122 protein-coding genes (1 of these 122 running past the window's edge) are annotated in these 110380 nt (G+C 63.2%); 63 read left to right on the top strand and 59 right to left on the bottom strand.

The window, feature by feature from the left end; genetic code table 11:
* Together glmU and C437_RS18105 are read right to left on the bottom strand one after the other, a co-directional pair.
* Positions 1-1099: the 5' portion of a bifunctional sugar-1-phosphate nucleotidylyltransferase/acetyltransferase gene (gene glmU, locus C437_RS18110; RefSeq protein WP_004518460.1), read on the bottom strand. The gene continues 92 nt to the left of window position 1, outside the view; only the first 1099 of its 1191 coding nucleotides appear in the window; the start codon lies at positions 1097-1099; its stop codon lies beyond the left edge, outside the window.
* Positions 1100-1254: 155 nt separating this feature from the next.
* The gene (locus C437_RS18105) at positions 1255-2115 is read right to left on the bottom strand and encodes a CheF family chemotaxis protein (RefSeq protein WP_004518459.1); all 861 of its coding nucleotides are present in this window, start codon (positions 2113-2115) and stop codon (positions 1255-1257) included.
* A 165-nt stretch (positions 2116-2280) separates the two neighbouring features.
* Here C437_RS18105 and acs (C437_RS18100) point away from each other — a divergent pair, with 165 nt between their 5' ends.
* The 8 genes from acs (C437_RS18100) (at position 2281) to C437_RS18065 (ending at position 11449) form a co-directional block, all read left to right on the top strand.
* Positions 2281-4224 carry an acetate--CoA ligase gene (acs, locus tag C437_RS18100; protein WP_004518458.1) on the top strand — a complete coding sequence of 648 codons (1944 nt, stop codon included), beginning with the start codon at positions 2281-2283 and terminating at the stop codon, positions 4222-4224.
* A gap of 140 nt (positions 4225-4364) precedes the next feature.
* The gene (locus C437_RS18095) at positions 4365-6056 is read left to right on the top strand and encodes a bacterio-opsin activator domain-containing protein (protein ID WP_004518457.1); all 1692 of its coding nucleotides are present in this window, start codon (positions 4365-4367) and stop codon (positions 6054-6056) included.
* Between the two features lie 70 nt (positions 6057-6126).
* On the top strand, positions 6127-8121 hold the full coding sequence (acs, locus tag C437_RS18090; RefSeq protein WP_004518456.1) for an acetate--CoA ligase: 1995 nt from the start codon (positions 6127-6129) through the stop codon (positions 8119-8121).
* Positions 8122-8166: 45 nt separating this feature from the next.
* Positions 8167-8601: a DUF4212 domain-containing protein gene (locus C437_RS18085; RefSeq protein ID WP_004518455.1), complete on the top strand. Its 435-nt coding sequence runs from the start codon at positions 8167-8169 to the stop codon at positions 8599-8601.
* The gene (locus tag C437_RS18080; protein ID WP_004518454.1) at positions 8598-10268 is read left to right on the top strand and encodes a sodium:solute symporter family transporter; all 1671 of its coding nucleotides are present in this window, start codon (positions 8598-8600) and stop codon (positions 10266-10268) included. The genes C437_RS18085 and C437_RS18080 overlap by 4 nt, the downstream gene beginning before the upstream one ends.
* Positions 10269-10272: 4 nt before the next feature.
* Positions 10273-10746, top strand: a complete 474-nt coding sequence (locus tag C437_RS18075) for a universal stress protein (RefSeq protein WP_004518453.1) — start codon at positions 10273-10275, stop codon at positions 10744-10746.
* A gap of 52 nt (positions 10747-10798) precedes the next feature.
* Positions 10799-11014 carry a hypothetical protein gene (locus tag C437_RS18070; RefSeq protein WP_004518452.1) on the top strand — a complete coding sequence of 72 codons (216 nt, stop codon included), beginning with the start codon at positions 10799-10801 and terminating at the stop codon, positions 11012-11014.
* 210 nt (positions 11015-11224) lie between these two features.
* Positions 11225-11449 carry a hypothetical protein gene (locus C437_RS18065; protein ID WP_170832115.1) on the top strand — a complete coding sequence of 75 codons (225 nt, stop codon included), beginning with the start codon at positions 11225-11227 and terminating at the stop codon, positions 11447-11449.
* Positions 11450-11748: 299 nt separating this feature from the next.
* Here the strand turns inward: C437_RS18065 and C437_RS18060 are convergent, their stop codons facing one another.
* A complete protein-coding gene (locus C437_RS18060) occupies positions 11749-12615 on the bottom strand; it encodes a CheF family chemotaxis protein (RefSeq protein WP_004518450.1) in 867 nt (288 codons plus the stop codon).
* Positions 12616-12805: 190 nt separating this feature from the next.
* Here C437_RS18060 and C437_RS18055 point away from each other — a divergent pair, with 190 nt between their 5' ends.
* Positions 12806-13411 (top strand): DUF4382 domain-containing protein, encoded by a 606-nt coding sequence (locus tag C437_RS18055; protein ID WP_004518449.1) that lies wholly within the window; start codon positions 12806-12808, stop codon positions 13409-13411.
* 15 nt (positions 13412-13426) lie between these two features.
* Here C437_RS18055 and C437_RS18050 read toward each other — a convergent pair whose 3' ends face one another.
* Positions 13427-14239 carry an undecaprenyl-diphosphate phosphatase gene (locus C437_RS18050; protein WP_004518448.1) on the bottom strand — a complete coding sequence of 271 codons (813 nt, stop codon included), beginning with the start codon at positions 14237-14239 and terminating at the stop codon, positions 13427-13429.
* Positions 14240-14328: 89 nt separating this feature from the next.
* Here C437_RS18050 and C437_RS18045 point away from each other — a divergent pair, with 89 nt between their 5' ends.
* The 3 genes from C437_RS18045 to rnhB all read left to right on the top strand — a co-directional run bounded on the left by C437_RS18045 (position 14329) and on the right by rnhB (position 17494).
* On the top strand, positions 14329-15438 hold the full coding sequence (locus C437_RS18045; protein WP_049919885.1) for a mechanosensitive ion channel family protein: 1110 nt from the start codon (positions 14329-14331) through the stop codon (positions 15436-15438).
* A gap of 86 nt (positions 15439-15524) precedes the next feature.
* Positions 15525-16802, top strand: a complete 1278-nt coding sequence (locus tag C437_RS18040) for a tRNA pseudouridine(54/55) synthase Pus10 (protein WP_004518446.1) — start codon at positions 15525-15527, stop codon at positions 16800-16802.
* 56 nt (positions 16803-16858) lie between these two features.
* Complete coding sequence (gene rnhB / locus C437_RS18035) at positions 16859-17494, top strand: ribonuclease HII (protein ID WP_004518445.1); 636 nt, start codon at positions 16859-16861, stop codon at positions 17492-17494.
* A gap of 76 nt (positions 17495-17570) precedes the next feature.
* Here rnhB and C437_RS18030 read toward each other — a convergent pair whose 3' ends face one another.
* Entirely contained in the window at positions 17571-19124 is a 1554-nt protein-coding gene (locus tag C437_RS18030) for a preprotein translocase subunit SecD (protein ID WP_004518444.1), read from the bottom strand.
* Complete coding sequence (secF, locus tag C437_RS18025; RefSeq protein WP_004518443.1) at positions 19121-19984, bottom strand: protein translocase subunit SecF; 864 nt, start codon at positions 19982-19984, stop codon at positions 19121-19123. The genes C437_RS18030 and secF overlap by 4 nt, the downstream gene beginning before the upstream one ends.
* A 101-nt stretch (positions 19985-20085) precedes the next feature.
* On the opposite strand from secF, the gene C437_RS18020 reads away from it, so the two are divergent.
* Positions 20086-20400 carry a hypothetical protein gene (locus C437_RS18020; protein ID WP_004518442.1) on the top strand — a complete coding sequence of 105 codons (315 nt, stop codon included), beginning with the start codon at positions 20086-20088 and terminating at the stop codon, positions 20398-20400.
* A 22-nt stretch (positions 20401-20422) separates the two neighbouring features.
* Here C437_RS18020 and C437_RS18015 read toward each other — a convergent pair whose 3' ends face one another.
* The gene (locus tag C437_RS18015) at positions 20423-20890 is read right to left on the bottom strand and encodes a DUF5812 family protein (protein ID WP_004518441.1); all 468 of its coding nucleotides are present in this window, start codon (positions 20888-20890) and stop codon (positions 20423-20425) included.
* 86 nt (positions 20891-20976) lie between these two features.
* Positions 20977-21543 (bottom strand): hypothetical protein, encoded by a 567-nt coding sequence (locus tag C437_RS18010; RefSeq protein WP_004518440.1) that lies wholly within the window; start codon positions 21541-21543, stop codon positions 20977-20979.
* A 125-nt stretch (positions 21544-21668) separates the two neighbouring features.
* Between C437_RS18010 and C437_RS18005 the strand changes: the two genes are divergently transcribed.
* Genes C437_RS18005 through C437_RS17995 form a run of 3 tightly spaced genes read left to right on the top strand, consistent with a single transcriptional unit; the run spans position 21669 to position 24348 of the window.
* The gene (locus tag C437_RS18005; RefSeq protein WP_004518439.1) at positions 21669-22979 is read left to right on the top strand and encodes a hypothetical protein; all 1311 of its coding nucleotides are present in this window, start codon (positions 21669-21671) and stop codon (positions 22977-22979) included.
* Positions 22980-23002: 23 nt separating this feature from the next.
* On the top strand, positions 23003-24145 hold the full coding sequence (locus tag C437_RS18000; protein ID WP_004518438.1) for a CPBP family intramembrane glutamic endopeptidase: 1143 nt from the start codon (positions 23003-23005) through the stop codon (positions 24143-24145).
* Positions 24146-24201: 56 nt separating this feature from the next.
* On the top strand, positions 24202-24348 hold the full coding sequence (locus C437_RS17995; protein ID WP_004518437.1) for a hypothetical protein: 147 nt from the start codon (positions 24202-24204) through the stop codon (positions 24346-24348).
* On the opposite strand, the gene C437_RS17990 is transcribed toward C437_RS17995, so the two are convergent.
* Both C437_RS17990 and C437_RS17985 read right to left on the bottom strand, forming a co-directional pair.
* Positions 24345-24803, bottom strand: a complete 459-nt coding sequence (locus C437_RS17990; RefSeq protein ID WP_004518436.1) for an NOB1 family endonuclease — start codon at positions 24801-24803, stop codon at positions 24345-24347. The genes C437_RS17995 and C437_RS17990 overlap by 4 nt on opposite strands.
* On the bottom strand, positions 24804-25043 hold the full coding sequence (locus C437_RS17985; RefSeq protein WP_004518435.1) for a PRC-barrel domain-containing protein: 240 nt from the start codon (positions 25041-25043) through the stop codon (positions 24804-24806).
* A 272-nt stretch (positions 25044-25315) separates the two neighbouring features.
* On the opposite strand from C437_RS17985, the gene C437_RS17980 reads away from it, so the two are divergent.
* The 6 genes from C437_RS17980 to C437_RS17960 all read left to right on the top strand — a co-directional run bounded on the left by C437_RS17980 (position 25316) and on the right by C437_RS17960 (position 31060).
* Positions 25316-25873: a plastocyanin/azurin family copper-binding protein gene (locus tag C437_RS17980; RefSeq protein ID WP_004518434.1), complete on the top strand. Its 558-nt coding sequence runs from the start codon at positions 25316-25318 to the stop codon at positions 25871-25873.
* A 94-nt stretch (positions 25874-25967) separates the two neighbouring features.
* On the top strand, positions 25968-27773 hold the full coding sequence (gene infB, locus C437_RS17975; RefSeq protein WP_004518433.1) for a translation initiation factor IF-2: 1806 nt from the start codon (positions 25968-25970) through the stop codon (positions 27771-27773).
* Positions 27774-27855: 82 nt separating this feature from the next.
* On the top strand, positions 27856-29724 hold the full coding sequence (locus C437_RS20260) for a hypothetical protein (RefSeq protein ID WP_139175259.1): 1869 nt from the start codon (positions 27856-27858) through the stop codon (positions 29722-29724).
* A gap of 174 nt (positions 29725-29898) precedes the next feature.
* Entirely contained in the window at positions 29899-30168 is a 270-nt protein-coding gene (locus C437_RS17970) for an AbrB/MazE/SpoVT family DNA-binding domain-containing protein (RefSeq protein ID WP_004518430.1), read from the top strand.
* An 11-nt stretch (positions 30169-30179) separates the two neighbouring features.
* The gene (locus tag C437_RS17965) at positions 30180-30659 is read left to right on the top strand and encodes a type II toxin-antitoxin system VapC family toxin (protein ID WP_049919901.1); all 480 of its coding nucleotides are present in this window, start codon (positions 30180-30182) and stop codon (positions 30657-30659) included.
* Between the two features lie 209 nt (positions 30660-30868).
* On the top strand, positions 30869-31060 hold the full coding sequence (locus tag C437_RS17960; RefSeq protein WP_004518428.1) for a hypothetical protein: 192 nt from the start codon (positions 30869-30871) through the stop codon (positions 31058-31060).
* A gap of 55 nt (positions 31061-31115) precedes the next feature.
* On the opposite strand, the gene C437_RS17955 is transcribed toward C437_RS17960, so the two are convergent.
* The 3 genes from C437_RS17955 to C437_RS17945 all read right to left on the bottom strand — a co-directional run bounded on the left by C437_RS17955 (position 31116) and on the right by C437_RS17945 (position 33280).
* Entirely contained in the window at positions 31116-31469 is a 354-nt protein-coding gene (locus C437_RS17955) for a DUF5811 family protein (RefSeq protein WP_004518427.1), read from the bottom strand.
* Between the two features lie 83 nt (positions 31470-31552).
* Positions 31553-32023 carry a pyruvoyl-dependent arginine decarboxylase gene (locus tag C437_RS17950; protein WP_004518426.1) on the bottom strand — a complete coding sequence of 157 codons (471 nt, stop codon included), beginning with the start codon at positions 32021-32023 and terminating at the stop codon, positions 31553-31555.
* A 42-nt stretch (positions 32024-32065) separates the two neighbouring features.
* Positions 32066-33280 (bottom strand): outer membrane protein assembly factor BamB family protein, encoded by a 1215-nt coding sequence (locus tag C437_RS17945; protein WP_004518425.1) that lies wholly within the window; start codon positions 33278-33280, stop codon positions 32066-32068.
* A 363-nt stretch (positions 33281-33643) separates the two neighbouring features.
* Here C437_RS17945 and C437_RS17940 point away from each other — a divergent pair, with 363 nt between their 5' ends.
* The 6 genes from C437_RS17940 (at position 33644) to glpR (ending at position 39154) form a co-directional block, all read left to right on the top strand.
* Positions 33644-34984, top strand: coding sequence for a sugar ABC transporter substrate-binding protein (locus C437_RS17940; RefSeq protein WP_004518424.1), 1341 nt, complete (start codon positions 33644-33646; stop codon positions 34982-34984).
* A gap of 26 nt (positions 34985-35010) precedes the next feature.
* On the top strand, positions 35011-35949 hold the full coding sequence (locus C437_RS17935; RefSeq protein WP_004518423.1) for a carbohydrate ABC transporter permease: 939 nt from the start codon (positions 35011-35013) through the stop codon (positions 35947-35949).
* Positions 35946-36866, top strand: a complete 921-nt coding sequence (locus tag C437_RS17930) for a carbohydrate ABC transporter permease (protein ID WP_004518422.1) — start codon at positions 35946-35948, stop codon at positions 36864-36866. Before C437_RS17935 ends, C437_RS17930 begins: the two co-directional genes overlap by 4 nt.
* Before the next feature lie 6 nt (positions 36867-36872).
* On the top strand, positions 36873-38003 hold the full coding sequence (locus C437_RS17925) for an ABC transporter ATP-binding protein (RefSeq protein ID WP_004518421.1): 1131 nt from the start codon (positions 36873-36875) through the stop codon (positions 38001-38003).
* Positions 38004-38005: 2 nt separating this feature from the next.
* Entirely contained in the window at positions 38006-38179 is a 174-nt protein-coding gene (locus C437_RS20750; protein WP_169331094.1) for a hypothetical protein, read from the top strand.
* A gap of 201 nt (positions 38180-38380) precedes the next feature.
* Complete coding sequence (gene glpR / locus C437_RS17920; RefSeq protein ID WP_004518419.1) at positions 38381-39154, top strand: HTH-type transcriptional regulator GlpR; 774 nt, start codon at positions 38381-38383, stop codon at positions 39152-39154.
* Between the two features lie 31 nt (positions 39155-39185).
* Here glpR and pan2 read toward each other — a convergent pair whose 3' ends face one another.
* From pan2 to truA, 3 genes are all read right to left on the bottom strand, one after another.
* The gene (gene pan2 / locus C437_RS17915; RefSeq protein ID WP_004518418.1) at positions 39186-40406 is read right to left on the bottom strand and encodes a proteasome-activating nucleotidase Pan2; all 1221 of its coding nucleotides are present in this window, start codon (positions 40404-40406) and stop codon (positions 39186-39188) included.
* Between the two features lie 146 nt (positions 40407-40552).
* The gene (pepF, locus tag C437_RS17910) at positions 40553-42343 is read right to left on the bottom strand and encodes an oligoendopeptidase F (RefSeq protein ID WP_004518417.1); all 1791 of its coding nucleotides are present in this window, start codon (positions 42341-42343) and stop codon (positions 40553-40555) included.
* A gap of 52 nt (positions 42344-42395) precedes the next feature.
* On the bottom strand, positions 42396-43235 hold the full coding sequence (gene truA / locus C437_RS17905) for a tRNA pseudouridine(38-40) synthase TruA (protein ID WP_004518416.1): 840 nt from the start codon (positions 43233-43235) through the stop codon (positions 42396-42398).
* Between the two features lie 95 nt (positions 43236-43330).
* Between truA and C437_RS17900 the strand changes: the two genes are divergently transcribed.
* Positions 43331-43837, top strand: a complete 507-nt coding sequence (locus tag C437_RS17900; RefSeq protein ID WP_004518415.1) for a GNAT family N-acetyltransferase — start codon at positions 43331-43333, stop codon at positions 43835-43837.
* A 58-nt stretch (positions 43838-43895) separates the two neighbouring features.
* Positions 43896-44165, top strand: a complete 270-nt coding sequence (locus C437_RS17895; RefSeq protein ID WP_004518414.1) for a hypothetical protein — start codon at positions 43896-43898, stop codon at positions 44163-44165.
* Between the two features lie 24 nt (positions 44166-44189).
* Here C437_RS17895 and C437_RS17890 read toward each other — a convergent pair whose 3' ends face one another.
* Positions 44190-44612: an SHOCT domain-containing protein gene (locus tag C437_RS17890; protein WP_004518413.1), complete on the bottom strand. Its 423-nt coding sequence runs from the start codon at positions 44610-44612 to the stop codon at positions 44190-44192.
* Between the two features lie 49 nt (positions 44613-44661).
* Positions 44662-45969 (bottom strand): histidine--tRNA ligase, encoded by a 1308-nt coding sequence (hisS, locus tag C437_RS17885; protein ID WP_004518412.1) that lies wholly within the window; start codon positions 45967-45969, stop codon positions 44662-44664.
* 263 nt (positions 45970-46232) lie between these two features.
* Between hisS and C437_RS17880 the strand changes: the two genes are divergently transcribed.
* Positions 46233-46883 (top strand): RAD55 family ATPase, encoded by a 651-nt coding sequence (locus C437_RS17880; protein ID WP_004518411.1) that lies wholly within the window; start codon positions 46233-46235, stop codon positions 46881-46883.
* A gap of 33 nt (positions 46884-46916) precedes the next feature.
* Here the strand turns inward: C437_RS17880 and C437_RS17875 are convergent, their stop codons facing one another.
* From C437_RS17875 to C437_RS17860, 4 genes are all read right to left on the bottom strand, one after another.
* Positions 46917-47534 (bottom strand): DUF7411 family protein, encoded by a 618-nt coding sequence (locus C437_RS17875; protein WP_004518410.1) that lies wholly within the window; start codon positions 47532-47534, stop codon positions 46917-46919.
* Positions 47535-47879, bottom strand: a complete 345-nt coding sequence (locus tag C437_RS17870) for a DNA-binding protein (protein ID WP_004518409.1) — start codon at positions 47877-47879, stop codon at positions 47535-47537.
* An 85-nt stretch (positions 47880-47964) separates the two neighbouring features.
* On the bottom strand, positions 47965-48426 hold the full coding sequence (locus C437_RS17865) for a 30S ribosomal protein S19e (protein WP_004518408.1): 462 nt from the start codon (positions 48424-48426) through the stop codon (positions 47965-47967).
* Between the two features lie 115 nt (positions 48427-48541).
* Positions 48542-49576, bottom strand: coding sequence for a lysylphosphatidylglycerol synthase transmembrane domain-containing protein (locus C437_RS17860; protein WP_004518407.1), 1035 nt, complete (start codon positions 49574-49576; stop codon positions 48542-48544).
* A gap of 95 nt (positions 49577-49671) precedes the next feature.
* Here C437_RS17860 and thiL point away from each other — a divergent pair, with 95 nt between their 5' ends.
* Positions 49672-50538 (top strand): thiamine-phosphate kinase, encoded by an 867-nt coding sequence (gene thiL, locus C437_RS17855; protein ID WP_004518406.1) that lies wholly within the window; start codon positions 49672-49674, stop codon positions 50536-50538.
* 29 nt (positions 50539-50567) lie between these two features.
* Here the strand turns inward: thiL and C437_RS17850 are convergent, their stop codons facing one another.
* Together C437_RS17850 and C437_RS17845 are read right to left on the bottom strand one after the other, a co-directional pair.
* Positions 50568-51791: a site-2 protease family protein gene (locus tag C437_RS17850; RefSeq protein ID WP_004518405.1), complete on the bottom strand. Its 1224-nt coding sequence runs from the start codon at positions 51789-51791 to the stop codon at positions 50568-50570.
* Between the two features lie 93 nt (positions 51792-51884).
* Entirely contained in the window at positions 51885-52133 is a 249-nt protein-coding gene (locus tag C437_RS17845) for a DUF7123 family protein (protein ID WP_004518404.1), read from the bottom strand.
* A gap of 419 nt (positions 52134-52552) precedes the next feature.
* On the opposite strand from C437_RS17845, the gene pyrH reads away from it, so the two are divergent.
* Positions 52553-53239 carry a UMP kinase gene (gene pyrH, locus C437_RS17840; protein WP_004518403.1) on the top strand — a complete coding sequence of 229 codons (687 nt, stop codon included), beginning with the start codon at positions 52553-52555 and terminating at the stop codon, positions 53237-53239.
* Positions 53240-54877, top strand: a complete 1638-nt coding sequence (lysS, locus tag C437_RS17835) for a lysine--tRNA ligase (RefSeq protein ID WP_004518402.1) — start codon at positions 53240-53242, stop codon at positions 54875-54877. It begins immediately after the preceding gene.
* Positions 54878-54926: 49 nt separating this feature from the next.
* On the opposite strand, the gene C437_RS20745 is transcribed toward lysS, so the two are convergent.
* Positions 54927-55103, bottom strand: coding sequence for a hypothetical protein (locus tag C437_RS20745; protein ID WP_004518401.1), 177 nt, complete (start codon positions 55101-55103; stop codon positions 54927-54929).
* 62 nt (positions 55104-55165) lie between these two features.
* The gene (locus tag C437_RS17830) at positions 55166-56062 is read right to left on the bottom strand and encodes a universal stress protein (RefSeq protein WP_004518400.1); all 897 of its coding nucleotides are present in this window, start codon (positions 56060-56062) and stop codon (positions 55166-55168) included.
* Positions 56063-56162: 100 nt separating this feature from the next.
* On the opposite strand from C437_RS17830, the gene C437_RS17825 reads away from it, so the two are divergent.
* Both C437_RS17825 and argS read left to right on the top strand, forming a co-directional pair.
* A complete protein-coding gene (locus C437_RS17825; RefSeq protein WP_004518399.1) occupies positions 56163-57929 on the top strand; it encodes a site-2 protease family protein in 1767 nt (588 codons plus the stop codon).
* Between the two features lie 133 nt (positions 57930-58062).
* On the top strand, positions 58063-59802 hold the full coding sequence (gene argS / locus C437_RS17820; RefSeq protein WP_004518398.1) for an arginine--tRNA ligase: 1740 nt from the start codon (positions 58063-58065) through the stop codon (positions 59800-59802).
* A 63-nt stretch (positions 59803-59865) separates the two neighbouring features.
* Here argS and C437_RS17815 read toward each other — a convergent pair whose 3' ends face one another.
* On the bottom strand, positions 59866-60657 hold the full coding sequence (locus C437_RS17815) for an alpha/beta fold hydrolase (protein ID WP_004518397.1): 792 nt from the start codon (positions 60655-60657) through the stop codon (positions 59866-59868).
* 143 nt (positions 60658-60800) lie between these two features.
* On the opposite strand from C437_RS17815, the gene C437_RS17810 reads away from it, so the two are divergent.
* The gene (locus C437_RS17810; protein ID WP_004518396.1) at positions 60801-61487 is read left to right on the top strand and encodes a helix-turn-helix domain-containing protein; all 687 of its coding nucleotides are present in this window, start codon (positions 60801-60803) and stop codon (positions 61485-61487) included.
* Positions 61488-61539: 52 nt separating this feature from the next.
* Here C437_RS17810 and C437_RS17805 read toward each other — a convergent pair whose 3' ends face one another.
* Positions 61540-62358 carry a MinD/ParA family ATP-binding protein gene (locus tag C437_RS17805; RefSeq protein ID WP_004518395.1) on the bottom strand — a complete coding sequence of 273 codons (819 nt, stop codon included), beginning with the start codon at positions 62356-62358 and terminating at the stop codon, positions 61540-61542.
* A 337-nt stretch (positions 62359-62695) separates the two neighbouring features.
* Between C437_RS17805 and prf1 the strand changes: the two genes are divergently transcribed.
* The gene (prf1, locus tag C437_RS17800; protein WP_004518394.1) at positions 62696-63952 is read left to right on the top strand and encodes a peptide chain release factor aRF-1; all 1257 of its coding nucleotides are present in this window, start codon (positions 62696-62698) and stop codon (positions 63950-63952) included.
* Positions 63953-63979: 27 nt separating this feature from the next.
* Here the strand turns inward: prf1 and C437_RS17795 are convergent, their stop codons facing one another.
* The 11 genes from C437_RS17795 to ahaH form a co-directional block, all read right to left on the bottom strand.
* Positions 63980-64372, bottom strand: coding sequence for a DUF6276 family protein (locus C437_RS17795; RefSeq protein ID WP_004518393.1), 393 nt, complete (start codon positions 64370-64372; stop codon positions 63980-63982).
* A gap of 56 nt (positions 64373-64428) precedes the next feature.
* Positions 64429-65121 (bottom strand): V-type ATP synthase subunit D, encoded by a 693-nt coding sequence (locus C437_RS17790; RefSeq protein WP_049919884.1) that lies wholly within the window; start codon positions 65119-65121, stop codon positions 64429-64431.
* A gap of 112 nt (positions 65122-65233) precedes the next feature.
* Positions 65234-65986: a cruxrhodopsin Cop3 gene (cop3, locus tag C437_RS17785; RefSeq protein WP_074654814.1), complete on the bottom strand. Its 753-nt coding sequence runs from the start codon at positions 65984-65986 to the stop codon at positions 65234-65236.
* 93 nt (positions 65987-66079) lie between these two features.
* Positions 66080-67495: an ATP synthase subunit B gene (locus C437_RS17780; RefSeq protein ID WP_004518390.1), complete on the bottom strand. Its 1416-nt coding sequence runs from the start codon at positions 67493-67495 to the stop codon at positions 66080-66082.
* Between the two features lie 2 nt (positions 67496-67497).
* Positions 67498-69258 carry an ATP synthase subunit A gene (locus C437_RS17775; protein WP_004518389.1) on the bottom strand — a complete coding sequence of 587 codons (1761 nt, stop codon included), beginning with the start codon at positions 69256-69258 and terminating at the stop codon, positions 67498-67500.
* A 2-nt stretch (positions 69259-69260) separates the two neighbouring features.
* Positions 69261-69584: a V-type ATP synthase subunit F gene (locus tag C437_RS17770; protein WP_004518388.1), complete on the bottom strand. Its 324-nt coding sequence runs from the start codon at positions 69582-69584 to the stop codon at positions 69261-69263.
* On the bottom strand, positions 69581-70654 hold the full coding sequence (locus C437_RS17765) for a V-type ATP synthase subunit C (protein ID WP_004518387.1): 1074 nt from the start codon (positions 70652-70654) through the stop codon (positions 69581-69583). Before C437_RS17765 ends, C437_RS17770 begins: the two co-directional genes overlap by 4 nt.
* Positions 70651-71235: a V-type ATP synthase subunit E gene (locus tag C437_RS17760; protein ID WP_004518386.1), complete on the bottom strand. Its 585-nt coding sequence runs from the start codon at positions 71233-71235 to the stop codon at positions 70651-70653. Before C437_RS17760 ends, C437_RS17765 begins: the two co-directional genes overlap by 4 nt.
* A gap of 22 nt (positions 71236-71257) precedes the next feature.
* The gene (locus C437_RS17755) at positions 71258-71518 is read right to left on the bottom strand and encodes a F0F1 ATP synthase subunit C (RefSeq protein WP_004518385.1); all 261 of its coding nucleotides are present in this window, start codon (positions 71516-71518) and stop codon (positions 71258-71260) included.
* A gap of 218 nt (positions 71519-71736) precedes the next feature.
* Positions 71737-73965 (bottom strand): V-type ATP synthase subunit I, encoded by a 2229-nt coding sequence (locus C437_RS17750; RefSeq protein WP_004518384.1) that lies wholly within the window; start codon positions 73963-73965, stop codon positions 71737-71739.
* On the bottom strand, positions 73952-74284 hold the full coding sequence (gene ahaH / locus C437_RS17745) for an ATP synthase archaeal subunit H (RefSeq protein ID WP_004518383.1): 333 nt from the start codon (positions 74282-74284) through the stop codon (positions 73952-73954). The genes C437_RS17750 and ahaH overlap by 14 nt, the downstream gene beginning before the upstream one ends.
* A 115-nt stretch (positions 74285-74399) precedes the next feature.
* Here ahaH and C437_RS17740 point away from each other — a divergent pair, with 115 nt between their 5' ends.
* Complete coding sequence (locus C437_RS17740; RefSeq protein WP_004518382.1) at positions 74400-75020, top strand: methyltransferase domain-containing protein; 621 nt, start codon at positions 74400-74402, stop codon at positions 75018-75020.
* Between the two features lie 166 nt (positions 75021-75186).
* Here C437_RS17740 and C437_RS17735 read toward each other — a convergent pair whose 3' ends face one another.
* Positions 75187-76419 carry a DUF7096 domain-containing protein gene (locus tag C437_RS17735; protein WP_004518381.1) on the bottom strand — a complete coding sequence of 411 codons (1233 nt, stop codon included), beginning with the start codon at positions 76417-76419 and terminating at the stop codon, positions 75187-75189.
* 154 nt (positions 76420-76573) lie between these two features.
* Here C437_RS17735 and C437_RS17730 point away from each other — a divergent pair, with 154 nt between their 5' ends.
* The 7 genes from C437_RS17730 (at position 76574) to C437_RS17700 (ending at position 82049) form a co-directional block, all read left to right on the top strand.
* Entirely contained in the window at positions 76574-77671 is a 1098-nt protein-coding gene (locus C437_RS17730) for a helix-turn-helix transcriptional regulator (protein ID WP_004518380.1), read from the top strand.
* An 84-nt stretch (positions 77672-77755) separates the two neighbouring features.
* A complete protein-coding gene (locus C437_RS17725; protein ID WP_004518379.1) occupies positions 77756-78547 on the top strand; it encodes an electron transfer flavoprotein subunit beta/FixA family protein in 792 nt (263 codons plus the stop codon).
* Positions 78547-79497: an electron transfer flavoprotein subunit alpha/FixB family protein gene (locus C437_RS17720; protein ID WP_004518378.1), complete on the top strand. Its 951-nt coding sequence runs from the start codon at positions 78547-78549 to the stop codon at positions 79495-79497. Before C437_RS17725 ends, C437_RS17720 begins: the two co-directional genes overlap by 1 nt.
* A gap of 61 nt (positions 79498-79558) precedes the next feature.
* Positions 79559-80401, top strand: a complete 843-nt coding sequence (locus tag C437_RS17715; protein ID WP_004518377.1) for a polyprenyl synthetase family protein — start codon at positions 79559-79561, stop codon at positions 80399-80401.
* 45 nt (positions 80402-80446) lie between these two features.
* A complete protein-coding gene (locus C437_RS17710) occupies positions 80447-81010 on the top strand; it encodes an AAA family ATPase (RefSeq protein ID WP_004518376.1) in 564 nt (187 codons plus the stop codon).
* Positions 81007-81429, top strand: a complete 423-nt coding sequence (locus C437_RS17705) for an RNA-binding domain-containing protein (protein WP_004518375.1) — start codon at positions 81007-81009, stop codon at positions 81427-81429. The genes C437_RS17710 and C437_RS17705 overlap by 4 nt, the downstream gene beginning before the upstream one ends.
* Complete coding sequence (locus tag C437_RS17700) at positions 81426-82049, top strand: HAD family hydrolase (RefSeq protein ID WP_004518374.1); 624 nt, start codon at positions 81426-81428, stop codon at positions 82047-82049. The genes C437_RS17705 and C437_RS17700 overlap by 4 nt, the downstream gene beginning before the upstream one ends.
* A gap of 54 nt (positions 82050-82103) precedes the next feature.
* On the opposite strand, the gene C437_RS17695 is transcribed toward C437_RS17700, so the two are convergent.
* The 3 genes from C437_RS17695 to C437_RS17685 form a co-directional block, all read right to left on the bottom strand.
* A complete protein-coding gene (locus C437_RS17695) occupies positions 82104-82448 on the bottom strand; it encodes a hypothetical protein (protein ID WP_004518373.1) in 345 nt (114 codons plus the stop codon).
* 243 nt (positions 82449-82691) lie between these two features.
* Positions 82692-83747: a molybdopterin-dependent oxidoreductase gene (locus C437_RS17690; protein WP_004518372.1), complete on the bottom strand. Its 1056-nt coding sequence runs from the start codon at positions 83745-83747 to the stop codon at positions 82692-82694.
* A 51-nt stretch (positions 83748-83798) separates the two neighbouring features.
* On the bottom strand, positions 83799-84758 hold the full coding sequence (locus C437_RS17685) for a lamin tail domain-containing protein (RefSeq protein ID WP_049919900.1): 960 nt from the start codon (positions 84756-84758) through the stop codon (positions 83799-83801).
* An 87-nt stretch (positions 84759-84845) separates the two neighbouring features.
* Here C437_RS17685 and C437_RS17680 point away from each other — a divergent pair, with 87 nt between their 5' ends.
* Complete coding sequence (locus C437_RS17680) at positions 84846-85739, top strand: CBS domain-containing protein (RefSeq protein ID WP_004518370.1); 894 nt, start codon at positions 84846-84848, stop codon at positions 85737-85739.
* A gap of 124 nt (positions 85740-85863) precedes the next feature.
* Positions 85864-86598, top strand: a complete 735-nt coding sequence (locus C437_RS17675) for a GNAT family N-acetyltransferase (protein ID WP_004518369.1) — start codon at positions 85864-85866, stop codon at positions 86596-86598.
* Between the two features lie 6 nt (positions 86599-86604).
* Here the strand turns inward: C437_RS17675 and C437_RS17670 are convergent, their stop codons facing one another.
* The 4 genes from C437_RS17670 to C437_RS17655 form a co-directional block, all read right to left on the bottom strand.
* Positions 86605-87651 carry a hypothetical protein gene (locus C437_RS17670; RefSeq protein ID WP_004518368.1) on the bottom strand — a complete coding sequence of 349 codons (1047 nt, stop codon included), beginning with the start codon at positions 87649-87651 and terminating at the stop codon, positions 86605-86607.
* A 93-nt stretch (positions 87652-87744) separates the two neighbouring features.
* Positions 87745-88311 carry a magnesium transporter gene (locus tag C437_RS17665; protein WP_004518367.1) on the bottom strand — a complete coding sequence of 189 codons (567 nt, stop codon included), beginning with the start codon at positions 88309-88311 and terminating at the stop codon, positions 87745-87747.
* Complete coding sequence (locus C437_RS17660) at positions 88304-88891, bottom strand: magnesium transporter (RefSeq protein ID WP_004518366.1); 588 nt, start codon at positions 88889-88891, stop codon at positions 88304-88306. Before C437_RS17660 ends, C437_RS17665 begins: the two co-directional genes overlap by 8 nt.
* Positions 88892-88946: 55 nt before the next feature.
* Complete coding sequence (locus C437_RS17655) at positions 88947-89798, bottom strand: DUF7537 family lipoprotein (protein ID WP_004518365.1); 852 nt, start codon at positions 89796-89798, stop codon at positions 88947-88949.
* 131 nt (positions 89799-89929) lie between these two features.
* On the opposite strand from C437_RS17655, the gene C437_RS17650 reads away from it, so the two are divergent.
* The 6 genes from C437_RS17650 (at position 89930) to C437_RS17625 (ending at position 95667) form a co-directional block, all read left to right on the top strand.
* A complete protein-coding gene (locus C437_RS17650; protein WP_004518364.1) occupies positions 89930-91330 on the top strand; it encodes a substrate-binding protein in 1401 nt (466 codons plus the stop codon).
* 131 nt (positions 91331-91461) lie between these two features.
* Positions 91462-92400 (top strand): branched-chain amino acid ABC transporter permease, encoded by a 939-nt coding sequence (locus C437_RS17645; RefSeq protein ID WP_049919883.1) that lies wholly within the window; start codon positions 91462-91464, stop codon positions 92398-92400.
* Positions 92397-93488 carry a branched-chain amino acid ABC transporter permease gene (locus C437_RS17640; RefSeq protein ID WP_004518362.1) on the top strand — a complete coding sequence of 364 codons (1092 nt, stop codon included), beginning with the start codon at positions 92397-92399 and terminating at the stop codon, positions 93486-93488. Before C437_RS17645 ends, C437_RS17640 begins: the two co-directional genes overlap by 4 nt.
* Positions 93485-94243, top strand: coding sequence for an ABC transporter ATP-binding protein (locus tag C437_RS17635; protein ID WP_004518361.1), 759 nt, complete (start codon positions 93485-93487; stop codon positions 94241-94243). Before C437_RS17640 ends, C437_RS17635 begins: the two co-directional genes overlap by 4 nt.
* Positions 94240-94983, top strand: coding sequence for an ABC transporter ATP-binding protein (locus tag C437_RS17630; RefSeq protein ID WP_004518360.1), 744 nt, complete (start codon positions 94240-94242; stop codon positions 94981-94983). The genes C437_RS17635 and C437_RS17630 overlap by 4 nt, the downstream gene beginning before the upstream one ends.
* Positions 94984-95667: a thioredoxin family protein gene (locus tag C437_RS17625; protein WP_004518359.1), complete on the top strand. Its 684-nt coding sequence runs from the start codon at positions 94984-94986 to the stop codon at positions 95665-95667.
* Positions 95668-95673: 6 nt separating this feature from the next.
* Here C437_RS17625 and C437_RS17620 read toward each other — a convergent pair whose 3' ends face one another.
* Both C437_RS17620 and C437_RS17615 read right to left on the bottom strand, forming a co-directional pair.
* Complete coding sequence (locus tag C437_RS17620) at positions 95674-96072, bottom strand: universal stress protein (protein ID WP_004518358.1); 399 nt, start codon at positions 96070-96072, stop codon at positions 95674-95676.
* 108 nt (positions 96073-96180) lie between these two features.
* Positions 96181-97590, bottom strand: a complete 1410-nt coding sequence (locus C437_RS17615) for a signal recognition particle protein Srp54 (protein ID WP_004518357.1) — start codon at positions 97588-97590, stop codon at positions 96181-96183.
* A gap of 262 nt (positions 97591-97852) precedes the next feature.
* On the opposite strand from C437_RS17615, the gene C437_RS17610 reads away from it, so the two are divergent.
* From C437_RS17610 to C437_RS17600, 3 genes are read left to right on the top strand one after another with little or no spacing between them, the layout of a single operon-like run.
* Positions 97853-98761: an AEC family transporter gene (locus C437_RS17610; RefSeq protein ID WP_004518356.1), complete on the top strand. Its 909-nt coding sequence runs from the start codon at positions 97853-97855 to the stop codon at positions 98759-98761.
* Between the two features lie 48 nt (positions 98762-98809).
* On the top strand, positions 98810-99184 hold the full coding sequence (locus tag C437_RS17605) for a cupin domain-containing protein (RefSeq protein WP_004518355.1): 375 nt from the start codon (positions 98810-98812) through the stop codon (positions 99182-99184).
* 55 nt (positions 99185-99239) lie between these two features.
* Positions 99240-99890 carry a bifunctional 4-hydroxy-2-oxoglutarate aldolase/2-dehydro-3-deoxy-phosphogluconate aldolase gene (locus C437_RS17600; protein WP_004518354.1) on the top strand — a complete coding sequence of 217 codons (651 nt, stop codon included), beginning with the start codon at positions 99240-99242 and terminating at the stop codon, positions 99888-99890.
* 51 nt (positions 99891-99941) lie between these two features.
* On the opposite strand, the gene C437_RS17595 is transcribed toward C437_RS17600, so the two are convergent.
* From C437_RS17595 to C437_RS20740, 5 genes are all read right to left on the bottom strand, one after another.
* Complete coding sequence (locus tag C437_RS17595) at positions 99942-100448, bottom strand: hypothetical protein (protein WP_004518353.1); 507 nt, start codon at positions 100446-100448, stop codon at positions 99942-99944.
* A gap of 872 nt (positions 100449-101320) precedes the next feature.
* Complete coding sequence (gene ftsY / locus C437_RS17590; protein ID WP_004518352.1) at positions 101321-102610, bottom strand: signal recognition particle-docking protein FtsY; 1290 nt, start codon at positions 102608-102610, stop codon at positions 101321-101323.
* Positions 102611-102617: 7 nt separating this feature from the next.
* Positions 102618-103079, bottom strand: a complete 462-nt coding sequence (gene pfdA, locus C437_RS17585; protein WP_170832114.1) for a prefoldin subunit alpha — start codon at positions 103077-103079, stop codon at positions 102618-102620.
* The gene (gene rpl18a, locus C437_RS17580) at positions 103076-103249 is read right to left on the bottom strand and encodes a 50S ribosomal protein L18Ae (protein WP_004518350.1); all 174 of its coding nucleotides are present in this window, start codon (positions 103247-103249) and stop codon (positions 103076-103078) included. Before rpl18a ends, pfdA begins: the two co-directional genes overlap by 4 nt.
* A gap of 148 nt (positions 103250-103397) precedes the next feature.
* Positions 103398-103535, bottom strand: coding sequence for a hypothetical protein (locus C437_RS20740; RefSeq protein WP_004518349.1), 138 nt, complete (start codon positions 103533-103535; stop codon positions 103398-103400).
* Positions 103536-103631: 96 nt separating this feature from the next.
* Here C437_RS20740 and C437_RS20735 point away from each other — a divergent pair, with 96 nt between their 5' ends.
* The gene (locus C437_RS20735; RefSeq protein ID WP_169331093.1) at positions 103632-103796 is read left to right on the top strand and encodes a hypothetical protein; all 165 of its coding nucleotides are present in this window, start codon (positions 103632-103634) and stop codon (positions 103794-103796) included.
* Positions 103797-103816: 20 nt separating this feature from the next.
* Here C437_RS20735 and C437_RS17575 read toward each other — a convergent pair whose 3' ends face one another.
* From C437_RS17575 to C437_RS17565, 3 genes are read right to left on the bottom strand one after another with little or no spacing between them, the layout of a single operon-like run.
* Positions 103817-104482, bottom strand: a complete 666-nt coding sequence (locus C437_RS17575) for a translation initiation factor IF-6 (RefSeq protein ID WP_004518348.1) — start codon at positions 104480-104482, stop codon at positions 103817-103819.
* A gap of 2 nt (positions 104483-104484) precedes the next feature.
* Positions 104485-104763, bottom strand: coding sequence for a 50S ribosomal protein L31e (locus C437_RS17570; RefSeq protein ID WP_004518347.1), 279 nt, complete (start codon positions 104761-104763; stop codon positions 104485-104487).
* Positions 104763-104915 (bottom strand): 50S ribosomal protein L39e, encoded by a 153-nt coding sequence (locus C437_RS17565; protein ID WP_004518346.1) that lies wholly within the window; start codon positions 104913-104915, stop codon positions 104763-104765. Before C437_RS17565 ends, C437_RS17570 begins: the two co-directional genes overlap by 1 nt.
* A gap of 186 nt (positions 104916-105101) precedes the next feature.
* Here C437_RS17565 and C437_RS17560 point away from each other — a divergent pair, with 186 nt between their 5' ends.
* Positions 105102-105554 (top strand): hypothetical protein, encoded by a 453-nt coding sequence (locus C437_RS17560; RefSeq protein WP_004518345.1) that lies wholly within the window; start codon positions 105102-105104, stop codon positions 105552-105554.
* Here the strand turns inward: C437_RS17560 and C437_RS17555 are convergent.
* Positions 105551-106363 (bottom strand): ZIP family metal transporter, encoded by an 813-nt coding sequence (locus C437_RS17555; protein WP_004518344.1) that lies wholly within the window; start codon positions 106361-106363, stop codon positions 105551-105553. The genes C437_RS17560 and C437_RS17555 overlap by 4 nt on opposite strands.
* A 256-nt stretch (positions 106364-106619) precedes the next feature.
* Positions 106620-107183 carry an RNA 2',3'-cyclic phosphodiesterase gene (gene thpR / locus C437_RS17550; RefSeq protein WP_004518343.1) on the bottom strand — a complete coding sequence of 188 codons (564 nt, stop codon included), beginning with the start codon at positions 107181-107183 and terminating at the stop codon, positions 106620-106622.
* A 205-nt stretch (positions 107184-107388) separates the two neighbouring features.
* On the opposite strand from thpR, the gene C437_RS17545 reads away from it, so the two are divergent.
* From C437_RS17545 to C437_RS17530, 4 genes are all read left to right on the top strand, one after another.
* On the top strand, positions 107389-108117 hold the full coding sequence (locus tag C437_RS17545) for a tetratricopeptide repeat protein (RefSeq protein WP_004518342.1): 729 nt from the start codon (positions 107389-107391) through the stop codon (positions 108115-108117).
* Positions 108114-108404 (top strand): DUF424 domain-containing protein, encoded by a 291-nt coding sequence (locus tag C437_RS17540; RefSeq protein ID WP_004518341.1) that lies wholly within the window; start codon positions 108114-108116, stop codon positions 108402-108404. Before C437_RS17545 ends, C437_RS17540 begins: the two co-directional genes overlap by 4 nt.
* Before the next feature lie 65 nt (positions 108405-108469).
* The gene (locus C437_RS17535) at positions 108470-108928 is read left to right on the top strand and encodes a hypothetical protein (RefSeq protein ID WP_004518340.1); all 459 of its coding nucleotides are present in this window, start codon (positions 108470-108472) and stop codon (positions 108926-108928) included.
* A gap of 79 nt (positions 108929-109007) precedes the next feature.
* A complete protein-coding gene (locus C437_RS17530) occupies positions 109008-110255 on the top strand; it encodes an aminotransferase class V-fold PLP-dependent enzyme (protein WP_004518339.1) in 1248 nt (415 codons plus the stop codon).
* Positions 110256-110380: the final 125 nt, after the last annotated feature.

Below are 110380 nucleotides of genomic sequence, written 5' to 3'. Positions count from 1 at the left end.
CGAAGCTCACGTCGCCCAGTGCTTCGGCGCGGTCGGCGATGACGGCCCCGAGGCGCTGGTCCTCGAACACCTCTGTGCCGACCTGGACATCGGCCGGGCCGCCGGGGACAACCGTGTTGACGCCGAGATTCACGTCCTGCCCAGTGACGGTGTCGACGAGGGTCGAGCTCGGGTCCACGCGCGTGTCTGCGTCGAGAACGGTGTGCTGGACGACGCTGTTGGCCCCGATGGTGACGTTGCGTCCGAGCGCGACATTCGGACCGATGACAGCGTCCGGCCCGATCTCACAGTCTGGGCCAATGACGGCCGGTGACTGGAGCGTCGCTTCGTCGTGGACGCGTGCGGAGTTGTCGACCCAGACCTGCTCGTCGCGGGCTGATTCAACGACCCGACCCCGGGCCAGCACCTCACGGGCGACAGTCAACAGGTCCCACGGATAGGTCGCGTCGACCCACATCCCGTCGACCTCGACCGCTCGAACACGGTCAGATTCCAGCAGGAGTTCGATTGTGTCGGTCAGCGCCAGCTCACCGGCGTGGCGCGTCGTTTCGTCAATCGCTTCGAAGATGTCACCGTCGAAGGCGTACACGCCGCCGTTTATCAGCCTGAACTCGTCGTGTTGTGGCTTCTCGACGATGTCGACGATATCACCGTCCTGTACCTCGACAGCACCGTATCGACTGGTGTCCTGCCGTTCAACAACAGCGATGCTCGTGTGTTCAGTCTCTGCGTAGGAGGCCTCTACCGCCTCGATAGTGGCGGCGTCGACGAGACGGTCACCGTTCATCACCAGAACCGGGCCGTCGACAACGCTTCGTGCCTGGAGGAGTGCGTGCCCGCTTCCGAGCTGTTTCGTCTGGCTCACGTAGGAAATCGGAACACCACGGTACGTCGGACCGAAGTGGTCCTGAACGCGGTCGCGCTTGTAGCCGACGACGACGACCAGTTTCTCGATGCCTGCCTCGACTAGCGCATCGAAGACGTGTTCGAGAATCGGACGATTTGCGGCCGGCAGCATTGGTTTTGGCCGGTTTCGCGTCAACGGCCGCAGGCGAGTCCCCTCACCCGCAGCGAGGACCACAGCCGTGTCGATGTGCATACCTGTTTCAGACGGAGGAGGGGCTTCAATATGGCGGCCTTACCGAGATTGGTCGGTGTCTACTCGCCACGTATGTCCAGATTGTGGTGTGAAAATCAAACGTATCAGGCGGCCTCGACATCCGGTATCAGCGCCTCCCAGTCCGGAACCGCAGACTACTGTTCGCCCATCCGCTCGCCGGCGACCCGACGCCCCTTCGTCGTCAGGTTCACTTCGGTTCGTTCCCGGAGCACACTGATGACATCGAGTTCGATCAACCGGTCGAAGATGGCCTCGGTTTTCTCGACATCGATGCCGACGAAGTTGGGGATATCAAAGGGTGAGACGCCGGAGTGCAGTGCCATGATGACCCGTTTCTCCGTCGAGCTCAGGTCCAGATCAGCTTGGTTCTGTTCGGCGCTCTCTTCGAGCATTGTCCGGAGGACAGTAGCGTGAAACTCCTCGCCCGCGAGGTGTGTTTCGACGCTGATGTCGTCCTCGCTGTGCTCGACCTGAATAACCGTCCGCTCCTCACCGCTGACCTGCTTCTCTTCGACGGCGAGATCGCCGATATCGGCACGGTCGATGACCACGGCTTGACCGTCAGCCATCGCGAGTTTCAGCGCCTCGTCCGTCACTTTGAGCCGGCCTTTCGTCCACTCGGCGGACTGGACGACGCCGCCTTTCAGTGCCGGGTGTTGGACCAGCACGATTGCGCCGTCGAGACTCGCCCGGTAGAAATCGGTCTCGAACGCCTCGTGGTCCGATGCCGACACGAGGATGACATCCTCGCCGACGTAGAGTGCGATGTAATCGGAGACACCGGCGCTCTGCTGGTTCACGTCGAATCGGTCGGCGATACGGTCGATGTCAGTCAGTGAAATCTGTCGCTTATCGTCGCCCAGCAGGGCGACCCGTTCGGTGGTGAGGACGATGCGACAGTTTCGCCACTCGGCGTCGGTGAGGCGCTGGCCCTGTGAGACCGCCTGCAGGAACTGTCCCTTCGTATCGGCGATCTTTTTTTCCGTGTCGCTCATACCCTGTACCGGCCTCTCGTACCTTCGTTGTCCGCAGGACTCAATATAAGTTCCGTCGTCAGTGTCGAAACTGAGAACGGCCGGCTGCACTGGTAGGTCGCTCACGGCCGAATTGTGCACAATTAGATAGGATATTTTTTGCGTGCGGCGATGTACTGTCAACTGATGACACGGGGCGACGAACCGGATCGGGGCCAGTCCCAGACGGGGCGAGAGACAGTCGAACCACCGGACTGGTTCGTCGAACAGGCGAACGTGACGGATCCAGCTGTCTACGACCGCTTCGAACGGGAGTGGCCCGATTGCTGGCGCGAGGCCGCTGAGTTGCTCGACTGGGAGACGCCGTTCAAGACGGTACTCCGTGGAACGGACGGCCCGCCGTTCGAGTGGTTCCCCGGGGGGCGATTAAACGCCGCCTACAACTGCATCGACCGGCATCTCCCCGAGCGGAAGAACCAACTCGCACTGGTCTGGGAAGGCCACCTCGGCGAGTCCCGCACCTACACCTACCTCGAACTGTACCGGGAAGTCAACGCCTTCGCCGCAGCACTGCGCGACCACGGCGTCAGCCCGGACGACGTGGTGACGCTGTACCTGCCGATGGTGCCCGAACTCCCGGTCGCGATGCTGGCCTGTGCACGCCTCGGCGTGCCACACAACGTCGTCTTCGCTGGGTTCTCCGCGGACGCACTGGCGACGCGGATGGAACGGGCCGAGTCGAAGTATCTTATCACCTGCGACGGCTACTACCGCCGCGGTAGCGCCGTCGCACAAAAGAACAAGGCCGATAACGCGCGCATCGCCGTCGACCACGACGTGTCGGTCGTCGTGCTTGACCGACTGGGCCGTGACGTACATCTAGGCGAGGACTACGACGACTACCACGACCTGCTGTCGGCACACGAGGGGGCCGAAGTCGAGCCCGTCTCGCGGGCGGCGGACGACCCGCTCTTTCGTATCTACACGTCAGGGACGACCGGCCAGCCGAAAGCCGTCACGCACACGACCGGCGGATATCTCGCACACGTCGCCTGGACCGCCCGGTCGGTGCTTGACATCAAGCCCGAGGATACCTACTGGTGTTCGGCCGACATCGGCTGGATTACCGGCCACTCCTACATCGTCTATGGGCCACTCGCACTCGGGACGACAACAGTACTATACAACGGCACAGCGGACCACCCCAAGAAAGACCAGCTGTGGGAGCTTATCGAAAAGTACGCCGTCGACGTGTTCTACACCGCACCGACAGCTGTTCGGGCGTTCATGAAGTGGGGTGCGGAGTACCCCAACAAACACGACCTCTCCAGCTTGCGGCTGCTAGGCACCGTCGGCGAACCGATGGACGCGAGCGCCTGGGAGTGGTATCGCGAACACATCGGCGGCGGCGAGTGCCCGATCGTCGACACCTGGTGGCAGACCGAGACCGGCGCAGTGCTCGTATCGACGCTGCCCGGCGTCGACGAGATGAAGCCCGGGGCCGCGGGAACGCCGCTGCCGGGAATCGAAGCGTCCGTCGTCGACCGTTCAGGTGCGGCAGCCGAGCCTAATTCGGCCGGCGAGCTCGTCGTGACGCGCCCCTGGCCGGGGATGCCCCGCGCGTTACTCGACGGAACGGACTGGGGCAGCGTCCCGGAAAGCGCAGAGCAGTGGCGGTACTACCCCGAAGACAGCGTCTCGGTCGACGACGACGGGTACATCACCTTCCTCGGTCGGATCGACGACGCGATCAACGTCGCCGGCCGGCGGTTCAGCACCAAGGAACTGGAGTCGACGGTCGCCGGCGTCACCGGCGTCGCCGAAGCCGCCGTGGTCGGTGCCGACGACGAGACGACTGGAACAGCGGTGTACGCGTTCGCCTCCCCGGAGGACGGCTACACCGAGAGCGAACTCCGAGCAGCTATCGAAGACGCTATCGTCAACGCTATCGGCGGTATCGCCCGCCCCAAGAAAATCGTGTTCACGCCCGACCTCCCGAAGACACGTTCAGGCAAAGTTATGCGCCGCCTGCTGACGGCGGTGGCGAACGACGAGGAACTGGGCGACACCAGCGCGCTGCGCAACCCCGAAATTCTCGGTGAAATCCAGTCGACGACGAGACGGAAGTAGCTGACTTCGTCTTTCTCGATTTTTCCGAAATAGTTCAGTGCCAGCGGCATCGTTGATAGCTGTTTTGTTGCGCTTATCCCGTCCGTGTCCACGCTCTGGCCACAACACTTATTTCGATATTATATGAATATCCGAAACAAATGGACGGCGAAGCTGACCGCATCGGCGAGCAAGGGTACGAACAGCTCCGGCGCGCAGCAGAGACACACCGGTCCGACCTCGTACTCCGGCTCGGCGCGGAGGTCGGGCTCCGTCCGACAGAGATGACCGCCGTACGGCTGGCCGACATCACCGAGTTCGAGGGACATCACCTGCTTGCTGTTCGGGAGAACGGTGAAGTCGTCCGCGAGACGCACCTCCCGGATTCGGTCGAACACGACATACGGAAGTACGCGAATGCAGCCGGGATAGAGGACGATGAGCAGCTGTTTTCCGTCTCCGCGCGTCGGCTCCAGATGCTGGTCAGCGAGATAGCCGACCGAGCCGCCGAGACGACACCGCACTTGCAGGACGTTTCCTCGCGTGACCTCCGGTGGCGGTTCGCGGCGAGCCTGCTCGACGACGGTGTCTCGCCGGACGTGGTCTGTGCACTCGGCGGCTGGGACCGACTCGACCGACTGGACCCGTTGCTTGACGAGCCGGACCGGGAAACTATCATCGCGGCCATCGACGAATCTGGCGGGCAGGCGGCCGCAAGCGAGTCGCAACGAGCCATCAGCTGGATTACGGCAGTCAGCGAGGCGCTTGCGGCAGCCGCAACCGGTGAAGGGATTGCGACAACAGTCTGTGACCACCTGACAGAAGCAGCGGGCTTCGAGTTCGCCTGGCTCGCTGAACGGACCGGTGACGGGCTGACACCGCGCACGACAGCAGAAATCTCGGAGGCTGCTGTTGATCGCCAGATACAGGAGCACATCGAGTCGGTCACTGCTCCGCTCGGCGTGGGCGACGTTCGGGTCGTCGACGACAGTGCTGGACCAGTCGCGCTGGTTCCACTCGTCAGGGAAAACACGGTCTCCGGTGTCGTCGGAGTCGCAGCGGATGAGGGTCTCACTGACACCGAACGCGCTGTGCTGTCTGCGCTCGGGGTGCAGGTCGGCCACGCACAGGTTGCCGCCGAACGCAAGCGCCTCCTGCTTGCCGACACGGTGACCGAATTGGAGTTCCACTGTGGGGACGAGCGAGCTTTTACCGCCGGAGCGTCCGAGGCGTTGCGGTGTACGGTCGAACTGTCCGGCGTCGTTCCCGTGGCGGGCCAGTCGCTGCTGTACTACCTGATGGTCGACGGTACCTCGGCCGACGCGATACTCTCGTATGCGGACGACGACGACGGCGTTGCCGACGCCAGACTCCTTGAAGAGCACAGCGACGGCGTACTACTGGAGGTTGTGGTCACCGACACGCCGGCGCTCCAACTGGTCGAAAGCGGTGGCCGCATTCGCTCTGTGACGGCCACCGACGGTGTCGCGACTATCGCAGTCGAGCTTCCCAGCGAGGCCGACATTAGACCAACAGTCAACGCCGTCACCGACGCTTATCCGGAGACATCGCTGGCGGCGAAGCGAGAGACAGAACGGCCGGCCGAAACGAACACCGGGTTCCGCGACCGGCTGAGCGGCACTCTTTCAGACCGGCAAGAGACCGTCCTGCAGGCGGCCTACCACAGCGGCTACTTCGAGTGGCCCCGCGGGTCGACTGCCGAGGAGCTAGCGGACTCGCTGGATATCTCGTCGCCGACGCTGCACAATCACCTCAGAAAGGCCCAGCAGAAGGTCCTGACCGCGTTTTTCGACGACCGGCCGACCGAGCCGCGACAGCCAGTAGACAACTGAAACCCTGTTTCATGTTATCGTAGTTAGACCCCCTGTTTATATGGCCGCTGTGAAATATCGATGATAGACCATGTCAGATGAAGATGTCCAACTCGAAGCACGGCTCGAAGAGCAGGAGGTTTTCGAGCCCCCGGAGTCGTTCGTCGAGCAGGCGAACATCACGGACGAGGGTATCTACGAGGAGTTCGAGGAGAACTGGCCGGAGTGCTGGGAGGGCGCTGCCGACCTTCTCGACTGGGAGGCGGAGTACGATCAGGTACTCGACGACTCGAACCCGCCGTTCTACGAGTGGTTCACCGACGGCACACTGAACGCGTCGGCGAACTGCCTTGACCGCCATCTGGAGGAGCGCGGCGACGAGGCCGCAATCGAGTGGGTCGGTGAGCCGGTCGAAGAAGACAACATCACCTACACCTACGAGGAACTCCATCAGAAGGTCAACGAGTTCGCGGCCGGCCTCCGAGAGATGGGCGTCGGCGAGGACGACGTCGTGACGATGTACATGCCGATGATTCCGCAGTTGCCGATTGCCATGCTGGCCTGCGCTCGCATCGGTGCACCCCACTCCGTCGTGTTCGCCGGCTTCTCCGCGGACGCGCTCGCGACGCGGATGAACTCCGCCGATTCGGAGTATCTCGTCACCTGCGACGGCTACTACCGCCGCGGTGACCCGCTCGACCACCTCGACAAGGCCAACGAGGGCCTGAGCGGCGTCGACCACGAGGTCGAACGCGCCATCGTCGCCGAGCGGCTGATGGACGGCGACGGCTTCGACCACGACTACGCCGACAATCAGGTCGCCTTCGAAGACGTTATCGCCGACAACGAGGGCGAAACGGTCGAACCGGTCGACCGCGACGCCGAGGACATGCTGTTTCTCATGTACACCTCCGGGACAACCGGGAAGCCCAAAGGTGTCAAACACTCCACGGGCGGCTACCTCGCGTGGGCGGCTTGGACCTCGCAGGCGGTACTCGACATCAAGCCCGAGGACACGTACTTCTGCTCGGCCGACATCGGCTGGATTACCGGGCACTCCTACATCGTCTACGGCCCGCTCGCGCTCGGGACGACGACGATGATGTACGAGGGGACGCCGGACTACCCGGACAAGGACCGCCTCTGGGACATTGTCGAGGAGTACGAAGCCGACCAGCTGTACACCGCACCGACGGCCATCCGCGCGTTCATGAAGTGGGGCAAGGAGTACCCCGAACAGCACGACCTCTCCAGCCTGCGCCTGCTGGGCACGGTCGGCGAGCCCATCAACCCCCGCGCTTGGAAGTGGTACTACAAGCATATCGGGGGCGAAGAGTGTCCCGTCGTCGACACCTGGTGGCAGACCGAGACCGGCGGCATGATGATAACGACGCTGCCGGGCGTCAAGGACATGAAACCCGGGTCGGCCGGCCCACCGCTGCCGGGCAACGACGTGCGCATCGTCGACACCGAGGGTGAGGAGGTCGAACCCGGCCGCGCCGGCTACCTCACCGTCGACAAGCCGTGGCCCGGGATGCTCCGGACGCTGTACAAGAACGACGAGCGGTTCATCAACGAGTACTGGGCCGAGTACTCAGACACCGACAGCGACGACTCCGACGACTGGGTGTACTTCCCCGAGGACGGGGCGAAAATCGACGACGACGGGTACATCACCGTGCTGGGACGGGTCGACGACGTGATCAATGTCTCCGGGCACCGGCTCGGGACGATGGAGATCGAGAGTGCCATCGTCGGCGTCGAGGGCGTCGCCGAAGCCGCTGTCGTCGGTGGCGACCACGATATCAAAGGCGAAGCGGTGTACGCCTACGTCATCACCGAGGACGGCTACGAGGAAGACGAGGCACTCCGCAGTGCGATCATCGACGGCGTCGAGGACGCTATCGGCCCAATCGCGCGGCCAGAAGCGGTTATCTTCACGCCTGAACTACCGAAGACCCGCTCCGGGAAGATCATGCGCCGCCTGCTGGAAGACATCGCGAACGGCGAGGAACTGGGCGATACGAGTACGCTGCGGAACCCTGATGTCGTCAGTGATATCGAGACCAAGGTTCAGGGAGACTGAGCCGTAGCGGCGAACAGCACCACGAATTTTCAAGCGTTCAAACCCATGTCAAGAGATACACCTGCGGACCGAGAAGAGTCAACTATCCAACCAGACGGCGGCACGGAGGCCGCCCACGAAGACATCGACTACCTCGACAGGGAGGTGAACCTGTTACGTCCGAGCACGCCGTTCATGCGCGACCACCTGAAGATCATCTGGAGCAGTTTCGTGCTCTGGGCGCTTGTCGTGTTCGGCCCGGTGACGATGACCGCGATCGCGCCGGAGATGATGACCGTGCAGACGCCCCTGTTCGGCTTCCCGCTGCACTACTTCCTCGTCTCGTTCGGTGCGCCGACGGGTGCGCTCATCCTTGCGGTGGTGTACACCCGCTACCGGGACCGGCTCGACCGGAAGTACGGCATCGACTCCAATTCCGTCGAAAGCACGGCTTCCGAGGCCGGCGAGGCAGCGGCTACTGACGGGGGTGTCGAACAGTGACAGTCCCGTTACAGGCGGAGGCGCTGGACATCTCGTTCAAACTCGTCCCGGCGATCATCGTCTTCCTGATGATGGCGTCGTTCCTCGTCATCGGCTACGTGTTCAAGGTGGCCGACACCGAGGGAATGTGGGTCGCGGGCCGCGGCATCGGCAACATCGAGAACGGGATGGCCATCGGCGCGAACTGGATGTCCGCCGCCTCGTACCTCGGACTGGCCGGGCTTGTGGCGCTCTCGGGCTTTTACGGCCTGGCGTTCATCGTCGGCTGGACGACCGGTTACTTCGTCCTGCTCATCTTCCTGGCCGCGCAGATGCGCCGATTCGGGAAGTACACCGCGCCGGACTTCGTCGGCGACCGGTTCAATTCGCCGACCGCCCGCGCGCTGGCCGCGTTCACCACGCTGCTCATCGCGTACGTCTACTCCGTCGGCCAGGCCCGCGGCATGGGGCTGGTCGGTCAGTACGTCTTCGGGCTCGACATCATCCCCATGATCGTCGTGATGATGGCGATCACCGTCGGCTACCTTGCGCTCTCGGGAATGCTGGGCGCGACCAAGAACATGGCCGTCCAGTACACGATCCTCATCGTCGCGTTCCTCGCGGGCGTGTACGTCGTCGGCTTCTCGCAGGGGTACTCGACGATACTTCCGCAGGTCGAGTACGGCGCACTGATTGCCGACCTCGGCCGCGAGTTCTCCGCGCCGTTCGTGAACCAGCCGTTCTACCTCTGGATCGCGACGGCGTTCTCGCTCATCGTCGGGACCTGCGGCCTCCCGCACGTCCTCGTCCGGTTTTACACGGTCAGGAGTGAGCGCGTCGCTCGCTGGTCCTGTGTGTGGGGGCTGTTCTTCATCCTCCTGCTGTACTGGGCGTCGCCCGCGATGGCGGCCTTCGGCGTCGACCTCTTCGAAGCGACGACCGATGCGAGCGCCTACGCCGCCGAAGGCGGTATGTCCGGCGCTGAAGGTGACGTGATCGTCGTCCTCGCCGCGCAGTTTGCGAACCTCCCGACGTGGTTCGTCGGCCTCGTCGCGGCCGGTGCGATGGCCGCCGCAATCGCGACCACTGCCGGGCTGTTCATCACGGCCTCCTCAGCGGTCGCACACGACATCTACACAGAGCTGATCAACCCCGACGCGACCCAGCGCCAGCAGGTGCTCATCGGTCGCGGGACGATCATCGGCATGGGCGCGCTGGTGACGGTGACCGCGTTCAACCCACCGGCGCTCATCGGTGAACTGGTCGCCTACGCGTTCTCGCTGGCCGGCGTCGTCCTGTTCCCGATGTTCTTCCTCGGCCTCTGGTGGGAGAACACCAACCGCCAGGGCGCGCTGGCCGGGATGGTCCTCGGCTTGCTCATCTGGATTACCTCGATTATCAACAGCGTCCTGCCGAGCTACATCGGCGCGCTCGACACGATTGCTGGCGAGGGTGGGGCACTCGTCCCGATATACGCCCAGTATGTCCCGCCCATCGGCGCTGCGCTGATCGGGACGCCGGTCGTGTTCATCGTCACCATCGCCGTCTCGCTGGCGACGCCTGAGCCGCCCTTGGAGACGAAGAAAATGGTGCGACAGTGTCACAGCCCCGAGCCGATGGGGCAACAGGAGACCGCCGCAGACGTTGTCGGCGACAGCACTAACGGCGGTACCCCCGCAGACGACTAAACCAATGTACGACAATATCCTCGTTCCGACCGACGGCAGCGAAACCGCCGAAAACGCGGTCGACCAGGCAGTCGACATCGCCTCGAAGTACGGCGCGACGGTCCACGCGCTGTACGTCGTCGACGTTGACGCCACCAGCTACTCGCTGGGCACAGAGCAAGTCGACCGCATCCGTCAGGGTCACCTCGACGAGATGACCGAGGTGAAGGCAGACGCAGACGAAGCTACCGGCTACGTCCGCGACCGCGCCGCCGAACACGGCGTTGAAGTGAAAGAGCACATCACCGCCGGCGAACCGGCGCGTGCCATCCGAAAGTTCGTCGAGGACAACGACATCGATCTCGTGGTAATGGGCTCCCACGGGCGCTCGGGCCTCAAGCGTGTCATTCTCGGGAGTGTCACGGAGAAGGTACTGCGCCGAACGCGGCTGCCGGTGCTGGTCGTCGACGTTCACGGTGACACGGATATCGAGGCGTGACTAGCATGGGCCAGAACCGACTACGACCGCCACGGACGACGCGAGGCCGCCGATGAGCGTCGTCGACACCCTTCGCGACCACGTGCGCGACCACAAGCAGGGGATGTTCGTCGACCTCGTGTTCGCCATCGCCTGGGTGACCGCCGTGAGCGTCATCTTCGACCTGCTGTCGGCTCCCCAGTGGGCGTACTACCTGACGCTCGCCAGCGGCGTCGTCGCGTACTACGGCTTCTTCTGGTCGCTTGAGCTGGCGATGGAACAGCAGTAAGTCGCCCGCTTTCACGATGGCAACAGGGTCACGGAATCCCCTGAAAACTATACACACACGCACACAGACGGTTGCCGAGTCGCCGTTGCACCCGAACTATCCAAGCACCCTTCTATGCTCAAGCCTGGCGAATTTGGGCCCCGCCGGTACTAATAATACCATGTAGGTGCATTGACTTTTTCGATGGCAGCAGCCGCTGTGGAATCAGCAATGATATACGAAAGTTCAACAGGAGAGTACTACAGTGGTCTCGACATCTGGATGCACTTCGAGTCGGGGTACTGGGAACCACACGATTGGAGTCAAGCAACAGGGCAGGAATGGGTACGAACCGAGGCGGATGAAGTCCTCACCCTGACGCCGGTCCCGGAATCAGAGCTCCCGGACGGCGTATCGGTGACAGAGGCTGAGGATGTCGAGTACCTGCCCGAGTAACGGCGGCAAGACGGGAACAGCCGCGGGGCCGTCTGAACTGCCTGCGCTACAGCAAGACCCGCAGTCGAACCGGTACTGTGTCTCACACTGAGTGGGCCGTTCGGCGGTGTTGCTCTCCCGTTTGGCTCGGGACTGGTCCCCACTGATTTTTATCGGAAAAGTGTTTTGTAGCTCGTAGCGTCGCTCTACTGCTTGCGGGCCGCTGTCGCTCCCCGGTCGCTATCTGAGGGCCACTCACTACGTTCGCGCCCCTCGCTACTCACGGCGTCGCCGTTCGTTCCGTGGCGCGGAGCGCCACGCTACTTCTCACTCATCGCTTCACTCGCCATATTTCTCCCCTGCGCGTTCAACGCAACCTCGGTCCGCACCCTGACCTCGTCAACTGCACCGATATCGAGCAGTTTCTGATAGATTTCCTCGACCTCATCCGGCGTCGTTCCGACGAAATCAGACATCTCAAACGGTGACACGCCGGAGTAAAGCGCCATCAACACCTGACTCTCCATCTCCGAGAGTTCGTAATCGTCCTCGCGGTTTTCGATAACGCGGGTAAAGAGTGTCTTCAGCGCCCGCGTGTGGTGGTCCATCCCCGAGATGTGCGTTTCGACGCTTCTGTCCTGGTCATCAGTGTGTTCGACTTCGATGACCTCTCGTTCCTGGCCCATCACCCGACTGGTCCCGGTTTCGATGGTGCCGACGTCTTCGATCTCGAAAGACATGCGCTTGCCGCCGGGGAACTGGAGGCGGATGACGTCGTCGTCCAGTTGAAACCGTGCCTTGCTCCACTCGGCGTCCTCCTGAACGACGCCGCCGACGACCGCCTGCTGTCGCGCGAGGATGACCTCGCCCTGTAGCGTGGCGCGGACGTACTCTGTCTCGAAGTCGTCCAGATTCGGCGTATCGACCAGCAGAACATTGTTGCCAACCTCCAGTGCGGTCGCACCGCCGGTCCCACCGTCGGGCACGAGGTCATCGGGGTCCGGGGGCAGGGTGATGTTGGAGTGGGGAATCGGCTGCTTCGAGCCGTTCGTCGCCAGAATGAGTCGCTTGTTGGTGACGATGAGTCGACAGGAGCGCCACTTCGGGTCGGACACCTGGTCGCCATCGCGGACGACGTACTGGAAGTCCCCCGACGTGTCGACTAGCTTGCGTTCGTCACCACTCATGGCCGTTGCTACTATGAAATTGATGCCGGAAGATAAATAAGTTGTATCGTCCCCGAAACAGGTTCGTCGGCTGAACTGCTGTCCACTCGTGGACAGATTCCGTTTACACCCGGAAAATCGAGCGAAACTCGGCTGAACTCGGATGGAGTATCAACCCGTCCCTTTATACTGGGGTGGATGGTCGATTTATATGCGAGAATCACAGCGAACGCAGGCGACCTCTCGACGCGACTATCTGAAAGCCGCCGGCAGCCTCGCGGCAGCGAGCACTGTCGGCCTCGCCGGTTGTTCCGGCAGCGGAGCCGAAACCGGAACGCTCGCCACACAGGTGACCGACCAGCCGGGTGACATCGGCGATTTCGAATCGTGCATCGTCACGATGGCAGGCCTCTGGGTCAAACCGGCCTCGGAGGAAGACACAGCGACCGAGGAATCGACAACAGCGAGCACGAGCGACGCCCGTGAGTACCACGAGTTCGACGACCCTCAGGAGGCCGACCTCGTCCAGCTGCAGGACGGCAACACCTCGCTCGTCGACGAGACCGAACTCGAAGTGGACACCTATGAGTATCTCCAGCTAGATGTGACCGGTGTCGACGCGACGCTCGCTGAGGGTGGTGACGCGACAGTAGACACACCAGGCGAAGCGCCGCTACAGTTCACGGAAGAGTACGAAATCCGTGCGGACACCCGCACCGTGTTCACGGCCGATTTCACGCCGGTCAAGCGCGGCCAGACAGGCGAGTACATCCTGCAGCCGGTCGCCAGCGGCACCGAAGTCAAGTACGAGGAGTAAGCCGGCCTCTGGTCGCTACAGCGCGACGAGCAGTCCACCCACGACACCAAGACCGCCGAACACCGTACAGACCGCCCAGAACGGGACCTGCCGGACCAGTCGAACGAGCGCACCGACGGTGAGATAGCCGACGACAGCGCTCACGACGAGGGCGACGACGGCCGGCAGCGGGTCAATCGCCGGCACACCGTCGTCAACCAGAACCAGCGCGTTCGCGGCGAGCGCGGCCGGAATCGACAGGAGAAACGAGAGCCGAAGCGATGACTCGCCCTCGTGACCCCGGAGCAACAGCGCACTCACCGTCGTTCCGGACCGGGAGACACCGGGGAGGATGGCCAGCCCCTGCAACACCCCGACGAGGACGGCGTCGAGTCCGTCTGGAATCTCTCGCTCGCCCAGCGACAGCGCCGCGGCGAAGCGCTGGAGCAGGCCAGTGACGACGAGCAGGCCGCCGACCAGCGCCAGAAAGAGCCCGCCCTCTAGCTCCGAAACAGCCGCGTCGAGGGCCATGTACGCGGGAAGACCGGTGACGGCAGTCGCAGCCGTCGCGATGATGATAAAGGAGAGATCCGCCGTCTCGTCGGCAAACGGGCGGCGGGAGAGGTGCCGGATCGAACGGAGAATCGTTCGGACCTCGGTGCGGTAGTAGGCCGTCGCCGCGACGGCCGTCCCCGCGTGGAGAAACAGTGCGAGGCGGGTCGCAGCGGCGGGCGAAACGCCCGTGACCACCGTCGAGGCGAGTGCGACGCCGCCCTCGCTGGAGACCGGAATCCACTCCAGCACTCCCTGCAACAGGCCAAGCAGAATAGCGACGAGAATCGGGTTCATACCCACGGAGCGGACGCCGCGGGACAAAGGCCGTTCGGTTCGGCCCGTCGACGCTGGAGTATATATAGCACCGGTGTCCAAGCGGGGGTATGCAACTGGGAAGTGGGATGGTTGACCTGCTGTCGGGGCTGCCGGCCTGGCAGGGGTTTCTGGTACTCGTGGGCAGCGGGGTCGCGCTTGCGCTGGTCATCCGTGTCCTCGGTGATCGATTGCTCAGGCAGGTCACACCCCACACAGAGGGCGACATCGACGACATCGTCTTCCGTGGGATTCACACCGCCGTGTACGTCACGGTCGGTCTCGGCGGCGCGTACGCCGGCGCACAGATTTACGACATCCGGCCAGCCGTTGCTGTCTCACTAGAGGCTGGGACGCTTTCGCTCGTCGTCATCGTCTGGATGGTAACGCTGCTTCGCATCGGCCGCCAGGCGTCAAGCATTGCCACAGACTCGGCGTACATCGACCGACAGATGGTTCCCATCCTCCAGAACGTCTGGAGCGCGCTCGTCTCCGGCGGGGGCATCTTCCTCCTGCTGGTTCTGTGGGACATCGACGTGACGCCGCTGTTGGCTTCGGCGGGGATTATGGGTATCATCGTCGGGCTAGCGGCCCGGGACACGCTGGCAAACTTCTTCGGCTCGCTGTCCCTGTATCTGGATGGGACGTACGCGGTCGGCGATTTCGTTGTTCTGGAGACCGGCGAACGCGGCCGCGTCGAGGACATCTCCGTGCGCTCGACGGTCATCCGCACTCGTGACGACATTCTCGTCACGGTTCCGAACTCGAAGCTCAACAACGCCGCCATCGTCAACGAGTCCACGCCGAGACGAAAGCGCCGAATTCGCGTCCCTGTCGGCGTCGCCTACGGGACAGACATCGACCGGGTCGAAGAGATTCTCTTGGAACTGGCAGAGGCCGAAGACCTCGTGCAGGACCGCCCGAACCCGCGGGTCCGGTTCCGGGAGTTCGGCGACTCCGCGCTGAACTTCGAACTGCTGTGCTGGGTCAGCAACCCGGCCCTGACGGCCCGTGCGACCCACGAACTCAACAGCGCGATCTACAAGCGGTTCCAGGCCGAGGGCGTCGAAATCCCGTTCCCCCAGCGGTCCGTCTCTCTCTCGACCGAGGAGATTCCGGGCGAACTGTTCGACCGAGCGCCGCGGAAAGGTACAGACGAAGGCGGTGTGGCGGGCGAGTGAAGACGGACACGGTCGCAGGGCCGACTGACCCCCGGTTGACCGAGAGGTCGAAACGCAGTTACGGTGGCGACGCGTCGGCTCAGGCAATGAGCATACTTGAGGACGCCCGTGCGGCGCTTGCGACCGGGCCGCTGTGTGATTCCTGTCTCGGCCGACTCTTCGCCGACCGGAGTTTCGGGCTGGCCAACGCCGAACGCGGCCACGCCCTGCGGGTGACGGTTGCACTCGCAGACGACGACCCCTTCGAAGCGGGCGAGGACTGCTGGGTCTGTGAGGGCGAGTGTGACCGCTTCGACTGGTGGGCCGAACAGGCCGCAAGCGCCGTCCGCGGCTACGACTTTGACACCTACCAGGTCGGGACGAAGGTGCCGCCGCTACTCGAAGAGAACGACGAACTGCTCCGGGAGGACGTGGGTCTGGAACCCGACGCCGGTGAGGCACTCAAGACTGAACTCAACCGCGAGGTCGGCAAGCGCATCGGCGACCTGACCGGCGCAGAAGTCGAGTTCGGCCGCCCGGCGGTCCAGCTCACGCTCGACCTCGCCACGGACGAGGTGGAGACACACGTAAACTCGGCGTTCGTCTACGGTCGCTACCGCAAGCTCGAACGCGACATCCCCCAGACGAAGTGGCCTTGCAATGACTGCAACGGTACCGGACTGTGGCAGGGCGAGCCCTGCGACGGCTGTGACGGCAGCGGCTACCGCTACGACGAGAGCGTCGAACAACTGTCCGCGCCTGTCGCCCGCGAGGCGATGGACGGCGAAGAAGCAGTGTTCCACGGCGCGGGCCGCGAGGATGTCGACGCACGGATGCTCGACTCCGGTCGCCCGTTCGTCATCGAAGTGATGGAACCCCGCAAACGCGACGTGGCCGCCGACGAACTCGAAGCCGACATCAACGCCTTCGCCGACGGGAAAGTTGAGGTGACGGACCTCCAGCTGGCGACCCACAAGATGGTCGAACGCGTCAAGGAACTGGACGCCTCGAAGACCTACCGGATGGACGTGGAGTTCGGGGCACCGGTCGAGGCCGACGCTCTGCAGGACGCGCTGGCGGAACTGGACGGGGCGACCATCCAGCAGGAGACGCCCCAGCGGGTCACCCACCGACGGGCCGACATCACCCGGACGCGGACGGTGTACGACGCCGAGGGCGAACTGACCGACGACCGCCACGCCGAGCTCCGGATCCACGGCGAGGGCGGCCTGTACGTAAAAGAACTCGTCTCCAGCGACGAGGGCCGCACGGAGCCAAGCCTGGCTGGCCTGCTGGACACCGACGCCGTGGTGACGGCGCTCGACGTGATCGACGTGCAGGGCGAGGACGAACCGTTCGCAAAAGACGAGTATCTCAAGCAGTAACACGACTAGAGCCGTCCAACCGGAAGCTGTTTTGCAGTGCCGTCGACGTGCCAGCCATGCGATTTGGCGTTGACGAGGCCGGGAAAGGACCGGTCCTTGGGTCGATGTTCGCCGCCGCCGTCCGGGCCGAGCCGGCGGCTCTACCCGATGGTGTCGGCGACTCGAAGGACATCAAGCCACAGCGTCGCGAGCGACTGGCCGAGGAAATCCACGAGTCCGCAGACGCCGTCGGTGTCGCCGAGATACCGGTCGAACGCATCGACGACGACGAGACAGACATGAACACACTGACCGTCGAGGCACAGGCCGAGGCGCTATCGGCGGTGGCCCGAGACGGCCTGTCGGGTACGGTCGACGCCGGCGACACGGACGCAGAGCGGTTCGGCCGGCGGGTCGCTGGTGCCGTTGACGCTGAGGTGACCGTAACGGCGGAACACGGAGCCGACGAGACGGACCCGCTGGTCGGTGCGGCCTCGATCATCGCGAAGGAGGCCCGCGAGGCACACGTCGCGGAACTGGCCGAGGAATACGGCGATGTGGGATCGGGCTACCCCAGCGACCCGACGACGCGGTCGTTTCTCGCGGATTGCGTCGACCGCCACGGCGAGTTGCCAGCGTGTGCCCGGCGTTCGTGGTCAACGTGTGACGACGTGCTGGCGGCGGCAGAACAGGCGACGCTGGGCGACTTTTGAACGGGCGCAGCTCGACAGCGAATCGGCGTTCTCCAACCCAGACAGTACTGCGTAACAGGCAGAGAGCGAGGGCCGGTCAGTCCTCGTCCAGCACGAGGCTCCGCAGGATGTCACCGTAGGCCGGCCGCGTCACGAGCACACCGATGAGCACGCCGACGATGGTGATGATGGCGAACCCGGAGAGATCGCCCAGCGAGAGGACCATCAGCGGGCTCATGGCGACGATAGTCGTCGCCGCGGCCGCGCCGATGACCCAGAACGCCTTGCGGAAGCGGCTCTGGAACACGCGCCCGGTCTCGACTTTCCCCTGCTGGAGGATCTCGTCGGCGATGATGATGAGGTCGTCCACCCCCGTTCCGATGACCGCGATGAACCCGGCCAGATGTGAGAGGTTCAGCGGATACTGGACGAACGCGACGAATCCGAGGAGGATGAACACCTCAGAGAGCGCCGTAACGATCATCGGCAGGGCGACCTCGGGCCGTCCGTACCGGAGATACACCACCAGGCTCACCGCGATGACGGCGAGAATGCCCGTCAGCAGCGAGCGCTGCTGGAACTCCTGAGCGAGCGCAGACGAAAGCGTCTGGCTTTCGGCGTTGTCAAAGTTGAGCGGAGCCGGCAGCCGGCCGGCCTTCAGCGCGAGCTCAAGCTCAGTCGCTTCAGACATATTGCCGGTCCGCATGATGAACTGCGGGTTGTTGACGAACTCACCGTTCTGGTAGGACTGGCCAAGTCCCGGGTCGACGCCGCCGACGAACACCGGCTCGCCGTTCAGCGTCGTCACCAGACAGTCCGCCTGCGAGTTCTGGAGATTATCGTGGTCGTAGTCCGAGCGCCGGCAGGTCGACCCGCTGCCGAAACCGGCCTCGACCATGTCGTTCGCGTAGCGTTCAGCAGCGCCCTGTTCGACCGTTACCGGGACGTGAGTTCCTTGCGTTTCGCTACGCGTTGCCGATCCGGCCCGCAGATCATCCTGCGAGAGGACCTGCTCACGGACGTACGACCCATTCTCAGTGTTGTCGTGAACGGCGTACACGCGGACAACGCCACGCTCTTCGAGCAGTCCGATGAGTTCCTCACGCCCCCTGTCGGGGGCCGTGACGCTGATGAAGCTCCGCCCACCCGGGGCACTCACCTGCTGAACGGAGCCACCGGTCAAGGCTGACTCACGCAGTTTATCGTTGATGACCGAGACCATATTTTCGCGTGTCTCTCGGGTTACACCAGCCCGGATCTCATCCGGCTCGTAACCCTCCGCTTCCAGCGCAGACTGGAACTCCGATTCGGTGACGTTGTCCGAGAATACCTCCACTGTTTCGGTCCTATTGGAGGCGCGTACGTCGATTGAGTCGACGCCCAACCGATCTGAGACAGACTGTTCGAGGGTCGTTTCGTCAGCGGGCGCAACGCCGACCCCTTCAGCAGTATAGCCGACGATTGGGGCCTGAATGCGTGTGCCACCGCTGAGCTGAATGCCGTACTGGAGGTTCGTCGTCTGGTTGGCGGCCCCGGCCCCTTCAGTATCCGATGTCCCGGGCGGAACACCAGGGATGAATAGCGCGACAGCGCTGAGTAACAACAGTGAGACCAGCGCAACAACGCGCCAGTTCTCCTTGAGTGTACTCATCGTTTGACCCCCTCGTACTTGTACCAGCGAAGCAACGTGACGTTGAGCATGTAGGTGTTCATCAGGTCAGCAGCCAGTCCCACGACGAGAACGAACCCGATAGAGGCCATCAGTTCGATACCGAATATCGTCGCCGAAATCGCCATCACCGCCATTGCAGCCATCGAAGTCAGCGTCATCGTCACACCGGTCCGCATCGCGCGGTACGTCGACTCGTAGAACCCACCGGACCGCCGGAGGACGTGATTGTTCAACAGGATATCGGAGTCGACGCTGTAACCGATGAGCATCAGTAACGCGGCGACGGTCCCGAGCGAAAGCTTGATTCCCAGCAGGTTCATCACCGCGAGCGGGATGACAAGGTCGGAAAACGCCGAAAGGACAACCGCGATGCTCGGCACGATCGACCGGAACATCGCAAAGACAAGCAAGCTCATCCCGAGGAAGGCGACACCGATGCCGACGATCGCGAGCCGCTGGTTCTCCTGCCCGAATATCGGCGAGGTCGTCCCGCTACCCAGGAACTCCATCTGGTCGCTCGACCGCGCGGTTTCCTCGATAGACTCCAGATTCGACGAATCGAACGTGATAATGTACCGGTTCTCACCCTCGACCTGTTGGACGGAGACCACTGGCTCGTCGAACGTGTTCTCCCTGAGTTCGGCCTGTGAAAGAGACGACTCGACGGTGAGTTCCGAACCGCCCGTAAAGTCGATGCTTGGAGAGACTGGCGCGCCGGTGACCAGATACCAGCCACCGAGAATCGCGAGCGCCAAGCCGAGCACCACCAGCGGAACCGCCACCAGTTGGCGGTTCGAGTACTGGGTGTAATCGACTTCCGGGACCTCGAACTCGAACATGACCGAACGATGTGAGACGGGCGCGAATAAGCCTTCTCAATCACTGCCGCTGACATCCAGTATGGCCGTACATCTATGCCAGTCGATCACGTATATCCGGTATGTCAGAGCGCGCAATCAGGGTCGAACTCTCGTATCCAGCAGACCTCAGCGGCTGGGGCCGGGACAAGATCGACGGCTCGCCGTTCCGTGCGTACCTTCGGAAGACCCACGACACCGCCGCGCCGGGCGACGTGTGGACGGAGTTCGTCGGCGTCGGTTGCTGTGGCGACACGCTTGATTTCCCGCTTCGAGTCGAATCCGTCGAGGGCGGGTCCGCGGTGACCGAAGACACCGCATTCGTCTACACCGAGCGGGAGGCCTGTGGGGTGGCCGGCGGCTGGCGGGTCCAGAGCGCCGCCGGACCGACCGAGTAAGAAGTGCAGGTGAGAGAGCGCGTCAGTCCGGCAGGTAGCGTACGCTGACGACACCATCGGTCGTCCGAACTTCGACGCGGTCGACGCCGAGCCTGGCCGCTCGTGAGAGGGTGGCCTCATCCTCGACGACATCTGCCGCCGCCTCGTCCGTCTCATCTTCCGGGACCGTCAGGACGTGTACCTCGCCCTCGCCGGCGCGTTCGACCGTCGTTAGCTCACCGGGGGCCTGCTCGGCGGCAATCTCAGTCGTCTGTGCCGTCGGCGCGAGGTCGACCGTCTCGACGGGGATTGTTCGCCGCTCTGTGACTTCGGTGATGGTGTAGGTGACTTCCATCGGCGGCTCCGGTTCGACTGTCCCCGCAACTACCTCGCCGGCCTCGACGCCGGGGTTATCTGACAGTGTCAGCACCTGCGAGTCTGCGACGTTCCGAAGCGTCGCCGACCCGTCGTCAGCGTTTGTGACAAGAAATGTTCCTTCGATTGCTGTCATAGACACAGATTCGTGACGGGCGTTCTTGCCCGTTTCGACCCGGAAACAGTGACGCCAAATCGGTGTTGACCGCCGGTCTGGCGACGCTACTTCAGCAGTCGGTGGGTCAGATACATCGCCAGGATCGCCAACAGCGGCGGTGCGATGCCGGCAAGCGGCGGTAGTGAGTAAAAGAAGCCGACGACGGCGCTCTGTGTCGGCTCGCGCAGTTCAGCCGGCGCTGAGGCCAGCAGCGCGAGGTACAGCGACCCGATGAACAGGAACGCCGAGAGCGCGATGGCACGGTCGTAGGCGACCGATGACTCGGTCCGGCGGTGGCGGCGCGCGACGGAGAGCACCGGAGCCAAAAGGGGTGCGACGAGCAGGAGTCCAACGAACAGGAAGAAGCTCCGCGAGAAGGTGAACGTCCCGCCGCGGACGCTCCCGGTCTGAGCGAGCTGGGTAATCAGTCCGAAGGAGAACACGAGCGCGATTGCCACAGACAGGAGCAGCGCGACCGGGACGTACGCTTTGAACAGCAGCGAGTCGCTGGCCCGGAACGCGTAGGGGAACGCACCGGGGAGTCCGTTGTACGGTTCGGGGCGGTCGTCATCGGCGTCGCCGGCGGCGGACTCGTCGGCTGTGACGGACTGCTCTGCCGTCGCGTCTGTCATACCTGTGGGTTAGGCGAGCGCGTGGTTAAGCGCGGTGTTGTCCGGGCGGCGGTGACAGCGAGCGCGACTCCGCACCCGCCGTCCCCTCCGGGAGTTGTTTGTACCACCCCGCCGACACCCCCAGTATGCACGTCGATATCGGAGCCGCGCTTGCCAGTGTTGCCGACCCGGGCGTCGAACGGGCGACGCTCGATGACCTGAACAAACGGGTGGCCGCGGCCCACGACCGAATCGAGCAGGGGCGAGAGGCCGACGAGTTCGGCTACGCGTCGCTGAATCTCCCCGAAGCGACTGACGCCGATGCGATTCGGGCGGCCGTCGCCCCGGTCGACGACGCCGACTCGGTCATCACCGTCGGCATCGGCGGCTCCGCGCTGGGGGCGAAAACAATCACGGAGGCGCTGGCCGACGATCCGGGTAGTCACGTCGTGCTGGACAACGTCGACCCGGAGCACGTCCGGCGGACGCTCGACGGACTCTCGCTCGCCGACACTGCTATCAACGTCGTCTCGCGCTCGGGAACGACGGCGGAGACGCTGGCGAACTTCCTCGTCGTCCGGGCGGCCTACGAGGACCGCGGCGTCGACTGGACCGAGCGCATCGTCGTCACGACGGGCGAGGACGGCCCGCTGCGTGCGCTCGCCGACCAGCACGACCTGCCGACGCTGCCAGTGCCCGAGGGCGTTCCAGGCCGGTTTAGCGCGCTCTCGGCGGTCGGGCTCGTCCCGCCGGCTATCCTCGGCATCGACATCGAGGGGCTGCTTGCCGGCGGCCGGACAGCAGCCGACAACCTCGCGCCGTCGCTGTACGACTCGCCGGCCTACGCCTACGGCGCGATGGCCTACGCGCTCGAAGAGGAAGGGGCGAAAGTCAACGCCGTCATGCCCTACGCCGAGCGGCTGGAATCCTTCGGCGAGTGGTTCGCACAGCTCTGGGCCGAGAGTCTGGGCAAGGACGGCCGGGGCCAGACGCCGGCGCGGGCGCTGGGCGCGACCGACCAGCACTCCCAGCTCCAACTGTACCGCGCCGGCCACCGCGACAAGGTCGTCACGTTCGTCCGCCCCCGGGAGCGAGCCGACGTGGCGATTCCCGACCCCGACCACGAGGACCTGTCGTACCTCTCGGGGACCGACCTCGGCGGCCTCATCGACGCCGAGTACGAGGCAACGGTGGCGAGCCTGCCAGCGGCCGACCGGCCGGAGCTGGAAGTGGAAATCGACCGGCTCGACGCCGAGAACCTCGGCGAGCTGCTGTACGCGATGGAGGCCGCCTGCGTCCTCGTCGGTGAGCTCGCGGACGTGGAGACGTTTACCCAGCCGGCCGTTGAGTGGGGCAAAAACGCCACGCGAGCGCTCATCCGCGGCGAGAAGACGGACGAGACGGCGGTTATCGACAAGCGCGAGCGGCTGCGGATCGGCGAAACGGAGTCCCTTTAGGCCGGGGTGACCGACTGCTGATAATGGACGACACTGCCGCGAACTGGGGTGTCCTCGCCGCTGGCATCGGTCTCGTCGTGCTCGTCGCCACAGAAACCGGCATCGTTGGCTGGATGACACCGGGGACGACGGTCGGCCCGATCGCCGCCCGCCAGATCGTCGCCGCCGGCTTCGTCGTCGCCGCGCTCGCCTTCTCGCTCGTTCGTCACGGCGGACTCGAACGGAGGCAGGCGGGCCTGAGCGCGACAGGTGCGGGCGTCGTCGTAACGCTCGCCACGCTCGTTGCCTTCTTTGGGCCGGAGTTCCGTCCCGGCGTCGAGGCGACCGTTGGAATCGGAGTGTACCTCACGGTACTGGCCGGGAGTGTGACGGTCGCGCTGGGCTGGGCGCTGTCGACCAACGTGCCGAACGACCGGCTGTACACGGTCGCCAGAGCGCTCTCGGTCGCAACAGGAATCGGGTTAGCCGGCTTCCTCGTTGGCACGCTGTTCGCCCAATTTGTCGTCCTTGGGGCCGCGACGGCAGGGCTGATCAGCGCCGCGGCGCTGGACGGCGGGACTGTCACCGGACCCACGTATACCACGCTCACTATCGGTATCGGCGTCGGCTTCGTCGGCTTCGGAGCGGTCGTTGCCAGCCGCCTGGACCGGACCTGGGCCGACCTCGACTTGGAGCGCCCCAGTCTCCACGATGTCGGCTACGGGGTCGGCGGCGTCGTCGTCCTCATGGTCGCGCTCTTTGGCTTCAGCTACCTCATTCAGGCGCTTGGCCTCGAAGCGGCCCGGAGCAGCGTCGAGGAACTGGCCCGCGAAGACCCGTCGTTCCTGCTCGTGATGGTGCCGCTCGCGTTTCTCACTATCGCGCCGAGCGAGGAGTTCATCTACCGGAACCTCATCCAGAAGTACCTCTACGACGATTTCAGCGAGATTCAGGCAATTGTCCTCACCAGCGCCGTCTTCGGCGTTGTCCACTTCGGGCAGTACAGTACTGGGACGCCGACACAGACCGTCCTCTCGTTGCTGCTGGTGTTTGTCCTGTCGACACTGCTGGGCCTGAGCTATCTCAAGACCGAGAACCTGCTCGTTCCGATCTTCATTCACGGCGCGTTCAACGCAATTCAGTTCCTCACATTGTACATCGAGATTACAGGAAATCCGGCAGCTTGACCCGTCTGACTGCTGTCTGACGGGTATTTATCCGAACCACTGTTGTATGCGATGGCATGGCTCGGCGGTTCACTATCGTCTGTGATGACGACCAAGCGCGGATTATCGAAACGCTTGCGCGGCGCTACAGCATCACAGAGGAGGAAGTACTTTCACAGCTGGTCGAACTCGGGCTCGAAGCCCGGGACGAACAGACCGTCTAAGCTGGGTTTTTCCGCGAGAGCGAGCTACCGCAGATGGGGCACCGGTCGCGGTTCTCGTCGAACTCGCGCCCACAGCCAGCACACTGGAACAGCCACTCGCGCTGTTCTGAAATCCCCTCGCGGGCGATGACTTCGACCGCCACGTCGAGTTTCTCCGCGACGTTTTGCATCGCGTAGTCGTCGGTCACGAGGCGACTGTCGAGTTCGAACGCGGCCGCGATTAGCCGGATATCAGTTTCTGAGAGTTCCGCCAGGTCGCCAGTCTCGCTGGCTGCGCGCTCGATACGCTCGACGGTGTTGTCCTCTGGAATGTGAAGGTGCATCCCCGAGCCTTCGAGGGCGTCGAAGCGATAGGCGGCCTCGTCCTCCAGTTCCTCTCTGACGAGCGGAATCGTCGCTATCTGCTCGTCAGTGTGATACTCGTTGATAAATGCAGAAGAATCAAGAACGTACATCTAACGTTTGACGATCATGTGGTCTTTCACCGCCTTGACCCGCTCAACCGGGACAAGCAGGCGGCCCTGGTCGCTGTACTCGAAGTTCGTGTTCCGGAGCGACTCCGCGGGGTCGATAACGAGGTTGTGTAGCGCGCCCGAAGAGAAGTCCATCGTGATGTTGTAGAGACTGCCAATCTCCGCGCCGTCAGTCCCCATCACGTCTTTGCCCGACAGGTTTTCCGCAAGTATCGCAGCCATATCCCCTTGTTCCGAACGAGGTTACATAAACGCCACGGGGATGTCTGACGAGTGGCCCGTCGCCATCTCGCCGTGGCAGGAACTGAAAAACGGCGCCCGCAGACCACATACGGCGGCTAACAGCCACCACGGCGGTCCGGAACACGCACAATCAGCAGTAGTCCTACTACTGTCGGCTGTAATTACGTGAGCACTATTGCTACCTGGGGGTGCCGAATATGGTCACGAAGTTACAGCCAACAGTATAACCGACAGGCCCCCAACGGGTACGCATGAAGCGAAACAGGCGGCAGTTTCTCGGCGTTTTTGCGACAACCGTTATCGGCACCGTCGCGGGTTGCAGTGGCGATGGCGGCGATGGGACCGCCGCCACAGAGACAGCCACCGACACGGCGACACCGACCCAAACTGCGGCGCCGACGCCAACTGAAACCGCAACGCCAACCCCGACTGAGACAGCCACCCCGACCGAGACGCCGACACCCACAGCGACCCCGACACCCACAGCGACCCCGACACCCACAGCGACCCCGACACCGGTCGACGCCGATCAGGAAGTCGCCGTCGCGCCGGGCGATTTCGTCTTCGACCCGGAGACCTTCGAAATCCCGGTCGGAAGTACCGTACTGTGGGTCTGGGAGGCCGGCGGCCACAACGTCAAACCGACCGCGACGCCGGAGGGGAGCGACTGGTCGGGGACGCCCGGCGATGGGACGTATTCCAGCGGGTACCAGTACGCCTACACATTCGAGGTCCCCGGGGAGTACGAGTACCACTGCGTCCCCCACCAGAGTCTCGATATGGTGGGGTCGTTCACTGTAACCGAGTGACGCCCGCTTAGCCCCACGTTCGGTCGCGCGCGACCCATGACGACGAACTTAACTGCCACCGACGACTCGGTTCTGACAACTTCTGGAGCCATCTATGTCTGACACGGACCCCACCACAGCCACCGACGACACCCTGCGGACGCCCATCGTCGCCGTTCTGGGCCACGTCGACCACGGGAAGACGAGCCTGCTCGACAAGATACGCGGGTCGGCCGTCACTGCCGGCGAATCAGGCGCGATCACCCAGCACATCGGCGCGACGGCCGTCCCGCTGGACGTGATTTCGGAGATCGCCGGCGACCTCGTCGACCCGACGGACTTCGACCTGCCCGGCCTGCTGTTTATCGACACGCCGGGCCACCACTCCTTCTCGACGCTGCGCTCGCGAGGTGGCGCACTCGCAGACATCGCCATCCTCGTCGTCGACGTCAACGACGGCTTCCAGCCCCAGACGCTGGAGGCCATTGACATTCTCAAGCGGACCCAGACGCCGTTTATCGTCGCCGCGAACAAGATCGACACCGTGCCGGGCTGGAACCCCAACGAAGGCCAGCCGGTCCAGCAGACGATGGACGCCCAGTCCGACCGCGTCCAGTCCGACCTCAACGAGAAGCTGTACGAGATCATCGGCGAACTCTCCGATAACGGGTTCTCCGCGGACATGTACTGGCGCGTCCAGAACTTCCAGGCCAACATCGGCGTCGTGCCGGTCTCCGCCGAAACCAGCGAGGGCATCCCCGACCTGCTGACGGTGATGATGGGACTGTCCCAGCGGTACATGAAAGAGGAGATGGAGATCGACACCAGCGGCCCCGGCGTCGGGACCGTTCTCGAAGTGAAAGACACCCAGGGCTTTGGGACGACGCTCGACGCCATCATCTACGACGGGACCATCCGCAACGACGACACCATCGTCGTCGGCGGCCTGCAAGGACCCATCATCACTGACGTGCGCGCGCTGCTCCGGCCACGCCCGCTCGAAGAGATCCGGACCGAACAGGAGTTCGAACAGGTCGAGCAGGTCGCCGCCGCTGACGGGGTCAAGATCGCCGCGCCGGACCTCGGGGACGCGATGGCCGGCGCGCCGATTCGCGTCATCCGCGACCGCGACCGCAGCGAGGTCATCGCCGAGGTCGAAGAGGAACTCGCCGAAATCGAGGTGACGACCCAGGAGGAGGGCGTCGTCATCAAGGCCGACACCCTGGGCTCGCTGGAAGCCCTCTCCAGTACGCTCGAAGAAGAGGAGATCCCGGTCATGCGCGCTGAGGTCGGGGCAGTCGCGCCGCGGGACGTGCGAGTCGCCGAGACAGCCGGCGAGCCGACCAACCAGGCGATTCTCGCCTTCAGCGTCGAGGTGCTCGATGACGCACGCGACCTCGCAGAGCAGGAGGACGTGGAGCTGTTCGAGGATGATGTCATCTACCAGCTCGTCGAGTCCTACGACGACCACGTCACCGCCATCGAGGAGGCCCAGCAGGAACAGATCCTCGAAAATATCACCCGCCCCGCGAAGTTCCGGATTCTGCAGGACCACACCTTCCGCCAGTCCGACCCCGCCGTCGTCGGCGTCGAAATCCTCTCGGGCGAACTCCGCCGGAACGTCAACGTCGTCAAATGGGAGAATGGCGAGGCAAACCGCGTCGGGACGCTCAAAACGATTCAGGACGAGGGTGAGGACGTCGACTCGGCCCGCGCCGGCGAGCGCATGGCCGTCTCGATTCAGGGGCCGACCGTCGGCCGCCAGATCGAGGAAGGCGACGATCTCTGGGTCGAAATCCCGGAGAAGCACGCGAAGATTCTGGAACAGGAACTCAAAGAGGACATCTCCGTCGACGAGCGCGAGGCGCTGTCGATGTATCTGGAGAAACACCGGAACCGGGACCCCTTCTGGGGGAAGTGAAGTCAGAATTCGTTATTTTTCTTTACCCTGTTTCGGGGTAACAACCTAAACCTACAATTAGCTGGCAGGCAAGCTGCAAGGTATGCCAGACGATTCGTCGGAACCCGACAAGGTGTACTCTTCTGCGCCGCTGTCTCGGCGTACTGCGCTCGCACTCGGAGGCACGGGACTGACGGCGGCACTCGCAGGCTGCAGTGAAATGCTCTCCCCGTCGTCAGGGAGTCGGGACCAGAACCCCTCAGCGGATGAGGACAATGGGAACAGCGAATCAGACGAAGATGAGCAACCAGACCTGTTTGTCCCCGTCGAGATTGGGGGTTCCGAAACCGAATTTGGGATACGGGTTCGAACGGAGTACGCTAATCTAATTGCTGATGGCGGCTCCGTTGAGTACCTCGTGCGGGTCTATTCTGCGCCGCTATTCGACTCCACTGACCGAACGCTTCTGACGGAACAGACGATAACCAAAACCGCTTCCGACGAAACGCATACCGTTCAATACGAGTTTCCCGACGACTGTCTCAACTACGCTCAACAACTGACCTTCACGCTCGAAGTCACGAGTCCCGACGACGGTGAGGAATGGGAAGTCGCAATTCCAGAGCGACGGAGAGAACGGTCAGAACCGAATTTGGATGTTGTATTGCTTCCATTCTATAATGAGGCTCGTGGAGAGACGATGGTCTCCGTTCGAGGACCTCCATATCCGTCACAGAGTGAGTATAGTGATGAGTTTGAACCATTAGCACGAACTGAAGTCTGGTTTAATGAACCAGACGAGTCTCTCTATAATAGACCTGAGTATGACTATGTGACAGAAGACCGTTACCCGAAACATTGGTATGGAGATTGGAAAGACCTTCAGATTACAATGGTCGTCCGCTATCCTGTTTATGAAGTGATGGAGGATGATGACCAGAATGTTCCGTTATACGACTGGGCGACATTTAATTTCGATATTACTGATATTGAAATGATTGAAGGTCGGCGGTGGAACTCGTTTGTTGTCCAACAGATTGAGAGAGGTCGATACGAACTCTCTAGTGATGGGCAAACAGCAACCACGCCAAGTGGAACTGTTCGTGATAGTCATAACTCAGAAGGAAGTTTGATAACTGCAGCTGAGTTTTATCACGGTGATATTTCAGACACACCAACGCCATTCTCAGAGTACTATCGGAGCCGATATGGAGACGCTACAACTTCGTCTGACAATATTAATGCGAATCCAATCAAAGTCGCTGCGGGGCGGCCTGTTATGAAACGGTGGGCAACTGAGATTGAAGATTCTCTTGCAAACAATCCGAACTTTCAGGAACACGACGCCCATGGATACTATAAAGCAACTATTGTCAAAGCAATAATTGGGAGTTCCCCATATTCATTCTCTGTTGGCTCCTATATGCAAACACCTGAAGAAGTAATCAGTAACTGGTATCAGAACCAGAATGGTTCAGACGCACTCGGCGGGAACTGTGTTGACGCATCAGCATTATTCTGTGGTATCGGCGTTCACCTCCTCGACACAACAGTTGGGCTGTTGCAAGTTACTGGCGATAACGTCGCCCACGTTCAAGCCTGCCTATTCGGTCGAGAACTACCTAGTTATCTCCCAGATGCTGCACACAACCGAAACGCTACTAATTCAATCACTAGTAGCAGTACTGACTATGAAGATAGAGATTATGGGAAGTTTATGCCAGTTGAATGTAACTACGCAGGGGCAACAATCGGATATGTGCAACGGTTTGACCCAGATGTATACCTATCTATCTCAAGTTTCGCTTCAAACATCCAAATCAACTCTCACATCCCTGTAAATGATGATTACCTACCAGATGCTGATGGAAAAATTCTCGCAGATAGAGAACCACCACAGAACGCATTCCGATTTAATTCAACAATTACGAACCCAAGCGAAAAGCCATACTTCGAACGCCAGAATGCGTGACTACGTTCACGACTCGCTTGTGCCGATCCCCGCTAATTTCGGGGATCGGTAGAATCAGACTGGTTTGTGATTTTCAGATAACGCACACTCCGTAATCTTACTTCTGGGGGAAATAGGTCGAGGGGCGCAACAGTTTTAGATGTCAGTATAGTAGTGGGAATTAGGTGAAAGCAGATGGGGAAGTCTTCGGCTGATGAAAACAGCGAAAAGGAGCTGACGCTCACAGTCGACGATAGGGGTCGGGTCACCCTCCCAAAAGAGGTCCGGGACCGGCTAGGAATCGAATCGAATGATGAGCTTCCAGCCACGCTCGTTGGCTCCGTCCTTGAGATCAATCCGAAGCCGAGTTCGAAGTTAGAGCCCGCAACGGCTGATCGAGATGATTGGGAGAACACGACGCCAACCGATGCGGGGGACGCGCTCTTTGGACCGATGGATCAGTGATCGGAGAACCGATGACTGATTCACTTCCGACCGAAGTGACGGTACTTACCGACGTGAACGTTCTCGCCATCGGACTGACCGAAGATCATCCGGCGCACGACGACGTGTATCCGTGGATTCAAAACGCCCTTGACGGGCCAAACGTCTTGCTCGTCTTCGATTACTATCCGCTCAGGACACAGTATCTCATGACCAATAGTTTCGGGGTCGATGCCGTCGCTGCGCGAAACGCAGTCCAGTCACTTGTTCGGAGTCCGGCACGGATTGTAAGCGCGACCGAGACGACCCTGCTAGAGGCATACGAGATCAGCGCCGAGAAGGACCACGACGTGTACGATTCGTTCATTGTGGCGCTCGCACGGGCATACGACGCTGATTACCTGATCACGACTGACGACGATTTCGACGAACTATGCGCCGGTGAGGACGTCACATACACCAATCCCATCCCGGCCGAGCAGCGTGAGGAGTTATCGTTTATTCAGGGATAGTCATGCAGTGGCCAGTAGACAGGCCGTAGCGATCGGTTTGCGGCGCGACGACTCCAAAGGCTGTGGACTGTTCTATGACCTCGGCTTTTGACTTATGCTGTTCCACTCCATTCCTCTGCTATGACTGGGCACCGAGACGGCGGCAATCAACACACTGTTCCCGCGAGTAATAATATTTAATTAGGAGCCATGTCTCTGTAGAGACACGAATGTCTGGCCCGCTGTCGATGCCCGACCTCGTGCTCGCCAGCATCGCCCTCTCGATGCTGCTGGCGTCGCTTGGCGCAGTCGTCACCTCGATCAGCTTCGTGACTGCGCTGAGTGCCGGCAGTCTGCCCGCCGGTGGCTCCATCGGCTACGCGTTGTTCTACAATCCGCCGGTCGCCGGCGGTCACGCCTGATGTTGGCAACTACGCACACCGTGACCGGTCTGCAGAAAACTGAGAGCGGCGGCTGTTACTGTGCTGTCGGCGAGGTGTCGTCGCCCATCACCTGCTTGACCTGCAGCGCGGCGGAGGCGGCGATGCCCTGTGCGAGATCGTCGCGCTCGGCGTCGGAGATGCTCGCGCTTTCCGGGTCCTCGGGCGTGTAGTCGGCACTGACTACCGACCCGACCGGAGGCTGGACCGCAATTGTGGCCCGCGGGCCGGTCGTGCTGTTGCTGATTTCCGAGCCGACGACGAACTCGCCGGGCAGGAGCTCGCGAGTCCGGGCGGCGACGCTTGAGAGGTCCCGTCGGAGCTCCTCGCGCTGTTCCGCGGTCAGCGTCACTTCTTCCGTCTCCCCACCAAACGACGTATTGCCGTACATGAACGTTCTCTGTCTCTATGCGGGGGAAGACTAAAAACCCAGGGTCGAGCACAGTTCTGGCCGGCACCACCGGAATATGCGGCTCACATCACCGGGTGGCTCTCGCCGTAGGTGGCGAGAACGACAGCGCTGGCGTACTCGGCGTCGGCGGACGCCGACTCGACGTAGACGTTCTCCTCGACGAACTCCCAGTCTCGGAGGTCCCGGCCAGCGGCCAGTCCCTCGCGGATCTCCATTCGGACTGCATCCTCGCTTGTGCCGTCGACCTCGTAGAAGATACCCGGCCCGTCCTCACTGCGGGCCCAGCCGATGCCCGCCGCGCCGCGCTCGCCCGGCGGGACGGTCACGGAGGACTGGACAACCTCCAGCGCCTCGCCGGGCGGCCCCAGGTCCGGTGCTGTCCCCGTCACTTCGATGGCCGGTCCGTCGGGGATGACCGACGACAGCGAGATGAGGTTGTAGTTGTGGACGCCCGCCTCGGCGAGTGCCGCGTCGTACGCGGCCAGCGCGGTCGGGCCGGTCGCGGTCCCCCACACGACCCGGATGGTACTCATAGGCGACAGTCGACGGTCCGCGGGGTAAGGGGTTTCGCTTCGCTACGCCGGGACGAGCCTGTAGCACAGCCCCGGGCGGTCCGGGTCGCCCTCGACGGCGCGCTCCGCGTAGTAGATGCCGTCAGCAGTCACCAACGGCGCGCTCGTCACGTGGCCGCGGTTGTCGGTGGTCCAGACCTTCGCTCCCGAGTCCCGCTCTAGCGCGTACAGTCGCCCATCGTAGGACCCGACGAGCACGCGGTCGGGGGTGGCGACGACGCTCCCGATGATCCACCCGCCGGTTCCGTAGCGCCACTGCTCCTCGCCGCTTTCGAGGTCAAGTGCGTACACCCGGTCGTCGTGGCTCCCGACGTAGACGGTGCCGTTGTGGACCGCTGGCGCACACATCACGTCGGCGTCTGCCTCGAAGGTCCACTGTTCCGTGCCGTCGGTCACATCGACGGCGGTGACCGTCTCGGCCCACGACGGGACGATAGCGGTCCCGTCAGCCACGGCGATAGGGGCTTTCACGTCGCCACCGGTGTCGTAGCGCCAGACCCGCTCCAGGTCCGGGAACGACCAGGCGTAGCAGTAGCCGTCGTTGGAGCCAAACAGCAGGCGACCGTGTTCGCGGTCCAGCGCCACGGTCGAGTGTGGGTGGTCGGTCGGCCGACTGTCCCGCCACTGTACGTCACCGGTCGCGGCGTTGACAGCGACGACGCTGCCGCTCGGTGCGGCATGTTCGACGGCCACGTACAGCGACCCGTTGTAATAGGTCGGGCTCGCGCCGATTGCATCACCCAACTCCGTCCGCCAGCGCCGCCGGCCGCTCTCGAGGTCCAGCGCCGACAGCGCGCCGTCGTAGGCCCCGATGTAGACGGTGTCGTTGGCGATGGCGGGCGTGCCGTGGCTTCCCCGCGTCGCCTGTGTAATCGTCGTCGACCACTGGACCTCGCCGTCGGTGGAGATCGCCCGAACCCGGCCGGTATCGTCGGCCAGAATCAACTCACCGGTCGGAGCCAGCGCTGGGCTCCCCTTCGCCGCGGTGTGGTCCCCGCGGTTAGCCGGCAGTTCCCAGGCCGACTCGACGGCATCCGGAACCGAAGCGTCCTGATACCCCCGGTTCAGGAGCCCCTGCCGGAACTGCGCCGCGGCGTGTTCGTCCAAAGCCGTCGACGCAAGCGGGTTGAACTGCGACTGGCATCCCGCAATCGACCCGACCGTCGTCGCTGCGAGCGTCCCCAGAAACGCCCGCCGCGTCCGTCCGCGCTCTGTCACGCACACCGATACTGAGCGGTGTGGCTTAAATCGCGCGGGGTCGTGCGGGCCACAGGCGACCTGCGGGCGTCTCGATACCGAACCGACTGACGGAGGTCCAATTCAGTGGATTATCGGGTCTGCACGATTCGGTGAACGAACCGTTCAAAATATGCTCGAATTCAGATTTATGAGTGAAATCAATCACCCAAAAATATTCGATTTAATATATAAATAAAACAATCATACACCAGATATTCTCTAAAAAGCGTTTTTAGAAACTGAAAGCTGTTCTCAGACAGTCGTTCTATTATTTATGATATTAATGTTCATGTTTTATTACCCCCATAATTTATAATCCATGGCTGTCTCGTGAGCGATTGCATGCAGAAGAACTCAAAACGCACTCGTCGAACGTTTATCAAGAGCGCCGGTGTCATCGGGACAGCGGCACTCGCTGGCTGTAGCGGTGGCTCCAACTCGAGTACGGAAGGCGGCTCTGACGGCCAGAGCTCCGATGGTGGAAGTACTGAGGGCGGGACGACCGGGACAGGGTCGGAAACCATGGCGGACGAACTCGTGTTCTACAACGCCGGATCGCTGGAGTTCGACCCCGGAACCGAAGCGAACATCGAGCGGTTCGAGGAGGAGACCGGTATCTCCGTCGAGGTCAACGAGGTCCCGTGGAGCAATCTCAAGACCAGTCTGACGACCATCTGGCGGAACCAGGACAGCACCGTCGACGCGTTCAACGGACCGACCTGGTGGCTGGCCGACTTCGTCAGCTCCGACTGGCTCGAACCGCTCGGTCTCGGGAGCGATCATATGGGGAAGTTCCCGGACTCGCTGAACGAACTCGTCCAGTTCGACGGCCGGACCTACATGGCCCCCGAGTTCGGGAAATGGGGCAGCTACCTCTACGACCAGCAGTACCTGAATGAGCAGGGCTTCGACGCGCCGCCGGACACGTGGGACGAGGTGCTGAGCCAGGGCGAGCAGCTCTCACAGGGCGATAAGTCCGGATTCGCGTTCACGTGGTCCGGCAAGTCTGTGTTCAGCTTCAAGCAGTTCCTCTATCAAGCCGGCGGCCAGCTGTTCAATGACAGCTACGAGCCGGTGTTCGTCGAGGAGGGGATGGAAGTGCTCGAATTCTTCAACGAGCTCCGGGAGCGCGGCATCACCCCCGACGGGATGTCCAGCCTCGGCGAGGGTGGCATCGGTGACAACTTCATCGCCGGCCAGTACGCGACCGTCGAATCATGGACACCACTCGGGTCTCGCGCTATCGATGAATGGGACGAGAACCGGATCAACAGCGCAAAGCCTCCGGAAGGTCCGGAGAGTCGTGCAACCTTCCAGGACACGAACGGTATCAGCGTCTCGGCGTTCTCAGAGCGTAAGGACGCGGCCAAGGAGTTCGCCCGCTTCATGACGACCCGCGCGTCGTCGAAGAACAACATGCTCGTCGAGGGGAACCCGGCGGTCGTCCCGGACGTCTACGAGGACGAGGACATCCAGAGCGAATACCCGTCCTGGCTGCTCGAGGACATGCGATTCAACCTCGAAAACGCACAGAGCGAGACGTACATGGCCCAGCCACAGGTCGACGACTACCTGAACGAACAGCTCACGCCGGCGCTACTCGGCAACAAAGACCCCGAGGCGGCACTCAACGACGCTTACGACAACATCGAGCGCCTGTACCAGGATATCGGCCTCATCTGATCGGCGCGGGTTAGAATCTATATATTATGTCAATCGAAAAGAGCCCACTGCGTCGCAAACTCGACAAACTGTTCGTCCCGCTGACCGTCGGGCCAACGCTGCTGTGGATCGCCGCAATAATCGTCTATCCGACCGCGAAGTTGCTTTTCAGCAGCCTCCAGTTCCGCAATCCGGTGACAAACGAGCTGGAGTTCGTCGGCCTGCGGAACTTCCAGCGGCTGATTCTCGCACGCGAAGGGAGCGACGCTGCCCTCGGCGTGTTCAATCCCAGTTTCGTTTCCTTTACCACGAATACAGTCATCTACGTCGGTTTCAGCGTCTCAATCTCGTTCCTGCTGGGACTGGGTATCGCCTTGTTGCTCGATAAGGACCTGAAAGGACGGGGCTGGTTCCGGACGGCGGTCATCGTCCCGTGGATACTCCCGTACGTGATGAGCGGGCTGATGTGGCGCTGGATGTTCCAGTCTGATTTCGGCGCGATCAACGGCGCACTGCAGCGGTTGGGAATCATCTCCGGGAACATCCCGTTCCTCTCGGACGGCGCGCTCGCCATGATGGCGCTCATCATCGCCGACGTCTGGGTGTTTACGCCGTTTATTATCATCATCCTGCTCGCGGGCTTGCAGAACGTCCCCGAGCAACTGTACGACGCCGCCGAAGTCGACGGGGCGAGTCGGTGGTCCCGGTTCTGGAACGTCACGTATCCGTTCCTGAAACCGTCGATTCTGGTCGCACTGACCATCCGTATCATCTTCGACATCCGGGCACTGGATCTGGTCTGGGTGATGACCCAGGGCGGCCCCGGAAAGTCGACTGAAGTGTGGGCCTCCTGGCTGTACCGGACCGCACAGGTGTTCAACGAACCCGGAACCGGCGCTGCACTCGGAGTCGTCCTGCTGGCCGTGACGTTCGCCATCGTGGCTAGCCTGTACAAGATATTCGGCGAATCACCCTACGAAGCATGAGCACGAAGAAATCACCACTCAATCGACTGCGTCGGTCGCTGGGACTGGAGACACAGAACGAGTGGCCGTCCGTCGCCCGCGAGCGACTGCTGGCCTACGGGCTGCTTGCCGTGTACGTCTTGATCATCTGGTTCCCGATCTACTACATCTTCATCACGAGCATCAAACCGTCGAGTGAAGTGCTGTCACTGCCGATAACGTTCCTCCCACAGAGCCCGACAGCACAGAACTACGTGGATATCTTCACGAACCGGCCGTTCGACAACTACACGATAAACAGCATGATCGTCGCGACGACGACGACGCTCATCTGTATCACCCTTGGAACGGTCACCGGCTACAGTTTCTCCCGGTTTGACTTCATGGGGAACAAGTCGCTGCTGCTATCGATTGTCGGTGCGCGGATGATTCCCCCCATCGCGCTCATCGTCCCGTTCTTCCAGATCATGTCGAACCCGCCGCTCATCGGTGGGTTCACCGGGAGTCTGTACGATACGCGGCTCGCGCTCATTCTCACGTACACGTTCTTCAACCTCCCGTTTGCCGTCTGGATCATGAAGAACTACTTCGACGGGATCCCCGAATCGCTGGACGAACAGGCCCGGATCGACGGCTGTTCCCGCTGGGAGGCGTTCGTCAAAATAATTCTGCCGATGGCGAAGCCGGGCATCGCGGCCACCGCCATTCTCGCGTTCATCTTCTCGTGGAACGAGTTCGTCTTCGCGCTCGTTCTCACGTCTTCGGAACAGGCCCAGACGCTACCCATCGCCGTCTCGCTGTTCGTGGCTGACGACTTCGTGGACTGGGCACACCTCGCAGCCGGCGGGATGATCGCCGCGTTACCCGGCATCCTGTTCGGCCTGTTCTTCCAGCAGTACATCGTGAGCGGACTCACACAAGGAGCAGTCAAGGAGTAACTAACTATGGCACACGTAGAACTCACCGACCTCGTAAAGGAATTCGACGACGTCACCGCAGTCGACGGCATCTCGCTGGATATCCCCGACGAAAGCTTCACCGTCCTCGTCGGCCCGTCCGGGTGTGGCAAGACCACGACCCTGCGCCTCATCGCGGGGCTCGAACGGGCGACCGACGGTGAGATCCGAATCGGCGAGAACGTCGTCAACGACGCCCGCGCATACGAGCGCGACATCGCGATGGTGTTCCAGAACTACGCGCTGTACCCGCACAAGACGGTGCGAGACAACATGCGCTTCGGGCTGGAACAACACGACACGGCCGAGGAAATCATCTCCGAGCGGGTCAACGAGACCGCGGAACTGCTTCAGATCGAGGAGCTGCTGGACCGCAGGCCGTCGGAACTGTCCGGCGGACAGCAACAGCGCGTCGCGCTCGGTCGCGCAATCGTCCGGGACCCCGCGGTGTTCCTGATGGACGAGCCGCTGTCGAACCTCGACGCGAAGCTCCGCGTCCAGATGCGGGCCGAACTGAACAAACTCCACGAGGAACTGTCGACGACGACGGTCTACGTCACCCACGATCAGGTGGAGGCGATGACGCTGGCCGACCAGATCGCGGTCATGGACAACGGCCAGATTCAGCAGGTCGGGGAGCCGACCCACGTCTACTCGAACCCGCGAAACATGTTCGTCGCCGGCTTCCTCGGCTCGCCGAGCATGAACTTCCTCGAAGGGACGCTCGAAGAGTCCTCTGCTGGGAAGTTCGAACTGGATCTTGGCGGCGCGGTCCACAACGTCCCCGACGAATTTACCGACGCGCTTGAACCGTATCTCGGTGATCGCGTGACGCTGGGTATCCGCCCAGAGAATATCGCACTCAACCAAGACGGCGTTCCGGCGAACGTCCACCCGGCGACAGTCGAAGTCGTCGAACCGCAGGGCGAGAAGACCGTGCTCGAACTCAAACTCGACACCGGCCAGAGTATCAAGGCCGCGGTCGACCCGGACACGACGGTCGAGATGGGCGATGCGGTGAACCTGCGGTTCGACAGGGATTCGCTCCAGTACTTCGACCCAGCCACGGGCAAATCACTGACGTACGATGTGAAGATCGAACAGCAGGCGACGATCTGACGATGACACACAGAATCACCGACAGAATGACACCCGCCGGCCTGCTCGCGTTCGGTATTGCGTTCGGATTAGCAGGGCTCGCAGCAGTCAACTACGCGACCGGCGTCTACGGTGGTGCAATCGTTAGCAGTGTCGGGACGGTCGTTGCGACGCTGTTTGGCGTCTTCAGCGGATAATATTAGGAGAGAGTTTTTCATGAACGTCTACATACGAAGTGATATACCACCGAACGCCATCGAGAAATCTCAAAAACCACTACGCTGCGACGCTGGCCCCGAAAGTGGGGCCGATTCTAGCGAGAGAGATGATACCAACTATTATATACATCAGTCGGACGCCGCACTCACCTGCAGTGTCTGGGCCCGCTGTAACAGAACATGATACCTGATGAACGACGGAAAGAGATCGTTCGCCGAGTGAACAGATCGGATCGAGTCACGGTCGAAGAGCTCACCGAGGAGTTCGGTGTCTCCGAGGCGACAATCCGGCGAGACCTCTCCTCACTCGCGGAGGACGGGCTCATCGAACGGTTTCACGGCGGTGCGCTCCCAGCGTCGAAAGAAGAGGTCAACGGGTCCAGCACAGCCGACAGTATCGACAACCCGAGCGGGAAGCAGGCAATCGCCAAGCGGGCTGTCGATGAGCTGAGCGACGGCGATGCCGTCTTCTTCGATACGGGACCGACAGCACGCGAAGTGGCGAAAGCGATCCCGGAGCAGCTGTCGCTACTCGCTGCGACGAACTCACCGGAAAGCGCATTCGAACTCCGCGAGACCTGCGGGGAAGTCAAGGTTGTCGGCGACTCGCTGCGCCAGACCTCAGACGCGCTTGTCGGACCCAGCGCCGAGTCCTATCTCCGGAAGACGAACTTCGACATCGTGTTTCTCGAAACGGACGCGGTCCAGAGCGACGGCGGCCTCTCCGTCTCGAACGAGGATGAAGCACGCATCAAGACACTGCTCTGTGAAGGTGGCCGGCACGTCATCCTGGTTGCCGACGGCAGTAAGCTGGACAGTCAGAGCTTCAGAGAGTTCGCGACTGTCGACAACGTTGATATGCTTATTACCGACGTGTCGCTGAGCGACGAGATGCGGCGAGTGTTCGAACAGGCCAACGTCACCGTGGTCGACAATCTACTGGCTGTCCCATAAGTCCTGTAAAAGCCGCCTTTCTGTGCCGACGCTACGCGAACGCGACCGGCACGCTACTTGCGTCGTCGTCGGCTTCGATCTTCTCTAGAGCGTCGTGGAGGTCCGACTGCTGGACCGTCGTTCGGCCGTCGCGGATGGCGAACATTCCGGCCTCGGTCGCCAGCGAGGCCAGCTCCGCGCCGGAGAGGCCGTCGGTCTCGGTGGCAAACGCACCCAGATCCACGTCGTCGTCGAGGTTCATCTCCTGCGTGTGGATTTCGAGGATGCGCTCGCGGCCCGCAACGTCGGGGTTCGGCACTTCGATGAGGCGGTCGAACCGGCCCGGGCGGAGGATAGCGCGGTCGAGCATATCGAAGCGATTCGTCGCGGCGATGATGCGGATTTCGCCGCGCTCGTCGAAGCCGTCCATCTCCGAGAGCAGTTGCATCATCGTCCGCTGGACCTCGGCGTCGCCGGAGGTCTTCGACTCCGTTCGCTTGGCCGCGATAGCGTCAATCTCGTCGATGAAGATGATAGCCGGTTCGCGCTCGGCGGCGAGTTCGAACAGGTCCCGGACCAGTCGCGCTCCCTCGCCGATGAACTTCCGGACCAGCTCGGAGCCCGCCATCTTGATGAAGGTGGCGTCGGTCTCGTTGGCGACGGCCTTCGCGAGCATCGTCTTCCCGGTGCCGGGCGGGCCGTGCAGCAGCACGCCGCTGGGCGGCTCGATACCGACCTCGCGGAACTGGTCGGCGTTGACGAGCGGCTCCTCGACGGCTTCCCGGACCTCGCGGATCTGCTCTTCGAGGCCGCCGATATCCGAGTAGGAGACATCGGGCGAGCCGTCGACCTGCATTGCCTGCGCGCGGGCGTCGGTCTCGGGGTCGAGGATCTGCTTGACGCCGAAGGAGTCGTTGATGGCTACGCGGTCGCCGGCCTCCAGCCCGTCGCGGATCGACGGCGAAACCTCGGTCAGCACCTCCTGATTGTTGCCGTGTTGCTTGACGACGACGCCGTCGTCGGTCAGCTCCTCGGCCGTCGCGATGTACAGCGAGGAGGTCTTGAGCGTCTCGTTTTCCCGTTCGAGCTGGTCGACCTCGTCCGTGAGGTCGTGCTGCCGGTCACGGGCGGCATCAAGTTGCTCAGTCAGCTGTTCGTTGACCTGTACTATCTCTTTGAAATGTTCCCGGAGTGCCTCCAGACGCTCGTCAGGCGTCATATCTGGGTCGAGTTCCAACCGTGGTCGTTCCGGAAGCGAGGGACTGCGCGACATTTGGATGGTCGGTACTATACGGTTGAGACACAAAGTGCCTTCGGGTCACAGGGGGTGAAAGGGTTATCCGTGTCGAGACGGGGCTGTAGCGTTCGGTTAGACAGGGGACACACAGCCAGACAGATAGCGAATAGCGACTGGCCAGCCTACAGCAGCTCGGCGAACTCGTCGAGGTACTCACCGTACGTCGAAAGGGCGGACTCAACCGGGTCCGGGCTGGCCATATCGACACCAGCGTCGCGAAGCAGTTCCAGCGGGTACTGCCGCGACCCGCTCCGGAGGAAGTCGATATACCGGTTTGCGGCAGGCTCGCCCTCATCCAGAATCCCGTCGACGAGCGCGACAGCCGCCGAGATGCCGGTCGCGTACTGGTAGACGTAGAACGAGCGGTAGAAGTGCGGGATGCGCATCCACTCGCGGGCGATGCGGTCGTCGAGTACCGCCGGCTCGTAGTAGTCGCCTTTCAGGTCCCGGTAGAGGTCGTCCAGGCGGTCCGGGGTCAGCGGCTCGCCGGCCTCAGACATCTCGTGGGTGCGATGCTCGAACTCGGCGAACATCGTCTGCCGATAGAGGGTCGACCGGAACCGTTCGAGGTACTCGTTGAGGATGTGCCGGCGCAGGCGCTCGTCTTCGACGGTATCCAGCAGATGGTGGGTCAGCAGCGTCTCGTTGACCGTCGAGGCGACCTCGGCGACGAAGATCTCGTAGCCGGAGTAGACGAAGGGCTGTTCCTCGCTGGTGTACTCCGAGTGCATCGAGTGGCCGAGTTCGTGGGCCAGCGTGTACATCGACTCCACGTCGTCCTGGTAGTTCATCAGGATGAACGGCTGGGAGTCGTAGGTCCCGCCGGAGTACGCGCCCGATTGCTTGTGCTCGGTCTCGTAGACGTCGACCCACCGCGACTCCAATCCTTCGGCGAGTCGGGACTGGTAGTCATCGCCAAGCGGCGCGACAGCCTCGGTGACGTACTCGCAGGCCTGTTCGTACTCGATTTCGGGCGATTCCTCCTGCACGAGCGGGACGTAGAGGTCCCACATCCGCAGTTCGTCAGCGCCGATGGACTGGCGCTTGAGGTCGGCGTGGCGGTGCAGCGTATCGAGGTTGTCGTGGACGGTGTCGACGAGCGTATCGTACACCTCGACAGGGACGTTCGGCCCGTCGAGTGCGGCCTCGCGGGCAGTATCGTAGTTCCGGGCGTTCGCCATCTTCACGTCCGTCTTGACGGCGTTCTTGTAAGCCGTCCCGACGGCGTTGCGGACGGTGTCCCACTCGTCGTAGAACGCTTCGTACACGCGCTCGCGGAACTCCCGGTCCGGGTGTTTCTGCAGCGTCGTGAAGTTGTTGAGCGTGATCGGCTGCTGGTCGCCGTCGGGGTCCTCGACTGTGGGAAACTCCATGTCGGCGTTGGCCAGCATGTTGTACACCTCGCCGGGCGCGCCGGTGACCTCGCCGAGTTCGGCGAGCAGGTTCTCGACTTCGGCCGAGCGGGTGTGGTCTTTCATCCGGAGCACGTCGTCGAAGTAGTGCTCGTAGGGTTCCAGAGCCGGCTCCGCGTCGATCATCGCCTCAATGTCGTCGTAGTCCAGATCCTGCAGCTCCGGGTCGAGGAACGAGGCGGCCGAACTGGCCTCCGAGGACAGCGACTGCGAGCGGGCGGTCAGCGCCTGGTACGTGTCGTCGGTCGTGTCCTCGTCCCGGCGCATCCGGGCGTAGGCGGCGACGTTCGACACCGTCCGCATCAGTTCCTCGTAGGTTTCGAGCGTCGCTAGCAGGGTGGCGGCGTCCTCGGTGGCCCGCCCCTCGTAGGCGGCGAGGTCCTCGATCAGTTCCTCCGCCTCCTCGTAGGCGGCTTCCCAGTCCTCGTCACTGGCGTAGAGGGAGTCGAGGTCCCACTTGTACGCCTCGTCGATGTCGCTCCGTGCGGGTACCGAACTCATAGCCCGCTCTTGGGACGGGGGCGAAGTAAGCCTTCGTTTCAGCGACGGGGAACTACAGTCCGTCAGTGATGTGGCCAGAGACCTGCACAGCGGTGCGGGCCGTCGCCTCCCGACGACAAAAGGCCGTCCGCGCGTCCGCAACGGCGTCCACGTCCCGGGTGAACGTTACGTCCGGGTAGCGAACGTCGGTCAGCACCAGCGGCTCGGGTGGTGCCGGCGGGACACCGTCGGGGCCCCTGACGGGCTCCGGCGAGAGGACGCGGTCGATCTTCGATAGCGGAGCCGACCCGTCCGCGACAGTCGCCGCGAGCGAGACGAGCCGGCGGACCAGTTGCCGGCAGAAACCACCGGCAGTGAGCCGCGCGACGAGGAACTGGCCCTCCCGCGCCCAGTCGATGTCGACGGTCCGCTCGGTACCCGTCTCGTCGGACGTGAGGTTGTGAAAGTCGTGGCTCCCGGCGAGTGCATCGACGGCCTCGGCCCACCGCTCGTCGTCGACTGTTCTGTGGCCAGGGCGGTCAGCGCGGCCGTCGTCTCCCGCCGGCGCATGCAGGTAGTAGGTGTACGTCCGCCTGGTGGCGTCGTGTGTCGCGTGGAACTCGGCGGGAACGTCGGCGCTGGCCCACACACGGATATCATCCGGGAGTTCGCCGTTGAACGCCGCCGGCGAGAGCCATTCCGGCGCGTCGAAGGCGACGGTCTGTGCCCGCGCGGACACGCCGGCGTCAGTCCGGCCGGCGGCCGCGTACTGTTCGGGGAGGCCGTTGCCGCGCTCGCAGACGCCAAGACGGACCAGCGCCGAGCGGAGTCGGGCCTCAACGGTGTCGACATCGGGCTGGCGCTGAAACCCGTGATACGGTCGGCCGTCGTAGGCCACGCGATAGGCGCGCATACTGATCTGTCGACTGCGAGCCACTTGGCTCGCCCGAATCTCAGTCGCTGGGAAGGATAGACGAACTTAGGCATGCTGAGAACGAAGCAGGGGGTATGTCCAACGCCGCCGCGGCGGATCACGACTTCCCTCGTCCGCCCGAAACGTTCACCGACAACGACGGGCGAACGGTGACAATCGAGGCCTATGACGGCGACATCGACCCACTGGTGGAGATGTATGCTGACTTCGGGACCGACTCCCGGTCACAGGGCGTCCCACCCCGGACCGAAGCGGACATCCGCGACTGGCTACCGAACCTCGTCGAGGACGGCCTGAACGTCGTTGTCTGGCACGAAGAACAAGCTGTCGGCCACGCCGTTCTCGTCCCGTATCAGGACACGTCGGAACTGGCGATTTTCGTTCATCCGGACTACCAGCACGCCGGTATCGGGTCACAGCTCATCCGCGTCCTCCTCGGTTACGGACAGGAGAACAGCCTCGACCGCGTCTGGCTCTCCGTCTCGAACACGAACCACGTTGCCCGGGCGCTGTACGAGTCGGTCGGCTTCGAGACCATCGCCAAGGAGCGCGTGGAGATGGAGATGGAGCGAGCGCTCTGACCGGACAACCTCGCGGACAGTCACGCAGGGATAAATAGCGGCTGCACGAAGGCTGTGTGTGGACCTCGCCTCGCACCCGGAGACGCTAACCTGTACGGAGTGTGGCTCGATAATCGAGGACGCGGGCTACCTGCCAGCGACGGAGCGAGACGGGACGTACCACCCGCTGGTCGACGCGGCGGTCTGTGACACCTGTGGCTTCAACGACCTCGGAATGACCGGCTGTGCGCCCGAACTCGACGACGTGGTCGACCCGGGACCGGACGATACGCTTCTGCACGTTCGTCTGACCGACAGTGGCATCGAGGTCGTCAGCGCGAAGGAGTAGTGGTAGCCGGCGGGGACGAACGACTCACTCGGTTTCGAGACTGACTTCGCTGTCAGCCGCACCGGCCCCGTTCTCGGTGTCGCTGTTCGCCGAGAGCGATTCGGTCTCCAGCAGGCGGTCCAGCCGACGCTCGAACTCACTATCTGTCAGTTCGCCGCGGGCGTAGCGCTCTCGGAGGTGATCGACCGGGGCCACCGTCGGCTCCGTTGCGTCGGGTGCATCGGTTTCATCCTGGGCTGTCTCGTCCGCCGGGGACTCGATCATCGGCAGTTTCGACCCCAGAAGGGCGACGAGCGGAGCGAGGATAAACCACCCGAGGATTATCGAAACCGGTGCAATCACGTTGCCGAGGCCGGCCGCACCCCCAAGCATGGCGATACCCAGCGAGAGTATCGCGATGGTCGCGACGAGCTTCCACCTCGGGAGAGCGATGGAGGGAAGCTGCATGTCGACTACTCGACACGCTGGTTGCAAAAAGCTACTGTCGCAGGCCGCGCTACTCTGCGAAGTCCTCGAACGTCGGCCGGTCGTGGTCTCCGGGGAACGCAGACAGCGGGACGCTCACCTGCTCGCCGTCGTCCATCTCCTTGAGCGTCACCTCGTCATTTTCGAGGTCCTGCTCGCCGACGATGACAACCGTCTCAGCGTTGACCCCGTCAGCGTAGCCCATCTGTGCGCCGAACGAGCGGTCGGCAACGTCGCTCTCGACGACGTGGCCCCGCTCGCGCAGGTCCCGGGCGATGCGGGCCGCGGTCGGGCGTGTGTCGCCGACCTGCAGGACGTAGTAGTCCGTCGACAGCTCCTCGGCAGGCCAGACGCCGGCTCGCTGACACAGCAACTGGAGCGTGGCGTGGCCGGGCGCAAAGCCGACGGCCGGCGTCGGCTGACCGCCGAAGCCCTCGATGAGGTCGTCGTAGCGGCCGCCGCCGAACACCGAGCGGGACACCTCGCCCGTCGAGTCGAAGCACTCGAAGACGACGCCGGTGTAGTAGTCCAGCCCGCGCGCGGTCGTCAGCGAGACGGTGAGGTGGTCGCGAACGCCGAAGTCCTCGGCCGCATCGAGCACTGCCTGCAGATTGTCGGTCGCCGCACGGACATCCTCAGAGCCGGTGAGATCCGCGAGCGTTTCGATTTCCTCGGCGTCGATCTGCAGCATCTCGTCGAACGTGTCGGCCTGTCCGTAGTTGAGTCCCGCGTCGACGAGCGCGTCGAGGTAGTCGTCGTGGTCGACCTTAGCCCGCTTGTCGACCGCTCGGATGGCTTCGGGCACGTCCACATCAGCCTCGAAGGACTCCAGCACGCCCGCGAGGATATCCCGGTGGGAGACGCGGATCTCGAAGTCCTCGGCCGTCAGCCCGAGGTCGGTGAGCATGTCCACGGCGACGGCCAGAATCTCGGCGTCGGCCGTCGGCTCCGCCGACCCGAAGATGTCGACGTTGGTCTGGTAGAACTCACGGAACCGGCCCTGCTGGGGCTCCTCGTAGCGCCAGAACGGTCGCGTCGAGACCCACTTGATCGGTTTCGAGAGTTCCTGTTGCTTGGCGACGAACATCCGCGCGACGGTCGGCGTCAGCTCCGGCGTGAGCGCGACCTCGCGGCCGCCCTTGTCCTCGAAGCTGTACAGTTCCTCGACGATCTCCTCGCCGCTCTTGTCGACGTACATCTCGGTCGGCTCGATGGCCGGCGTGCCGATCTCCCGGAAGCCGTAGCGCTGTGCGACGTCTTCCAGCGTGTCCATGGCCCACCGCCGAGCCTGCATCTCCTCGGGGTAGAAATCGCGAAAGCCCTTGACGGAGTCGTACATGCCTGCGTCTACAGCGAGGGCGCGCTTGAACCTGTTCGTTCACGCTGACCATGACCATCGAATCGTTTCCGGTAGAGACTCACTAAGACAGGAACCCCCCTACTGCTTTCGCCAGTAGTCGATCTCTGACAGGAGGGTGTGGCCGGCACGCACTGGCGACAAAAAGGCTAGTAGCCGGCTACACGGGGATCGGCCGGTGTTAGAGAGGAGACAACAAAGACGCGTTATACCCAGGGTGACCGTATGGGACGGGCATTGGACTGGTGGGCACACCACGGGGTGAGACAGTGACACAGCGATTCGAGACGGGGGTTCGAGCGCTCGACCGGAAGCTCGACGGCGGCATTCCGGCTGGGAGCCTCGTCACGCTGCTCGCCGAACCGGCGAGCCAGGCGGAGCTGTTTCTCTCCGAGTTCGTCGCCCGGCAGGAGACGGTGTATCTCTCCGGCGAACAGGCACCGACAACGGTCACGTCGGCGCTGCGGTCCCAGCGGGGGACGTACGACGATCTCGCAGTCAGCCAACTGGACCGCGAAGCCCCGGTCAGTGACGCGCTCACCCACGTCGAGGCGGTCACGGAGGAGTCGCTCCTCGTCGTCGATCCGGTCGGGCCGCTTGAGCGCGCCGACACAGGGGAGTTCCGGGCCTTCCTCGAAACGCTCCAATCCAGACTCACACAGACCGACAGCGTCGCGGTGCTATACGCGCTCAAACACGACGCCGCGCCGCCACAGCGCCACCGGACAGAGTACACGAGCGACATCGTGTTCGACCTCGAAACGAAGCGAAACGACGACGCCATCGAAAACAGGCTCTTCGTCCCGAAGTTCCGCGGCGGCCGAGCGCTCACCGAACCGATATGTCTTGACCTCACCGACCGCATCAGCGTGGACACAACCCGGGACATCGCCTGAGCTGGTGAACGACGTAGAGAGGGTATCCGACAGCTACCGAAGCCCCCGCACGCGGGACTGCGTGTGCTTTGGGAAGATATCGGCCACAGCACCCTCGCCGTAGCGCTCTCGCAGCAGTTCGCGGAGTTCGACCTCGTAGTCGGCCTTCGGAATATCGGGGCTGGGGCCGCTCTCAACGACGAGTTTGTCGGCAGCCATCGCGTCGATAGCGCCGCGGCCGATGCCCGCAAGCGGGGCGAGGTAGTCCACGCCGAAGCGGTCCTCGACGCTCTGGGCGAGCGGTCGCTCGATAGTGGGGACCCGGTCGTCGCGCCGGGTGCCGTCAGCAATGGCGTCGAGCCTATCGAGACCGTCGGCAGCGGCGACCCAGTCACCGCTCGCGACGGTTTCGACGGCATGTTCGTGGACCTGCTGGATGCCGTTTCGCGGATAACCGTCGTCGTGCATCCGCTCGGCAGCGTCGCGGGCCACGTCCGGGTCCAGATCGACCGTCACATGGTCGAAGCCGACGGCCGACGCGCTCTCCCGAGCGGGGTCGGTGTCACAGACGCCGAAAGAGCCGCTGACGAGCGTTACGTCGTAAAAGGGGTCGAGCAAAAGCGCCGCCAGCGTCGAGTCTTTTCCGCCGCTGTACAACAGGGCACAGCGCATCTACCGGCGCTTGATATCGAAGCTCTTGGAGTCGGGCGTCAGCTCCGAGAGAAGTTCCTTCATCTGGTCCTCGTCGATCTGACCCTGCACGCGGCCGCTGCGTGCCAGCGCGACCACCTGCTGTTCTATCTGCTCGCCGACCTGCGGCTTGGACATCTTGACCGTGTTGAGCCGCTTGCGCGCGCCGTCCGTGAGGTTCTGCTTGAGAACCGCCTGCTTCTGGGCTTCGGCCTGCTGTTGGGCCGCCTCCTGACCCTCGCCTTCGCCGCCCTGCTGTTCCTTGAGCTGCTCCATCTTCTTTTTCCGGAGTTCTTCGAGTTCCTCCTCGCTGGGGTCGCCACTCATAGTTGTATCAAAATACTGGAGTCGGTCGGAAAACGATTTCGGAGCAGGGGCTACGGTCGAGGGAAGACAGCGAGAAAGGCGTCAGTTACGCGTAGCGTTCGAGTTCCGGACGGTCGAGTTCCGTCAGGAGGTCGCCTGCGGTGTCGTCGAGGAGGCTGCGGCCCGCACCGGTGACACGGCGGCCGTCGTTCTCACTGGTCTCGACGTAGCCGGCGTCTTCGAGCTGCTGGAGCGCCGTCCGGATGATGTTGCCCGAACCCTTGGTCTTGTGATGTGGGCGAACGCGGTAGCGAGTCGTCCCCTGTTTCGAGGTGCCGTACTCGGAGCGGAGGGCGTTGACGCCAACGGGGCCGTCGACAGCAACCTTCCGGAGGAGGCTGGCCGCGCGTCGGGCCCAGAAGTCCTCCTGCTCAGGCGGGAGTTCGCGATCGACGCCGGTCTTGGTGTACTCGGCCCAGTCCGGCGCTTCGATGTCGTCTTCATCTGCGAGCGTCTCCGTGAGTGCCTCAATGAGTTCCTCGGGGGGAACGTCGTAGAGTGTAGCCATTGCAGATTCCTTTCCGTCGCCGTCATTTAAACGCGTCGTTCGCAGTCGGCGGGCGTGAACCGTTCACTCGCCCATAGGGCAGCGATGCTCCGACTCCCACCGGGACCCGTGGGGGTCACTCCTCGGGCGATGCGGCCCGGTCGACACCGAGGGCGGCAGCGACGCCGCCACCGATAATCGTTGGCAACAGGTAGCTCCCGACGCGGTGGATCAGTACTGCAGAGGTAGCGAGGGCGGCCGAAACCGGGGCCGTCGAGACGAGCAGCGTCACGAGCACCGTCTCGATAGCGCCGGACCCGCCGGGAAGCGGAACGACACTGGCGATACTCCCGACAGGGACGACGAGCAAGACAACTTCGACCGGTACTGATGCCCCGACGGCGTACAGCGACGTCCACAGCGACGCCGACAGACAGACCCAGCCAAACGCCGAGAGCCCGAAGGTCTGGAAGACCGTTCGGCGGTCGGTCGCGATGCGCTCGATAGCCGAAAAGAACCCCTCGATGCGTTCCTCGATACTGGCCGCAGACGGCGGTGACCATCGGGGTACGATGTTCGACAGAGCGGCGAGAACCGGTGCCACACCGCGAATGACCGCCGCCTGAACGCGGCCCCGGTGTCGCCAGCCTAAGACGGCGGCGACCGGGATGCCGACCGCGAGGACCGCGACCGCCCCAGCGGCAAACGCCAAATTCCGGGTCAGCTGGACCGCTCCGGCGGCGACGAACGTGAAGCCGATGATGGCATACCCGACCGACGGCAGGAAGTGGACCGTGTCGACGGTAGCGATGGCCGCCAGCCCGGTCTCGTACTCGGTGTCGGCAGCCGTCGAGATCAGGAGCGCGCTCACTGGCTCGCCCCCGGCCTGGCCAAAGGGCGTGACGTTGTTCGAGAACACGGCGGCGACGAACACGAGCACGGCAGTGTGCGGTGCCACCGGCGCGCCAAGCGCCTGCAGGACCGTCCACAGCGCCAACCCCCACGAGACGAGCCACAGTATGGCGATGCCTGCGACGGCGAGAAGCGCTCCCGGATCTGCCGTCGTGAGCGCGTCCAGTGTCTCGCCGATACCGACAAGCCACACCAGCCCCGCGAGGACGGCGAGCGCCGCCGCGAACCCGACGACCGTCGCCATCCGGTTCCCATCCATGTGGATGGGATTGGCAGTCTCCGGTTTCAACCCACCGACCTTGGCCCGTCGGCCGATACCCCGAGGGTTTTGCCCCGGGAACCCGACGACGGAGTATGGACGAGCGGGCTGCACTCGCCGACCTCGCCGACCGGCTTCCCAACGCGGGCGACGACTGCGCCGTCGTGGACGGACAGGTCATCACGACCGACATGCTCCACGAGCGGACGGACTTCCCGGCGGGGACGACCCGCTACACGGCCGGCTGGCGGGCCGTCGGGGCCTCGCTGTCGGATGTAGCGGCGATGGGGGCCGACGCAACCGCGGCGGTGGCCGCGTACGGCGCACCGTCGTTCGAGGCGGGCGAACTCGCGGCGTTCGTCGACGGCGCAGAAGACGTGTGTCACGCGGTCGGCGCGGAGTACGTCGGCGGCGATCTGGACAGCCATGACGAGTTTACCGTCGCGACGACGGCCATCGGCTCTGTGGCTGCCCCGGTCCATCGCTCGGGTGCTTCGCCCGGTGACGCGGTCTGTGTCACCGGTACGCTGGGCCGGTCAGCCGCCGCCCTCGAACTGTTCGACCGAGGTGACACCAACCGGGCAAATGAGCTGTTTCAGTTCGAGCCCCGCGTGCGTGCGGGCACCGCGCTCCGGCCGTACGCGGCGGCGATGATGGATTCCAGCGACGGGCTGGCCCGCTCGCTCCACCAGTTGGCCGAGGCCAGTGGCTGTGGCTTCGCTATCGAGGCGCCACTGCCGATAGACCCGGCGGTCGACGAACTCACCGACACGCCACAGGAGCGCCGGGAGTCCGGTCTCTTCTTCGGCGAGGACTTCGAGCTGGTCTGTACGCTTCCTGAGCCCGACGTGTCTGAAGCCAGAGAGGCAGTGCCGTGCCCGCTCCACCGAATCGGCACGGCCACCGAGCACGGCGTCACGCTCGACGGCGAGACATTTCCAGATCGAGGGTATTCACACTGAGAACCCCCGTCCGCGACCAAAGCGAGCGGTCAGATTGCGCTGATCTCGAACGGAACCGGCGTGAAACAGGCTAGTCCAAGCAGGAACGTAAACAGGCCAAGCAGCGTCCGCTGTCGGTCCAGCGTCGTGTCGACGGTCGGTCTGGCAGGTCCTGCATACGCGAGCCCGGTAGCGAACAGTCCCCAGAACACCCACAGGCCCCAGACGCCGAAGCCGACCGGCGGCGGGTCGCGGGTGAAATACAGGTAGCCAGCGAGTGCAAACAGGGCGCCGGGCACCGCCGCGGCGACGGTTTCCTGTCGCTGTCCGACGATGGACCGCACGATGTGGCCGCCGTCGAGTTGGCCGACCGGGAGCAGGTTCAGGAAGGTGAAGAACATCCCGGCCCAGCCGGCGAACACAATCGGGTGGACCGACTCGCCGGGGCCGATCTCGCTCTCAAGTCCCACCGCGTTCACCAGCGCCTCTAGCGCCTGAAACAGCAGCGGATAGTTGAACGTGATTATGACGCCGGTGTCACTGTTTGCCACGCGTTCCGGGACCGTAATCGGGTCTATCGAGAGGCCGATGACCGTGACGATGGTCGTCGCAACGAGTCCGGCAAGCGGACCGGCCACGCCGATGTCGAACAGCGCGGTCCGGTCAGGAATGCGCCCGCGGATGTTGATGACCGCTCCCATCGTGCCGAGATACGACGGGAACGGGATGAAATACGGGAGCGTCACGTCGACGCCGTGGTAGCGGGCCGCAGCGTAGTGACCCAGCTCGTGGATGCCGAGCACGCCGAGCATCGCGACCATGAACGGCCAGGCCTCGAAAACTCGGAGCGGGTCCTCCGCGACCGGGATGTAGTACCAGGCGCTCGCGCCGACGTACAGCGTCGACGCGATAGTCGCCAGCAGGAGCCCGATGTTGAGCCACGGGACGCCGGTGTCCGTATTAAGCGGTTCCGCCACAAGCGCGTACTGGTCCCTGCCCGCGTGTGGCGCGCTACTGGGGGCGGTAATCGAGTCGCTGTCGCCCGGACCGCCGACAACGGTCGTGGCGCCGTTGCTCGCGGGACCGAGTTCTTCGAGCCGAATGTCGTAGCCACACTGTCGGAACACCGGCCTGAGTTGCTCAGTGACAGCGGCTGGTGGCACTAGCGGGTCGCCGATATACTGTACGGTGCCGTCCACCCGCCGCACTGACGAGACGGAGAACACGCCGGCCAGTCGGTCAGGCGACGGCGGGTCCGCGGCGGAGCCACTCATCAGCTACGCGTAAACGGTGCGGGCACAAATACTCCGCGAACAATCACACAGCTAGCAGGTATCGTCCGAGAACGGTACGCGGGGACCAGTCACCTACGCCGGCTCGATACGCCAGGTGGTCGCGCTCGTGTACGACCACTTCTCGACATTGATCTCGGACGCGCTGTCCTTGAGCTTGACCATCAGGGCACCGATCTCTTTCGGAGAGAGACCGACTTCGTCGGCGATGAACTTGCTCTTGAAATACATCTCGCCGTCACTTGCCTTCTCTGCGAGGAACGACTTCAGTCGCTCTTCTTTGGAGGGCTCTTCCTCGCCGGAGGGCGTTGCAGTAGCGCTCATCTTTGTCACCTCACTTCTTCGTAACCCCGCCGGGAGTATATAAAGGGAGGAACCTTCAGGTCACTTCGGTCACTTTCAGGACAAATCGAGCTAAAACGCATTTTTTACAACCGTTTCAGATTCTTTTAGACGTTTTACGAAGTATTCTTAGCCGGTATATGGGCTCCGTTTTCGTGGTGGTTTGAACGGTCTGTGAAAGAGAGATATCACCCTCTGTGGCCCCAACAAGCGGCATATGTCGCTGGTAGAACGGCAGCGTCGTCAGACATGCGTCAGCACGTCGGGCACACGTCATACGGAGAGTCGCGCCGCTGTGGGGCGGACAGCAGTCGCTGCGGGAACCAGAAAGGGCCGGTTATAGAGACGGCGGTCAGTGGCCTTGACAACCCTTAAGAGTACATCGCGGTTACGGCGGGCTAATGAAAGTCGTCGTCTCCATTGGCGGAAGCGTACTGGCCCCGGACCTCGACGCAGACCGGGTCGCCGACTACGCCGAGGCCATCCAGTCACTCGATGCACAGGGACACACGCTCGGAACCGTCGTCGGCGGCGGCCCGACCGCACGCGATTACATCGGCAGCGCCCGCGACCTCGGTGCGAACGAGATAGAGCTCGACCAGCTCGGCATCGCCGTCACGCGGCTGAACGGCCGATTGCTGATCGCTGCGCTTGACGACCGCGCGGCACCCACGCCCGCCGAGAGCTACGACGAGGGCCGGGAAGCCATCCGTCGCGGGGACATCCCAGTCCTCGGCGGAATCGTCGCCGCACAGACCACCGACGCCGTGGCGGCCGCGTTCGCGGAGTACGTCGGTGCTGACCTGCTCGTCTACGCCACATCGGTTCCGGGCGTCTACGACGCCGACCCGAACGAGGACGGCGACGCGACGCGGTTCGACGAACTCGGCGCAGACGAACTCGTCGATGTGATCGCCGACATCGAGATGGACGCCGGCAGCAGCGCGCCGGTCGACCTGCTGGCCGCGAAAATAATCCAGCGGTCCGGCATCCGGACGATGGTGCTCGACGGTGCTGACCCTAAACGCGTCGTGCGCGCGGTCGAAGATGGCGAGTTCGACGGCACCGAGATTCTCCCGGAGGCATAGATGGCGGAAGACCCCTACGAGGTCGGCCGGGGCGGTTCCCGGGCGTTCTGGGCCGACTCCGTCGCCGACACTGTCGAGGCGCGCGAGCCCGACGACCCAATCGTCATCAAGGGCGGCGTCTCCCCCTCGGGCGTCCCGCACATCGGCCACTTCAACGAGATAATGCGGGGCTACTACGTCGCCGAGGCCCTGCGGGACCGCGGCCACGAGGTCCGGCAGGTGTTCACCGCCGACGACAAGGACCGGCTGCGGGCGGTGCCCCGCCAGCTCGCCGACCTCGACTGGAACGTCGTCGGCCTCGGCGAGGTCGACGCCGGCGCGCTCGGCCGGAACCTCGGGAAGCCGTACACCGACATCCCGGACCCGTTCGGTTGCTGTGACTCCTACGGTGCCCACTTCACGACGCTCCTGCGGAAAAGCGCCGAGCTGGTCAGCGTCGACGTGGAGTTCGTCTCGAACACCGAACTGTACGCCGACGGCGAGTTCGAACCCGTGACCCGCCGCGTGCTCGAACGCGCCGACCGAGCCCGTGACGTGCTCGCCGAGTACCAGAACAAGGTCGACGACGACTACGTCCCGTTCCTGCCCCAGTGCGAGGAGTGCGGGAAGCTCACGGAGGGCGTCACGGCGGTCGACCTCGACGCCGGCGAAGTCGAGTATGTCTGTGAAGACGTCGAGGCCGGCGACCAGACTATCGAGGGCTGTGGCCACGAAGGCACGGCCTCGCTCCGGGACGGAAAGCTCCCGTGGCGCTTCGAGTGGCCCGCCCAGTGGGAGATTCTGGGCGTCGACTTCGAGCCCTTCGGCAAGGACCACGCCGAAGGCTCTTGGCCCTCTGGCGAGGATGTCGCCGAGAACGTGCTGGACATCCAGCCGCCGGTCCCGATGGTGTACGAGTGGTTCACGCTCGATGGCGAGCCCCTCTCTTCTTCTTCCGGAAACGTCATCACCGTCGACGAAGTGCTGGACATCCTCGAACCGGAGGTGTTCAAGTACTTCTTCGTCAAAGACCCGCGGAAGCAACGGGACTTCTCCGTCGAGAACGTCGACCAGCTCGTCGAGGAGTTCGATCAGTTCGAACGGCGATACTTCGGTGAGGCAGACGGGAGCGAAGACGAGATGGAACTCGCAGAGCGGGCCTACCCGATGGTCGTGGCCGAGCCACGCGAGGAAGGCGTTCGGATCCCCTACACGTTCGCAGCGGTACTCGGGATGACCGACGACCCGGCGCTTCGAGAGCAGATCGCCCGGAAAGAGGGCCATATCCCGGACGATGCGCCGGAGTGGGCCATCGAGGGGGCGCTCGCCCGCGTCGAGCGCGCCCAGGAGTGGGCCAGCCTGACGAACAACGAGTTCAACTACGAACTCAAGCGAAGCGAGATTCCCGACGTGTCCTTCGACGACGCGACGGCGGCCGCGCTGGACGAGCTGGCCGAGTTCATCGCCGAAGGCCACGACGGCGAGGCGATTCAGGCCGAGATATACGAGACGGCAAAGCGAAACGACATCGACATCGGGGAGTTCTTCTCGGCCGGCTACCAACTCCTGTTCGACGACACCGAAGGCCCACAGCTCGGGACGTTCATCGCGAAACTGGACCGGGAGTTCGTCGTCGAACGCTTCCGTCGAAACGAGTAGACCGGAGTAGGCAGGTCCTACCCCCCGAACGAGCCCTCGAAACGCGCACTCAGGGCGACTGTTCCCGCGTGTCGACCCGCTCAAACATCGGTCCGAGCCGCTCGTCGTAGCAGTCCTGACAGACGTACGCGTCGATGACGCCCGTCTCGCTGTGGGTGTGAATCATCGCGTGAACCGTGGCGTCGAACGGAACGGTCTCACCACAGATACCGCAGGTTTCTGGCATAGTCCGGCACCTGCTTGCAACACGTTCTCACAGCACATAGAACAGGTGGTTCGTGTACCGCCTCAGGCGGCCCGAGGCGTCACCAGGACGGGAACTGAGACGGTTCGAATGAGTTGCGACGTGACGCTGCCGAGCAACTGGCGTTTGAGGTTCGAACGGCCGTGTGATCCCATGACGACGAGGTCGATATCCCGGTCGGAGGCGTACTCGCGGAGCCCGGCGGGAACGCCGTCGAACGAATCCGTCCGTTCCACAGCAGTTTCGACCGCCACGTCCGGGGCCGTCTCTTCGAGGTCATCGACAACTGAATCGACGGCGTCACGCCCGTCCTCTTCCAGTCGTTCGATGAACGTCTCGTTCAGCCCGCCAGCGTTGAATGCCCCGCCGGCGGCCTGGATATCGACGACGTTGAGCGCGTGGATCGTCGCGTCGTACCGATCTGCTACCGCCGCGCCGTGTCGTATCGCCGTTTCAGCGTTCGCGCTGCCGTCGGTCGGGAGAAGTATCCGCGAGTAGTCGAACCCGTTGATTCCCGTCTGCGCTGCATCCGAGACGACCAGTACGGGCACCGCAGTTCGGTGCAGGACCTGTTCGGTGACGCCGCCGAGGAGTCGCTTGCCGAGGCCTGTCATCCCCTGTCGGCCGAGGACGATGAGCGCAGCGTCGGTCTCGCGGGCGTGCTCGTCGATCTGCACGCTCGGTTTCCCATTCAGGAGTTCCGTCGTGACGGGCTGGCCGATATCGGCGGCGAGTGACTCGATGTCTGTGAGGACGGACTCGCCGCGTTCCCGAAGGCGTCGGCTCTCACGGTCCGTTTGGGTAAGCCTCCGTGCGCGCTGCTCGACGACGTGGACTGCCTCGGCCGTTGCGTCAAAGTCCTTGGCCAGTGCGAGGCCACGCCGGGCGGCTGCCGTGGCTTCGTCGCTCCCGTCGACGGGAATGAGAACGTGGTCGTACATTGTATGGTCGTTTGCCGCGCGGTCACTTCACCGTTGGCTGCTGGCCGGCGGTGTGCCCCAAACCAAACCCTCTTGCTTGGCTAAACCTAGTTCCCGGTACATGGTGAGTACGCTGACGTGGGTCCTCGCGGGCCTTGTCGCTTACACCCTCCTCGCGATGGCGCTGCGGACCCGCGGCGTTGTTCCCGAATATATTCGTTTTAGCGGCCCGATTACGACGATTCACACACAGAAGGGCAAGGCGGTGCTCGACTGGCTCGCACGGCCAAAGCGGTTCTGGCGCGCCTGGGGGAACCTCGGCGTCGGGTTCGGCCTCGTCGTTATGGTCGGCTCGTTCCTCCTCGTTGCGCTCGGCGCCTACCAGGCGCTCGTCAATCCACAGCCCTCGGCACTGAACGAACCACGGAACGCGCTGGCGATTCCCGGCGTGAACGACTTCCTCCCGCTGTCGGTCGCACCCGAAATCGTGCTCGGGCTATTGCTCGGCCTCGTCGTCCACGAGGGCGGCCACGGACTGTTCTGTCGCGTCGAGGACATCGACATCGAGTCGATGGGGCTGGCCTTGCTGGCGATTATCCCCATCGGTGCGTTCGTCGAACCCGACGAAGACGAGCTTCTGCGCTCCGACCGCGGGGCACAGGCCCGGATGTACACGGCTGGCGTGACGAACAACTTCGCGCTCGCTATCATCACGCTCTTGCTGCTTTTCGGACCAGTTGCCGGCGCTATTGCCGTCGTCGACGGCGTCCCGGTCGGGAGTCCAGTCAACGGGACGCCTGCAGCCGAAGCGGGCATCGAGTCAGGCGACGTTATCACGGCGGTTGACGGCCAGCCAGTGGCAAACCAGCAGGAACTCGAAGCGATGCTCGCCGAAAGCGACGCACAGACTGTCGACGTGGCGCGGAAGGACGCCGGAACCGTCACCGTCGATCGGTCCGTCGTCGTCTCGGCGGCCCTCCAGAGCGCGCCACTTGGAACCGGTGAGACGATTGTCGCTGTCAACGGGACCGCAGTAGCGACCCGCAGTGAGTTCGAACAGGCGGCCAGAACCCATCCCGTTGCGACACTCGAAACTGAGTCCGGAGAAACGGTCACGACACCGCTCGGCGCGTACGTGCTGGTCGCCGAAGAGGGTCCGCTCGCAGCGGAGGGAGCACCGGGCGGTGACGGTATGATAATCACCGAAGTCAACGGGGAGCGAACGCACAGCGGAACGGCACTGCAGCAGGCCCTCGAAGGCGGCGAACCCGGTGACGAAGTGACGGTCACCGGCTACGTCGACGGCTCGCGAGAGACATACGAGCTAACGATGGCCGAGAGCGACCAGGTCGACAACGGCATCATCGGTGTCGGCATCCAGCAGGGTATCAGTGGCATTCAGGTCAGTGACTTCGGCATCGACGCCTACCCCGCGGCGGCGTTCCTCGAATTCATCGGCGGGTCGCCCGACACGCCGACATCGGTCTCCGAGTTCTCGTTCGCCCAGCGAATCTTCAGCACGCTCTTGTTGCCGTTCATCGGCGTCGCCGGCGGCTTCGGCTACAATTTTGCCGGCTTCACCGGCATCGCGACGAACTTCTACACTGTGCAGGGCCCGCTCGGCGCGCTCGGAACGACGCCGGTGTTCCTGCTCGCAAACGTCCTCTTCTGGACCGGCTGGATCAACCTCGTCATCGGCCAGTTCAATCTCATCCCGACGTTCCCGCTCGACGGCGGCCACATTCTTCGGGCGTCGACCGAATCGTTCGTCTCACGCTTGCCGGTCTCGGACGGGCGACGGGTGACGACAGCCGTCTCCATCGCAATCACGGTGTCGATGATCAGCGGCCTCCTGTTGATGGTGTTTGGCCCGCGGCTCCTGACCTGAGATGGGCCATCGTCTCTGTTTCTCCCGACGACCGCCAGATCATCGACGATAGCTGTGAATGAGTGTCTCCCGGACCGCCTGTGATGGTCGGGGTTTCGTTACCCATTTACTCCCCGCCGCGAAAGCCCGGCGTATGTTCCTGCAGCTGCGTGCAGAGGTCGAGGACGCCCTCGCCAACGCACTCACAACTCTCGACCTGCCGGCCGAGGACCTCGGTATCGAGGAGCCCCCGGAGGACGTCGACGCCGTGCTCGCATCGAGCGTTGCCTTCCGGCTGGCCGGCGAGGTCGGTACCGCGCCGCCGAACGTCGCCGGTGACATCGCCGACGCGATTGACGCCGACGACCTCACCTACGTCAGCGACGTGACGACACAGGGACCGTACGTCAACTTCCTCCCGAGCGAGGCGTACTTCGCCGAGACCCTGCAGTCGGTCACTGAGGACGGGTTCGGCCGGCTCCCCGACCGCGACACCAGCGTCGTCGTCGAACACACCTCCGCGAACCCGACCGGGCCGGTCCACGTCGGGCGGGCACGCAACCCCATCATCGGCGATGCCGTCGCCCGAGTCCTCGATTACGCCGGCTACGACGTGGACCGCCATTACTACGTCAACGACGCAGGCCGACAGATCGCGGTGTTCACCTGGGCCTACGAAACCTTCGACGAGGCCGACCTGCCCGAACCCGAACGCGAGTCCCCGGAGTACGAGATGGTCCGGTACTACCGCAAGGGTAACACCGTCCTCGAAGACGGCGACCCCGACGAGGTTGAGGACGTTGAGGCCGAAATCCAGTCCATTCTGCAGGGCCTCGAAGACGGCGACGAAGAGACCTACGAGCGGGTCGCCGAGGTCGTCGACACCGTGCTGGGCGGGATGCAGACCACGCTTGGCCGCCTCCCGGCAGAGTTCGACGAGTTCGTCAAGGAGACGCGGTTCATGCGCAATGGGGACACGGACGATCTGGTCGACCGGCTGAAGGAACTCGACTGCGCCGTCTACGAGGAAGACGCCTGGCAGCTGGACCTGTCCGACTTCGAGAAGAACCTCGTGTTCCTGCGTTCGGACGGCACGTCGCTGTACACCACCCGCGACCTGGCCCACCACGAGTGGAAGTTCGAGAACTACGACCGCGCCGTGACGGTGCTGGGCGAGGACCACAAGCTACAGGCCGACCAGCTCGACGCCGCTCTCGGCCTGCTGGGCAACGACACTGACCAGCTCCGACAGGTGTTCTACTCCTGGGTGAACCTTCCCGAAGGCGGGATGAGCACGCGCGAGGGGACCGGTATCGACCTCGACGACCTGCTCGATGAGGCAATCGACCGCGCGCGCGAAGAGGTCGAGTCCCGGCTGGACGACCGGACCCGGGGCGACCTCGACGCGGATGACATCGACCGCATCGCCCGCCAGGTCGGTATCGGCGCGGTGCGCTACGACATCGTCTCGAAACAGCCGACGAAGGGCATCACGTTCGAGTGGGACCGCGCACTTGACTTCGAGGCCCAATCGGCTCCCTACGTCCAGTACGTCCACGCACGCTGCTGTGGCATTCTGGGCGACGTGGAGGCTGACATCCCCGAGGAGCCAGCCCTCGGCCCGCTGTCCGAACCGGAGGAGCGCGACCTGCTCCGCGAACTGGCCCGGTTCCCCGCCGTCATCGAGGCGGCCGCGGACGACCTGACGCCGCATACCGTCGCCACCTACACCCGTGACCTCGCCGAGACGTTCAACGCCTTCTACCGGGAGTGTCCGGTTCTCGACGCCGACGACGAGACCCGCGCGGCACGGCTGGCACTCGTCGACGGGACCCGGACCACGATTGCGAACGCCCTCGACGCGCTAGGTGTCGAAGCGCCGACCTCGATGTAGGCACACTCCGCGCCGGGAATCCGGTCGGAGATGCGATTGCCGCCAGAAGTCCGTCAAGCCGGCCTATTTCTGCAAGAACGCGTCGACTTCCGCTGTAATTCGTGCAGGTGCCGCAGCCGGGCCGCTGTGACTGACACCATCGAACTCGACGAACCGGCTGTGTGGGAGTGCGTCGTGAACGTTCCGGGCGCTCCGCCGGAGGAACTCCGGCCCGTCGGTACCGGCCAGAACGAGCGTCGGTGCCTCCACGTCGAGCCGGTTGGGGAGTCGGTACCGCTCGACAGAGCGGTTCATCCGGACGACTTCCTCGGCGAGGTCCACACAATCGGGCCAGACCGGCCATTCCGCAAGCCAGGCGTCAAGGTTCTCGATACCGTTGGGGTGAAGGACCTGTTCGATGTAGCGTTTTACCGCTTTCTCACGCTCCCCGTTCTGTATGAGCGACGCCATTCGGTCAGCGAGGTCGGCGTCGGCCCGGTAGTCGGCGGGAAGTACTGCCGGTTCGTAGGCGATGACCGACTCGACTGACATCTCCGTCGCGGTCTCGATAGCAGTGAGTGCGCCGTAAGAGTGGCCGAACAAGATTGGGTCGCCGTCGACGGCATCGATAAGTGCCTGAACGTACCTGCTCTCGCGGTCCAGCACCTCCTCAGCACTCGTTTCTGCGGGAGAGTCGAGACAGGTCCCGAACCCCGGGCGCTGGGGGACAACAGCGCCGTATGCTTCAAGGGCCGATATGACCGGCTCCCAGTACTCTGTAGGGGCCATCCCACCGTGTAAGAGCAGGAGCGGCTGGCCGTCACCGTAGCGTTCGAATTCGATGTCGATCTCGTCTGGAGACTGTGTCGGCCGCATACAACGTGCTAGTTGGGTGCAGTCGGGCTAAGCCGTTCTCTCAGTGATTGGGCCGTTTAAGACGGGGCACCAAACGCAGGACTCACAGCCCCGCCAGCGCGCTGTTCCGACAGGCGCTTCAGCCTCGCAGAGAGCGATAGCGTATGGGGCTCGTTGCAGAGTTTCAGATAGACTGCGATGCGTTGCCGCTCGTGTCGGTTGCAGCGGCCGTTCCCGAGGCGTCGATTACCCTGTCCCTCCAGTACAACCACGGTCGTCGTCCGGTGTTTCTCGCTACCGTGACGGGCGGTTCAGAGCAGGCCATCGAGCGCGCGTTCACCGATGCCTACGACGTGCAAGAGTGGACACGGATAGGGACGGCCGGCGACACCCGCCGGTATCAGGCAATGCCGGCGCTGAGCTTCGAGGAGCAACTCGGTGGGCAGGTAGACGACCTGGACGGACTCGAAGCGCTCGCCACTGCAGACGCCATCATCGAACAGATAACCGTGACTACGGACGGATGGGAGCAAATGGGCTGGTTCGCCGACCGAGCGGCCTTCACCGAGTTCGCCTCGTTCTGGCAGCAGAACGCGAGGTTCAGACTAGAGCGGCTGACCCAAGATACGGAGCCAAAGCCGCCCGGTAACGGTCTCACTGACCGGCAACTCGAAGCGCTACGGACGGCATACGAAATGGGGCATTTCGAGATTCCGCGACGTGCATCACTAGACGCCGTGGCACAGGAACTGGACATCTCTGCGTCATCGCTCTCCGAGCGACTGCGCCGGGCACAGACCCAGCTCATCGAAGAAACGGTCGCAACGCTGTGGCCGCCGCTTCCGGAGTGAGCCGGCGGAACGGGGCTGAGACAGGACGAGCGAGCCAGCGACGGCAGTAAAATCAGTTAAACAGGCCAAACACGCCGCCCGAATCCTCGTCGTCGTCGACATCGGAGTGGTCTTCGGTGTCATCGAGGAACCACTCGTCGTCGAGTATCGTCTCGATATCCACTTCGGGACTCTCGCCACGGAAGAACACACCCTCAAGCGCCTCGGTCAGCCGCTGATAGGCGTCTGCAGCCGTGCTCTCGGGGGCGTTGAGCACGAGCGGTTCCTCGGTTGTCGCCTGCGGGTCGTCCGGGATGACCGCAAGCAGTGGGAACTCCATCTGTTCGGCGATAGATGCGACGTCTGTGTGGCGGGTCGCACGGTTGATAATCGCGCCCAGAACGGTCCCGTCGATGCGGTTCGCCAGCTGGGCTGTCTTGACCGTATCGCCCACCGCAACGTCGTCGGGGGTCGTGACGAGGAGGATTCCATCGGCCAGTCCGAGCGGCACGGCGACTTCGTGGCTCAGTCCGGCCCCGGTGTCAATCAACACCACGTCGTAGGCATTCCGAAGCGTCTTGATGACTTTCCGCAGCTTAGCGGGGTCAGCGTCCGCGAACGCCTCCAGCGACTGTTCGCCCGGAATCACCGTGAGCCCACCCGGTGCGTCGGTCAGGGCCTCACTCACGGCAGCCTCGCCAGCCAGGATCTCGTGGAGACTCTTTTCGGGCTCCACGGAGAGCATCGAGCCGAGGTTCGCCATCCCCAGATCCGCGTCGACGACGGCGACATCGTAGTCCATCTCCTGAAGCACAGCCCCGAGATTTACCGCGGTCGTCGTCTTTCCGACGCCGCCCTTGCCGCCCGCAATCGTACACACATACCCCGCCATAGTCTGATTGCTTGGGTACAATGCAGGCAGTCATATAAACCCGACTGTCAATTGTCGAACCGCTCCGATGCAAGGCCCTCGCTTCGCTCGGGCTCTCGCTGCTCACGGGTCGTGCCTCCCCGCTCGCAATTCCGAAACCCGTCGTTTCACTCAGGGTTTCGCTGCTCGCGGCTCATTTCATTCGCCGCTCACTCGTCCTGCGATTCTCGCTCCGCTCGAATCGCACCGGCTTCCTCCGCGGCTCCTCATGGTCGCCGCTCCGGCACGAGGGCCGCTCACTTCGTTCGCGCCCCTCGCTGTCAACAGGTTCTTACGCCACCTCGGCCAAGGTAGAGTAATGAGCGAGCAGCAGGAACAGGAGCAATCTGACAAGCAGAAATACGAGTTCCGGAAGGTCATAGAGGAACTCAAGGGGTACCAGGGCTCGGGAACCCAACTCGTCTCTATCTACGTGCCCGAGGACAAGCAGATCAGCAGCGTTGTCGCCCACGTCACCCAGGAGCACTCCGAAGCCTCGAACATTAAATCGAAGGACACCCGGACAGCGGTGCAGGACGCGCTCACCTCTATCAAGGACCGCCTCCGATACTACGACAACACCCCGCCGGAGAACGGCCTGGTACTGTTCTCGGGAGCGTTCGACACCGGCGGCGGCCGAACCGACATGGTGACCAAAGTCCTCGAATCCCCGCCGGACCCCATCGAGTCGTTCCGCTACCACTGTGACTCGGAGTTCCTGACGGAACCGCTAGAGCACATGCTTGCCGACAAGGGACTGTTCGGCCTCGTTGTGCTTGACCGACGAGAAGCCAACGTCGGGTGGCTGAAAGGCAAGCGGGTCGAACCCGTCAAATCCGCCTCCTCGCTGGTGCCGGGCAAGCAGCGGAAAGGTGGCCAGTCAGCCCAGCGATTCGCCCGCCTCCGACTAGAGGCCATCGACAACTTCTATCAGGAGGTCGCCGGCATGGCCAACGACCTGTTCGTCGCCGACCGCCACGAACTGGACGGCATCCTCGTCGGCGGCCCCTCACCGACGAAAGACGAGTTCCTCGACGGGGACTACCTCCATCACGAACTGCAAGACATGGTGCTGGGGAAGTTCGACGTGGCCTACACCGACGAATCCGGCCTGTACGACCTCGTGGACGCGGCCGACGATGTGCTGGCCGAACACGAGATGCTCCGGGACAAGGAGCTCATGGAGGACTTCTTCAAGCAGCTGCACAACGGTGACAAGGCCACCTACGGCTTCGACCAGACGCGCCAGAACCTCAACATGGGCGCGGTCGAACAGCTGCTCATCTCCGAGGACCTCCGGAAAGACGTGGTCGCCTATACCTGCGAGAACGGCCACGACGAGTACGAACTCATCAACAGCAATGCAACCACTGAGGACCACGAGTGCTCCCGCTGTGAGGCCACCGTCGACGCCGACGAGGGCGAGCGCGAAGACGCCATCGACCACCTGATGGAACTGGCCGACCAGCGCGGCACGGAGACAGTGTTCATCTCGACGGACTTCGAGAAGGGCGAACAGCTGCTGACCGCTTTCGGCGGCGTCGCCGGCCTGCTGCGCTACTCGACTGGCGTCTAACGCGCGTCAGTCGTTCTTTCGTCCCTATTATAACAACTGTTCGAGTTGCCGACGACGGCGACCGAGATCGACGTGAGCCGCCTCCCCGTAGCTGGCGTCGAGGCGGTCAAGCACCAACAGCGGGTCGACGCCCTCACGCTCGACTCGCTCCAGCAGTGCGGTGATCTCCTCGCGGTGCATCGCGAGCGAATCGAGCAATCCGACGAGCAACAGTATCGGGACCGCCGACGCGTCGTCCTCTGGAATCGCATCGTCGAGCGTCGTAAAATCCGGAACGTCCGCGGGAGGCTCCGGTTCCGGTTGGAGAGCCAGACAGGACCGACAGACACTGGCCCCCGGTGCGTTTCCGGGGAGCAATTGCTGGAGGTCAGCCGGAACCGGAAACGAAACACGGTCGCCACCGCAATCGGGACAGGACATACTCAAGCACGAGCGTGAAAGCGCAAAAACGATACCGGTCAGGACGGCCGCCCCGCTCAGTCGTCAGCAGTGACCGGCTCAGCCTCTTCTTCAGCTTCTTCCGCGGCTGCGAGTTCGTCCTCTTCCTCTTCTTTCTTGGCTTTGATCTTTTTCATGCGGAAGATCTCCTCGCGCTCCTGCTCTTCGAGTTTCTGCTCGATGTACTCTTGGTTGTCATAGAGGTCGGGCAGGAGCTTGAATTCGAGGGCGTTGACACGACGTTTCGTCGTCTCGATTTCTTCGAGCATCTTCTTCATCGCCGTCTCGACTTCGGCGGCGAGAATGATGTTTTCGAGCAGTTCCTCGTAGGCTTCGGCGGCCTCGTCGATTCGGGCCGAGGTCCCCATGACGCCGTAGCCGCGTTCGTCCAGTGACTTCCGAACCTTGCTGGACTCGATCTGTGGAACGACGACACCCATGATATTCTTCGACTGGGTCGTCAGTTCGGGGTGTTCTTTCAGTGCTGCGGCGGCCCCCCGGACGGCCACGTCGCCCTCCATCGCACGGGCCATATTGATCGCGCGCTGGGCCCGCTCGTAGGAATCGTCGAGGTCCTCACGGACGTCCTGAGCCTGATCCAGAATGTCCATGAACTCCATGATGAGGCCGTCACGCTTCTTCTCCAGCGTGTCGTGCCCACGCTCGGACAGCTCGATGCGGTCCTCGATCTGCATCAGATTCTTTCGCGTGGGTTTGACGTCCTTAGCCATTACGGGCCTCTTTTCGACGTAGGCAGTTAACGGTTTCCAGTTATTTCGGTTCGAGCCCTGCGGCTATCGAGCTGCCGTCAAAAAAACGGGGTCGTCAAGCGGCAGTGGTTTGTTAGTCGGCCGTTGCCGTCGCACCGGCGCCGGTCGTCTCGGCCGCCCCGTCAAGCACGCCGTGGCTCCGGAGCAGGATGATACCGAAGCCGACCTTCGCAACGAGGTCGATGACCATGAAACCGGCCGTCTCGATGCCGATACCGACGAGGCCGATGCCCTCAGTGCCGACGAGCCACCAGACTGGGTAGACCAGCCAGACGACAGTGACGAGGTTGCGCAACGTCTTGAACGTGCTACGCGTATCGCTTGGCAGGTCCGCGACCCGGCCGGATAGCGAACTGAACAGGAAGTACAGCAGGACCAGCAGGAAGGCGGTACTGATGCCCCACCAGACCAGCCGTTCCGCGCCGGCCGACAGCACGCCACTTCCCGCACTCAGCGTCGCGACCAGACCGGTCCCGATCATCAGCACGTCGAGGCTGACGAGCGAGCTAATGGTGTTACGGTCTGCCCCGGCAAGCAGTCCGAGGTCATACAACAGCAACGGCGTCGTAAACAACCAGTCGCTGTATCGCGCCCAGTAGATGGGGCGTTGCTCTCCGGCGATCTCGACGATTGTCAGCCCGAACCCGAGCGCCATCGCGAGGTAATTCACGAACGCGATTGCCGTGATAAGTATTGTCGCGATGTAGAACTTCTGACGCCGGCTGTCGGTTTCACCCCAGCCGCGCGCGATGAAGTAGAGCATGCCGAGGAACATGCCCGCTGTACCTAACCACAACCATATTGCTTCGCCCTCTGGTGCTGGCATAGTGCAATATGTATTATGTATTCAAAGGTAAATAGTGGCATACCCAAAATATTAGGTACAAACGTCGGCCAGCCGTGAGATGTAGGGCCGGCTCTACGCTTCGACGGCTTCGGCGGTCTCGTCCTCGCGGTAGTGCTCCTCGATGAGATCCTCGTCGATGCGGTTCAGCGCATCCTTCGGCAGCATCGAGAGCAGGTCCCAGCCGAGTTCGAGCGTCTCGTCGATACTCCGGGCCGTGTCGGTCCCCTGATCGACGAACTCCTCCTCGAAGCGGTCGGCAAAGTCTAGGTACTTGTTGTCAAGTTCCGACAGCGCCTCGCGACCGACGATGTTGACGAGGTCGCGCAGGTCCTCACCCTCCGCGTACGCGGCAAAGATCTGGTCTTTCACGTCGGCGTGGTCGGCACGGGTCAGCCCCTCGCCGATACCGTCGTCCATCAGCCGCGACAGGCTCGGCAGGACGTTGATCGGCGGCTGAATGCCCTGGCTGTTGAGGTCGCGGTCGATGTAGATCTGGCCCTCGGTAATGTAGCCAGTCAGGTCCGGAATCGGGTGGGTGTCGTCGTCACCCGGCATCGTCAGGATCGGGAGCTGGGTCACGGAGCCCTCGCGGCCCTCGATACGACCGGCACGCTCGTAGAGCTGTGCCAGGTCAGTGTACATGTATCCGGGGTAGCCACGCCGGCCCGGGACCTCCTCACGCGCGGCACCGATCTCGCGTAGCGCCTCGCAGTAGTTGGTCATGTCCGTCAGGATGACCAGCACGTGGTAGTCCTTCTCGAAGGCGAGGTACTCGGCGGTGGTCAGCGCCAGCCGCGGCGTAATCGTCCGCTCGACAGCCGGGTCGTCCGCGAGGTTCATGAAGACGACGGAGCGTTCCAGCGCGCCGGTGCGCTCGAAGTCGTCCATGAACTCGTTTGCCTCTTCGGCCGTGATACCCATCGCGCCGAAGATGACAGCGAACTCGGAGCCCTCGTCGTCATCGCCGGCTTCCTCTTCCTCCGGCACCGTTGCCTGTCGCGCAATCTGGAGCGCCAGGTCGTTGTGTGGCAGGCCGGAGGCGGAGAAGATCGGCAGTTTCTGGCCGCGGACGAGCGTGTTCATGCCGTCGATAGCCGAGACGCCCGTCTGGATGAACTCCTCGGGGTACTCCCGCGAGAAGGGGTTGATTGCCTCGCCAACGATGTCGCGGCGTTCGTCGGGGACGATTTCCGGTCCACCGTCAATCGGCTGGCCGGTCCCGTCCATGACCCGCCCGAGGAGGTCCTCGGTGACGGGCATCTTCATCGTCTCGCCAAGGAAGCGAACCGAGGCATCGCGGTCGATACCTTCGGTGCCTTCGAACACCTGAATCGCGACGTAGTCGCTCGCAGATTCGAGCACCTGTCCACGGCGGGTCTCGCCGTCGCTGAGCTCGATTTCGACGATGTCGTCGTAGCCGACCGGTTCGTCGGTCTCGACGAACACCAGCGGTCCGCTGATCTCCGTGATTGTCTGATACTCTTTCATTGTTAGTACAGCTCCCGCAGTTGAGACTCGATGTCGTCTTCGAGGTCGTCGATGTACTCATTGTAGTCTTCCTGCACACCGATACGGTTGAGCCGCGGCGCAGCGTCGATGTCAGTGATCTCCTCGACAGGGACACCGGCATCCAGCGCCTCGAAGGCCGCATCGTTGTACGTCTTGGCGGCGTCCATGATGCGGTAGGTCTTCTCGGGCTCACAGAACGTGTCCACGTCGTGGAAGGCGTTCTGCTGGAGCCACGCCTCGCGCAGGTAGCGGGCGATCTCAAGCGTTAGCTGCTGGTCCTCCGGCAGCGCGTCCTTCCCGACAAGCTGGACAATCTCCTGCAGTTCCGCTTCCTCGTCCAGCGTGTCGATGGCCCACTGACGCGTCTCCGGCCAGTCGGCCCGGACGTTGTCCTCGAACCACGGGTCGAGCTGGTCGCGATACAGCGAGTACGACTCGTTCCAGTTGATAGAGGGGAAGTGCCGGCGTTCGGCCAGGTCCGCGTCCAGCGCCCAGAACGTCTTGACGATACGCAGCGTGTTCTGGGTGACCGGCTCGGAGAAGTCCCCGCCCGGCGGCGAGACGGCCCCGATGACAGAGACGGAGCCCTCGGTGCCGTTGATGTTCTCGAAGTAGCCGGCGCGCTCGTAGAACTCACTCAGACGAGCGGAGAGGTACGCGGGGTACCCCTCTTCACCGGGCATCTCTTCGAGCCGGGACGAAATCTCACGCATGGCCTCGGCCCACCGGGAGGTGGAGTCGGCCATCAGCGCCACGTCGTACCCCATGTCGCGGAAGTACTCTGCGATGGTGATGCCAGTGTACACGCAGGATTCACGTGCCGCGACAGGCATGTTCGACGTGTTGGCGATGAGGCAGGTCCGGTCCATCAGCGCGTTGCCGGTGGTCGGGTCCTCAAGCTCCGGGAAGTCCTCAATCACTTCAGTCATCTCATTGCCGCGCTCGCCACAGCCGACGTAGACGACGATGTCAGCGTCGGCCCACTTGGCGAGCTGGTGCTGGGTGACCGTCTTCCCGGACCCGAACGGGCCGGGAATGGCGGCCGTCCCACCTTTCGCAATCGGGAACAGGCCGTCCAGCACGCGCTGTCCCGAAATGAGCGGCTCCGTCGGGGTCTCCTTCTCGACGGTCGGGCGCTGCTGGCGCACCGGCCACTCCTGGTGCATCTGGATCTCTTCGCCGCTGTCGAGTTCGACAACCGTCTCTTCGACGTTGAAGTTGCCAGACTCGATGGCGACGACCTCGCCGCCCTCGGAGTCGGGCGGGACCATCACCTTGTGGTCGATACTCGGGGTCTCGGGGACGGTACCGACGATGTCGCCGGCCTCGACCTCGTCGCCTTCCTCGACTTCAGGGGTGAACTCCCAGGTCTTCTCCAAGTCGATGCCCGGTGCGTCGACGCCACGGTCGAGGAACGCCGACCCCATCTTCTCTTCGAGCACGTCGAGCGGGCGCTGAACACCATCGTAGATGGCGTCGAGCATGCCCGGCCCGAGGTCCACGGAGAGGGGCGAGCCCGTCCCTTCGACGGGTTCGCCGGGGGAGACACCGGAGGTCTCCTCGTACACCTGAATCGTGGTGATGTTTCCTTCGATCTCGATGACCTCGCCCATCAGCCCTTCCGAGCCGACGTAAACGACGTCGTTCATCCGGGCGTCGAGGTCCCGAGCCGTTACGACCGGTCCCGAGACGCTTTCGATAATGCCGTCCTCGCGGACGTCTGTGTCTGTTGCTTGACTCATGGTTAGTCTTCGTCCATCAGGTCGATACCGATGGCTCGCTTGATCTGTTCACGCAGTCCGCCGCTGCCTGTGCCGCCGCCGAGCGTGACCATCACCGGCTCGACACTCGTCTCCGCGTCCTGCCTGACACCGCGTGAGAGATGCGACAGGTCGTCGTCGTGCATCACGACGATGCCGATGTCGTCGTCGTTGAGCATCTCCTCGACGGCGTCGTCGAGCTGCTCGTCTTTCTCGTCAGCAGGCACGTCCGCGAACTTGCGGACGCCTGCCAGCCGAAAGCCCGTCGTGAACTCCGGGCTTCCGATGACACCTATTTCCTGGCTCATAGTATCACCAGCTCCTGTTCGATTTCGTCGGGGCCGAGGCCGGCCTCGCGACCGCGGGCGATGGCCCGGATGTTGTCGACCTCGCGTTCCTTGGCGAGGACGTAGGACAACACCGGACAGACCGACAGCGGATAGCGGTTCGAGAGCCGGTCGGCGTATTCGAGCAGCGCCGCGTCCAGCGCCCGCTCGAAGTCGATGAGGTTGTCGGCCTCCTCAAGCGCCGACAGCGCTTGATCGAGATCCTCGCCGTACTTGCTCTCGCGGACGGCGCTGACCAGCTGATCGAGGTTCGTCGACAGCTGTGCGACCTCCTGTGCGTCGAACAGCTGGCCGCCCTCGATGAAGTACTCCGAGGGGTCGATGTCCGCGCCACTGCGGGCCAGACGGAGCGCATTCCGGAGGTTTCGGAAGTCGACTTCCGTCTCCAGGAACTCGACGTACAGCCCGGTCGGGCTATCTATCTCCGGGTTGTCCGGGAGTCCCGACAGCAACGTTTCGTAGAAGGCGCGGTCGAGCGCGTTCTCGAGGGGCACGAGGACACCGCTTTCCTCGTACACGTCGAACGCTTCGGCCAGCGACTCGCCGAAGATAGTGTCGTCGAGTTGCTCGACGACTTCTTCGATAGAACCGGCGTTCAGCAGGTCCTCGATGCGCCGGTCAGTGAACTCACCGGCACGGATGAGGTCGTCCTCGACCTCGGTCCGCTCTGCGTCCGAGTAGAGCCCGCGGATGACGGTCTTGACGTTCCACACGTCGAACTTCCGCAGGTAGCGGGCGATGTAGTCGTACAGCGCCCCCTCGGACCAGCGAAGCAGGTCGTCGAAGTGTTTCGCGAGGTTGCGGTTCAGCGCGTACTCGACGAGGTCGACGCCGTCGTACCGGGAGCCGAGCGCGTTCATCTCGGTCTCGTACTCTGTTTCCTCCATGAAGCGGGCGATTTCGCCCGTCCCCATGCGGACCAGCTTCCGGTAGTCGTCATCGTCGAACAGGGACGCGCTGCGGGCACGAACCCGTGCGATGACGTACTCGTAGTTGCTTCCCTGGCCGCTCGTTCCCGTTCGCGAACTCATTGGTTTTCGAACAGGCGGTCGCTGATTGCTTTCAGGTTGTCCTCCCAGACATCCTCAAGGATGGAATCGAACGTGTTGTTCACACGGACTCGTGACTCGCTGCTCTCGACGACGACGCCGCCGAGGCAGTCCCGCTCGCCGGCGTAGGTTGCGTCGTCGTAGTCTTCGAGTACATCCTCGAGAAGCGACTGGTCAGACGCACGGCCGTACACCGACAGCTCGTCGCTGTCGTCGAATTCATCGACGGCGGCGTCAAGCAGTGCGCGTGTCAGTTCCTCTCGTCGGTCCCCTTCGAGGGCCGCAAGCGCGTCCTCGACATCGCCGTGAACGTCTTCGAGGATGTCACGCCGGGCGTTGAGTCGGGCCTGTTTGGCCTCGAGCTTCGCGGAGGAGAGTCGCTGCTCCCGCTCCTGCTCGACGGTCCGCTCGACCTCGGCCTCGCGTTCCTCACGAATCTGCTCGGCGTCGGCCTCGGCGTCGGCGATAATCTCCTCGGCACGTTCGTCGGCCGCGTCGCTAATCTCCTGAGCACGCGCGCGGGCCTCGTCGCGGATATCCTCTACGACTGTTTGAAGGCTCATTATTGGAAAAGGCGGAGTGTTGTTAGACGACGAAGACGACGACAAGCGCGAGAATGACGAGCGTTTCCGGCAGGACTGTCAGGATGAGCCCGCGGCCGAACATGCTCTCGTCCTCTGCGATTGCGCCGACGGCGGCGGCCCCGATCCCTCGTTCCGCATACCCCGAGCCGAGCGCGGCGAGTCCGACGGCGAGCGCTGCGCCGGCTGAAGCCGGAATAGCTGGAGCACTGGCGGTACCTTCCTGCAGTACTGCGTTGACAAGGAGTGCGATGGTTTCGATCATGGATGTGTAGTCTCTGGAATTGCTCGTGTCCGAACAGGCGTATTTGAATCCACGTAGTTCATAAAGCTTCCCAAAACGGTTCGTCAGCGTGCTGTTCTGGCGGTTTAGCGGCTCTGCTGTTGTCGGTTGTGAGCGTGTAGCAGTCGACACTCGCGAGACGGAAACTAAAACCAGTGGTAACCGGCCACTGTCAGGCCGAAAGCGGGAGAAGCGCGCGCTCAGTCTTCAGTCGTGTAGTTGCGCTCGTAGCCGAACGGGTTGTACCGCTTCCCGCCGCCTTCGAAGAACTTCCCGAAGAACTCCACGTATTCGAGTCGCACACCCTGGAGGCCGGCGCTAGTGATACCGAGCACTAGCACGAGCAGGTGGCCGATGACGAGGATGAGGACGCCGACCAGCGCAGCAGCGATGCCCGAGTGGATGAGACCGGGGAACATAATCGCCTCTTGTCCGTATTCGGCGACTGCCCACTCAGGCCCGTGCCCGATGAGGAAGTGGAACTCGCCGTCGTGCGAGTAGGCCCCGAAGAACAGCAGGTTGACCACGAAGGCCATCCCGGCCTTGGCCAGCAACACGGCGGCCAGCCGCGTGTACGACAGGACGTTCACCAGCACGTTGAGGAATTCGACGACCTCGATGGGGTCAGCGAGGGCCAGCAACACGAGGCCGGCGAAGAAGAGGACCAGCCACGCCGAGAACGGCGCGCCCAGCCCCGGAATCGTAAACAGATTGATGGCCGGCAGTCCGGTGAAGCCCCAGGCGTACGGGTTCCCGGCGAAGACGCCAGCCTCGGCCGTGTAGAGGAAGTCTGGCGCTGCACCGTTCGCACCGGAGAACACCCACGCCCAGAGGCCGAACAGCATCAGCAGCCAGGAGCCGCTTTCGGTGACGGCGTCCCAGAGACTGTGGCTCAGGTTCTCGATGAAGTCGAAGACCCAGCCTGCGGCGAGGTGAACCGTCCCGGCGAGCAGACTCATCGTCAGCCAGGCCAGCGCGTAGCCGGAGTAAGTCGGCTGCAGGCCCTTGTGCATCGGCGGCTTGCCGCCCCAGACGATCTCCCCGAGCTGGTGGAGCCCGAAGAACTCGCCGTACAGCACGCCGAACAGCGCGGTGAACCCGCCGGCCCACATGCCGACGCCACCGAGGCTCTTCAGCACGTCACTGTCGACCTTCGAATACAGCCCGTAGCCCAGTGCCAGGTACAGCAGCCCGTACCCGAGGTCACCGATCATGAACCCGAAGAAGGCCGGGAACGTCAGGAAGAACGCGACCGTCGGGTCGAACTCGCCGTACTTCGGGCGGTTGACGACCTCAACGAGGTCCTCGAATGGACGGACGCCGCTCGGGTTGTCCTGAATGACGGGCGGCGCGTCGTCACCCATCGTGATGACGCCGCCGTCGGCGACGGTCTCCTGCGGTTGGCGCTCGCTTTCGGGCTCGGGCGCGTCGACGGAACTGCCGACCGGCTCGCCGCCGTTGCCGCCTTCGCGTTCAACTTCTTCGTGAGATTCCGCGTGCCCCTCGCTGTCGTACTCGGCGATTTCAATCCGGTCGATGTCGATAGCATCGCCGACAGTACTCGAAAGGGCGCGCTCGAACTCCTCGTAGCGCTCGTTCGGAATCCAGCCCTCGGCGATGAAGGCGTTCTCCGTCGTCGCGAAGGTGAGCGGTGCTTCGCCCTTTTGTGCCTCGATAGCCAGCTTCTCCTCCGCTGCGAGCAGGAATCCGGCGTGGTCGAGGCGGAGCTCGTCGAGTTCGTCTTCGACGGTCGAGAGCTTCGATTCGAGCTGTTGCTTCTCGTGTTCCAGCTCTTCGAGGTACGTCGACGGGTCGCCCTCGCCGTCGGGGACTTCGAGTCGGGAGAACGTTGCCCCGACCAGCGCGTCCTGCAGGGCGTCTTCGTCGGCCTGTGCGAACACGGCGACAACGCCGTCTTCGGTGAACAGCTCGAACGTTTCGATGTCGCTATCTGCGAGGACAGCCTCGATTTCGTCGCTGTCACCCTCGCCGACAACGACAGACAACGAGTCGTAGCCACGGAGCAGGTCGAGATCGATGCCGAGCGCGACGAACGGAGCCATCGTATTAATCTGGTCCTCGACGGCCCGGAGCTCGTCCCGAACATCGTCGCGCCGGTCGTCGAGTTCGTTGACCGCCGTTCGAACCTCGTCGAGTTGCTCCTCGATTGCCTCGTCGGTGACGACCCGAGTCGGCCCGGCGTCTTCCTCGCTGACAGCCAGAATGGACTGGAGCGAGCGAACCGTAACGAGCTTGTCCGATACCTCGTTGGTGCCCTCGAGTGAGTTCCCGGGTTCGAAGCCGTCCCAGGAGCCGTCATACTCGGTGACGTGGAGCATATCGAGGTCGTGAACGGCCTCGATAGTCTGCTCCATCGCACGCTTCGACCCCGTCACCGAGACGCGGCACATCTTCTCAGGTCTGAGCATGCACCGCCTCCTCGAACAGGTCTGTGACGTATTCGACTACCTCGTCGATCTGTTCACCGGCCTGCTGTTCGAGGTCGTCGCGTGCGCTCTCACCGTCTTCGATGATTTGCTCACGCTCGGCCTCGATCTCTTCGCGAGCCGCCTCAAGACGGTCCTCTGCGGCCGCCTCGGCCTCGTCCCGTGCGGAATCGCGGATCTCTTCGGCCTCCTCCCGAGCCTCCGCGATGCGGTCTTCGCGGTCTTGTTCGGCCTCTGCGACGATCTCGTCGGCCTCCTGCTCGGCCTCCTGTATCCTGTCAAGAACTTCTGGCCGTGGCATTCTCTAATCATGTGAGCGTTGCCAGAGCGGCTATTTGGTAGTTGCGAAGTTTCTCCGTGTGAGACATCGGCCAAAATCCGGGGAATTATCACCGCCAAGTCCTAAGCTGGCAGTAATGGGAGTCCTCGAGAACAAGGCCCGCGCGCGGACGTTCTACAAGTACCTCTCGAAGGTGTACGACCAGATCAACCCCTTCATCTGGGACGAACGGATGCGCGATGAGGCGATCGCAATGCTCGACCTTGCGCCCGACGACAGAGTCCTCGATGTCGGCTGTGGCACCGGCTTCGCCACCGAGGGACTGCTCGAACACGTCGATACCGTGTACGGGCTCGACCAGAGCCCCCACCAGCTCTCGAAAGCCTTCGAGAAGTTTGGCAAGTTCGGCGACGTACGCTACCACCTCGGTGACGCCGAACGACTCCCGTTCAAAGATAACAGCTTCGACGCCGTGTGGTCCTCAGGATCTATCGAGTACTGGCCTAACCCCGTCGACGCGCTCGCTGAGTGTCGCCGACTGACCAAACCCGGTGGCAAGGTTCTCATCGTCGGCCCCGACTACCCGAACTCGACAGTCTTCCAGAAGATGGCCGATGCTATCATGCTGTTTTACGACGAGGAGGAGGCCGACCGGATGTTCACTGAGGCCGGGTTCGAAGAGTTCGAGCACCACATTCAACAGTCTCGGCCAGGCAGTCCACGTGCAATCACGACGATTGCAGAAGTGCCCGAGTAAGCCCGTCAGTCACGAGCAACGCGAGTGGCCATTTTTCGGCGTACTTACCGTGACCGTTTGCATCTGAACCCGAAACGTTCGCTGACAGCCCTGAGCGAGTATTTCACATGCGGTTACGACGATTCAGAAGTGTCGGGTGACATCGGTTCACAACGTTCCTGCGTCGTTACGCCGACCCGCTGACAGGGACTTGAACCCGTTCGCCGTCCTGTGTGGTGGCGACAACCGTGTACTCTCCACGGGGTTCGACCGTCCAGAGAGCGCCGTCCGTCCCGGTCGTACCGAGCCGTTTGCCGTTTATTCTGACGGTCGCATCGGTCGTCGAGCCCGTGCTGTTGTCAGTGACCGTGATGAGCAGTGGTCCTGACTCGAACGACTGCTGAACTCGGACCCGAACCGACTGGTTTAGCCCTGTCGCCACTTCCGACCGGTCGACCGTCGTCAGTTCGAGCGTCTGGGTCTCATAGAAGACATTCGTCGTACCGCCGTCGAGATAGGCAGTCAGTTGGCCGTTCGAATGGTCGGCCTGAATCTGGTAGATGGCACTCCGGCCGTATGTCTGTACAGACGGGTACTGCTTACTGTAAAGCCACGGATAGAGGGCCTCTGCCCGCGTGTTGACTGCACCGAGGGAGTCGTCGGTCTGTGCGAACTGGTCAACTGCTGTCTGTTCACGGTCCTGTCCGAGATACGTCTCACGCGTGTACTGCCCGTCCGCGACCGTAGACAGCATATATCCCTCTGAAGACGCCTCAACGTACACCGCGTTCGGCTCGACTGTCCCGGCGGTCTCGTCGCTGATACGCTGGCTTATCGGGCCGCGGTGCGTCTTGAGTACACCCCTGTTGTTTTCCAGGCGGAAGCGCTGGGCCGGTGAGAGTGAGTAGTCCGGTGCAGTGCCGGCGGCCGCCCGAATTCCGTCAAGCCGGGAGGCAAGTTGACGGGACTCAACGTCGATCAATGCCAGCTGCCGCAGGAACTCAGTGGCGGTTATGGTACCGCTGGCGTATTGCTGGATTGCGGCCTGATTACGTCGTTCGAGACTCGTTCGCTGGCTTTCGATATCTGTCAGCGCCTCGTCGACAAGGCGGTCGCGAGCGGCCTCGCTGTCCTGCTGGAAGAACTGCCGCTCAAACGTCGTCGTCGCGTAATCGCTCCGGAGGTCGCTGGACCCGGCTGCAACCGCGACGCCGACATCGATTGAGGATCGGTTGTACGTCGTCGACCGGACATCACTGGCCGGGATCGCGAGATGGTTCGTCGTGTTGTCGACAGCCGTAATCTGTGGTAACTGGTCGCTGCCGTCAGCGGTCTGGGCCGGCAAGACGCCCCCAGCCACGGGGGCAGCCATGGAAACAACCATGAGGAGGATCACACCGACTGCGGGGAGGGGACGCATCACCGACAGGTACTCACCCACCGTACAAAAATCTCCCCATTCTCCATGTCTCAATAATCGCCTGAGAGGGGGTTAGACCTTTCAAAGCGTCCGCTGACGTTTTATTCTTGGATAGAAAGGGTTTTGCCCCCAGAACGTTCATCGATGAATGAGAATGACCCCGCGGCTTTCAGGTGCCCTCCTCCTTGTCCTGTTTGCCCTGTTGGCGACCCCACCGCTTGCGACAGCGGCAACAGCGGACACTGTCTCCGCACAGCAGACCACCGGGACGCCAGCACCGGTCGCGGAGAACACGACGTTTGCCCTCCAGATACAATCGAACGGCGACGCCAAGTGGACGATAACAGACACCTACGCGCTCGACGAAAGCGAAACTGAGTCGTTCAGAAACACCGGTGAGCAGTTCGCTAGCGACGACGGCGAGGCGGTGTGGCTGCCGGCGTTCCGGGAGGCAAAAGACGAGGCCAGTACGGTCACCGGTCGTGAGATGGAGATTACCGATGTCGACCGTCGGTACGAGGTATCAGACCGGAAGGGGCAGCTGATCCTCGAGTTTACGTGGACGAACTTCGCGGTTGTCACCAGCGAGAACATTGTCGTTGGGGACGCGTTCAATTCAACCGAGGGCACGTGGTTCGGGACGCTAACTGCAGACCAGCGACTCGTTATCTCGCCGCCGACTGGGTACGGGGTAGAGAGCGCCCCGAGCGCCGTCGACGACGGAAAGCTGGTCTTTGAGGGGCGACGGACGTTTGAGCCGGGATACCTGTCTGTCGTGTACACCGGCGAGCAACCGACGACCGAGACACCGACGGGAACCCCGGAGTCGATTTTCGGTGGCATCGGCTCGGCCTGGATCGGTGGAGTCGTACTGATGTTGCTGCTCGTTGGTGCCGTCGGGTACATGTTCAAAACAGGATACACTGACGCCCTGCCATCAGTCGGAGCCGGGGCCGACGACGCTGGAGACGACAGCACCACCGGGACGGCAACCGCAGCGAGCGACGCCACGGCCGCCGACGATGTCGATGTCGAGCTGCTGAGCGACGAGGAACGCGTCGAGCGGCTCCTCGAAGAGAACGGCGGTCGGATGAAGCAGGCCCGCATCGTCTCCGAGACCGGCTGGTCGAACGCGAAAGTGTCCCAGTTGCTCTCGTCGATGGACGAGGAAGGCCGCGTCGACAAGCTCCGCATCGGTCGGGAGAACCTTATCTCGTTCCCGGACGAGGACATCACCGACTTCGACGAGTAGCCCGTAGAACTGCCGGAATGTAAACAAGCCGGGCGTGGTTTCTGGTTCGAAAACGTTTATTCGCTGTCCGGTCGCACTGCCGGTATGAAAATTCTTGTCACGGTAAAGGAGGTGGCGGCTGTCGATGATGAGTTCGAGATCGACGGACTCGCTATCGACGACCGATACGTCACAGCCGACCTCAACGAGTGGGACGAGTACGCTGTCGAAGAGGCCGTTCAGGTAAAAGAGGCTCACGACGACGTCGAGGTCGTCACCGTCACCATCGGCCCGTCCGAAACCGACGAGACAATCCGACAGGCGCTGGCGAAGGGGGCCGACCGCGCAATCCGTGTCTGGGACGACGCACTCGAGGATGCCGGCCTGCTGGACCCCGAGACGAAAGCCGAGGTGCTGGCCGCCGTCGCCGCCGAGGAAGACCCCGACCTGGTGCTGACCGGGGTCCAGTCCGCCGACGACGGGTTCGGGGCCACTGGTGTCACGCTGGCCGATAAACTCGACATGGAGTGGGGCGCTGTCGTCAACGACCTCGATCTCGACCTGGAGGCAGGTGTTGCAAGCGTCCACCGGGAACTGGAAGGCGGCGTCGAGGAACTCACCGACATCGAGATTCCTGCCGTGCTGACGATACAGACCGGTATCAACGATCCACGCTACGCGAGTCTTCGGGGCATCCGGCAGGCGCAGAGCAAAGAACTCGCAGAGTACAGCCTGGGAGATGTCGGACTCGACGCGTCTGAAATCGAGAGTCCGCTCGAACAGACCTCGCTGTACGAGCCAGAAACAGAGGGCGAGGCGACGGTGTTCGAAGGGAGTCCCGAGGAGACGGCGGCCGAGTTAGCTGAACTGCTCGCGGAGAAGGGGGTGACCAGCTAATGTCGGTGCTTGCTATCGCCGAACACCGTCGCGGCGAGCTCCGACCAGTGAGTCTAGAACAGTTGGCAGCCGGTCGCGATCTCGCCGACGGACTCGGCGTCGAGTTACACACCGCCGTCATCGGCGGTGATGTCGAGGCGTTCGGGGCGGAGCTAAACCGTGAGGGCGTTGATGCCGTCCACACCGTCGACATCGGCGAGGAGTTCAACCACGGCGTGTACACGCAGGTCGTCACCCAACTGGCCATGGAGCTGGACCCGACTGTGCTCCTGATGCCGAACAGCGTCAACGGCCTCGACTACGCACCGGCAGTCGCAAACCGGCTGGACCGGCCGCTCGTGACCGACGTGGTCGACATCGACGCCGAAGACGGCCTCACCGCAACCAGAGAGCTGTACGGCTCGAAAGCCGAGACGACAATCGATGTCCACGCCGATCAGGCGGCCGTGACCATCCGCCCGGCCGAGTGGCCGACCATCGAAGCGGACGGTGACGCCGCAATCGAGGCATTCGACGCGACCATCGACGAAAGCGCCGTCAAGTCCACCGTGAAGGGCTTCGAAGAGGTTGGCGGTGGCGACATCGACATCACTGACGCCGACGTGCTGGTGTCCGTCGGCCGCGGGATCGAGGAAGAAGAGAACCTGGATATCATCCACGACCTCGCTGAGGCGCTGGATGCAACGGTGTCGGGTTCGCGGCCGCTCATCGACAACGGTTGGCTCGAAAAGGACCGTCAGGTCGGCCAGAGCGGGAAAGTCGTCACCCCGGACGTGTACATCGCTATCGGTATCTCTGGGGCCGTCCAGCACGTCGCCGGGATGAAGGGCTCGGATACGATTGTCGCCATCAACACCGACCCGAACGCGCCGATATTCGACATCGCCGACTACGGCATTCAGGACGACCTGTTCGAGGTCGTCCCGGCACTCACCGAACAGTTCCAGTAGCCGCGACGAACCGAATCGCGGGTGACAAGGTACTTTTTACGGTAGTCCTAAGGAAGCGGTAATGGAGTATCTCGAGCGCCGGCGAGACCGGGTCGAGGAGCGCCTAGAGGCGGTTCTTGACAGCGTGGAGCCGGACGAACTCGCAGATGAAGTGCGTCATGTGGCGCTTTCCGGCGGGAAGCGAGTGCGGCCGACGGTGACAGTGCTGGTGTGTGAGGCGCTGGGTGGGGAGCCAGCCGATGCCGTCGATTTCGCGGTCGGTATCGAACTCGTCCACAACGCCTCGCTGGTCATCGACGACATCATCGACGAGTCAGAGCTCCGGCGGGGGTCCCCGGCTGCCTGGGAGGCCTTCGGTCACGGCCCGGCAATCATCGCTTCCGACGGCCTGCTCGGCGAAGCGTTCAATCTCTTTTCGACAGACGAGCGCGCCATGCAGACCGTCTCCGAGTCGATGGTCGAACTGGGTGAGGGCGAGGCCATGGAGCTGGTCGCAGAACCCACCAACGAGAAGGAGTACATGGAGCTGGCCCGCCGAAAAACCGGGGCGCTGTTCCGCGCTGCGGCGGAACTGGGAGCGATTGCGGCTGACTCGGACCCATACACGGTCGAGGCTGTCGGCCAGTACGCCGAACGGGTCGGCGTCGCCTTCCAGATGCGCGACGACGTACTCGATGCGACGGCCGACGCCGAAACCCTCGGCAAGCCGGCCGGAACCGACGCGGAGATGGAGCGGCCGTCGCTGGTGGAAGTGACAGAGCTGACGACAGACGAGGCAAACGAACGGGCACGAGCCGAATCCGACGCCGCCCTGGAAGCGCTATCGACCATCGACGCCCCGGAGTCACAGTCGATGGAGTACCTGCGAGACCTTGCGGAGTTCGTCGTCGTCCGCGAACGGTGAGGCCGAACGGGAGGGCTTTTGCCCGCTGCTCGATTACGCCCGGCAATGACAGTTATCGGTATCGTCGGGCTGCCGGGCAGCGGGAAAAGCGAGGCAGCGAACGTCGCCGCCGAGATGGACGTGCCGGTCGTGACGATGGGCGACGTCATCCGCGAGGAGTGTCGTGACCGCGGACTTGACCCCGCGTCAGACCACGGAACGGTCGCGAAGGCGCTCCGGGAAGAGAACGGCCCCGCCGCCATCGCCGAGCGCTCGCTACCGATGATCGAGGCGGAGCTCGAATCGAACGACACCGTCCTCGTCGACGGTATCCGGTCGGATGTGGAGGTCGAAACGTTCGAAGCGGCGTTCGGCGACGCGTTCCTGCTCGTCGAGATAGACGCCCCGTTCGAACTGCGGGCCGAGCGGCTCGACATCCGCGGACGGGATACCGCAGCGGAAGACGGCGGCGAGCCGCTTGCGGACCGCGACGCTCGGGAACTCGGCTTTGGAATGGGCGAGGCCATGGAAATGGCCGACCGTACTATCGAGAACACAGAGACGCTGGCCGCGTTCCAGCGGACCGTTCGCACACTAATCCGTGACGGACCGGAGGCACTCGACCAATGAGCGCCGTCTACTCTGTCGACATCCGAATCGAAGCGCCCGTCAACGACACCGAAGTAACCGACCGGGTCGCAGACGCCGTCCAGAACCTCTTCCCGGAGGCCGACCCGACCCACCAGCAGGGCGCACTCGTCGCAGAAGTCCATACGATGGACGGGTTCTCTGAGCTGCTTCACCGGCGGGAAATCCTGGATACAGCCCGGTCAGTCTTCTTCGACAATCTGGAGGGCGACACCTTCGCCTTCGACGTGAAGAAGCAAGCAGCGTTCGAGGGGCGGATTAACTTCGCAGTCGGTGACCCCTCGGAACTGGGCGACATCCACGTGAACGTGACCGTCACTGAACCATCAACCGAGGAGTATATCGACTACGTCGCCCCGCCGACCGAGGACGGCCAGCCGGTCTACGACGAGGACACATGACGACGACCATCTGCTTCGACCTCGACGACACGGTCGTCCACTATCCGGAGCCCTACGAGAACATCATCCGACGGACTGTCGAAGCCCATGGTATCGAGTACACCGACGAGCTTCGGGCCGTTAGCAAGGAGGTGTTTTACACGGCCTTCGAGGCGCTTGAGCCGGACCCGTACCGCCAATCGATGGCCGCCGTCGTCGAAGCGGCCGGAGCAGACGTTGACCTCGATGCGCTGGTCGAGACGCTCAAAGAGACCGAGTTCGCGTCGACGACCGTCCCCGACACAGCCCGGGACAGCCTGACCGGACTTGCCGCCGACAATCAGCTCGCGATTGTCACCAACGGAATCCGAGAGCGGCAGGTCGCCAAGCTCGACCACCACGGACTGACCGACCTGTTCGACCGCTTTGTCGCCTCCTACGAGGTCGGCGCGCACAAACCGGACAGCGCGCCGTTCGACCGGGTCCGGGAGGAGCTGCCGGCCGACGAGTACGTGATGGTCGGCAACGAGTACGAAACCGATGTCGAGGGCGCGCGCAACGCCGGCTTCGTGCCGATTCACTACGAGTCAGGCGACGACGGCGGGCCGGACCTCTGGGATTCTATCGACGCACTGGTGTAGCGCACGCAACGTCAATGCAGACAGCACGAGTAGCAGAAGCTAGCAGCCAACAGTTCAGGCCAAAACCGCAGTGAGGATGATGCCGGTGTTCCACGCAGTCACTGCGACACCCAGAAGCGCCAGCCCGAGTGGGATGCCGATGGAATACGGCCAAGAGATCCACTTCCAGATGGCGAAAAACCCAACGAAGACGGCGGCTTTCAGTCCGGTCAACACCAGCATCGCGCGCTGTTCCAACAGTAGCTTGACCACGGGACTGAGTTCCGTCACGCCGGTAATGCTGTAGCCGACGAGTGTCGTGACGAGGTCGCCGACGCCGAAGAAGGCGACGGCGACCGCCCACAGGGCGACGGCGGTGTTCGACGGGCCGGCGAGTCGGGCGGGCTGCCGCCAGTTCATAGCCCCCGCTACCGCTTCACGGGACTTCGTTAGTAGTAGCTTCAGTGACAGCTACGGATGGTAAGCTGCTCTTTCGGCCGCTGTCCCTGTAGTACTGTGTCGAGCGCCGGGTCAACGTAGAGAGGCGGTGCGTCGGGGTGTACCCGCCCGAAGTAGGTATATACTGCAGGTAATCTCCTCTTTCCACGCGGGACTGCCCCGGAAGAACAGCGATCACCCCACTGGTGGCGCATATGGACACGCTCAGAACCCGCTCACAAATATCGCGAGCCACTCCCCGAGTTCGCGGCGCTTGCTGACCCGCACCGACTCGACCCACTTCACCCACTGGAACCCCCGGCGGCCGGGCGCGACGAGTCGGAGGGGGTAGCCGTGCCCGTGAGCCAGGCGCTCGCCGTCGACGTGGGTGGCCAGTATGGCGTCGCGGGCCTCGGACAGCGGAAGGCTCCATCGGTAGCCAGTGACAGAGCGGAACTGGACCCACGCCGCCGCGTCGTCGGCGTCGGCGGCGTCGAGTAGGTCGCCGACGCGAACACCTTGCCATTCGTGGCCGGAGTACCAGCCGCTCGTGCAGTCAAGCACCGCCGACTCGCTCGCGTTCGGCGAGAGTTCACCGGCGGCGTAACTGCTCTCGCTGGCGACCCGGCCGCCAACTGACAGCGACCAGTCGGCCGCGTCGACCGGCTCCGGATCGTCGGCGACCCAGCTTGTGACGGGAAAGCGGTTGCCGTCACCAGTTCCGTCCTCACGCGAGCCGGTGTACCTGCGGTCCGCGCCGGCCGAGTCCAGCGCGTCGTTGACCGGCCCCTGAACGCGCCAGAGGAGCGCACCGGCAGTTACCAACCCAGCGTACCGGAGAACATCACGGCGGCCGCCGCGGGTGGCCTGTGTGGGGGAATAGAACCGGGCGCGGAGGTGCACCAATAACAGCGGCGGGACCAGCAGGCCGAGCGCGACGTGGAGGTGAAACAGCCCCCACGGGCCGAGGTCGAGTGTGCCGCCAAATATCCACCAGACGCCGGTACCAAGCGCCCCAAGGGCGACTGCAGCCAGGCCGACCGAGAAGACACGGGTCGCGGTGAGTCGCGACGGCGCGACGCGGTGGGCGACACGGCGGAGCTTCACCGGCAACAGGAGCGTCAGGGCCACGCCGGAGAGCGCATGGAGGTCGATTATCCACGCGCTACTTGGAATACCTGCAAAGATGGTGGCGATGCCGGTGGCAAGCAGCGTCGCCACCGCCACAAACAGCCCCCAGTCGACCGCCCGTGGCGTTGGCGTCAACCGGCGGAGAGCCATGGGATAGGTTAGCACTGGAGCGGCTTATACTGCCGTGGCAGTGTGGCGGCGTCAGTACGACTGCCGGAGAATCGTTTCACCGCTGGCGTTTCGGACACTGACGGTGTCACCGTCGTTGTTCCAGACTGCCCCGTTCCGGTCCCAGTACCGCTCGGCCCCAGTGTCGGTGCCGCTACCGGTGTAGAGGGTGACCGAGCCTTTCGGGTCAAGGGTCAGGTTCGTGAACGTGTACTGGTGGCCCGCGTCGTCGCTGACCGTCCAGTCGGAGAGGGCGACGGGCCTATCGCCGGTGTTCGTGAGCGTGACGTATTCGTCGTTCAGGTTCTCGTTGTCGTTGCCCGCCGCGTCGGCGTGGATGTTCGCAATTTCGACGCCGCTGGCGCTCTCGGTAATAACCCCACCGTCGGCAATAGCCGTGCGGGTCACTGCGCTTGGGTCCGTACAGCGCCAGAGCCCGCGACGCTCGGAGCGGGCGGCGTCCTCGGCCGCGTAAAATCGCTCGGCTCGCGCAAATTTGCTGTCGTAGACACGCGCGTGGCCGGTCTCGACGAGGCGGTAATTGAACAGCGCTTCGTCGTGAACAACGTAGGCCAGTAGTCGGTCGTAGTAGCCACGCCGGTTCAGATTCGAATCGAAGGCGAGCCCAACTGTCTCACCAAGTAGTCGCTGCTTGGCGAGCGACGACGCGTTCGTGCCGGCCCCGCGGAGGCAGGACGCCCCGTCGTCAGTCCCGGGGACGCCCTCGAACTCCGCGGGGTCGTTCTCGGTGTGGACTTCGGGGGTGTCGACGCCGACGAGTCGGACCGTGTCACCGGTCCCGTTCTCGTAGGCGACCTGTATCGTGTCGCCGTCGACGACAGCCGTGACGGTAACGGTGACAGCCGCTTGTGGGACTTCGACTGCTGACTGGCCGTCGGCGGTCCCCGCGGACTGTGACGGCGTGCCGGTGAAGCCGCTACAGCCGGCGGCGACCACGAGAACGACGGCGAAACCGAACACGGTCCATCGCATCGGATAGACCTTGTCGGCCGGCGGCACAAGCGTGACGGTGTCACTGGGCGGACTGTTATAGGTTTGCCACGAGTGGGTGTCCGTACAATGCTCGTCCCGCTGCAAGTCAGAGAGATCATGCGGACACCAGTCGAAACCATCAGCCCCGACGCCCCGGTCATCGAGGCGGCCCGGCGACTCCGCGACGAGGACATCGGCTCGCTCGTCGTCGAGTCCGACGGTGACTGTGTCGGTATTATCACGGAGAGTGACGTCGTGGCGGTCGCCGCGGTAGAGGGAGACACCAGAGCGTTGTCAGTCAGTGACGTGATGGCCGAGACGCTGGTGACGGTCACCCCCGACGCGGACATCGAAACGGCCGTCGAGCGGCTCCGGACGAACAACGTCAAGAAACTACCCGTCGTCGAGGACGGCGAACTCGTCGGGATCGTCACAACGACCGATATCTCGGACTACATCCCGCATCTCACGCGGGCGAGGGGAGCGACCGGCGAGCCGTCACAGCGAGAGCAGTTCACCCGGCCGGACACGCTGTACGAGGACGAGGACTGGACCTTCGAGAGCTACGGGACCGCCGACGGCATCGACGTGGGGGACCACGTTCGGTTCAGCAAGACAATCTCCCAGGCGGACGTGGAGGCCTTTGCCGAGGCCAGCGGCGACACGAACAGACTCCACCTCGACGCGGCGTTCGCGGACGGGACGCGGTTCGGCCGCCGAATCGTTCATGGAACACTTGTTTCCGGCGTCATCAGCGCGGCCCTGGCCCGACTGCCCGGGCTGACCATCTACCTCTCACAGGAACTGAGCTATCAGGGACCCGTCGACATCGACGAGGAGGTCACGGCCCGCTGTGAGGTCGTCGAGCGGATTCAGGACAACCGGTTCCGGCTGGCCACGGCCGTCGACGACTCAGAGGGGAACTGTGTCATCGAGGGCGATGCCGTCGTCATCTCTGACCCGATTCCGGACGCGGCCTGAACTTCGGGGCAGGCCTATCTCGTCACGCTCGACCGGGACTGCTCGCACAGAACTCCCACCGCGTTTCACGTTTTATGTTACCAAAACAACAATTGTTAATAATCTGCTAGTATATATGCCAGATATGGACGCTGTCGAACGGCCGACTTTCGAGACGAGCGCGGCGATGGAGGTGTATCAGTACGTCGAGCGACACGGGACCGCGGCGCGACACAGAGTCCGCGAGATGGTAGACCTCTCGCCGGAGGCGTTCGAGGAGGCCCTGACACACCTCCTGTCGAAGGGGTACATCGAGGACGATGGCGGGACCCTGACGTTGGCGCTCGATGTTGGCTCCGTCGAGCAACACACCACGAACGGGTTGACGTACACGATTCGACCGGCCCACAACGATGATTTCGAGGGGCTCGTCCAGACGATTCGGAACGTCTCCAGCGACGGCACGTACGTCGTCGCCGAGAGCGTCGCCGAGCAGTTGCTGTACGAGGACGCTGTCACCCGGCACAACACGGTCGAATCGCGGGTGTTCTTCGTCGCCACAATCGACGGCGAGGTCGTCGGGTGGTGTCACCTCGACATCCCGCAACTGGACAAGCTCCGCGAGACGGCCCAGCTCACCGTCGGCGTCAGGGAGGAACAGCGAGGGCAGGGCATCGGCAGTCAGCTCATGAACCGTGGGCTGGACTGGGCGAAGGCCAACGGCTACCGGAAGCTGTACAACAGCGTGCCGGCAATCACGGAGAATGCGATGGTGTTTCTGGAAGACCACGGCTGGCACACCGAGGGCATCCGGCGGAACCACTACACCGTCGACGGCGAGCAAGTCGACGAAGTGATGATGGCCTACACGTTCGAGTAGAGCCCGCTACAGGAGGACGACCAGCGCCAGCGCGATCCAGACGATTTTCAGTCCCGTGTTGACGACGATTACTTTCGAGCCGAACTCCCGGCCCCAGATGCCGTACTGGAAGGGAATCGAGCGCTTGAACGTCGAGACGGCAAACGAGATGATGCCGCCGACGAGCATCGTCGCCACGGCGGTCCGTGCGGTGAACGTCCCGTTCCGGATGAGCGGGGCGATGACTGTCGCCCCCGAGGTGGTATCCAGCGCGTACGCGGCGATGACGGGGATGGCCGCCCCGGGCAGCCCCAACAGGCCGGCGAACCCGTCGGCAGCAGTGGTCACGGAGGCGCCGTCGCTGCCAGCCAGCGCCAGCAGTTCATCGCTGTACGCAAGCAGTAGCGAGACGACGGCGTAGATGGCCGCCAGCCGCGGCAGGATATCGCGAACTTTCTCGGCGGTGGCATCGAATGCGGACCTGACGGCCGCTCGACGGCTATCCGGACGCTCGTCGAACACGTCGCCTGCGTCGTCGGCCGTCCCACCGTCCGGGGCCGGGCCAGCACCAGCGGTCGACCGACCGACGTTGGACGCGTCCAGCAGCACCGCACCGGCGGCGATGCCAGTCAGTGTAATCGCCAGCGCGATGAGTCCCCGCGTGGCGACGTACAACACCCCGACCCGAAAGCCCAGAATGGGGATGAGGATCGGCGCGTAGAAGGTGATGATGTGCTGTGCGAAGCCGAAGAACGTGTTGATGGTGACGGCGATTATCGTCGCGCGGTCGGACAGCGCGCCGGACTCCCGGAAGTCGGCAAGCATCCCGTAGCCGGCGGTCGTCGACGCTGTCGTCGTCAGGATGGCCGTGCCGACCTCATCCGGGAGGTTCGCCGGCGACGTGAGATAGCGCGAGACGACGGCGATCTTCTCGACCAGCCCGAACGCGACCGCCAGTTCCGCGAGGAACACGCCAAACGATAGGAAAAACGTGATGCGGAGGACTCGGACGGCAACCTCCCCGAGGACAGCGACCGCCGGATGGCCGAGCACTGCGGCGACGAGCGACTGCACGGCCGAAAGTAGGGGTCTGGGCGGCAAAGGCCCATCGGTAGCGACAGTCGAGCGAGCAATCGCGTCCCCGGATAGCACAGCCAGTTCACGCAGTCACACGAGCACGCGAACAGTACCGAACAGCACCACCACGCCCAGCACGTCACAGACGTTCGTGACGACAGGGATGACCACGTCGTCGGGGTCCAGTTCGAACCGGTAGGCGGCGTAGGTCGTCACCGTCGTCACGACGATAGCCAGCACCGCCAGCAGACTCCCGCTGACGAGCGCGACCAGAACGACTGTCCGAAGCGGGAGCGCAGTGCCGCCGATGACGGTCTGGAGGAGCCACGCACCGGCACCGACAAGCGGGAACAGCGTCACCGCGAGGGCAACGGTAGCGATAGCGTTGCCGGCGAGACGGTCGTCGGTCGCCGAAAACGACAGGAGTCCGAGATGGAACGCCGTCGAGAACCGTGCTGCGAGGATACTGCCGAGGTTCCCTGCCATGCCGATTGTCACCGGGACGAGCACGAGTAGCGACGGGTACTGCAACAGCGTTCCCTCGAAGGTATCGAGGACGAGGCCGCTCCCGAGTTCGATAGCGGTGAGTACGACCAGAATGGGAAACATCGTCCGGACGATGCCCGAAACCGACCACTGGGAGGCGAACTCAGCCACTCAGCCACCCCCCCAGCGCGAGAACGAGACGGGTCGCGCCCAGCAGCGTTGCGATACCGACCACGTCGCCCGTCGTCGTCACGACTGGGCCAGCCAACGTATCCGGATTGAGTCCGCGGCGGTAGCCGACGAACACGACCGAGACGACAGCGATGGTCAACAACAACCCAGAGACAAAGCCCGCGATAAGCGCAATGGCGACGAGGGTCGTGAGCGGGGCCGACGGTCGACCGACCAGCGCGAGCAGGGCGACGGCCATCACCGCAGCGACCCCGCTGATGAGTACGCCGTTTGCCAGTGCCGCCGCGACGGCGGCATTGATGCGGTCGTCGTCGAAGGAGAACTGCGGGTCGATGAGCCCCTGATGGAGTGCTGACCCCAGACGTGCCCCGAGCGAGCCGTAAACGTTCCCACGGGTGGCAAGCAGCGCCGGCACCAGCACGAGCAGTCCCGCAACGTCCTGTAACTCCGCGTCCATGCCACCGAGGACGACGCCCGCGAAGAGGCCACCGACTGCACTGAGCGCCAGCACCGGGAGCGATTCCCGGTAGGCTTCGAGTGCCACCTCACGGACAGTCATTGCAGGGCGAAAGACGGGGAGCGAAAAAAATCCCCCTGATAGCGCTGGCGACGCCTCAACCGGAAGTCGACTGTGCCCTGTCACGCCACGGTGGCGGCCCGACCGTCGTGTTCCCGACCGCGGTAAACCTGACAGTTCTGGTGACGGTGACCGGCTCTCCGCTGTCCGTGACCGTCGTGTAGCCGGTCCGGTAGTACCGGACGAGGCCCGACTGCCTGACGTGGGCGACGAGTGTCGCGTTCTCCCGGGCGGCCCACGTTGTCGACGTCGTGTTTTCCCGCAGTCGGTCGCCCCTGATGACGTAGGCGGTCCCGTCCGACTGCTGGGACCGCGTGGTTCGGGTGTGGAACGGGGCAACGGTCCGAGTGACGTCGGCGGCCGGCCGTCCGTTCAACGCGGCGGAATGGACCCAGTATCGCCACGTGCCGGCGTAGCTGTCCGGCGGGTCGTACTCGTTGTAGATCGTCTGGTTGTCGCGCACGAGCCGGCGGAGGTACGTGTCGCCGTCGGACCAGAACGACGCGGTCGCCGGCGGCCGACCGAGGAGCACCGGGGCCGCGTGCCCGCGGACGGAGATGTTCGTGAGGTACGTCCGGTTCGCGTCCAGCGCGACGTGGACTCGAAGGTGGGACCGCAACGACCCGTTCGCATACCGGACGGTCCGGTTCATCGTCAGGGTGTATCCGGTTCCGTTGAGACGGTCCCCGTGTGCGGACCCAAGTAGAGATGGGCTGGTGACACCCGCCGGTCCAACGCCGGCCGGATACGCGGTCGCAGAGTCAGTCGGCACTGGAGCAGGCGTCACCGGCGTCGGCGAGCCGTCGCCGCCGCTGAACCCGAGCCCCCCACAGCCTGCGGTAACGACGACGGTGAGGACGAGTAGCTGCCACCCCGCGTGCCCCGCCATGCTATAACAAACTATTCAGATCGAAATAAGTCTGCGGATCGTAATGTAATCGGAATCTGTCGGCCCGTAGATGTGAAATCGTTGATTAACCTACCGAAACTATTATGATATATACAGACACCGTATGGAACATGCCAACTAATGGCAGATCGGTCAACCGACGACAGTTGCTGAAGAGTACGGGCGTCGCAGGTGTGGCAGGGCTGACGGGACTGGCCGGTTGTTCCGGTGGCGACGGTGGCGACGGTGGCGACGGTGGTGGCGACGGCGGCGATGGTGGCGGTGATGGCGGCGACGGCGGCGATGATTACCCGGCACTCGGGAACTTCCCGGTCGAGGGCGACACGGTTACGTTCGGCTTCAACGTTCCACAATCCGGGCCCTATTCATCGGAGGGACAGGACGAGCTCCGGGCATACCAGCTAGCGAAGAAGCATCTCAACAACGGCGGTGGTTGGGTGGACAGCTTCGAGGACCTCAGCGGCGACGGCGTCCTCGGGTACACGGTCGAGTCGGTGAACGGCGACACAGCGACCGACGCCGACACCGCCCGGCAGTCCGCCTCGCGGATGATAAACCGGGACAACGTGGTGATGATCTCGGGTGGCTCATCCAGCGCGGTGGCCATCGCCGTGCAGGGCCTCTGTCAGACGGAGAAGGTCATGTTCATGGCCTGTCTGACTCACTCCAACGACACGACCGGGAAAGACTGCGCCCGGTACGGGTTCCGGGAGATGTTCAACGCGTACATGACCGGCCAGGCGCTCGCGCCGGTACTGGAAAACGAGTACGGTTCGGACAACTCCTTCTATCAGCTGTACGCCGACTACTCCTGGGGCCAGACCCAGCAGGACTCGATGAACCAGTTCCTCTCGGAAATCGGCTGGGAGGAAGTCGACAGCGTTCCGACGCCGCTTGGGACCAGCGACTTCTCCTCGTATCTCTCGGAGGCCGCAAACAGCGGCGCGGACGTACTCGTGCTGAACCACTACGGGCTGGACGGCGCGAACTCCGTCTCGCAGGCCGTCGACGCCGGTATCGACGAGGACATGGAGCTTGTCGTTCCGCTGTACAACCGCCCGATGGCGCAGGCCGCCGGTGGCTCCATCGAGGGCATCTTCGGGACAATCGCCTGGGACTCCCAGATCGACAACGAGGCGTCGAACGCGTTCACGCAAGCGTTCCAGGACGAGTACGACCGCGTCCCCTCCGGACCGGCCCAGCTCGCCTACGCACAGACGCTCCAGTACGCGGCCGCCGCCGAACGAGCGGGCACGTTCTACCCGCCGGAAATCATCCGCCAACTGGAGGACTACGAGTACAGCAACATCGGGATGGGTTCGGAGACGATGCGTGCCTGCGACCATCAGGCACAGCGTGACATCCCAGTCGCTCAGGGGCTCCCTGCGAGTGAGCAGGGCGACGGGAACTTCATCGACATTGTCGAGATCACGTCCCGGGACGATGTCGGCTACGGCTGTGATTCCGGGCCGGCTGCGGAGTGCGATCTCGGCGAATACGGCGACGAATAGGCCAGAATCCGGACAGGGGAGCGTTCCCTCATGATTTATAGTTCATGAGGTTGCCTTACTTGATACACAAAAACTAGCATGATTAGGAATACGCAGATAGTACGAGCGGAGTGCAGCGGGGGGAGTCGAGCGTGACGCTCCTCGCGGATATCCTCACCATCCTATTGAATGGGCTGCAACAGGGCGCGATTTACGTCCTGCTCGCGGTTGGACTGTCGATTATCCTCGGGACGCTGAAGTTCGTGAATTTCGCCCACGGGGCACTGTACCTCGTCGGCGCGTATCTGGGGCTGTTCATAACTGGAAACGTTCCGCTGAACGACGGCCAGTTAGCAGCGTGGGGAATCGAGTCGTACGGCATCGGTCTCGGATTCATCGCTGCGCTGATTATTGTGCCGATTGTCGTGTTCGTCATCGGCCTCCTGATGGAGCGACTCGTCGCACAGGCGTTCTACGACCGCCCCGATACCGACCAGATACTCGTGACCTTCGGGCTCGCAATCATCGTTCAGGAACTGCTCCGTGCGATGCTTGGCGGGAACAGCCAGCCGTTCCCACAGCCCTCGTGGGCATCCGGCCCGATAGCGCTGCCCGTGGTCGGGAACTTCCCACGCTGGCGTCTCGGTGTTATCGCAATTACCGCAGTCCTCGTCCTTGGCGTGTACGCCCTCGTCGAGTACACCGACTTCGGACTCATCGTCCAGGCTGGTACCCTCGACGGCGAGATGGTTCGCCTGCTTGGAATCAAGCTGAGCCGGCCGTACCTCGTCGTGTTCGGCATCGGTGCCGCACTCGCCGGCGTGGCCGGCGTCGTCGGCGGCCCGCTTGCCAACGTCAATCCCAACATCGGGACTGAACAGTTGGTGCCGGCGTTCCTGACCGTCGTTATCGGCGGCGTCGGGAAAATAGAGGGGGCCGTCGTGGCCGGCCTGATGCTGGGCACGCTGCAGGTACTCCTCATCCAGACCGGCTACGCCGCCTGGAGTCAGGTCGGTATCTACGCGCTCGCGGCGCTCGTCCTGCTGGTGCGTCCGCAGGGCCTGCTGGGCTCAGAGGTGGATGTCTCATGAGCGACGAACCGCGCGACGCGACCGCCACGGCGGCGGCCGATGCGGACACAGAGGTCACCGGCGGCTTCGCCGACCGGTGGGCCAGCTTCCGCGACCGAGAGATATCGACAGTGCTGCTCACGGTCGTTGGCGTGGCCGTTTTCCCGTTCCTCTTCAACAACTACCTCGACGGCTATACCCAGCTGGCGACGCTGATGCTCATCTACGGCATCTTCGCCGTCGGGTTCGACATCCTGCTGGGATACACCGGTCTGCTGTCGTTCGGCCACGCCGTCTTCTTCGGCGGCGCGGCCTACGCCGCCGGTATCTTCAGCGCGAGCGTCAGTAGCTCGCCGCTGCTGGTGCTGCTCGCCGGCACGGTGTTCGCGGTACTACTGGCGTGGATTGTCGGCTTCCTGTCGCTGCGCCGCGGCGGAATCTACTTCGCTATCCTGACGCTGACGTTCGGCCAGATGTCGTTTTACTTGGCGGCGTCGCCGCTGGCCTTCCTCACGAACGGTGAGAACGGCTTCACCTCCGTGGACATCGGCAGCCTGCTGGGCGTCATCGACATCCACGGCGGCGTGCCGTTCCCGCTGTCGATGCTGGTCGACAACATGCTGTACGTGTTCGTTGCTGTCATGACGGTGCTGTCGGTTGCGATGGCGAATCGCATCCTCCACTCGCCGTACGGGACCGTGTTCCGTGCGATTCGGGAAAACGAGCGGCGGGCGGAGTTCGTCGGCCTCGACGTCTGGCGGTACAAGCTGATGGCGTTCATTATCTCGGCGGCCTTCGCCGGCATCGCCGGCAGCCTGTTCGCCATCGAAGGGAACTACGTTCCTCTGCAGTCGCTGTACTGGACCGAGTCCGGGCGCATCGTCATCATGACCGTGCTCGGCGGTGTCGGGTCGCTGTTCGGGCCGCTGTTCGGCGCCGGCGTGTACCTGTACATCGAGAACATCGTCAGCGGGTTCGAGACGCTCGGCCCGTTCTGGCATCTCATCCTCGGTGTCGTGTTCGTCGTCGCTGTCGTCCTCTTCCCCAACGGCATCTGGGGCGGTATCGACTACGTTCGTGACAGGGTCGTCGGAGGTGACGACGAATGACGGTTCTCAAAACGGAACAGCTCACCAAGCAGTTCGGCGGCCTCACGGCCGTCGACGAGGTCGACATGGCCATCGAGCAAGGCGAAGGCGTGAGCCTCATCGGCCCCAACGGCGCGGGGAAATCGACGTTCATCAATCTCGTCACCAGGCGACTCGAACCGAGCTACGGCGAGATCGCGTTCCAGGGAGATTCCATCATCGGAATGGACCCACATGAGGTCGTCCAGCGAGGGATGAGCAAGTCCTTCCAGACGGCCTCTATCTTCCCCGAGCTGACGGTCAAGGAGAACGCGACCATCGCGGCACTGGCGGCCGAGCACGGCTCGTTCCGGTTCAATTTCTTCCGGAATCAGAACAGCTACCCGGCGGTCGATGAACTGGCAAACGAGGTCCTCGAATCGGTCGGCCTGTACGGCGAGCGGGAGAACGAGGCCGCCAGCCTCGACTACGGAAACAAGCGCCGGCTCGAACTCGGCATCGCGCTGGCCGCCGAACCGGACATGCTGCTGATGGACGAGCCAACTGCCGGGATGAGCCCCGACGAAACGAAATCGACCGTCAAGCTCATCAAGCGAGTCAAGGAGGAGCTCGACCTGACGTTCCTGCTTGTCGAACACGACATGGAGATCGTCTTCGACATCTCGGACCGCATCGTCGTCCTCAACCGCGGATCAGTCATCGCGGAGGGGACGCCGGCGGAGGTACAGAACGATCCTGCTGTACAGGAAGCGTACCTGGGAGGTGTCGAGGAGTGACGCTGCTCGACGTGGACAACATCAACGGGTACTACGGCGAGAGCCACATCATTCAGGACGTGTCGATGAACGTCGACGACGGCGAAATTACGGCCCTGCTGGGCCGCAACGGAGCGGGGAAGACCTCGACGCTCCGGTGTATCTCCGGGGCGACGCCGCCCGATGTCCGGAGCGGCACGATTCAGTTCAACGGAACGGATATCACCAACGACCCACCGGAGGACATCGCTGTCCGCGGCATCTCGCTGGTCCCGGAAGAACGGCGCGTGTTCACTGATCTGACCGTCGCCGAGAACCTCCACCTTGCGGATACCGTCCGCAACAAGTCAAACACCTGGCGGCGGAAGCTCGATTTCCGCGACGAAGGGATGTCAACCTCAGAAATCTACGAGTACTTCCCGCGACTCGACGAGCGACGCTCCCAGAAAGCGGGCACGCTCTCGGGCGGCGAACAGCAGATGCTCGCCATCGCCCGCGCGCTCCACCAGAGCACCGACCTCTTGATGCTCGACGAGCCATACGAAGGGCTGGCACCACAGATCATCGAATCCGTCGAGAACGCAATCAGGCGAATCAGCGAGGACGGCACGACGATACTACTGGTCGAGCAAAACGCTGTGGCGGCGATGAAGATCGCCGACCGGTGTTACGTGCTGGATCGCGGAGAAGTGGTCTTCGAGGGGCCCGCCGATGAGCTACAGCAAGATCAAGAGACGCGCGACAAATATCTGGGTGTCTGAATGTCAGAAACACAATCCGCCGAAGCGCTACTCGACGCACTGGAAGACGAAGGCGTCGTCGTCATCGACGAGGAAACGGACGAGGTCAGCACGACGGAAGCGTTCGAAGCTGACCGCGAGGTGTACTACGACACCTACGTGACGATGGGCGAGACGGATTTCCACGAATCTGTCGCCGACGTGTTCGGCCTCGATTCGGCCGCCGAAGCGGCCGAGCGGGTCGACGAGCTCGACGTGTCCCGCGAGGAGTTCGCTACGTTCCTGACTCTGCGGTCGAACGTCGACGGCTCCTACACGACCGTGGAGCTGACGACGATGGCACAGATGGCGACCGAGCTGGGGCCGGAGACACCGGTCCCCGACGGGGTCGAGCATCTGGACGACGACAGCTACGAGGCCTTCGTCGACGCCCACGACCGGTGTGTCGTGACCGTGTGGAAGCTGTTCTGTGACCCCTGTGAAGCAATGAAATCGGAGTTAGACGACGTTCTGGCCGCCTTCCCGGACGGCGTTCCGGTCGGCGGTATCGCCGGCGAGCGGTCGCCGGAGTTCTGTCAGTCGGTCGGTGTCAACGCAGCGCCCGCCATCGTCCTGTTCGAGGACGGCGAGCCCGTCGAGCGGATTACCGGTCGGACGGACCCGTCGCCGCTCGCAAAACGGGTCGAAGAAGTGTACGGGGCCTGAGCAGCGTTACTCTTCTTCGCCACTACAGACCAGCACGGAGCGGTCCGTGCCCAGAATCACGCTCTGTGTGACGCTGCCGAACAGCACTTTGCCCGTCGGCGTCCGCTTGCGCCCGGCGACGACAATCATGTCGGCGTCCTGCTCGTCAGCCAGTCGGAGGATGGCGTCGGCCGGTTCGCCGCTCGACTCTTCTAGCGCCACCTCGACGCCAGCCTCTTCGAGGACTTCCCGTGCCCGGCGCACGGAGGCCACCTGATCGACGGACGCGCCTTCGGGATTCTCCTCAAAGTCGTGTAGCAGCGTGACGCGGACCTGGCTGGCGTCCATCGGAATCTCGGTTATCGCTTCCGCGATGGCGGTCCCACGAGCCTCACTTTTGTCTATCCCAGCGACAATTTCGTACATGCTCGCTTTATCCGTAGAACGGGCCAACCCTTAGTTCTGGCCCGGATATCGAATATAAATCATCAAAATAGCGTGGGATATCCCAGACCACAGATCGACACAGCGGCGTCAGTCGCCGAACGGGCCCATACCGCCGCCGCCCATACCGCCCATGCCGCCACCGCCGCCACCGCCCTGTTGCATCTGTTTCATCATCCGCTCCATGTCGCCGTCGCCCATGCCCTGGAACTGTTTGAGCATCTGTTCCATCTGTTTGTGCTGCTGGAGGAGTTCACGCACCCGCTCCTCGGGCTTGCCCGAGCCCCGACAGATACGCTCTGTCCGGGACTGGCCGACGACGCGGGGGTTCTCCAGTTCCGCCTCGGTCATCGAGTCCATGATGACATCGAAGTCCCGCATCCGCTCTTGGGTCACGTCCATCGCGTCGTCGGGAAGCTGGTCCATCAGCCCACCGCCCAGGCCGGGAATCATGTCCATCACCTGATCCAGCGGCCCCATGTTGTTCATCGTCTGCATCTGCTTGCGCATGTCCTTGAGGGTGAACTGCCCCTCAAGCATGTCCTCGGGGTCCCAGTCCTCGTCGTCGCCTTCCTGGGTCTCCTCCATCGCGCGCTCGACGCGCTCGGTGAGCTGCTTGAGATCGCCCATCCCGAGCAGGCGGGAGATGAACCCGGAGGGCTCGAAGCGTTCGATGTCCTTGACGGTCTCCCCGGAGCCGAGGAAGGCGATGGTGGAGTCGGTCTCGTTGACGGCAGCGAGCGCGCCGCCACCTTTCGCCGTCCCGTCGAGCTTGGTGATGACAACCCCGTCGATGCCGATGGCGTCCTCGAAGTCGGCGGCCTGACTCTTGGCGCTCTGGCCCATCGCCGCGTCCAGCACCAGCAGGTCCCGGTCGGGCTGGACCTCCTGTTCGATGCGCTCGATCTGCTCGATGAGCTCCTCGTTCAGGCCGTCACGACCGGCCGTATCGACGATGCGCACGTCCGCGTTCTCCGTCGCTTCCAGCCCGTCACGGGCAATCTTTACTGGGTCGTCCTCGTCGGGGTCGCCGTAGAAGTCGACCTCGGCGCGCTCTGCCATCTCCTTGGACTGGTCGTACGCGCCGGGCCGGTCCGTGTCGGTCTGGATGATGGCCGGTCGGAGCCCTTTCGTCGAGAACCACCACGCCATCTTCGCGGCCGTCGTCGTCTTCCCCGACCCATACAGGCCGGCGAGCATGATGGTCTGCTCTTCGAGCGGCAGTTCCGTCGACTCGCCGACGAGGTCGACCAGTTCTTCGTAGACAATTCGCAGAACCCAGTCTCGTGGTGTCGTCCCCGCCGGTGGTTCCTCCTCTAGCGCCCGCGTCTCGATGCTGTCAGAGAGGTCCTGTACGAGTCCGACATCTACGTCGGCCTGCAACAGCGACCGCTGAATCTCTTTGACGATGTCCTCGATATCTTCTTCGGAGAGCCGGGACTTCCCCCGGAGGTCATCAAGTGTCCCCCGAAGCGAACTCCCAAGATCGTCGAGTACCATTGTTAGCGCGAGATACGCGACGACGCGGGTAAAGGCTTGTTGTCATGCTGTCGCCCGCTAACCGCTGAGATGACTGCCGTATCCGTTCGGTCAGGGCTGAGTCGCTCATTGCCATCGGAGCGAAGCGGAACGGCAGGTCCATCTCAGTTTGCCGACCATCTTCGGGCGAGATGTGCTCTCTGTGTGAGACAGCATCTGCATGATTAATTCCACGTCTACCGGTGGCGAAAGGGTGAAAAGGTCGAACCGACTGGTCGACAATATGGCCGTTCTCGGACAGCTCGGATTCATGGTCGCCTTTCTTTCGGCCGGCGTCGCCGCCGGCCACTTCGGGCTGTTGACCGAGCGGCGGACGGATATCCTCACGACACTCGTTTTTACCGTCGCGCTGCCGGCGCTCATATTCCAATCCACGTACGACCGCCCGTTACAGGAGATTATCTCGCCGGCGCTCCTCGGGGGGTTCTGGGCCGTCGTCGCACTGACGATAACGCTTGGCTGGCTCGTCCACCGGCGGCTGGAGTCCCCCGACCGCCGCAGCGTCTCCGTCGTCCAGTCGTATCACAGCAACATGGGGTTTCTCGGCCTGCCACTGGTAGCGGCGACAATGGGCAGCGAAGCAACAGCCGTCGCCAGCGTCATCCTCGGCATCGGCGCGGTCACGCACGTCCCAGTGACGGTGTTCCTGCTGGTCTGCATCAACGGCGGCGACGCCTCGCTGCTGGGCGAGTGCAAGAAGCTCGTGACGAACCCGGTGCTCATCGCGCTGGTGGCCGGCATCACAGCCTCGGTCCTGTCGCTATCCGTTCCGGAGGCAATCATCGGTGCACTCGGCCCGCCGGCAGAGCTTGCGCTCCCGGTCGCCCTGCTGTGTATCGGTGCGACGCTCGACACGGACCTCCCGGTGTCGGACCTGCAAAAGACTGTCAGCGTCGTCGGGCTGAAGGTGCTATGGATGCCGGCGCTGGCGTGGCTGGTGTACTCCTCGCTGTCGATGGACGCGACAGCGCTGGGTGCGGCGGTCGTGATGCTCGGCACCCCGACGGCGGTGTCGACGTACGTCTACACGACGGAACTCGGCGGCGACGCCGCCTTCGCCTCACTGAACGTCTTCACCTCGACGGTGGCCTCCATCGGAACGCTCTCCGTGCTGATCTGGCTGTTCGCCTGACACCGCTCCGTGGTCACGCTTTTGCCCGCCGGCGCCCCCACCGACGATATGGGCTACCACCAGATTGACCCCGAGGACCTGTCAGCGACTGCAGACTACCCCTGTGACCGGCGCGGCGTCTCCGACACCGCCGAACTCCACGCGCTCCACGCGGCCACCTACGAGATGACACCCGGCGAGGACCTCTCGCGGACCTACCACTACCACGAGACGCGCGAGGAACTGTTCTACGTGCTCGACGGCACGCTCCACGTCGAAACGCCCGACGGGGAGTACGTCGTCTCAGCCGACGAGGTGTTCGTCGCCGAACCGGAGAGCCCTCACCGCGCGCACAACCCCGACGACGCCGACGAGTCAGTTACCGTGCTGGGCGTCGGCGCCCCACCGACCGACATCGCGCGCCCATACGACCCGGACGCGTAGCGAGTGCTCCGGCGGTTCAGACACGCTTTTGGGCCACCCCGTCACAGTTGCGCCCATGACGAGCAAACAGGCGGTACAACAGGAACTGGTCGACAGCGGCGTCACAGCAGTCCTGCGCGGGATTCCCGAGGAAAAGATGGTCGACGTGGCGACAGCCGTCCACGAAGGCGGCGTCACGGCGCTGGAGCTGACGGCCGACGCGAAGCGCTGTTCGGACATGATCGCCGCCGTCGACAAGGCACTCGACGACACCGACGCCATCATCGGGGCCGGGACGGTCATGGACGCCGCCGCCGCCCGCAACGTCATCGAGGCCGGCGCGGAGTTCGTCCTCGCGCCGAACCTAAACGAGGACGTCATCGACGTGTGTAACCGCGAGGGCGTCCTCGCGATCCCCGGCGTCATGACGCCGACAGAGGCCGCCGATGCGATGGAAGCGGGTGCGGACATCCTGAAGATGTTCCCCGCCTCGACGGTCGGTCCCGGCCACATCGGCGCGCTGCAGGGCCCGCTCGGCGACGTGCCGATCATGCCGACTGGTGGCGTCTCGACCGACAACGTCGACGAGTTCTTTGATGCCGGCGCGGTTGCCGTCGGGGCAGGCTCGGCACTGGTCAACTACGAAGCAATCGAGAACAACGATATGGACGGCGTCCGCGAACAGGCCGCGGAGTTCGTCGATGCCGTCGAGGCCGCCCGAGAGTAGCAGCAGTCGTACCCGACCAGTCAGAACGCGGCCCGGCACGGCGTCAGCGGGTTATGCTCCGGTTTCGTTGGCGGTCGTTTCGTTGCCTGTCTCGTTCCCGACTGTGCCGGTTTCATTACCGGGCAGGTCAGTCTCGTTGCTAGGTATTTCGGTTTCGTTATCGGGTATATTCGTTTCGTTGCCCGGAGTATCTGTCTCGTTTTCAGGTATTTCGGTTTCGTTGCCCGGTACTTCGGTCTCATTGCCGGGCAGTTCGGTTTCATTATCCGGGATCTCGGTCTCGTTTCCGAGAGCATCAGTTTCGTTCTCGCCGAGTTCCGTCTCGGTATTCATCCCGGTTTCTTCTTCGGTCTGGGCTTCAGTGTCCGTCTGCGACTCGGTACCAGCTTCGGTCATCGCGTCAGTCTCTGCTGCCGTAGATGTGCCTGGAGCTTCGGCACCGCCGCCACCGCCGTCGGACTCCGTACCGCTACCGCCAGTGTCACTACAGCCAGCGAGCGCGACGAGTGCGCCGCCTGCGATTTTGATAACGTTCCGTCGAGATGTGGGTCGTCCCATAGCGTTTGCCCGAAGCGAAGCCGGGCAGTTTATGAATGACCTGCTAAGCGTCTGACGGAGGGCCGACGGAATGGATTAGTCACACCCGAAGCTGAATCGGTTCACAGAACAATCATAAACAGTCTGGTTCAGATCACGATTAGTTCAAATCCGGGGTTTCAACCGGATGCACGGGTGGCTTTCGCTTCAACCACCTAAATACCGACGTGTCACGGTGTGTTTCGATGCTCGGACGATTCCGATGCACGCGCTTTCCGAGCGGTTATCGAGTGTATAGGTATCTGCGCCCACGGACGTGCCGGCCTGCGCTGTGAGTCAACAGCGACTCATCGGTCAAATCCCACTCAGCCACCGTTTAACAACGTAATAACCCGTGGTTCCAGTGGTCAGCACCCCCACTCCTGTGAGAACTCCCATTGCCGCAGTTATCGTCACTGTCACCTGAAACAGCGGGCACCTGCTCGCACCAGTCAGTTACGACCTGTGCTCGTCACCAGGGAGACTCCGACCATCAGGGGACGGCCCGATGAGTTCAGGTGCAACATCAGCCGGCGCGGCTTGCCGACAGTAGCGTCTGTCAGACATCGTTGGCTCCTCCGGTACCGATATCGCTAGAACCGTCGCGTCGTTCGATTGTCTGCATTGGAGTCACGCTACGCTGGTGTGTACGTCAGTGATACACGGCAATCGACTTCAACGCGGTCCTGTCGGCGAAAACGACCACACCTCCGCTTATGTCGTGATATTTGCCGCATTATGCGTAGTCCACTCTCAGCCGAAAGGAGGAACACTCCGGGTTCGACACAATCAGAGTCCACGATGGCTCTCGATAGCCCAGAGATTGCAGCAACAATAACCGGGAAGTCCGAGGCCTACTCGCCGATGAGACTATCGACGATCTCCTCGGGGTCGAACGGTTCGAGGTCATCGTAGTCCTGGCCGGTTCCCAGGAAGAGAATCGGCTTGCCGGTGACGTGTGCGACGGAGATGGCCGCGCCGCCCTGCGGGTCGGCGTCGGCTTTCGTCAGTATCGCCCCGTCAATCTCGGCGGCGTTGTCGAACTCCCGGGCCCGGTTGACGGCATCCTGTCCCGCGACCGCCTCGTCCACGAACAACGTCATGTCCGGATCGATGTTGCGGTCGATCTTCTCCAACTGGGCCATCAGGTCGTCGGAGGTGTGGAGCCGGCCGGCTGTATCGCCAAGCACCACGTCGATGTCGTTTGCCTTGGCGTACTCGACGGCGTCGTAGACGACCGCCGTCGGGTCTGAGCCCTGCTCGTGGGTGATTATCTTCTTGCCGAGGTTCTCGGCGTGTTTCTCAAGTTGCTCGTTCGCCCCGGCGCGGTAGGTGTCGCCATTGGCGAGCACCGTCGAGAGTCCGCGTTCCTCGAAGTACTGGGCGAGTTTCGCAATCGAGGTCGTCTTGCCGACACCGTTGACCCCGGTGAACACGATGGTGACGGGCTTGTCGGCCTGCTGGACGCGCTCGTCGAAGTCGAACTGGCCGACGTTAATCACGTCGTACAGCGACTCTCGGAGTGCATCCCGAACGAGGTTCCCCGTGCTGGAGAGCCGTCGGCGGGTCTGGCCCGTGAGGTTCTCCTTCACGCCGTCGAGAATCTCGTTTGCGACGCTCATCTCCACGTCACTCGACAGCAGTGCCAGTTCGAGGTCATCGAGGTGACTCTGCAGGTCGTCCTCCTCGATGACGGTCTTCCCGGTCGCCATGAGCTTCGCCTTCGCGGCGAGGCCGCGGCCGCCGTCGTCTTCGTCTGACCCCGAATCGGCTTCGGACGCTGAGTCAGCCGCGGTTTCCGCGGCGTCGTCCGACTGGGACTCGTCGTCTGGAACCGCGTCCGTGTCTCCGACTTCCGCAGCCGGTGCTGTGGCTGACTCATCTGTCGCCACAGCGTCCGCGGCTGGCGGTTCAGCGTCAGCCTGTGACCGGTCGGTTTCGGCTGTCTGTCTCGCCACCTGCGTGTCGTCTTCGGACGGCTGCGCGTCCGTCGCAGGCTCAGATTCACTCGCCTCATCAGCAGGTGCTTCCCCAGCCGCCTCGTCGGCGTCTGGTTCGTCCTCCGCTTCGAGTGCGTCGTCGTCGACGTCCTCCTCGACGTCACTCGTGAACCCGCTGAGTTTGTCCTTCAGTCCGTCGAACATAGCGGCCTTACTCGTCTTCCTGCTCTTGCTGTTGCATCATCTGCTGCATCTGCTGCTGTTGCATCTGCTGGGCCTGCTGTTCGAGTTCCTCCATCTCGGTCTCGACTTCAGCCTTCTCTTCCTGCAGCTCGCTGATGTGATCGTCCAGCGTCTCCTGCTTTGTTTCCAGCGTACTGACAGCGCCGTCCTGCTCGCGTTCTGCGGAGTAGCCGCCACCGAGGGAGACGACGACTTCGTCGATGTCCTCGATAGTCGCGCGGATGTAGGCGTCGCCGCCGAGCGGGACCTGCACCGTAGAGCCGGAGTCGAGCGTCTCGATGGCCTCGATAGCCTCGTCGATGTCCGACTGCTTCTCGCGGAGGCGTTCGATCTCCTCGTCGATGGCGTCGACTTCCTGCTCCATCTGCTCGATCTCCTGTGCGACCTGCTGCATCTGACCGCCGCCGCCACCGCCGCCACCGCCCATCATGCTGCCACCTCCTCGATTGTGATCTGCGTGCGCTTGAGGTTGTGCTGTGAGCCGAAGTCGCTGTAAACGCGCTCCTCAGCGACGTTCTCGTTTGGCGCCTCGACCTCCTTTTCGAACTCCTGTGGGCCGTCTCGGGCCGGGAAACTACCGCGAACAGTGTACGTGCTCATACACGCAGATGCGGGCAGGGCAGGGAAGTATCTTCCCCTTCCGCCTTTTTCCAGAGACACGGCGAGCCACGACAGAGCCAAGCGGTACTCGCCGCTGTCGGGCCCGGGACCACTGGGAGCGAAATATCAAGAAACGGGCAGCATACCCCTAGTCACTGGGTTCTGGCGCGTACACCATATCGCCGCCACACTCCGGACAGGATGGGCGGAGTACACCTGTCGAGTAGTCACACTTCCGACAGACGAGGCGGTTCTGGTCTTCCGCAGGCGGTGTTCGCTGGACCATACGTGACGTTTGGGGACGCACTATATTATTCTTTGACACGATCTATCATGGTCAGCAACCCCGATGGGTTTGCCGGGACAGGACATACAACAAGACATGCGCGGGACAACCTACCAGTGTGAGTGCGGTGCGACGTTGCGGTTCAGACAGGACCTGACGCTGGAGCGGGGCGGGACCAGCCGGTCCTGGGCGTGTGGAGACTGCGGACTACCCGTTCCGGGCGTGGTGGCAGAGAAGCTCAGCCACCAGCATCCATCCTGAGCGGTGAAATAGAAGTCGCGTCAGTCGATGTAGCCGAGCGCCTGATCGATACGGCCCAGCTCCGGCCCGGAGGTGTCCGAACCACAGACGTAGCCGTGATCGTTGGCGATGAGGCCGGACCCGACCAGCGGGCCACCGTAATTGATGGTCCCGATGTCTGCGGGCACGTCAAGGACGTCCTCAAGAGCGTCGAGTTCGCCGTCCGTGGCCTTCGGATGGCAGAGCACGCCCTTGTTGGTGGCGACAGCGGCGGTCCCGACAGTCGTGACGCCGGCGATGACGCCGCGTTCGACGGGCACGTCCAGCCCGTCCTTGATGGCCTGCACGGCCTCTCTGGGGAGGTCGGGGTGGACGTACGCGCCGTAGTCGTTACAGCAGACGACGTTTCCGGCGGCGTTAATTCGGCCGGGGAGCCGTGTTACGGGCACGTCGACGATATCCTGAATCCGTTCGATTTCGGTCTCACGGACGCGTTCGGAGACGACCAGCCCGTTCTCGTTGCCAGTCGCGAGCGCGCCGACGGTCCCAGAGCGGCCGACAGTCGTCGGCACGGCCGGAACGTCGAGTTCGTCGCTCAGGTCGTCAAGTAGCGATTCGTCTAAGTCTGGGCGAACCAGCACGCAGTCGTCGGTCGCACGGGCGAACACACCCACGTACGACGACCCGGAGAAAGCCGCGCGGAGCAACGTTACTCTGCGGTCTCTGCTTCGACGATGGCTTCGCCCTCTTCCTCGAAGCGGGCGGCGCGAACACGGATCTTGCTTGGCGTGTTGGCGCGGCCGCGAGCCCAGGCCGCCTCGTTGATGGAGGGGTCCAGACGGACGGCGTCCTCGTCGACAGAGAAGTGTTTGGCGAGGTGCTCGCGGATGAGGATCATCGCCTTGTCTGCGCGTTTGTGGTTCGGTTCGGCTCGCGCGTCTCGGAGCGGGACGGTGACGACACGCTCCTCAAAGTCACTGGCGCTCATTATTCGTCAGTGTCGTTGCGCCGCCAGTGGCGTCGTTTGTGGTTGCGCTGGACCTCGCGGTCCGTCTTGAGCATGACCCAGGCCGGGACTCGACTGTTCTGGTTGTCGAGTTTGGCCAGTCGCTTCTTCGTAGCCTTCGATTTCTTACCCATGGTATGGTGCTTGTTCCGCGCCGTGGTTTAAATTCCTTCCTTTTCGAGCCAGCCGTGTCCCGTTATCAGCGGCTATAACTGCGGACGTAGAACTAAGTAGACTGTGACCCTGATTATCAATGGATGAAGCGCCGGAGATTTCTCCAGACAGCCGGTTTCGGTGCAACAGTCGTCGGCTCTGGTTGCATGGGTGGTGGCGGCGAAGTAGTCGTCAGCGTGAAGCAGGATATCAGGGTCGACCCACATGAGGCGTGGATAAAGGAGAGGATTCCGGACGTATCCGACCCCGGCGGCGAGATACAGTATATAGTCAAAGCAGACATCCCGTTCAACGTGTACTTTTTCACCGACCGTGAGCAGTTCGAGCAGTACGACACGTACATCAAAGGCCGAGAGCCCGACGAGACGCCGCCAGGCAACCCCAAATTCAGCCAGACAGCAGTGCAGCCGGAGGGATCAGATATTTATCGGGCGTCGACGGACGACGGCGGCGCGCGAGAGTCACTAGACGCGCCCGGGCCGTACTTCTTCGCCGTCGATCACTCGAACTACCGGATGGAGACCCGCGTCGAGGACTACGACGACCCGCTAAAGGCATTCGTCGATCTCACCGTCATCCGGAACAAGCTTCCCCTCTAAACGAATGCAAGCGGCACCATCGCCAACACGCCGACAGCGACGCCAGCGGTGAGTTCACGCTTGCCCCCGCCCGGCAGGCCGTTCCCGTACTCCAGCGCCTCGGGGACGAACTCCGTGAGCACGAGATACACCATCGCTCCAGCAGCGAAGCCAAAGCCGAACGGGAGGAACGCCTTCGCCAGTGTGACGAAGTAATACGCGATAACGGCCCCGACTGGCTGTGGCAGCGAGGAGAACACCGCCCACCAGACCATCTTCCACTCGCTGATACCCAGCGAACGGAGCGGGATCGCGATGGCAGTCCCCTCCGGAATATTGTGGATAGAGATGGCGACCGTCATAAACACCGCCAGCAGCGGGACGGAGACACCGATGATACTCACAGCGGATGCTGGCGTCGCCGACTCCAGCCCGAGTTCCGCGAAGGAGACGCCGACCGCGACGCCCTCGGGAAAGCTATGGACGGTCAGGATGCCGAGAATCAACAGGAGCTTCTTGAAGTCGGCCCGCTCGAACTCTTTGGGCGAGTTGTCGAAGCCCTCCAGCGCCCAATGGGCCACGACGACGAGGACGACACCGGCGAGGACTCCGGGAACCATGAGCAGCGGCGACCCGTATGCCAGCCCCTCGCGGACGAGTCCGAACAGCGAGGCGGCGACCATGATCCCCGAGGCGAGTCCCCACAGCAGGACGTTCCACCGGTCGGAGAACTCATCGACCAGAAAGAACGGAATCGCCCCGAGCCCGGTGGCGAGTGCCGTAAGCAACCCCGCGACGAACACAAAGGCGACGTTCTCTACGGCGACCATACTGGCCCTATGCCGCTCGGGCCGATAAAAATTATCACTAACCTGATTTGTTTTGGTCCGCCTAAACGGGCAGCCAGTACGCTGTGTGTGGCTACTCAGGAGCCTAATTGACGGCCTCAACGGGGATACCGTCTATGCTACAGCAGTCCCACCGCCGTCGCGTGACTCGTAACAACATTCTGTCAATAAGTGCCTGTCAGAACCGTCCGTATGATACTCGTACCGGCAGCAACCGTCTGGCTGTGACGGCAAACGGTCACAACGGCACCGATTCTACGGTCCGGTACGTCGGCCCGTCGGGGCCTAGCTCACTCTCTTTCAGTCGGATTTCCTCGACCTGAAGGCGGCCCACGTCGGGGTCGTCGTTCTCGACTGCGTTCTGTACTGTCTCTTTGCCGCCGGCGTGGTCCATTCTGGCGACGGTCGCGTGGGGTGTGAACTCGTGGCCTTCCGACTCGAACCCCATTGCGACGGTCCGTTCTTCGATAGCTTCGTGCAGCGCGGTCAGTTCCGCGCCGCCCTGACCGTTACGGACGCCGACCCAGACGACGCTGATGTAGGACAGCGACGGAAAGACGCCAAACCCGCCGAACTCGGCTTCGAACGGCGTAACACCGCTGTCTTCGACCGCAGTTTCGAGGGCGGAGACGATGTCACCGACGCGGTCCGGGTCCGTATCGCCAAGGAACTTCAGCGTGACGTGGGCTTGTTCGGGGTCGGTCAGACGGAGGCCGGACACATCGTCGAAGCGGTCCTGAACGGCCGCCACGGCGTCAGCCAGCCCGTCGAGGTCGACGCTGACGAACAGGCGCTTTGACATAGGCGAAGGTTCTGGGCCGGTCCGCAAGAAAGCACCGGGCACCACAGCCAGAAGTCCCTGAGTCGACTGCAGACAACGTCTGTGAAGATCAGGAACGCATCCAACATCAGTAGGTCCCGAATAGCCGGAAATACGGGGCAGGACACTGAAATCGTCACGAGCCGTGGACGTAGCCCTTAACCGGATTGGCCGTCAATCAGGAGGTATGACAGACCACGACGACGACCATTCCTTCTCCGAAGGCCAGGGGTTCGGTGAGCCCTACGAGGGGTTCGACCTCGAACCACCGGAGTTCGAGGTAGACCCGGACAAGGTCGACCCTGTCGACTCCCGTGTCGTCACCGACCTGTTGGACCAGCGGAACATCTCCGCTGACTCTGTAGAACCGGAGAAGCTACTCGATGTCGGCCTGGAGTATATGCACATCAACCGCCACGAACAGGCCGCCGAAACCTTCGAGCGTGTTGCCCAGCACACCGAGGAGGAGCGCCTGCTCCAAGAGGCCTGGACGAACAAGGGCGCAGCCCACGCGGAACTCGAAGAGTGGGACGCCGCCATCGGGGCGTACAAGGAAGCGCTCAATTTCGACGAGGAATCCGACCACGCCGCCACCGCGGAGACGAACCTCGCGTACGCGCTCTGGAAGTCGGGCCGCTCCGAGCAGGCGCTGGAACACGCCGAGCGCGCCGTCGAAATCGACCCTCGCTTCGGCGAGGGGTGGTACAATCGCGGCTTCTTCCTGCTCGAACGCGGGCTCGCCGACGAGGCCATCGACGCCTTCGACAACGCGGTCCGACTGGGCTTCCGCAACGCCGACGTGCTCGAAGAGAAGGCCCGCGCCCTCGAAGAGGTCGGCGAGTTCGACCGCGCCGAGGAGCTGGCCGAGGAAGTCGACGAGATGCGCGAGGAGGCCGAACAGCAACTGCTTGAATGATACTCAACGAACGCGATACCGACGAGGGGTTGCTCGTCTCGGTCTGTGACCCCGACATCATGGGCGAAACGTTCGAGAACGGTCCCGTGTCACTCACCGTCAACGAGGAGTTCTACGGCGGCGAAACAGCTACCGAGGACGAAATCGTCGACAGCCTCGCCCGCTGTTCGGTCGCCAACATCGTCGGCGACGACGCCGTCAGCGTCGCCGTCGAACACGGCTTCGTCGACGAGGAGAATGTCCTCGACCTTGGCGAGACGCGCCACGCGCAGTTGCTCTGGATGTAGCCGCTGTTGCTGCCGCTTCACCGACCCCGAGGGTCTTTGCGTGTGCCCATCGAGAACAGACACAGATGTATTCGAGAGACCACGCCATCGTCTCTGCGGCCGTCGGAGCCGTCGGCGTCGCCGTCTTCCCGGTCCCCCTACCCTGGTGGGCCGCCGTCGGCTACGCGGTCGTCATCGGCGTTGCTATCGACGTCGACCACTTCGCCGTGGCCCGGCTGGAGACCGGCGACTGGGACGCGCTCCGGCGCTGTCTCCGAAATCCGAAGATCGCGGTGCTCGATCAGGACGAAATCTTCGACCCGCAGGACCTCTGGCCGCTCCAGCGGCTCCTCAGCCACCACCTCATCGGCGGCGTGGCCGTGTTCGGCCTCTGGCTCGTCTCCGAGCCGCTGGCGCTGTTTACCGCCCTTGTCCTGTACGCCCACGTCCTCGGCGACCTCGTCTGGGACAACTACCTGCTTGAGACCTACCGGGAACAGCACGCGATGGCGGCCGAATCCGGGTCCGACTCCGATTCTGGATAGGACAAATCGCCGCCATCGCCGGAGCAGAGTTCTAGGTGAACCGAAGGAATGTTGCCTGTTGAGCCCCTGAACAGAACTAATGGGACACGCTGAATCTGAACTACTGGACGTGGAGCGTATCCGCGAGGATTTCCCCATCCTCCAGCGCGAGTTCGGCGGCGAGCAAGTGGTGTATCTCGACAACGCGGCCACCACACAGACGCCCGAGCCCGTCGTCGAGACCATCGCCGACTACTACCGGACAACCAACGCAAACGTCCATCGGGGCCTCCACCAGCTGAGCCAGGAGGCCAGCGTCGCCTACGAGGACGCCCACGACCGCGTCGCCGAGTTCATCGGCGCATCGGGCGAACGCGAGGAGATCGTCTTTACGAAAAACACCACCGAGAGCGAGAACCTCGTCGCCTACGCCTGGGGCCTGAACGAACTCGGCCCGGAAGACGAGGTCGTGCTCACGGAGATGGAACACCACGCCTCCCTCGTGACCTGGCAACAGATCGCCAAAAAGACCGGTGCGACATGTCGCTACATCCGCGTCGACGAGGACGGCACGCTCGACATGGACCACGCCCGCGAGATCATCACCGACGATACCGCGATGGTCAGCGTCGTCCACGTCTCGAACACGCTCGGGACCGTCAACCCCGTCTCGGAGCTGGCGGACATCGCCCACGACCACGATTCGTACATCTTCGTCGACGGCGCACAATCGGTCCCGAACCGCCCGGTCGACGTGGAAGCCATCGACGCCGACTTCCTGGCCTTCTCGGGGCACAAGATGGCCGGCCCCACGGGTATCGGCGTCCTCTACGGCAAGAAACACATCCTCGAGGAGATGGAGCCGTACCTCTACGGCGGCGAGATGATCAAGAAGGTCACCTTCGAGGACGCCAGCTGGAACGACCTCCCCTGGAAGTTCGAGGCCGGCACACCCGTTATCTGCCAGGGTATCGCGCTGGCGGAGGCCTGTGACTACCTCGACGACATCGGGATGGAGCGGATACAGCGCCACGAGGAACAGCTTGCCCAGTACGCGCTGGAACAACTGCAGGCCGAAGGTGACGTCGACACGTACGGTCCGTCCGCAGGAACGGAACGCGGCGGCCTCGTCTCGTTCAACCTCGATTCGGTCCACGCGCACGACCTCTCCTCAATCCTCAACGACTCCGCCGTCGCCATCCGCGCCGGCGACCACTGCACCCAGCCCCTCCACGACAAGATGGGCGTCCCTGCCTCTGCGCGTGCGTCCTTCTACATATACAACACGCGTGAAGAAGTAGACAAGCTCGTTTCGGCTATCGACGACGCCCGGCAGCTGTTCGCGTAGTCAGTCTCTACCGCGCGCCGATGGCGCTCGGCTCCCCCGGATTCGCAGCCGTGCGGCGAGTCGGCCTTTTTCCACCGAAAGGCCCGTTTCTTCGTCTGTCGAGGCGTGCTTCACTTTGTTCACCA

The organism is Haloarcula vallismortis ATCC 29715 (genome assembly GCF_000337775.1).
Lineage (GTDB): Archaea > Halobacteriota > Halobacteria > Halobacteriales > Haloarculaceae > Haloarcula > Haloarcula vallismortis.
The sequence above is the reverse complement of the archived record's forward strand: the minus strand, read 5'-3'. Positions and strand labels throughout refer to the sequence as shown.

Coding starts and splice junctions, on each gene's coding strand:
- C437_RS18105 (WP_004518459.1), bottom strand. CDS start 2,115: ATGAGCGACACGGAAAAAAAGATCGCCGATACGAAGGGACAGTTCCTG.
- acs (WP_004518458.1), top strand. CDS start 2,281: ATGACACGGGGCGACGAACCGGATCGGGGCCAGTCCCAGACGGGGCGA.
- C437_RS18095 (WP_004518457.1), top strand. CDS start 4,365: ATGGACGGCGAAGCTGACCGCATCGGCGAGCAAGGGTACGAACAGCTC.
- acs (WP_004518456.1), top strand. CDS start 6,127: ATGTCAGATGAAGATGTCCAACTCGAAGCACGGCTCGAAGAGCAGGAG.
- C437_RS18085 (WP_004518455.1), top strand. CDS start 8,167: ATGTCAAGAGATACACCTGCGGACCGAGAAGAGTCAACTATCCAACCA.
- C437_RS18075 (WP_004518453.1), top strand. CDS start 10,273: ATGTACGACAATATCCTCGTTCCGACCGACGGCAGCGAAACCGCCGAA.
- C437_RS18070 (WP_004518452.1), top strand. CDS start 10,799: ATGAGCGTCGTCGACACCCTTCGCGACCACGTGCGCGACCACAAGCAG.
- C437_RS18065 (WP_170832115.1), top strand. CDS start 11,225: ATGATATACGAAAGTTCAACAGGAGAGTACTACAGTGGTCTCGACATC.
- C437_RS18060 (WP_004518450.1), bottom strand. CDS start 12,615: ATGAGTGGTGACGAACGCAAGCTAGTCGACACGTCGGGGGACTTCCAG.
- C437_RS18055 (WP_004518449.1), top strand. CDS start 12,806: ATGCGAGAATCACAGCGAACGCAGGCGACCTCTCGACGCGACTATCTG.
- C437_RS18050 (WP_004518448.1), bottom strand. CDS start 14,239: ATGAACCCGATTCTCGTCGCTATTCTGCTTGGCCTGTTGCAGGGAGTG.
- C437_RS18045 (WP_049919885.1), top strand. CDS start 14,329: ATGCAACTGGGAAGTGGGATGGTTGACCTGCTGTCGGGGCTGCCGGCC.
- C437_RS18040 (WP_004518446.1), top strand. CDS start 15,525: ATGAGCATACTTGAGGACGCCCGTGCGGCGCTTGCGACCGGGCCGCTG.
- rnhB (WP_004518445.1), top strand. CDS start 16,859: ATGCGATTTGGCGTTGACGAGGCCGGGAAAGGACCGGTCCTTGGGTCG.
- C437_RS18030 (WP_004518444.1), bottom strand. CDS start 19,124: ATGAGTACACTCAAGGAGAACTGGCGCGTTGTTGCGCTGGTCTCACTG.
- secF (WP_004518443.1), bottom strand. CDS start 19,984: ATGTTCGAGTTCGAGGTCCCGGAAGTCGATTACACCCAGTACTCGAAC.
- C437_RS18020 (WP_004518442.1), top strand. CDS start 20,086: ATGTCAGAGCGCGCAATCAGGGTCGAACTCTCGTATCCAGCAGACCTC.
- C437_RS18015 (WP_004518441.1), bottom strand. CDS start 20,890: ATGACAGCAATCGAAGGAACATTTCTTGTCACAAACGCTGACGACGGG.
- C437_RS18010 (WP_004518440.1), bottom strand. CDS start 21,543: ATGACAGACGCGACGGCAGAGCAGTCCGTCACAGCCGACGAGTCCGCC.
- C437_RS18005 (WP_004518439.1), top strand. CDS start 21,669: ATGCACGTCGATATCGGAGCCGCGCTTGCCAGTGTTGCCGACCCGGGC.
- C437_RS18000 (WP_004518438.1), top strand. CDS start 23,003: ATGGACGACACTGCCGCGAACTGGGGTGTCCTCGCCGCTGGCATCGGT.
- C437_RS17995 (WP_004518437.1), top strand. CDS start 24,202: ATGGCTCGGCGGTTCACTATCGTCTGTGATGACGACCAAGCGCGGATT.
- C437_RS17990 (WP_004518436.1), bottom strand. CDS start 24,803: ATGTACGTTCTTGATTCTTCTGCATTTATCAACGAGTATCACACTGAC.
- C437_RS17985 (WP_004518435.1), bottom strand. CDS start 25,043: ATGGCTGCGATACTTGCGGAAAACCTGTCGGGCAAAGACGTGATGGGG.
- C437_RS17980 (WP_004518434.1), top strand. CDS start 25,316: ATGAAGCGAAACAGGCGGCAGTTTCTCGGCGTTTTTGCGACAACCGTT.
- infB (WP_004518433.1), top strand. CDS start 25,968: ATGTCTGACACGGACCCCACCACAGCCACCGACGACACCCTGCGGACG.
- C437_RS20260 (WP_139175259.1), top strand. CDS start 27,856: ATGCCAGACGATTCGTCGGAACCCGACAAGGTGTACTCTTCTGCGCCG.
- C437_RS17970 (WP_004518430.1), top strand. CDS start 29,899: ATGGGGAAGTCTTCGGCTGATGAAAACAGCGAAAAGGAGCTGACGCTC.
- C437_RS17965 (WP_049919901.1), top strand. CDS start 30,180: ATGACTGATTCACTTCCGACCGAAGTGACGGTACTTACCGACGTGAAC.
- C437_RS17960 (WP_004518428.1), top strand. CDS start 30,869: ATGTCTGGCCCGCTGTCGATGCCCGACCTCGTGCTCGCCAGCATCGCC.
- C437_RS17955 (WP_004518427.1), bottom strand. CDS start 31,469: ATGTACGGCAATACGTCGTTTGGTGGGGAGACGGAAGAAGTGACGCTG.
- C437_RS17950 (WP_004518426.1), bottom strand. CDS start 32,023: ATGAGTACCATCCGGGTCGTGTGGGGGACCGCGACCGGCCCGACCGCG.
- C437_RS17940 (WP_004518424.1), top strand. CDS start 33,644: ATGCAGAAGAACTCAAAACGCACTCGTCGAACGTTTATCAAGAGCGCC.
- C437_RS17935 (WP_004518423.1), top strand. CDS start 35,011: ATGTCAATCGAAAAGAGCCCACTGCGTCGCAAACTCGACAAACTGTTC.
- C437_RS17930 (WP_004518422.1), top strand. CDS start 35,946: ATGAGCACGAAGAAATCACCACTCAATCGACTGCGTCGGTCGCTGGGA.
- C437_RS17925 (WP_004518421.1), top strand. CDS start 36,873: ATGGCACACGTAGAACTCACCGACCTCGTAAAGGAATTCGACGACGTC.
- C437_RS20750 (WP_169331094.1), top strand. CDS start 38,006: ATGACACACAGAATCACCGACAGAATGACACCCGCCGGCCTGCTCGCG.
- glpR (WP_004518419.1), top strand. CDS start 38,381: ATGATACCTGATGAACGACGGAAAGAGATCGTTCGCCGAGTGAACAGA.
- pan2 (WP_004518418.1), bottom strand. CDS start 40,406: ATGTCGCGCAGTCCCTCGCTTCCGGAACGACCACGGTTGGAACTCGAC.
- pepF (WP_004518417.1), bottom strand. CDS start 42,343: ATGAGTTCGGTACCCGCACGGAGCGACATCGACGAGGCGTACAAGTGG.
- truA (WP_004518416.1), bottom strand. CDS start 43,235: ATGCGCGCCTATCGCGTGGCCTACGACGGCCGACCGTATCACGGGTTT.
- C437_RS17900 (WP_004518415.1), top strand. CDS start 43,331: ATGTCCAACGCCGCCGCGGCGGATCACGACTTCCCTCGTCCGCCCGAA.
- C437_RS17890 (WP_004518413.1), bottom strand. CDS start 44,612: ATGCAGCTTCCCTCCATCGCTCTCCCGAGGTGGAAGCTCGTCGCGACC.
- hisS (WP_004518412.1), bottom strand. CDS start 45,969: ATGTACGACTCCGTCAAGGGCTTTCGCGATTTCTACCCCGAGGAGATG.
- C437_RS17875 (WP_004518410.1), bottom strand. CDS start 47,534: ATGCGCTGTGCCCTGTTGTACAGCGGCGGAAAAGACTCGACGCTGGCG.
- C437_RS17870 (WP_004518409.1), bottom strand. CDS start 47,879: ATGAGTGGCGACCCCAGCGAGGAGGAACTCGAAGAACTCCGGAAAAAG.
- C437_RS17865 (WP_004518408.1), bottom strand. CDS start 48,426: ATGGCTACACTCTACGACGTTCCCCCCGAGGAACTCATTGAGGCACTC.
- C437_RS17860 (WP_004518407.1), bottom strand. CDS start 49,576: ATGGATGGGAACCGGATGGCGACGGTCGTCGGGTTCGCGGCGGCGCTC.
- thiL (WP_004518406.1), top strand. CDS start 49,672: ATGGACGAGCGGGCTGCACTCGCCGACCTCGCCGACCGGCTTCCCAAC.
- C437_RS17850 (WP_004518405.1), bottom strand. CDS start 51,791: ATGAGTGGCTCCGCCGCGGACCCGCCGTCGCCTGACCGACTGGCCGGC.
- C437_RS17845 (WP_004518404.1), bottom strand. CDS start 52,133: ATGAGCGCTACTGCAACGCCCTCCGGCGAGGAAGAGCCCTCCAAAGAA.
- pyrH (WP_004518403.1), top strand. CDS start 52,553: ATGAAAGTCGTCGTCTCCATTGGCGGAAGCGTACTGGCCCCGGACCTC.
- lysS (WP_004518402.1), top strand. CDS start 53,240: ATGGCGGAAGACCCCTACGAGGTCGGCCGGGGCGGTTCCCGGGCGTTC.
- C437_RS20745 (WP_004518401.1), bottom strand. CDS start 55,103: ATGCCAGAAACCTGCGGTATCTGTGGTGAGACCGTTCCGTTCGACGCC.
- C437_RS17830 (WP_004518400.1), bottom strand. CDS start 56,062: ATGTACGACCACGTTCTCATTCCCGTCGACGGGAGCGACGAAGCCACG.
- C437_RS17825 (WP_004518399.1), top strand. CDS start 56,163: ATGGTGAGTACGCTGACGTGGGTCCTCGCGGGCCTTGTCGCTTACACC.
- argS (WP_004518398.1), top strand. CDS start 58,063: ATGTTCCTGCAGCTGCGTGCAGAGGTCGAGGACGCCCTCGCCAACGCA.
- C437_RS17815 (WP_004518397.1), bottom strand. CDS start 60,657: ATGCGGCCGACACAGTCTCCAGACGAGATCGACATCGAATTCGAACGC.
- C437_RS17810 (WP_004518396.1), top strand. CDS start 60,801: ATGGGGCTCGTTGCAGAGTTTCAGATAGACTGCGATGCGTTGCCGCTC.
- C437_RS17805 (WP_004518395.1), bottom strand. CDS start 62,358: ATGGCGGGGTATGTGTGTACGATTGCGGGCGGCAAGGGCGGCGTCGGA.
- prf1 (WP_004518394.1), top strand. CDS start 62,696: ATGAGCGAGCAGCAGGAACAGGAGCAATCTGACAAGCAGAAATACGAG.
- C437_RS17795 (WP_004518393.1), bottom strand. CDS start 64,372: ATGTCCTGTCCCGATTGCGGTGGCGACCGTGTTTCGTTTCCGGTTCCG.
- C437_RS17790 (WP_049919884.1), bottom strand. CDS start 65,121: ATGGCTAAGGACGTCAAACCCACGCGAAAGAATCTGATGCAGATCGAG.
- cop3 (WP_074654814.1), bottom strand. CDS start 65,986: ATGCCAGCACCAGAGGGCGAAGCAATATGGTTGTGGTTAGGTACAGCG.
- C437_RS17780 (WP_004518390.1), bottom strand. CDS start 67,495: ATGAAAGAGTATCAGACAATCACGGAGATCAGCGGACCGCTGGTGTTC.
- C437_RS17775 (WP_004518389.1), bottom strand. CDS start 69,258: ATGAGTCAAGCAACAGACACAGACGTCCGCGAGGACGGCATTATCGAA.
- C437_RS17770 (WP_004518388.1), bottom strand. CDS start 69,584: ATGAGCCAGGAAATAGGTGTCATCGGAAGCCCGGAGTTCACGACGGGC.
- C437_RS17765 (WP_004518387.1), bottom strand. CDS start 70,654: ATGAGTTCGCGAACGGGAACGAGCGGCCAGGGAAGCAACTACGAGTAC.
- C437_RS17760 (WP_004518386.1), bottom strand. CDS start 71,235: ATGAGCCTTCAAACAGTCGTAGAGGATATCCGCGACGAGGCCCGCGCG.
- C437_RS17755 (WP_004518385.1), bottom strand. CDS start 71,518: ATGATCGAAACCATCGCACTCCTTGTCAACGCAGTACTGCAGGAAGGT.
- C437_RS17750 (WP_004518384.1), bottom strand. CDS start 73,965: ATGCTCAGACCTGAGAAGATGTGCCGCGTCTCGGTGACGGGGTCGAAG.
- ahaH (WP_004518383.1), bottom strand. CDS start 74,284: ATGCCACGGCCAGAAGTTCTTGACAGGATACAGGAGGCCGAGCAGGAG.
- C437_RS17740 (WP_004518382.1), top strand. CDS start 74,400: ATGGGAGTCCTCGAGAACAAGGCCCGCGCGCGGACGTTCTACAAGTAC.
- C437_RS17735 (WP_004518381.1), bottom strand. CDS start 76,419: ATGCGTCCCCTCCCCGCAGTCGGTGTGATCCTCCTCATGGTTGTTTCC.
- C437_RS17730 (WP_004518380.1), top strand. CDS start 76,574: ATGACCCCGCGGCTTTCAGGTGCCCTCCTCCTTGTCCTGTTTGCCCTG.
- C437_RS17725 (WP_004518379.1), top strand. CDS start 77,756: ATGAAAATTCTTGTCACGGTAAAGGAGGTGGCGGCTGTCGATGATGAG.
- C437_RS17720 (WP_004518378.1), top strand. CDS start 78,547: ATGTCGGTGCTTGCTATCGCCGAACACCGTCGCGGCGAGCTCCGACCA.
- C437_RS17715 (WP_004518377.1), top strand. CDS start 79,559: ATGGAGTATCTCGAGCGCCGGCGAGACCGGGTCGAGGAGCGCCTAGAG.
- C437_RS17710 (WP_004518376.1), top strand. CDS start 80,447: ATGACAGTTATCGGTATCGTCGGGCTGCCGGGCAGCGGGAAAAGCGAG.
- C437_RS17705 (WP_004518375.1), top strand. CDS start 81,007: ATGAGCGCCGTCTACTCTGTCGACATCCGAATCGAAGCGCCCGTCAAC.
- C437_RS17700 (WP_004518374.1), top strand. CDS start 81,426: ATGACGACGACCATCTGCTTCGACCTCGACGACACGGTCGTCCACTAT.
- C437_RS17695 (WP_004518373.1), bottom strand. CDS start 82,448: ATGAACTGGCGGCAGCCCGCCCGACTCGCCGGCCCGTCGAACACCGCC.
- C437_RS17690 (WP_004518372.1), bottom strand. CDS start 83,747: ATGGCTCTCCGCCGGTTGACGCCAACGCCACGGGCGGTCGACTGGGGG.
- C437_RS17685 (WP_049919900.1), bottom strand. CDS start 84,758: ATGCGATGGACCGTGTTCGGTTTCGCCGTCGTTCTCGTGGTCGCCGCC.
- C437_RS17680 (WP_004518370.1), top strand. CDS start 84,846: ATGCTCGTCCCGCTGCAAGTCAGAGAGATCATGCGGACACCAGTCGAA.
- C437_RS17675 (WP_004518369.1), top strand. CDS start 85,864: ATGGACGCTGTCGAACGGCCGACTTTCGAGACGAGCGCGGCGATGGAG.
- C437_RS17660 (WP_004518366.1), bottom strand. CDS start 88,891: ATGACTGTCCGTGAGGTGGCACTCGAAGCCTACCGGGAATCGCTCCCG.
- C437_RS17655 (WP_004518365.1), bottom strand. CDS start 89,798: ATGGCGGGGCACGCGGGGTGGCAGCTACTCGTCCTCACCGTCGTCGTT.
- C437_RS17650 (WP_004518364.1), top strand. CDS start 89,930: ATGCCAACTAATGGCAGATCGGTCAACCGACGACAGTTGCTGAAGAGT.
- C437_RS17640 (WP_004518362.1), top strand. CDS start 92,397: ATGAGCGACGAACCGCGCGACGCGACCGCCACGGCGGCGGCCGATGCG.
- C437_RS17635 (WP_004518361.1), top strand. CDS start 93,485: ATGACGGTTCTCAAAACGGAACAGCTCACCAAGCAGTTCGGCGGCCTC.
- C437_RS17625 (WP_004518359.1), top strand. CDS start 94,984: ATGTCAGAAACACAATCCGCCGAAGCGCTACTCGACGCACTGGAAGAC.
- C437_RS17620 (WP_004518358.1), bottom strand. CDS start 96,072: ATGTACGAAATTGTCGCTGGGATAGACAAAAGTGAGGCTCGTGGGACC.
- C437_RS17615 (WP_004518357.1), bottom strand. CDS start 97,590: ATGGTACTCGACGATCTTGGGAGTTCGCTTCGGGGGACACTTGATGAC.
- C437_RS17610 (WP_004518356.1), top strand. CDS start 97,853: ATGGCCGTTCTCGGACAGCTCGGATTCATGGTCGCCTTTCTTTCGGCC.
- C437_RS17605 (WP_004518355.1), top strand. CDS start 98,810: ATGGGCTACCACCAGATTGACCCCGAGGACCTGTCAGCGACTGCAGAC.
- C437_RS17600 (WP_004518354.1), top strand. CDS start 99,240: ATGACGAGCAAACAGGCGGTACAACAGGAACTGGTCGACAGCGGCGTC.
- C437_RS17595 (WP_004518353.1), bottom strand. CDS start 100,448: ATGGGACGACCCACATCTCGACGGAACGTTATCAAAATCGCAGGCGGC.
- ftsY (WP_004518352.1), bottom strand. CDS start 102,610: ATGTTCGACGGACTGAAGGACAAACTCAGCGGGTTCACGAGTGACGTC.
- pfdA (WP_170832114.1), bottom strand. CDS start 103,079: ATGATGGGCGGTGGCGGCGGTGGCGGCGGCGGTCAGATGCAGCAGGTC.
- rpl18a (WP_004518350.1), bottom strand. CDS start 103,249: ATGAGCACGTACACTGTTCGCGGTAGTTTCCCGGCCCGAGACGGCCCA.
- C437_RS20740 (WP_004518349.1), bottom strand. CDS start 103,535: ATGGTCCAGCGAACACCGCCTGCGGAAGACCAGAACCGCCTCGTCTGT.
- C437_RS20735 (WP_169331093.1), top strand. CDS start 103,632: ATGCGCGGGACAACCTACCAGTGTGAGTGCGGTGCGACGTTGCGGTTC.
- C437_RS17570 (WP_004518347.1), bottom strand. CDS start 104,763: ATGAGCGCCAGTGACTTTGAGGAGCGTGTCGTCACCGTCCCGCTCCGA.
- C437_RS17565 (WP_004518346.1), bottom strand. CDS start 104,915: ATGGGTAAGAAATCGAAGGCTACGAAGAAGCGACTGGCCAAACTCGAC.
- C437_RS17560 (WP_004518345.1), top strand. CDS start 105,102: ATGGGTGGTGGCGGCGAAGTAGTCGTCAGCGTGAAGCAGGATATCAGG.
- C437_RS17555 (WP_004518344.1), bottom strand. CDS start 106,363: ATGGTCGCCGTAGAGAACGTCGCCTTTGTGTTCGTCGCGGGGTTGCTT.
- thpR (WP_004518343.1), bottom strand. CDS start 107,183: ATGTCAAAGCGCCTGTTCGTCAGCGTCGACCTCGACGGGCTGGCTGAC.
- C437_RS17545 (WP_004518342.1), top strand. CDS start 107,389: ATGACAGACCACGACGACGACCATTCCTTCTCCGAAGGCCAGGGGTTC.
- C437_RS17540 (WP_004518341.1), top strand. CDS start 108,114: ATGATACTCAACGAACGCGATACCGACGAGGGGTTGCTCGTCTCGGTC.
- C437_RS17535 (WP_004518340.1), top strand. CDS start 108,470: ATGTATTCGAGAGACCACGCCATCGTCTCTGCGGCCGTCGGAGCCGTC.
- C437_RS17530 (WP_004518339.1), top strand. CDS start 109,008: ATGGGACACGCTGAATCTGAACTACTGGACGTGGAGCGTATCCGCGAG.